The organism is Fodinibius sp. Rm-B-1B1-1 (assembly GCF_038594945.1).
Taxonomy (GTDB): Bacteria; Bacteroidota; Rhodothermia; order Balneolales; family Balneolaceae; genus Fodinibius; species Fodinibius alkaliphilus.
In genome coordinates this window covers 1,268,771-1,384,113 of the sequence record NZ_JBCFYD010000001.1, presented here as the reverse complement: position 1 = coordinate 1,384,113, position 115,343 = coordinate 1,268,771, and the positions used below count along the sequence as shown (strand labels likewise).

Genomic DNA, 115,343 nt, shown 5'->3' with positions numbered 1-115,343 from the left:
AGGTCTTCGGTAGTCTGGCTCAAATCATTGATATCTGTTGTTCCATCAGCAAGATTTCCGCTATTATCGGTAAATGCACTTTGGGCAGTAACGATTTGCCGTGAACTTGTACTGGCATTCAAATTACCACCCAGATTCACTTCGCTGGTTGCCTGAGGTTCAAGGACATTCTCAAAATCTACGCGTACATTATCAGTTGCACCACCGCCCAGAATATTACCGGAATCATTGGCATTATAACCCTGCACATAGTTACCAGCTTGGTCAACAAGCTGACCATTTTTATTAAATGTAAAATTACCTGCACGGGTCATCAGATCCTGCGAGCCATTGTTAACTACAAAGTACCCATCGCCTTCAATAGCGAGATCTGTAGTTTTTCCTGTATTCTCGATCGTACCCTGACTAAAATCACGATCTACTGAAGCTACACGAACTCCCAGGCCAACCTGATTACTCTGCGAGGGTGCCGACTCACCGCCTCCGGCACCACCAATATTCTCACTCATTAGCTCCGAAAAGGTTACCCGCGAAGATTTAAATCCGTTGGTATCCACATTTGAAATATTATTTCCAATCGTATCCATCTTCGTTTGGAAACTCTTTAATCCACTTACTCCTGAATTTAACGACTTAATTAACGACATAACTTACTCCTTTTTTTATGAGTACAGCGTTCGATTGCTACTGCTTACTGTATTATTGTTAAATTGATTATTTATTAACTAAAACTATTTATCACTTACTGCTACTGTTTCAATGTCTCCGATCGGTACTTCTACACCATCGATCGAAATTTTAACTCCTTCTCCGGTAAACCGAACTTTATTGGCCGTACCTTCAATAAAGGTGCGTGCTTTTACACTTTCATCACCATTGGTAGCATTAATTTCTACATTATACTGCCCGTCAGGAACGTCTACTCCATCATTGGTTTTGCCATCCCATTTCCAATTATGTTCTCCAGCTGAGGCCCCGTCAATAGTTTCTCGACGTACTTCATTGCCTGATGAATCACGAATGACAATCTCTACTTCGCTGGCAGTATTATTCAGATCATAATTAACATCAGCCCCTTCGCCAGATCCTAAATTAACCTTATTGCTTAAAGCCCGGACGTTTTTGCCCGTCAATGAGGAGGCCATAGAATTAGTCAACTCGGTTCGCATCATCTGTTGGCTTTGCGACAACTGTTCCAGTCCATCATTCACACCAATAAGCTGCTCAACCGAATTAAACTGGGCCAACTGCGAAGCAAACTCCTTGCCGTCCATCGGGTTAATGGGATCCTGGTTCTGCATCTGTGCTACCAGAAGCTGCAGAAACTGATCCTGTCCCATTTTATTATTTCCCGTTAGCGACTTTTCGTTTTGCGATGCTAACTGCGTTTGTGCATCTACTTGTCCTATATCCATAACACTGTCATTTTCATTAATTTATGCGGTCCATTCCATTTGGTTATATCCAAAATTACGGACTGTTTTCGTACGTGCTTCTTCTGTGTGTTCTGCTGCCAAGCTTTCACCGGCAAAGTTATTGCGATAATTCCTTTTCTGACTCGATCGGTCCGTGTTATCCGAAAGCCCTGATTCGTCACCTTGCTGCTGATTTTCAAATTGCAGATCGATATCGGAACCAAATTCCTGCTTCACATGATCGCGGATCTGTTGCAAATTCTGTTGCAAAAACTTACTCAAATCAAGATTCATCGATCCCATTTTAATCTGCAACACACCTTTCGATTCACGCACCGAAAGCTGAATATTCTTTCCATCATCTAATGTAAACGTATGCTTCTGCCAATCACCGGAATTCTCTTTGGCGGAGGAAGCAGCTTGTTTAATACTTTGGGTCAATCCAGGCAAAATCTTCTTTCGGAGCGATACATTTGCAACTGGCATCTGTCCCAACCGCATGGACCCGGAACTGGAACTTGCTTTAGACTCCTTTTCACCAGACGAATCCATTACTTTTGTAACCTGCTCTTCCCAGTTTATTTTCTGTTCCTTCAAACTCGAACTGGAATCCCCAGCCGAGATACCAGAGAAATTCTGTAAATTAAGGGGCTTAGCCTCCTTCTGGGCATTAGCACTCGAAATTCCCAAACGGTTCAATAGCTTATTCCTACCCTCTGAAGATTGTTTTCCAAATCCACGTAGCCCTTTTTCAGCTTTGCCCTTCCCTTTTGTATTCTTCTTTTCGTTCTCACTTTGCACCCCCTTCATCTCCAACCCTTTCGTAGAAATATTAGCTGTGCTGTTCTTCTGGAAGAACGAAGAACCCATCACTTTTTTCTGTTGCTCGGTTAATTCCGTCTTTGCTGTTTGCCCACCATCAAGCTGTAAGCCGGCCTGGGGGTTACCCGAATTAGTATTCTGATTTTTTAATATTTGTCCTTCATCAGGCTGTTTCATTCTATCGGGTTGCACCTGCTTACCAGCAAAACGTTGGGCTTTCTCAAACAACTTGCCCTGCCGTTCCTGGTTTTCAACTCCTTGCTTCAGCAACATTTTTTCTTGTGATTCCTTAGCCTCACTTTTTGCTATCTGCTCATCCTGAGTCTTCGTCTCAACACTACTCTCAACCTCCTTCGAGACATCGGTGCTTAATATCTTTTCTTGTGACGACGCAACGTTCTTCCCGTCGACAGTAGATTGGGCATTTCCCTTCCCTTTTTGGAAATCTTCACCGCCCACCTTCTCATCTGTCCCGTCCACACGAGCTTCAACTCCTTTACCGTCTGAATCAGCATTTTCATTTTTTAGCGCGACCAAATTTTCGGCCGATTTTTTTTCTGTACCAGTCTTTTCAACTCCCTCTTGGTCCTGCTTTTTACCCTCTGAGGTTACTGCTACATTTTCAGCAGTTCCATTTGTGATGGACACATTCGTTGTATCACTATTCGTATTTTTTTCTTCTTCCGAGACATTCTCCGTATTCTCCTCAGAAACATTTTCTGAGGCTTGTTCAGTTTTTACCTTTTCCTCACTTTCTGATGAGGCATCGACCTCATCCCCCGTAAGTTCACTTTTAATATTCTGAAACTCTTTCTGCAGTTCTTTCAGGATACTTTGGTCAGCCTGTTGCAGATTTTTGGCCTCTTCTTCTCCCATTACCGCAAATGATCCTCCAAGGATGTTTTGGGAGATATTTTCCCCTTCAGCAGATTCTTCTTGATCTGAAGAACTTCCGGACAACGCCAATAGCTGCTGTTTTGCTTTACTTGATGAACCCTCACTTTGCAACGATTGCAATAACGCTTTAAAAGCCTGTTCAGAGGAACTCATCCCTCCTTCTTTGCTATTGCTACCGCTGCTTACGGCTTCATCAGCCGAAGCGTTTTTTCCTGCATTGATATTTGATAGTAGCTTACTCAACATTACAATACCTCCGTCATCAATTTGGCAGCGCGATCAGACTCCAGTGATCGTAAAAGTTTTTTTCGTTGTAATCCCGATCCTGCTTTAAAAATCCGTACTAACTGTTCATCACTCATCTTACTTAGGATAGGCGTTAACCTTTCGATATCCAGGTCAAGGAGACTTTTAATATTTTCCGAAAACTCTTCTTCTGATACTTCAGTATTGCCTGTTCCACTTCCAGCCAATGTTAATTGTTGCTCCAGTGAATCATTAACTGTTGATAGAGAATCGACTTCCCTCTGCAGGCTATCAATATGTTGCTGAAATTCGCTGGTCTTTTCTTTCAACTCAGAAAAGTCTTCACCAATATCTTCCACATTTCCATTTGCATCCTCTTCGGTTGCAGCCGAAAGAGAAGACAACTCTACATTTGTCGTATCTCCGATTACAAAATCATCATTATGCTTTTCGGCCACTTCCTTATGTTTTTCTTCATTCAAATATGGAAACAAAAAGTAAATTGCCACGGTCATTGGAAGTAGTGGCACAAAAATATATCCTGCTATTTTTAAAATCCTCTTAATTGGCATAATTGTTATTTACTAAACGTTTGTGTTGCAACCTCATCCATAACTTTGCGTTGTTGCTTGGACATCTCTTCTAAAAACAATTCGCGCTCATCTTCTTTCACCTTTTCCATGATGTGACGCTTTTTATGAACATCAGCTAATTTATCACGCTGGTGCTCAACAGCCGTCTTTATTTTCTCAAGACTGTCATTGACCTGCTTTACCTTCTCATGAAGGTCATTGATATACTGTTGTTGTCGCTGGAGATCATGCAGGTTTATAAATTTATTGCTATCAGTATCATTAATATGACTTTCCAATTTTTTTTGTAGTCGTTCTTTAAGCTCATTCAAATCTTTTTTCCTGTTCAGCTTTTCAGCAAGCTTTTGCTTCTCAACTTTTTCTTCATGCTTTCGAACTTTTAAAACAGGCTCCAACGAAAATTCAAACTTCATAATACTTCAATGCTTTCTATTGAATTATCTTCCGAAGCGAATTCCACAGATCATTATCAAAGTCCGCTTCATTAATACCTTGTATCAAAAATGATTCCAAATCCTCACGTTTTTCCACAGCCTTGTCGATTTTAGGGTTCGATCCCTCCACATAAGCTCCGATGTTAATAAGGTTTTCAGCTTCGCGATAGGTAGTAATCATATCCCGAACCTTACCCGCCAATTCCTGTTGTTCCTGTGTTACAAGATTGGGCATCACCCGCGAAATACTTTCGGGCACATCAATAGCGGGATAGTGATTTTTGTGGGCTAATCGCCTTGAGAGTACGATATGACCATCCAAAATGGACCGCACCGCATCAGCTATAGGTTCATTCATATCATCGCTGTCAACCAATACAGTATAAATTCCAGTGATACTTCCTTCCGATGTTTTACCGACTCGTTCAAGAAATTTAGGCAGCATTGAAAACACGCTTGGCGTATATCCTTTCGTCGTTGGGGGTTCGCCGGTCGCCAATCCCACTTCGCGCTGAGCCATAGCCACACGAGTAACCGAATCCATCATTAACAGGACATTTTTTCCTCTGTCACGGAAATATTCTGCTATCGATGTGGCTGTATACGCTGCTTTAATTCTACTCATTGCAGCCTTATCAGATGTTTCCGCAACAATGATTGACCGTTGTAACAACTCTTCATCAAGCGTATCGTCAATAAATTCTTGTACTTCACGTCCCCGCTCACCAATAAGAGCGATAACATTAATATCAGCATCAGAATAGCGGGCAATCATCCCTAAGAGAACACTTTTCCCGACACCCGACCCGGCAAAAAGCCCGATTCGCTGGCCTTTCCCAATGGTATTCAATGTATCAATGGCACGAATACCGGTATTCATAATGTCATCAATGGGTTGACGCTCTACCGGTGAGGGAGGATCGTTATGCACCGGCTGCTGGCTTCCACATAAGATAGGTCCTTTTTTATCAATAGGATCACCATTGGCATCAACCACACGGCCCAACATTTCTGGCCCCACCGAAACCGTCAGTGACTGCCCCATATATTCTACCTTACATCCCGACCGCATTCCTTTAATACTTTCGTAGGGCATGAGCAGTGCATAGCGATCTTCGAGTCCTACCACTTCGGCGGGAATCACCTCGTCCATAATCGTTTCAATACCATATACTTCACCAACACTTGCTTGCAATCCCGTGCATTTAATAATGGTTCCCACGATCGATGATACCTTTCCATACCGCTTACTGCCATTGATAAAGTCATCGAGATGGCTTCGAATCTGATCCATATGTGTGCCGAGATCGGCCGTATCAGTCATTTCCATGAGGGTAGGGTCATATTATCTTTCAGATCGGCAAGCTTTTCTCTAAAACGATGGACGACCATTTCATTTTGGGTCTCAAACTCAAATTCCCCAGGATTACAATCCTCACTAACACGGATAGAAAGCGAAAGCTCAGGTGCATACTTTTCAACCAACTCTTCCACAAAACGAAAATCCTGCTCACTCACCCAGAGCTGGGGCTTTATCTCATCGTCCGTTTCATGCAGCAGCGCCGACAATCTGTTTTCGAGCTGCTCTCTTATTTTGGGATTTTCGACTGGCAGACCTACAATCTTTTCCACCATATCAAATACTAAATCCAATAGTCCCGGATTCAATAATTGATGACGATAATTCCAATCCTGGTGTGCCTTTTCTACCAGTTGCTCCAGCCGGTCAAGTTTATCATCAACCTGTTGCTCGGCCTCGTTAAATCCTTCCTCATATCCACATTTACGACCTTCCTCAAAAGCTTTTTTACGAGCCTTTTCCAATCGTTGCTCCCACTTACCATCCCGTTTTTTGATAAGCTTCTTTACATCCACTTTCGGTTCTGGCTCGGCCTCTGACTTTTTCTCAGCATCAGATTTCTTATAGCCATTTCCATTAAAAGCCAGATCATAGTCGAGACGATTTTCATCCTCCTCGTACCAATTTAGTTCTTCGGTATGTAAAACGTTTTGATCGTCTTCCATGGAAATCTACTCAACAATTTCTTCTTCGCCCATCTTACGGGTCGTAATTTGTCCCTCTTCTTCGAGCTGTTTTATCTTACGGATGATTCGAGATTGTGCTTCTTTCACATCCTTAAGCGGTACAGGGCCAAGCGCATCCATGTCCTCCTGAAGCATCGCACCGGCTCGGTCAGACATGTTATTTAAAAATGTTTTCTTGACTTGCTCGTCCACACCCTTCAAGCCCATAACCAGATCTGTTTTTTCCATCTCGTTGATGATGGTTTGAACAGTGCGATCGTTGAAGTGAATAATATCTTCGAAAAGGAACATCTGTTGCTTAATATCATCAGCCATTTGGGCGTCGCGCTCCTCAATTTTACCCAGAATGTGACGTTCAACAGCAATTTCCGCTTCATTAAGAATTTGTGCCACGGCATCGGTTCCACTTTTAATACGATCACCAACAGTGTACATACCGCCCATCTGTTCCTTGATCACTTCTTCAATCTCTTCGATAACTTCGGTCGAAATTTTTTCCATCGTCGTAAGACGATAAATCACCTCGGCCTGCAAGTCCCCCTCTAAATGACCCAATATTTCTGCTGTACGTTTCTCATCGAGCTGAGAAAAAATAAGCGCAATAACCTGGGGATGCTCGTTCTTAAGAAAGTTTGTAATCTGTGTAATTTTACTGTCTTGAAAATCATCAAATGCCGTACTTTCTGAGTTTGCCTTCAGCTTCTGGCGAACCTTGTCCGAATCAATATCATCTCCCAACTCTTCTAACAGCTGATTGGCATAATCTTCGCCGCCCTCCAACAGCAGTTCGTCATTATACATCATTCGGTAATACTCACCCATTACCGAATCCACCACCTTGGGCTTAATGTTATCCATACCGGCAATAGCAAGTGTTATAGCTTCAATCTCTTTTTCTTTCATATACTTGAAAAGCGGGGTCGCATATTTTGTACCTAAATTGGTAACAAAAATAGCTGCCTTTTCAGCTCCTGTTAGCTGATCTACATCGCTGATAACTCGCTTTTTATTCTTCTGTGCCATACTGGCTTACTCCTCGTCGTCTGTTGAAATTAACATTGACCGTATGATTTTAGCGGCCTTATCCGGCTTCATGTCAACCATATTTATGATTTCATCCATATCATAATTTTTGCTTCTACTCTCAAGTGCCTTAGCCTTTTCTCCATCATCTCCCATAAGATTTCCAAGCTCCTCTTCGCTCATATCTTCTAATTCTGGTGGCATTTGTCCATCCGTAAATACCTCCTGTTCGTTACCTCCAAATGGAATCAACCCAGGCTGTTCTCCACGCATTTGTCGACGGATACCAAACAATAACCATGCTATTAATCCAAGCGTAATAAATATGACGGCCCATCGTAATACACGAGTCCAAGGCCATGGCCCATCAATCATGCGTCCACCCGGAACTTCTTGCCCAGGATTCCAAAACTCGACCTGTCGGATAGTAATCTCATCGCCCCGATCAACCTTGATCCCCAATGCCGAAGCAATAACATCACGAAACTCCTGCAATTCCTCTTCGCTATAGGGCTCAGTTTCATACACTGTTTCACCCTGTTCATTTACCGTTTCAACCAGTTTATGATTCACCAATACCGAAGCGGTAATATTTTCAATTTCACCTTGTGCTTTTTTATACACTTCCTTGGTTTCACTTACGTCATAGTTACGCGTACGTGAAGAGCTCTCATTTTCATTTGTGGTCGTAACGGATGTTTCTCCCCGCTCTTCGACTGGTGTAAACTCATCGATAGGTACCATTTCAGAGGCTTCTTCCGTTTGAACTTGCTCGTCGCGCTGCTCCGAAATCAAGGTCCGGCTTTCGGGATCAATATTATTCGACTCTCGAACCAAGCTATCAAAATTTTGATCAACAGATACCCGGACGATACTATTTCCCGGACCCAGTACCCGATCCAACATCGTTTGGCCACGCTGGGTTAAATAGTTTTCGGTCTTCTTTTCCGACTTTAACCATCCATCTTCAGATGCGAAACTATCTTCACCTTTTCCGTCATCAGTCAGGCGATTACCCGCATGATCAACAATTGTTACATCTTTGGCTTCCAATCCTTCTACACTACCACTAATTAATGACGTTATTCCATCCACACTTTTTTTATCCAGATTCTCTCCGCGTTTAAGCGTTAGAAGTACTGATGCCGAGGCATTTACTGCCGTTTCCTGAAAAGGGGATCGCTCGGGTAATACCAAGTGTACGCGCGACGACTCAACCTGCTGCAAACTATTAACTGAACGCGTAAGCTCCCCCTCAAGCGCTCGCTTGTTATTCATCTGCTGCATATAATCCGTCATCCCCAGCGAATTATTATCAAAAAGCTCATATCCTTTCATATCTGACTGGGGAGCTCCCATTGGGGCCAGCTCAAGACGAAGCTGATCTACGCGTTCACCGGATACATAAATCGAACGGCCTCCGTTATCCAGTTCGTAATTAACCCCCCGACCTTCGAGCTCGGTAACAATTTCCTGGGCAGCCTCTTGATCAAGTGACCCAAATAACAGGGTATAGCTGGGACTCAGGGCCCAATAGAATACTGTTCCCATAAAAATTAGTATGGCCCCAACTAAACCGAAAAACAGCATTCGCTGTGCGGTCGATAATGGCTCAATAAATTCGTTAAACTTTTCTATAAATGAACTCATTTATCTACTACTATATTTGCATGCGGCTTACTTCTTGATACGTCTCTACAACCTTATTCCGCACTTCCACCATTAGATCGAAACTAAGCTTGGCACGTTGCATCGAAATCATGGCATCATGCACATTGTCTGTTTTACCTGCTATAAGATCCTGGACTTTTGCATCCGAGGTTTTCATCGTCTGATCCACTCCGTTAATGGCATCAGACAATACATCAGAAAAGGATTGCTGGTTTTCTTTTTCGGTGACTATTTCGCGCTCAGGTGAGGCCTGCTCAATATCGTTCACCTGCTGCAATAGACCACTTGCTTCTATTCCTTCAATCATAATATGGTAGGTCTGTTTAGCTTTTTATTTTCTTACTGATTCTTTAAATAAAAATCCCTTATAGATTATTAGATCTGTAATGAACGTTTCATGATTTCTTTTTCCGCTTCGATACTGCTTAAATTAGCCTCGTACATTCTGTTTGCACTCACCATCCGCGTCATTTCCTCGACCATATCGATGTCCGGATAGCGAACCATGCCCTCCTCATTAGCATCAGGATGATTCGGCTCATATTCGTATCGGTAGCTGTCTTCCTCGGCAATGCTAAGATTGGGGCCAAGCGATTGCGGCCCAGAATTACTATCGGCCGACATTTTTGGAGACATGTGCTGTTCACGAGTTTTATTCAAACCCCCCATGCTTTTGCTCAAGACCCGCTGAAAATTCGTAGGTTGTGGCGCTGACGATTGTACCGATTGGGGGCGGTATCCCTTGCCACTCCCCTCAGCAGAACTTGTATTTACATTTGCAATATTTCGGGAAGCCACATTAATGCGTTCTCGCTGTACTGCTAATCCCTTTGCCGCTGTTTGAAAGGCTGAAGAAAGTCTATCAGGTATCATTATTCCGTTTTTTAATTATCGCGTTGTACTTGTAATGCCAGTTTGCAGAGTATCAAAATGATGGCGTAATGAACGGGTGACCAACTGTACCCTCATTTGCGTATCAGCCATCTCAAGAAGTTCATTTTCTAAAACAACCTCATCTCCTGTTTCTTTTATACTTGGATTAACATCATGCATTGCCTTTCCCGACTCCTGCGCTTCTTGCAGTGCATTTTCAAACTCTACACTATGGCGGTTGTACCCCGGGGTATCAATATTTGCAATATTTGATGAGGTAATCTCCTGCCGCAATGAATAACTATCCATTGCTTTGGCCAATAGTTGGCTGTGACCACTGTCAATTATCTGCATAGCAATTAAAATTTATTTTAGATTCTTACACCTTGTTTCTATGAACTCTCATTCATCCGGAACAAAATGTTTTTCCTTAAGTATCAACGTGCGTTAATACTACAGGCAATAGCTATGCCAGATGTCGGTTTTCTTAACACTGGCAGCCCAAATACATTCCAAATTTGTTTCTTAAGATGGGCAACTGCATAAATAACCGCCCCGGAGGTAATTTTTTCCTGCGGAATTTTTAGTTACCCCGATGGTTTAATGTTTAAGTATGCTCAGACACCGCTGATAATTCGAATAATCAAAGGATAAGACAGCCCAGCATTTATAAATATCACGGCTCCTTCTTTTGTGTCTTTAAAGACAATTAACTATGATGTTTCAAATTCAACAGGCCAGTACGGGTTCAGCAGAGATGATACCATTTAATAGTATGGAGCCTACCTTTATCGTTAAGATGGGTAGCAAGAAAATTTGTGAGGCTAATGAGGCGGCGATTGCGGGTCACGATAATCAAAATCCCATCGGTAAGGAACTTGAAGAAATTATCCACATTGTGCCTAATGCCGGACCGAATATTACACCGGCCTATTTTAATAAACAGTGGTTTGTATTGAAACAGGAAACCCTGCTTTGGCAGGGCGATCAACATTTAAAAGTGCGCCTCGAAGAGCGGGAAGGAGTTCCCGGATTTGACGTTATGCAATCCCTGAAAAAGATGATTGGGTTTTTACTCCACCGGGTTCGATCGCCATTAACAGGCATTCAAGGGTATGCAGAATTGATACAAACAAATAGCGATATCGGGGAATCATCAAAATATCTCGATAAAATTAATGAGGGCATTGAAGAACTCTTTGACTTGCTTGATGAACTTGATGCTCTCCAGGAAATTTCGCTGGATCATGTAGATCTCAATAATTTCTCTGTCGATCCCGAAGAAATTGTTAATGATATTCTTGCTGATTATCCCAGTAATGTCGCGCAAAATATCCGTTATAAAAAAACAGAACAGACTTCTGCCCTGCAATGCAATCCCGGCGATATGCGCAGAATTTTATCTTTTTTAATTGATAATGCTGTGGAGTATGCTCCGGTTGAGGAACATCAGATTACCATATCACGTCCCACCCCGAATACCATTAAAGTTGCTCACAACGGTAACCCCATTCCAAAATCGATATCTGAACAACTCTTCTACCCTTTTGTTACGACGAAAGCAAGAAAACTGGGCATCGGCCTGACCATGGCCCTGCTCTATGCCAAACGCTATCATGGTTCTATCTTTGTTACCGACAACAATCCTTTTCGAGAAACCTCCTTTCTACTTTGCTTGCCGCCGGCCAAAGAATATCAGTCTCCCTCTTTCTTGTAATCAATCCTTTTTTTCTTCAAGAGGCCCGGTGAATTGATATAACCTATTGTTCACTGAACACATACCATTGGTTAGCAACAACGTTCAGTTATTCTTTGGTAATCCTAATGGTAGCTGTGTATTTATTTTCTGGTATTTCAATATCGGTTTGGGGATAAGGATCAACCGAAATAAGTGCGACATTATATTTAGAGACCACTTTTTCTTTAGGCTCCAAATAGGCATTAAGCTTCGCTTCCTCGTCATTTATCCGGATTGCAACTTGTGCATTACCAGCCCAAACACATACCACCCCATCCGGGCATCGAGAATCTTCCACAAGATCTACAAATTCAACGGCAACATCCGCTCCCGAAATCATGATTTCTTTGCCAAAATCAGCTTTAATCTCTTCTCCCAGCTCGGGTTGGACAGGAGCAGTAGCATTACGACAACCTATTAACACAAACAAAATACCAGTTACATAAATCACATTTCTCATAATGCCTGATGTTTAGCAACTATTCACTGTAGTATTAAGTTTACTATATTCAAATACTTGTCGCAAGGTACTGACATAAAAAGCCTCCTATTTATTGGTTATTCGGTTTCAATATTAGGCGTTGAAATCCATTCTAAACCCCAACAAAAATAACCTGTCATTAAAATTATCCGATTCTTAAATACATCGGCCTTTATCCCAACCTTCGATCAATAAAAAAAGCGCCCCGCTTGAGCAGGCCGCTTCAATTACCACAAAAAATTATAATACACTACTCACTTTCGGCATTCTCTCCGAGCATACTCACAATTTGATCCTTCAACAGAACATGTGTTAAGGGTTTAGGTACAAAACCCAATCCTTGGCGAAGAATAGCATCAATGCGTTCCTCATCATTCTCGGTAGATACAACTATGGCCGGGATGTGTTGAAAGTCTGGATGATCGTGGACATAGTCGAGCATATCAAGACCATCCATAACCGGCATATAAATGTCAACTAACATCAAGTCTATCTGCTCTTTCTCTTTGAGCACCTTAATGCCCTCTTGCCCATTTTCGGCTTCGTAGATCTCTCCAATCTCGATATCCATCTCAACTGACTGTACCGTATTTTTAAGTACAACACGCATTGCTGCATCATCTTCAACAATCAATACATTAATTTTCATCTTACTCTACACTTAAACGATTAATTTTGAAACTTATATTATACAAAAAAAGCAACTAACAGCGATACAACTGAAATAACTATTGCTATTCCCGCAATAAAAAATAAGGTCTCACGCTGCTTTTTTTCAGCATATTTATCTGCTAAAACCGATGCTACCAATGGAAAGTTCACGCTTAACCCTTCAAATTTTTCCGTAGTAAAAAACGTCGTCACCTCTCCATCAGCATCGGTATAGCTGTATTTTTTGTTAAAGTGATAAAAGATACGACCAAAAATCATATCCTCTTCTACCCCACAAGCTTTTGCGATATCTTCGACCTCAATAGGCACCCGGATACGTGCAATACGATCGGGTTCTTTTTTGGCATACTTGCGAAAGTCTTCATGGTACCGAAAATAAATATCCTCAAGTATTTCTAAATCTGTTGGTATCTCATCCATTTGTACCCCCGTTTAAGATATTGGCATCCATACCAATATATATGTGACTGCATTCCACAAAATGGATTGCAGTATTATCTATTCTCAATTTTAAAAGTTACCGGCAATGAATACTTCACCTTTACTTTTTCTCCCTCATGTACTCCCGGCTTAAAATCAACTTTAGTAATTGCTTCTGCAGCTGCATCTCCACAACCGCCGCCAATATCTCGAATTACTTTAGGATTTTGTGCTTGTCCATTCTCATCAACTATAACCTGCAAAAATACGCGTCCAGAAATTCCTTGCTTAACCGCTTCCTTAGGATATTTTATTTTTTCATATAGTGCAGGAAGCCCTCCTTCAATTTCTGGCATTTGATCCACCACACTATACACCTTGTCAGAGTCTTGTGCCATCACATTATTCGATAATCCCGATAAGGTGAATAATATTAATGCTATAGCTGATACCGCTGCAACTGTTGATTTGATACGTTTAGAAGTTTTCATAACAAAATTAACGTTTAGTTTTTACTGTTTCCCTTTTCCTATTGAACCTATATGGCTCATCATATCTGTCACTAACAAAGCAGTATTTTGGAGCCTACTCCAGTTAGGTTACTGCCTTAAAACCCGTTTACACTATTATTGTCAAACTTTGTGGGTTCGCCATTTTTTGACTGCTCATTATTCTCTGATCCATTATGATTTTGGTTTTCATGGTATTCAAAATCCTCATCAAAACCATTGGAATGAGCGCTGTTTGCTGCCTGACCATCTTCTTGATGGGCCTCATCTTCTACGCCGGCCAAATCTACCAGGGCATCAACAATATTCGTTAACTCCTGTGCTTGTGAGGACAGCTCTTCTGCCGAACTGGCCGACTCTTCGGATGCTGAAGCATTACCCTGAACATTTTCATCCAGTTCAGTCATCACCGAATTCATCTCCTCAATTCCCTTTTGTTGCTCAGAAGATGCGGCCGATATTTCTACAACAAGCGTGTTCACATTTTCGACACTATCTTGAATTTCTTCGAGATTCTCAGATACTTCACTGGCCACCTCGGCCCCGCGCTTAGAACTTTCCTGTGAGCTTTCAATTAGCTCTGACGTATTTTGAGCTGCCTCAGCACTTCGTTGGGCCAAGTTGCGAACCTCTTCGGCTACCACTGCAAATCCTTTTCCAGCCTCACCAGCACGCGCCGCTTCTACTGCAGCATTCAGTGCCAGCAAATTGGTCTGGAAAGCAATATCATCAATTGTTTTAATAATCTTAGATGTTTCGAGCGAAGATTCTTGGATCTCTTCCATCGCTTCATTCATACGCTCCATCGCTTCAACCCCATCTTCTACCTTGGGTTTGGCCTCTTTCATCGCCACTTCTGCCTCTTTCGCATTTTGGGCAGCCTGTTTTGATTGCGCCGACATCTCTTCAAGCGAGGCAGTAGTCTGCTGTAGCCCTGCCGCCTGCTGATTCGAACTCTCAGCTAATTCCTGGCTGGTACCACTCATCTGCACAGCAGAATCATTTACCTGTTCAGCACCGGCAGAAAGTCGCTCAATAATGTTGCTTAACACATACCTAATCGCCTCATTCATATAGTAGCCAAAGCCAATCGCACCTACTACTGCAATAGCGACCCCAATGCTCAAAAACCACAGCGAATTTGCAACCGTTGTTTTTGTCAAAGTTCCCTGGTTATTAGCCCGTTCCCTGGCATTTACAGCAAGATCTGAGGCATTATTAACAATATTCTCATAGGAGTCGGCCCGAACTTTTTCCTGTGCTTCAACTGTTTTTCGAGCGTTAATCATCGCCTTAACATTAGCCACATTATCATTTAATACGGCCAATGCAATGCTTAACTGAATATCCCGCTCCGGATCGGTTACCCCTTCATATAATGTTCCCAGTTCAGAACGAAGCTCCTCAAAATCACTTTGCAGCGCTGTTAACTCCTCTGCATTTTTTAATGCTTCGGATTGCCAGAGCTTGGCCATACTATCCAAAAAACGCTTCGTAATATCATCGGCGTTTGCAAGCTCTTCTTGTACCGCGCGTATATCTTCAGTATCTGAAAGGTTTTGAATACTTGCATTAGTAATCGAAGAATATTCATTCATACTACTAACAAACTCTTCCGAAGATTGGGCTGCATTTCCCCTGTAGAGATCTAACTCCTCAATAGCTTCGTGAAAGACCGTAACCGATTCTCGATATTTTTTATATGCCGTATCAATCTTTACAAGGCCTTCTCCCAGTGTAGTAACTCCCAGCGAATCCGAAATTAATTTCCCTCGCTCAATTTCCTTGCCCACACTATCAAGTTTGGCTATTGCTCGTTGATATTGTTCATCATCACGTGAGCTTTTGTATTGCGACAAGCTATACCCAGACTCCCACATATCATTCTCGATAGAACTTCCTATCTCCCATTCAACTAAATTTTCTTCGGTAAGTTTTTCCGTATAGCCGTTAATAAAATTTAGAGCCACAATAGCCGCTACCCCTACAATAAGCGTCATTAGCGCTCCGCCGGCTACGATATATAGTATCCGTTTACCTATCGTCTTATTTTCATCCCCATACTTGGAAAGGAATCCTCGTAAAAGCTTCTTATGAAAACTCATGTCGTTCCCCTTAACTCGTTGAATTTATTATCATTTGTACCTTGCCATAGAGCTGTATATTGAACCTTTCAGCAAAATTGTACTGCTGATATACATAGAAACTTCTAACTTCTCATCGCACAGATATCACCAGTGATTATTTTATCGGTGAAATGCTTAGACACTTAAATATTTTCTCAAATATTACCATTTGTCAGCTTGCTTGCCCCACCCTGATCGGCAGATGTATTAATTCCCAACAGGTATCAAAAAGAAAGTGTCGTCCCTACCAAGGACGACACTTTAGGACTATTAGGATTGTAAGGAATACTCTTTACTCAGTCTGGCTTTAATTAAAAGCCACTAAAATCATCCTCATCTTCGTCAAAAGGAATCAACTCACTGCCATCTGTATTTCCATTCTGGGATTCCTGACCCTGAAACTTCTTGTTTATCGATTCAGAACCATTACTGTTGGCAGAGTGTGAGTTGTTATGACCATTACTATTTGAGCTCCCATTCTTGGAGGTCTTTTCCCAAGAACTATTGCCTTTTTTCTTAATTTTTTCATTCACACCGCCCACAAGAACCGATAATTCTCTTACTACATTATTCAGTTCAGCAGCCTGCGACGACAACTCCTCGGCAGAACTTGCTGATTCCTCAGAAGCCGAAGCATTACCCTGCACGACATTATCCATTTCGGACATGGCCGAGTTAATTTCCTGAACGCCATTGGTTTGCTCTTTAGAAGCTGCCGAAATTTCTACAACCAGTGTACTTACATTTGCTACTTTTTCTTCAATCTTCTGCAAGTATTCCGAAACCTCCTGCGCTACCTCAGCTCCACGCTCAGATCTTTCTTGCGAATTTTCGATCAGCTCGGAAGTATTTTGTGCCGCCTCTGCACTTCGCTGTGCAAGATTTCGAACCTCTTCGGCCACTACCGCAAATCCCTTTCCAGCTTCACCGGCTCGCGCTGCCTCTACGGCAGCATTCAATGCCAACAAGTTCGTCTGAAAAGCGATATCATCAATCGTATTAATAATTTTAGATGTTTCATCAGACGACTCTCGGATATCTTCCATAGCCCCCTGCATACGATCCATCGCATCTACTCCTTTTTCAACTAAAGGCTTCGCTTCTTTCATTGCTGTTTCAGCTTCTGCTGAATTCTCATCCGTTTGCTTAAGTTGCGATGAGATCTCTTCAAGCGATGAGGTAGTTTCCTCGAGGCTGGCCGCCTGCTGGCTAGAACTTTCTGCCAGCTCCTGGCTGGCGCCCGACAACTGCTCGGCCGACGCATCAACCTGTTCAGCCCCACTGCTTAAACGACCAATCATTTCTTTAAGCACTCGGTTTATTGAACGCTGCACTAATGCTCCCAATACTATAGCTAAAAGAACAGCCAATGCACCTATTCCCGAGATCAACCAAAAATTTGTATTTGCAGTAGTACTTGTCAGTCGAACTTCATCCCTGGTATGATTTTCAGCTAATTCTGTAACACTTAGCGACTGCGCAACTAACTGATCAAATACGGCAAATACCTGTTGTTCATTATTTTTAAGCTGATTATTAGAATCCCGCATTTCTGTAATAAGTGAAACTTTATCATCGATCAAACTCTTTGCACGATCCAACTGAGCCCAACGTTCGGTATCAGTATCAATGTCACCAATAATGCCATCAACCTGGTCACTAATTTGGTTATAAGAATTGATAACATTCTGCCATACATCTCCATTATTACTTGTAAGTCCCTCCCACATCCTTCGCTCATTATCCGTAACAAGAGCTTTAAGCTCAGTTACTGCTTGAATATTCTCGGCCTCAGGATTTTGGATATACTCATCAAGAACGGCTAATAGCTTTTCAGATGAAGTCGCTACCCGCTCCCTGTTTTTTTCAAGACTTTCAGCAGCTGAGTAATACTCCTCCATACCTTGCCGATAACGTTCAACGGCTTTATTCAAGCCCTTCATTTCTTGTACTAAATCAGGTAAGCCAAACGCTTCTATATATTCTTCAAGCTCTCCAATTTCGCCATTTATTTTCTCAAATCTTGAAATCGCCTGCTCATAATCTGCGTCTTCTCCTGTCCGCATATATCTCTGAAAATCACTATCGGCATTTCGCACTGCAATATCTAACGCCGCCGAAGACCCCCATTCTTGAATGTAGGCCTCATCAATTATTGTCATAGAACTATTAATATTATTGAACGCATAAATAGCTATTGCCCCAATAATTAATGTTAAAGCTACTCCTCCATAGGTTAACAGTTTAATCCGTTTACCTATCGTCCATTGTTCATTATTGTCAGAACCACTACCTGTTATCTTCTCCGTAAATGCCATAACCTATCCCCATATTAAATTTGCTGAATTAGTTTTCTCTACCCTCCGCCATCCTCTGATTTGTCAAGTACTGCTTCAGGCACGTCAAACAAAACCTTATGCACTTCTATAATCATCTTCACCGAATCATCTACCTTCCCGATACCGGAAAGATATTCACTCTGCTCTCCGGCACCTACCGAAGGCACTTCTTCGATATCTGATGTGTTAATGTCGACTACCTCAGATACCTGGTCGACCAACACGCCCATCAAATACTCTTCGTGCTGGATTACGATAATGCAGGTCTCGTCGGTATCCTCAATCTCTTCGAGGCCAAATCGTGTCCGTAAATTCATCACCGGAACAATTTTACCACGAAGATTTAACACGCCGCGTATGTAATCGGGCATCTTGGGCACAGGAGTTATTTTCATCAATCCTATAATCTCCTGCACCTTCAAAATTTCAATTGCATACTCTTCTTCACCCAGAAAGAACGTAAGGAACTTACCTCCATCCACATCTACGTCCGAACTGGAATCTGTTTCCTGCCCTAAAACTTCTGTATCACTCATAGCTAAAATGGTCTGTTAAGATATTGTAAGCCAATTGATTGAATCCCTATTATCCTGTTAATCAATTGGGCTGATGTTAATTCGCTCCTAAATCAGGTAATTTTTATCGTCCTATTGAGCGACTTCTTAAATTATTTTTGGCGGGAAAACAGTTTTATTCCTTATATCCACTTCTCCATTTCTGCCATAAGTTTTTCCGGCGTAAATGGTTTGTGAATAAACGTAGCCCCATAACGGCTCAATTTTTCAATTCTCTCCTTATTACTCTCTGCCGATACAATAAGAATGGGAATGTTGTTATTTTGATCTCTCTTTTTGACCTCTTCCAACATTTGCACACCATCCATGATAGGCATATTGATATCTACCAAAAGCAGATCAATGGCATGCTCTTCTAACAATGCAAGTCCTTCTTTACCATTGCTGGCCTCAAATATTGAAGCGCTGTCGTAGCCACAGATATTACATGCACGTTCAATTACTTTGCGCATTATGAGACTGTCATCAACAACCAAAATTTTAACACCCATAGCTACATTATTCGTTATTATGACTTTTTAAGTGGTATTATACCACCTTTTCTTTCGTTCTTTCCACAATAGCTGCTGCTATTTTTGTTAGCGGTAGTGTTTCGGCAACGGCATCCATCTCATACGCTTTCTTCGGCATCCCATATACCACACAAGTATCTTCATTTTGTCCAATGGTATGGGCTCCCTGGTCTCTCATTTTCTTGAGTCCTTTCGCTCCATCCGATCCCATTCCGGTTAAGATAACACCAGTGGCATTTACGCCCGCCGCATCAGCCACAGAGTTGAACATTACATCCACACTCGGTCGATGGTGGTGAACCGGAGGACCCTGCTTAATTTTTGTGTAATACTTCGCCCCCTTTTTCTGAACAAGCATATGATAATTGCCGGGGGCAATAAGAATCTGGCCGGGCTGAATCCAGTCGCCATCTTCTGCCTCTTTTACATTTACCCGGCACACCGTATCTAACCGTTCAGCAAAACTTTTCGTGAATACCGGGGGCATATGCTGCACAATCACCATACCGGGTAATCGTGGAGGTAAAGAAGGCAATATTTCTTCAAGAGCTTTGGTCCCCCCCGTAGATGCTCCCACCGCAATTAACTTTTTTGTTGTCTGTTTAAGTCGAGCCTTTTCATTTCCATTATTGTTTATCTGAACGGGCTCTTTACTTTTCTGCAATTTCCTGGAACCCGACTTTACATTGGCCTTCGAAGCCGCCCGTACCGCTTTTATAATTTTTTGAGATATCTCTTTCGTCGAATACGCTGAGCCCGGTTTACAAATAACATCCACAGCCCCTAACCGAAGCGCCGTTAATGCATTCTCACTATTTTTGGGTGTCAATGAACTTACCACCACAACTGGCATGGGATGGTGTTTCATCACTTTCGACAAAAAAGAAAGGCCATCCATTCGGGGCATTTCCAAATCCAACGTCAACACATCCGGTTTCAGTTCTGCAATTTTTTTCCGCGCTACATAGGGATTAATCGCAGCCCCGACCACTTCAATATCTTTCTGTTTACCCAGCTCTTTAGTGAGAAGCTTTCGAACTAAGGCAGAATCGTCTATAACTAATACTTTTATCATGATGCCTCCTAAACTTGATAGTATACTTCAATATCCGCTACTCCTTCATTCAGAAATACCCGAACAGATTCTTTTTCAGCTCCATCAAAAGCGTATTCCTGATCCCCTTTCCCATCAATAAGCCGGGGCGGGTTGATGTAACAAATTTCATTATCACGACTAAACATGGGCGCTATATTTCCACTTATAATATTCGCTACCTCACACAGAGCTTCTTCTTTTTGTTTTGTGTCTGGTTCTTCAATACCCAACATATTCCCGGCCATTGCCCTTAACAAAGAAGTTGAGGGACTAATTACAACCAACCCCTTGGCAGCTCCATCAAACTCAACAATTGTTTTAATCCCTGATGATGCGAACTGGCTATTGTCCTCATTGCCAACTTCATCTTTTTCAAGGGGAAATAGAAAACATGTGATTTCAAATGTTTCTACTGCCGTTTCATAAATTTTGCTACTGTACGACATGTTGGGAGCCACCATTCTTAAAGTTATGTACCTTTTTCCGCAGCATCCGCCAACTAAATGGCTTATGAATATACCCAAGGCCACTGCTTGTAATCGCGTTAAACAATTTCATATCCCTTCTTGAGGTCAATACAATAGTCGGAATTTCCGAAATATTAGGATCTGAACGTATCAGTCCCAGCATTTCCAAACCATTCATAACCGGCATATCAATATCAGTCAACATTAAATCAATCGAATGCTTTTTTAATAACTCAAGCCCTTTCTTACCGTTATCGGCTTGGTATATTTTATTGATCTCGATATCCATTTTAGCAAGCGTATCATTGATTTTTGTACGCATCCGTTTGTTATCTTCAACAACCAAAATATTCAATGCCATAAGAACTCCCGATAGTTAACATATTGTTCGAGATTAAAGATTTGTTTTCTTATCGGTCAAATTCCCATAGAATTCAGTTGATTTTATACTTTCTCTCAAACATTAAAACAATTTAATGTTTGAATCAGCTATTCGCCGCTATCGGCTTTTTGTTAATAGAGATATATCCATCCGCAATTTGCAGAGCCATCGTCCGTGATTTATTTCCTCCAACATCCTGGCTGGTAATCATAAATTTATTTTTCCAGAGAAGCTTACGGAGAACCGTGATATTGCGTTTCCCAATTTTAAAATAATCATCTTCACCCTTTGGCTTCATACTGGCCCCTCCGGCTACAGTAATTTTTAGGTTTCTTTTTTTGGCTCCGAGGTTATATAATTCATTCAGTAGTAACTGAAATCCGGTATCAACATACATAGCCGGTTTGCGGGCGGCTTTTTCAGGGTCGGCCTTTGATAATGGCAACATCACATGCAACAATCCCCCTACATTAATAGTAGGATCATACGCAGCAATCCCCAGACAGCTGCCCAATGCATACGTAATAAGGGTCTCGCTGGTGTTGGATGAGACCCTAAAATCACTAACCCCTACCACTGTTTTCATACTAAGGTCATTTATTTTTTCCGATACACCGCCGGACTTACATTTTCAAAATTCCGATCTGCACTTGCAATACTTTCGGAGTGCCCCAAAAACAGGTATCCCCCCGGCTCTAAAATCCGCCGAAAGCGGGTAACTAACTCTTGCTGGGTCTGCCGATTAAAATAGATCATCACATTGCGACACATAATCACTTGAAACGGTCCATTTAGCGGCCATTTCTTTTTCAAATTTAATCGACCATAAGTAATCATTCGTCGTACTTTTTCTGATACGCGATACTTACTGCCATCCCCTTTGTCAAAGTATTTGCGAATAATCTGGGGAGAAACTTTTTTAAACCGTTTTGCCGGATATACGCCTCGTTTTGCTGTACGGATGACATCGCGTGAAATATCCGTACCCAAAATTTTTACCGTCCGTGGATTTATATTTTGTTCCTGGAGTACAATCGAGCACGTTACCGGCTCTTCGCCCGAAGAACAACCAGCCGACCACCATTTTACTTGCCGACCATTAATTTCTGGCAATACATTTTGTACGATGAAATCGAAGTGCTGACTCTCTCTAAAAAAACTGGTTTTGTTTGTCGTTAACACATCAACCAACGCCAAAAACTCTTCGCCCGAAGAATCCTCCTCGAGGTATTTGATATAGTGGGCAAAATCTCTCAGTCCCAGCTTACGGATTCGTTTCATCACTCGTGCCCGAACCAAAGCCTGCTTACCCTCATGAAGATTTATTCCACAATAGTCATAAATCTTGGACTGTATCGTTTCAAATTCTGCCTGTTTTAACTTCATTATTATCAGTTTTTAACCGGTAGTTACACATATCCACCAAGGCGCTTTAATAGTTCCTATTACGTAAATGAATGGGCTATAAAGTTGACACCACAAACGCAGTTAGTATTTAATTCTTAATCAGCGCAGCGGTATCCAAGATTAGCCCAACCGTTCCATCACCCAAGACAGCACCTCCAGAAATGTGGTCCATCTCGGCAACCATATTGATTGATTTGCCTACCAATTGCTGCTGACCTACAACCTCATCTACCAACAAAGCATACTTTTTATTCGCATTCCTTATCGCCAGCAATGTGCCTTCTGTAAGATCTTCTTTCCCGTCATCAATATTAAAATGGTCATGCAATCGAATAACAGGTACCGTTTCTCCCCTGATGGAAACTTTCTCTGATTTCCCCATCACGGTAAACAGATCATCGCGCTGAGCTCGGAATGCCCGATCAATATTCAATATCGGTACAATAAACCGTTGCGTGCCAACCCGTACAAGCATGCCATCGGTAATAGCCAACGTAAAGGGAAGCTCAATAATAATCTTCGTTCCTTTTCCTTCCACCGATTCGATATCCACCTTCCCTTTCAGATCTTCAATCGATTTTCGAACCACATCCATACCTACTCCACGGCCCGACAAATCCGTCACTTCATCCGTAGAAGAAAAGCCCGGCAAAAATATGAGATGGTGAATCTCATTGTCTGTCAGGTTCTCATCAGGATCAACAAGCCCTTTTGAAATAGCTTTCTCTAATACCTTCTCCTTGTTAATTCCGCGTCCGTCATCTTCGATTTCAATGACAACCTTGCCACCTTCCTGCGAAGCACGAAGCCATACATGAGCCTGCTCAGATTTTCCTGCTTCCAAACGCTCTTCCGGCGTTTCTATTCCGTGATCGATGGCATTCCGAACCATGTGTACCAGTGGCTCATTAATAACATCCACCATATTTCGATCGATCTCGGTATCTTCTCCATAAGTAGAAAGCTTTACCTTCTTTCCTGCTTTGCGAGACAAATCCCGAACCAAGCGATTCATTTTGTGAAATGTCCCTTTCAGCGGTACCATCCGCAGAGCCAGACTCGTATCCTGCAGCTCCCGTAAAATTTTACTTGTATGGCTTATCTTCTTTTGTAGATCCGAGTGATCAGGAATGCTTTCATCCTGTGCTACTACCGAATGGGCAATAACCAATTCGCCCACCATATCGATAAGCTGATCTAACCGACTTACATTAACTCGTACCGATGATTCAGTTTGGTTATCATCAGAACCGGAATCACCTTGGGCTTCCCCATTGGTTTTTGCAGTACCATTCTGTGCTGGTGCTGCCATACTCTCCTCCGGATCCTCATACTGTATTCCCCCGGCTTCTTCCAACGCCTTTTCCGGGGCAATCTGTTCGTCCGCCACGCGATGCAACACTTTAGTCAACCGATCAAAATTGAGCGGCTTGGGTAGATGATCGCCTCCATCCGCCACCTCTACCACATCCAACATACTGTATATGATATCGATCGATTCCAGAGAAATATCAGCGCATGCCACATCAAAATCGATCTCTCCGTCGCGCACCATACTTAGCACTGTTTCGAGGTGGTGCGTAAAATCCGAAATTGGATCTAACCCCATAAAAGCCGACGTCCCCTTAATCGTATGGAACGCTCTAAATACCTTGTTTACCAACTCATCGTTGTTCGGATTCTCTTCCAAATCTAACAAAGCGCCTTCAGCCATTTCCAACAGCTCGGAACACTCAGTAATAAACTCCCCGATCATAGCCGCATCAATATCTTCGGGAATATAAAACTCTTCTGATGTTATGGATTCGGACTGATCCTCTTCCGACTCTGAGCTTGCCCCCTTATCGACCTCCTCTGTCTTAACCTCTTCCTGCTCAACTTCTTCGTTTTCTTCGGCTTCAATCGCCTTTTCAGTAATCGCAGAAACAGTTGACAGCCAGTCAGAATGATCTTCAATGCCCTCTTCTGAAATCTTTTCGAGCTTCTGCTTTGCTCCTTTAACAATCTCGGCTACATCAGAACGTGCGCCATCAATAACAGCATTTATGATGCCATAAAGACTCTTTATTTCTTCAGGAGCAACATTTTCTTCATCTAACTCCATTATAAAGGAAGCGAGATCATTCAACGATTTAGAATCGTCCATATCCTCTTCTTCCTCATTAAGCTCAATGAGTTCATCTGCTGATTCTTTTTCACCAGACAACGCATCCGCCAGATCATCATAAGCCTTTTCGAATACTTCGACCTCGATATCGCCATCATTAACCAAATATTCCCGAATCGTGTTAATGGCCTGCATGGTAGCCGTTTTAACACTCATGAAATAGGCATCCTCCTCAAAAAGATATTTCAACCCCTTCCAGGACATATCAATAAGTCGCTGCAACTGTCCCGGGTCGTCTTCGAACGTAGAGATAAACTCTTCGAACTGTGCTCCGGCTACCGCTACATTGTCACGATCAGCCGGCCATACATCTGCCAGTGCCCGTAATATTTTCTCAAGATCCTCTATGCGTTGCTCTTTTTTACCACTCATCGCACTACTATTTAATTAGATTCGCTTAAAACCATTGTTAAAAGAAATTCCGCATTCTCACTGGCGAACTTCATCTTCTTTGTTGGAGGCTTATTCGGCATAAAAAGGGTAAGATCACTCCCTCGTGTAGCCGTAGGCAACGAAGACTGCCCTCTAAATCCCACCTTCTCAACATTTGCCGCTACATCACCAGCCAAAATATTTGATATCTCTCCGACCAGGTCCCCCATATCGTCACTCTCAAAAGGCAGCTCCATACCAATAAAAACCTTTGAAAAGAAAAGAGCCGTATCTTTTGGAATAGCCAACATCAATGAGATAGTGTGATCAGAATTAAATACCGTCACATTTCCGATAATCCCATTAAGCGGCCCATCGCCGTTCCCTTCCTCTACATACTCCAACTCTTCACCTAAAATCGATTCAAACGTATTAAAAACCGACTCTTTGACCTGCCCAACAAGTTCGGCGGGTATTTGATCCAATTCTTCTATTTGTGCTAATTCCATTTTTATCTAATTATGAGTTCAGAATGCCTTTGAAAAAACTTTTATCCTCGTCGTCATCTCCATCACTTCCACCGGCGATATTTCCATCATCATCAAAATAATCACTAATGGCTTTATGCATCTTGTCGGCAGTAAATGGCTTGGTGATATATTCATTAGCTCCTCCTTCATTCAGCGCTTTATCAACCTTACCCATCGACTTTTCGGCCGTTACCATAATAATGGGGATATGATCGTGCCCTTGCTCACGGACTGCCTGCGAAAATTCTACGCCTGTCATATTCGGCATATTCCAATCCACAAACATAATTTCAATTTCTTCTTCATTAAATTTTTCGAGAGCATCTTCCCCATCTTTGGCTTCCACATAATCAAAATCAGCCAACATCAAATTATTTAAGGCACGTTTAACGGCACTCCTCATAATTTTCGAATCATCAACTACCAGTGCTTTTATTGTACTCATTACAAACTCCAGTATCCTTTTTAGATAAATGTTTACTTGGTCTTGTTCTCGGCTTTTCTTTTGGTACCACCATGCGGCCGAGCCCAATATTCCTAAGTTATTCAATTTCAGTTATCGTCAGAGGACGGCATCTCTTAAGTTTTTACTTGAAGAAAAACTCTTAGAATATCCCTTTCAATTTTAGGATTGACGGGATAGGTGATAACCCTTGATATCGTTTGATACTGGGAGAACCCGGCAAGTTATTATTTAAAGTTTTATATTTTTATTAGACTATCTACACTTGCGGGTATATCTTAAGGAAAAGCACCCCATCACCGATAACTGAATAAAATAAGTTTAACTTCCAGGCTACATCCTGAATAGAATCCAGCATGTTACCACGTTCATCGCAGACAAATCGTACGTCGACGATTCCCGCGGCTGGAAGTATACACCCTCTGCAAGAATACCTGGCTGATGTTAAATCTCAATCAGGGAAAGAATTTCCGGATATTGACGAAGACGATGCCGAAGGCAATGGAGAGCAGCATTCATCTTCCCAAGTCACTACTTCTGCCGAAAATAATGGGGAGGTTGATTTCAACGAACTGGTGACAAATAAGGATTTTAGCGAACTGTTTCGCCAGTTCTTTGTGGTGGGACATAAAGAACTGGTTATCCTGAAATCGAAAATATTCTCAAATCGAGATATGGATCCCGACTCCCTGCTAAAACCATCTGATGTTAATGCCCATAAAATTCAGGCATTACGTAAACAGCTATACAAACTACAAATGACTTTGTTCAAAAATCCGAAAGGCCGACAATACGACACTGCCCGCTAAAACAAATTAGCTGGCTTTTCGACTTTTATTTGAAGGCATACCATCTGATTGAACGACCGAATCATTATCTTCCCTCCTCATATCATCAAAAACACTGTGAAGGTCCTCAATAATATCACCGACTTCGCCAATCCCTTCTTCTACCTTGCTTCGGTAACGCTCAAGTGATTCGCTATTGGTATCCTGCTCCAAAAGCATTTTCATGAGTTCCAGGTACCCAGAAATGGCGCTGATGGGGGACATAGCCTTATGCATTTTCTTACATACCATTTCCTGAACTTCTGCAATATCTGCCGTACTTTGAGAGTCCGCTTTTGTAGCATTTATATCAACAATAGAAACACCATTGCCAACTTTCTTCTGCAACGTTCTCTCAAGTTTTGATTGCAATGAGGTATCACTATCCTCATCATTAGGATTACTATCCTGTTCCATAAGCCAACGTTTTCTTTTTTCTTACATATTCCTCAAAACCCCGAAGCATTCTTTTTTAAGAATGCCGTCTCTGCCTCAAATCTATTAAAAATAATTAATATTAAAAAAAATTAATTTATGGTTGACTATCTTTTGGACAGGCTTTTTATTGGTATTTCATCGTAAGGAAAAAAGCCATCGACATATTTTCTCGGGTACAACATACATCTGTTAAAGGTATGAGTCTCCCTTTCCCGTTTTACAAAAATGACTAAGGACTAACGGGAAGGGTTATACTATTATAAGGGCTTTATGATACATCTACTTCTCATAAATATTTCGGAAGAGCATGCTACTTCAATTATAGAAATGCTGGAAACTAACAATACCGAAGTTGATTATTTAATACTGGATGATGAAACGGAGCTTAACCAAGAATTAATCGATGCCACCTACTGGGATGCCATTATTCTTTCGGAATCCCCCTCCCAAAACTTTTCCTTGTTAACGTCGGTAGCTGATCAGTTTAATGACACCCCTATTATCTTTTTCACTAAGGATTATTCCGACCAGCTGTTTACCGATGTAATGAAACACGGGGCAAAGGATTGCATTTCTGATTCAGAATACTACCGGCTGCCTCCTATTTTGCAAAGAGAATTATCAGCAAACAGATTTAGTGACACCCCTCAAAAACTGACGGAGTCTCCAGAAATATTATCTGAAATTGTAGACTTGAGTACCAATGATGTCTTTTTATTTGATACCCAGGATTTTACATGCTGCTATGCTAACCAAACAGCTATTTCGAACCTTCGGTACTCGAAAAGTGAGCTCATGAGCATGACAGCCCTCGATATCTATTCAGAATATGAGGGCGACTCTTTTTCAATGCTCATCTATCCAATGCTGCAAAACCGGCACGACGAAATTGCTATCTGTACAAATATTTCTCGCAAAATGGGCGCAGTCTACCCAGCCGAAGTTCGTTTCAAAAAGATAAATCATGAAGGCAAAACTCATATCCTGGCTATAAATAAAGATATCAGTGATACCTGGTACAAAGTCCGCAAATTAAAGCGGCAACGCTCATTAACAAATAACTACATCACCAAGCATAAGCAAAAAGAAGAGCTACTCGCTAATGCTGCCCATGATATGCGTACCAGCCTGCAATCTATCATCCTTTCAAACAAACTGCTTTTTGATAAGCAACCCGGTGATTTCAAACAGGGGTTCGGCAAATTTCAAAAAGCGATTCACTTTTCCGGCAAACACTTGCTGAACTATATTAACGAATTCTTTGATCCAAGCCCCACCACTGGGAAAAATAATACGACAAACCTCACCGCTGACTCTCTGGATCTGAAATCGTTTACCCAAAAATTATTCTTGGTATTTAAACCCATTGCTCAGCGAAATGATATAACATTTCATTTCAAAAATGCTGAACTCGACCATCAGCATATATCTACCAATCAAACATACGTTAAACGCATTCTAAAAAACCTACTCTCAAATGCGTTTAAGTTTACCAACGAGGGCAGTGTTACCTTTGAAATATTTTCCCTACCGGCCAGCACGTTGGAAAACACGCAAATAGATACCGATCAAGCCATTGCATTCAAAATTCAGGATACGGGCATTGGTATTCCAAAAAATCAACTGAAGTCTGTTTTTGAACGTCATAAACGCACCAAAAACACCAAGCAAGGATCAGGACTTGGACTCCATATTTGTCAAGAGTTGAGCAAATCTCTGGGTGGCGAAATTGATGTAAAAAGTAACGTAGAGGAAGGCTCAACCTTTATCCTGTATCTTCCAGTCCAAAAGACTGAATCACCAGCCATCTCTCACAAAAAAAATGGGCACACAAGCCAGAAAAAAGCCATCCAAAATCAGGATAAAACTATACTGATTATTGATGATAGTGAAGTACACAATTTGGCCATAAAAGAGTATTTAAATTATACCTTCGAAAAATGTATAACTGTTGACACCCTTCCCAAAGCACGGGATGTGCTTGATAATACTGAGATTGATTGCATCGTCTCTGACTATACGATATACGGTGACAGCTGCCTGGGCTTTCTTCAAGAAATTCGGAATAACCAGCGTTTTTCCGGCATTCCCACAATTGTTTATACCGGCAAAAAGTTAACAGATACCGAACGAGAATCGATTTTAAGCTATGCCGATACCATCGTCAAAAAGAGTGCCGGCAGTTACGACACATTAACACATACGATTATCTCCTTTTTCCGTAAAAACAATCAGTCCGCATCCTCCCTTGTCAAATAACCCTTCTCCTCTCTCCATCTAATATCTCTATTGCCAGTCCATTTTAGGTATTGCTGATTTAAGATTATCCTGTCACCCACGATAAGTTCCATAGGAGTAGAAACTATATTTCAATAAACTATCGGGGTCTATAATGATATATACGAGAAAATTAAAAACTGCCGTATGCCTATTAGCGGCGCTATTTTGTGTTAGCACAGGGGCATTTGCTCAGCAGTCAACAGATTTTGAACAGCAAGTCGAAAACCTTCAAGAACATTTAAAGAACGATTACTTTTCTTTTGGAATTTTGCTTCAAGGACAGGCAGACTTCCACGCGGAAAGAAATGCCGGGAATGGTTTTCATGCTTCTAAAGGACGATTTAAGATGGGCGGTACTTTTGATGGCAAGTTCGGCTATAAGCTTCAAGCCACTATGCTTAAAAGTCCATCCGTATTAGATGCTAATGCCTATTACAAGCCATCTTCACAGGTGGAGCTGAAAGCGGGATTATTTAAGTCTCCCTTTTCGCATGAATATTTAACAGGAGCCGGCTCAGTACTTTTTGCAGGTCGATCTACTGTTGTTAACCAACTTGGCCCCAAACGCCAGTTAGGGTTGCAGCTCGATACCTATACTTCGGAAAAAACATTCCGGTTTACCGGCGGTGTTTTTAACGGCAATGGGTACAATGGTAACAGTAATGATGACAATAAATTCCTCTATATCGGTCGGGTCGAAAGCTATCTGGGCAATGGCGACAACCAAACAAAACTTGGCGTAAGTGTTGCTAACGAGACCAAAGATGTACCGGGCAGTGGAAACCTTTCAACCGGTTATGTGGGGCAACAAACCCTCTTAACTACCTACGCCAGTACCACCCAGGGTAAATTATTGCTGGACGGAGAGTTTATTAACGCTTGGAGAAACCCGGATATAGGACCTGACAGTAATCCATACGGCTATTATGTTACGGCTGGATATTTCGTTACAGACAGCAGTCGTCTTTTGGCTCGATGGGATGCTTTTGAAGGAGATAATTTAGCACAAGATACCGAGCAGATTCTTGTTGGTTTCAACCACAGTCCCAACCAATTTACCAAACTGAAACTTACGTATTCATTCCCAACCAATGATGGTTTTGAACAATCAAACTTCTTTGCCATCCTTCAGGTAGGATTTTAATCCATAGTCAATTAGCTTAGCTGATGCCCATTTTCTGGGACAGCAAATTCACAATGACTTTGCTTTTCGCTCCCATTCGCAGGGCATCAGTTAATGCTAATAACTCATAAAGCTGCTCATCTTCTTTACACGCCTCCGGCACCGTATGATATAAAGGGTCTATAGAAATCCCTTTGGTATTATACCCTTTCGCCGGCCAGATATACGGATCCTCAACCACAAACTCTTCACTTAATACCGAAGCCGAAAATGCCGTTGGCATTCCACGCACCAATCGCCCTTCGAGTGCTGGAAAAACATGCTTTACCCCATACACTAAAAACTCCAGCAAATTCTCTTTTTGTACCGACCGCTTATCATCTTTAATAAGTCCCCCAATCACCGATCGATTAACCGATTCACTTACCTCCGAATTACTGATATTTAACTGCGCCGCCACATCTTTCAGATACCAATCCTCATCCCCCAACGAAATAATCTTTAACAGAATTACGATATCCTGCGGACGCATTCCTTTATGCTCTTTCATACCGTAAAATAACTATTGCCATTACTGTGATTAACTGATGCAGTTATCATATTACAAAAAAAGCATTTTTACCAATGGGAATCTCTTACCCATAATGGTGCTTTAATGCCCCCTTTTCGCTCCCGGCTTACCTACTTCTGACCCATTCCTGTCCTTTCCCTAACAACCAGGGAAAGGAACTCTAAGGCTGGTGCTTCTCTGCCGACCCATTCTTGGGTTTTCGCAACTTCTACCCCACACCTAATCTTTCCTTTATTCTGACCCTCTCCTGTCCTCTCCCTAATAGTTAGGGAGAGGAACTCTTTGATAACTTTCCTAACCCAATCAACGAGTCTTTCTCCCTGCTTAGTAGGGAGAAAACAAAAGAGGGTCAACTTGTAGGGGAAGAATAAGATGGGGTCAACACCGAGTCTCTTTCCCTGCCCCGGAGGGAAAAAACAAGCTTGCACTACCAAGTTTTCTTAATTTTCCAAGCTTTAGCGCATAAGATAACACAGTAGTAATAAAGTCACCCAACAATTGAACTTCAATGCCCCATATCAATATCTTACCCAATAAATGTCATTAAAAAGATATCGCATGATCAGGGCAACGCTTCGTTTTTATGGGGATTTAAATGACGTGCTGTTTAGCACGTTCTCCGGCCCGGCGGTACACCGAAACCTGCCCGGCCCCACCTCCGCCAAAGACCTTATTGAAGGATGCGGCGTGCCCCACACCGAAGTGGATCTGATCTTGGCCAACAATCACCCCGTAGATTTCTCCTATCTGGTTCACGAAGATCAGCAGCTTAGCATCTATCCCTTCTTTAATCATATTCAAATCCCCACAAATGAGCGACTCCAACAGCCAACCCTGTCCCACAACCGTTTTTTAGCCGATACCAACCTGGGCAAGCTGGCCCGCTACCTCCGGATGGCCGGCTTCGATACCGCTTACAGTAAAGGGCAATCAGACCGGGAAATCATCGGCCAAATGCTGGAAGAAAAACGTGCCCTGCTAAGCCGCGACCGAAAACTGCTGATGCACAAAATAATCAACCACGGCTACCTCCCGCGATCGGACGATCCTGTTCAACAATTACAAGAAGTAGTCCGCAGATATAATCTTTCTAATAGCGTTACCCCTTTTTCCCGCTGTCCCAATTGTAATACAAAGCTACAGCGCGTATCCAAAGAAGAAATCATAGATCACCTTGAACCACTCACAAAGCAACATTTTGATACATTTTCGCAGTGTGCAAATTGCAAAAAGATCTATTGGGCGGGTTCTCACCGTCACCGGCTGGATAAACGGATAAAAGAGCTTTTGGGGATTAAGGAGTAGTGTCTTCTGACCCACCGCTACGTCGCTAAAACTATGAAGCGTCGGCGACCTTGTTTCCGCCCTAACGTTTTAGAGAGGCAGACTCTTTTATTACAATTTCCATTTTTATATACCCTCTATTCTGACCCTCTCCTGTCCTCTCCCTAATGATTAGGGAAAGGGACTCCTTTCATAAATTTTAATCCTTGATCAACGAGTCTTTCTCCCTGCTTAGTAGGTAGGGAGAAACCAAAACAGGGTCAACTTTTAGGGGAAGAACAAACGCATGCTACAAGATTTTAACGCAGTAGTAAATGGGCAAAACTGGGTCCCCTTAATTGGTAGAAGAAATCAAAGCTGTTCTGCGAAACATTCGTATAGTAGAAAAGAGGGTCAACCCTAAGCGGATTCGCCATTTACCCGTTGGATAAGCTTATCAATCTTTTTCTGCATTCTCTTGCACATAGCACCAGTCGATCTATTTTTCTGGACCAAGCTTGACAATTGATCAAGATGCCCCTGCGCCGTTTCCACCTCTTTTATTAACTCCTTAAAAGTATTCGTGAAAGACCCCGTTTTATCATTAAGCCGAGCCACTTCAATTTTACCACTGGTATGAATCAACCGCAGGGCTACCAAAAACCGATCTATATTTTCAAGATCCTTGGTAAGATTATTTAAATATTCCGGCAATTGTCCCAAATGCTCGGCCACTGTATCAAGGCGTGGCACAAACGCATCATACAATATATCAAGTACTTCGTCGGACGATATCTCCATATTCTTATCCTTATACCGTCCCTCATCAATCTCCTTTAAAAACTCAATCGTCATCTCCACCTGAAGTTTCGACGACACAATATTGAAATTCAATTTCCCAATGAGATCACTCAGGTTATGAATATTACCTTTCATTGTGATCAGTTTTTCCTCTCCATCCTTTGACTGATCGCCAATACTTTCGGCAATAACGGAGAGAGCAACATCGTCCTGATCCAGTTTTGCCGACCCCACCTGGGCATTCAGCGACATAAACAGAATTGATCGCGCCAGCTTTAAGATATAATTGGAATGCTCGACCAATCCCTCATGAATCTGCTTCAATTTTTTCAGGGAAATTACCAGATCGCGCAAAATTGGTTCCAACTTTAGTAAAGACGGGGGAATATTATCTGCATCTCCATCATTAATCTGCTCAATAGAAGATCCCACCGTGTTCTCCCGATGATGCATCTCAACCTGCAAAGCATTCCACATAAATTCCTCATAGTTCTCAAACCCCTCCTCACGCAACAGGTCCATGAGATACTCCTGCGACGCCTCCATAGCCTTCCTTTTGCCAACTTCGGACTCTTTCTTCTTTTCGAAGGCAAGCGTCTTTGCGTAATAGCTTTTAATCTTTTCAAAAAATGGTCCGCCAGGCTTTAACCGGATGGACAGATATCCCCCTTCACAGGGAAATGCCAACGCCATTACCCAATAATAAGAGCCATCTTTGGCCAGGTTTTTAACATAAGCTGCCACAGGCTTATCGGCTTTCAGATAGTCCCAAAAAATCTTAAAAACCGCCCGGGGCATATCAGGGTGACGTATAAGCTTATGCAGCTGACCGATAATTTCATCGTTGTTATACTTGCTGACCCGAACAAAAACCTCATTTGCAAAGGTTATATTGGATTTAGGATCCGTTACCGAAAAGAAGAGTTCATCATATCGGAACGGACTTTTTTGATTTGTGGGGGTAGGGTAGGTAAAATCTTTAATCTTTTTCTTAGTAGCCATGCGTCATCTGTCATTCAAATCTCACTCCTATGCTCCCCTATTATCGTAATATGGCTATTTTTCTTAAGCCTATTTTGAATAAAAAAAGGAACCCACTACATCAATATGGAGATCATTAAATATCAGCAACAGGTTCTGGCCCTGGCCATTCCCTGTTTTTTGACCCTCTCCTGTCCTCTCCCTAATGGTTAGGGAGAGGGACTCCTTTCATAGATTCAAATTCCTGATCAACGAGTCTCTTCCCCTGCTTTGGAGGGGAAGAATAAGATGGGGTCAAAAATTAAAGAACTGATGTGTACTTCGTTATTCTAACCCACTCTTGACCTCTGCCTAAAATTAGGGAGAGGGACTCTTTGATAACTTTCCTAACCCAATCAACGAATCTTTCTCCCTGCATAGTAGGGAGAAAACAAAAGAGGGTCAGCCAAGTAAAGAAATAGGGTTAATTTATTTCTCTTGATTTATTAGCTTGGGAAAAATCATCAAGAGCATATAGTTATGAACAATTCTAATAAATCCATCACCGAGCTTGCCCGGGAACTTCGCAACAATCCCACCCGGGCCGAACGCACTCTCTGGAAACACTTACGGAAACGCCGCCTTAACGGATACCGCTTTCTTCGACAGAACCCAATTATTTATGATCAACGTAATTACCGCAAAGATTTCTTCATCGCTGATTTTTATTGCGCCGAAAAGCAATTGGTTGTAGAAGTTGACGGAGCGTATCACAAATACCAGCAGCAATATGACCGCAACCGCGATAAGGTAATTTCGGCATTGGGAATAGAAGTTCTACGTATTCAAAACCAAGAGCTGCAAAATATTGATCTTGTGAAGGAGAAAATAATCCAGCGGTTAGAGGAACTTTGATCTGGCTGTTTTCCGGCTACTTCGAACCCTCTCCTGTCCTCTCCCTAATGGTTAGGGAGAGGGACTCCTTTCATAGATTCAAATTCCTGATCAACGAGTCTCTTCCCCTGCTTTGGAGGGGAAGAATAAGATGGGGTTAACACACCCGCCCCGGACTCTTAAACACCTGCTCGTGATTCCAGACAATGTAATCCACGCTCGGCTCATATACGGCCCGCACCGGTTTACTGATCTGATCACCATGAAATCGCCCCAGCCACAGGTCAAAACCGTCGGTACCCACCACCTTTTCTGATACGAGGAACTGCCGGTCTTCGTCAAGGGTGAAGGCGCCCAGGTCGAACAGTTTATGATGGAGGGTGCAAAGGGCAATCCCGTTATTCACTTCATCCGGTCCGCCGGCACTGTGCCATTTGATATGTGCGGCCTCGATACAGAGCGTTTTCGCTCCCATCCGCACGTCGAAATCACAGACCGCGCAGCGATACTGGTAGGCCTGCAGTACATTGTGCCTGAACTGCGGATCGCGCTCCTTTCGGCTGACCACCTGCTCGCCGAGTGTTAGTCCGGTTTCATGGATAATATCTTCGTGAATGGTATCGGGAAAATGGGCATCAAGCAGTTGCGAACAGATCTTGTTAACTGCGGACGGATGCTCTTTCAGAAACTCATACACCTCCGGCTTGAATCCGGCCCGGATATCTTTATTCCGTAAATCAGTTTTCCTCACATCTCCGCTGGCATTAACCAATAACTCATCTTCCCGCTCTACTTCCCAGATATCATCTTTGCGTAACCTCCAAAATGGATACTGCGTACCCGAAGAATTACGCGGCGTGCCGAATTCTGTAAGCAATTCTTCGAGCTTGGGATCGACCTCTTTATACGGCAACAGTCGCTTATCCTCATTCTGCAAATATCCAATCGCTAACAGCACCAGTAAGGGCTTGTGGGGCGCCCGGCGGTCACCGCTTTTCCAGACGGTGAGCGATTGAAAATGATTTAGGATTTCTTGCTCGGTCATTACGAATTTGTCTTTTCATCATATCAGGTGCATATATACAAAGTGGGTCGCAAAGATCAAATGTTAAACACCCTGAATTTCTGAACTAATAAAGGTATAATACCTGTGGTATGAATCAATGATTCTTTAAACGGTTAATTATAAAATGGATCTGGACAAGCAAGTACGGTTGGCGGCTTTTAACTGGCTAACAGACCAAGTGGAAAAGCACGGGGACGTATTAAATCGGGATAAATTAGCTAAGGGGTTCCAATTCAAAGACACAAGAATACCATTAGTTTCACCACAGGGAATTTTTAAACCCAAGCAGCTGGATCTACCGCTCACCATAACCACCTCTCCCAAAGGCCCTTATAAAGACAGTTTTGACGAAGATGACTTCCTGCTTTATAAATATCGTGGTACCGACCCCATGCACCGCGATAATGTGGGCTTGCGAAAATGTATGCAGGAAGAAATTCCACTCATTTACTTTCATGGCGTTGTGCCCAGTAAATACTTAGCCGTATGGCCTGTATATATAATTGGCGACAACCCCGATGCACTGACCTTTAAAGTAGCGGCCGACGACCAGTATGAAATTGAATACGAAGAAAACGAGCTCAACGAAGAGAATAAATACCGACGGGCTTACATTACCTCAACCGTAAAAAGACGACTCCACCAGCGTGGATTCAGAGAGCGGGTTATGGCGGCCTACCAATCGCAGTGTGCCTTTTGCCAGTTAAAACATGAAGAGCTTTTGGATGCCGCTCATATTATCGGCGACAAAGAAGAGGAAGGGATTCCTTCGGTTAACAATGGTTTGGCCTTATGCAAGATTCATCACGCCGCTTTTGACCAACACATCATCGGCATTTCGCCAGATTACCAAATAAAAGTGAAAGAAGATGTACTACGTGAAAACGATGGGCCCATGCTGAAACACGGTATTCAGGAACTGCAAGACCAGAAATTAATATTGCCCAAATCTAAGAAAGCTTGGCCGAAGCAGGAGTTTTTGGATGTGAGGTATCAAGAGTTTAAGCAAATTTAATTAGAAAACATGGAGGGTAGCCTCCTAAAACCAAACTAATAAAAACGGTGAATTATAATGCTATAAACAAGCCCTGAATCATGCTATTTTTGGTAAAAGGGGTAAAGGTTTAAACAATATTTGACGGTGAAACTGTATTGCAATCCAGTCCTGGGCACAATTAGCGATAAGATATTGCCGTAAGATGTCAAGAAACAGCAACTTAACCCTCACATTTTTTTTATTGGCACAAACAATTATTAATTGCCAACCTAATCTATACACTTTACATTTCCATTCGTTGTTATTTACACCCACTAAGCAAAGACAGAGAACTTATATCAAGTAAGAACCAATTCTACAGGAACATACGAATGGGTTAAATATAACTTGAGGCTTTTCGGAAGAGTTTAACTAATTACTATTTATGAAAATACTTACGGGCGAAGTTGATGGAAACCAATGGGAAGAATTAGTTCACAAAATTCTTAAAATAAAATTTTCAGATTATACAGAGGTACCAGCCAAGTATGATGGTGATTTAGGTATTGAAGGGTTCACTCGAAGTGGTGTTGCTTTTCAATGTTATTGTCCAGATGGACACCCAACATCAGATGAACTTTATGAGAGACAGAGAAATAAAATAACTCAAGACATTAAAAAGCTCATACGTAATGAAGACGATATTTTAAATCTTATCAGGCCATCCAAAATACATACTTGGAGATTTGTAACTCCTAAGTATGAAAGCAAAGACCTAATTAAACACTGTCGAAACAAGGAAGAACTTGTAAGAGAATGCAATTGTAAACATGTTGAAGTTGATAATTTCAACATTGAACTAAGAATTGAAAATAATTATACAATTGAAATTCAAAAACTTCATAAGGTCAATTCCTTAACTTTCGATCCGAAGATTCCTGATGTTGATCAAGATGAAATTGAGCAATGGAAAAAGTCTAGAAACCAATTTTATTCTAATTTAGAGAATAAGCTTTCAAAGGTTATTCAGGATAGAAAAAAGAAAACAGATTATATACATAACAATATAGAAGCCTTGATTAAGGGCGAGGCTTTATTAGATGATTTAAACAGAAACCTACCAGACTTTCACGAAGAACTAACAAAGCTGATAAATTCTTGGGAACAAGAAGTCCAAATGAAATCAAACCTTGGACAAGATTCTCCAAAAAAATTCATTATCGAAACGTCAAATGATTTTAGGAAGGAGTTAGTTCAAGAATTTGAAGGACAAATATCTAACGCCGTAGCTCGTCACATATCAATGAGAACAGTTTCTTATTGGCTATGCCAATGTCCTCTTAACTTCTAAATTAAAGAACTTATGATTGAAGATTTAATACCAATTGATACAATTGGAGATATTAAGCTAAATCGAAGTAATATCTCAATTCCTTCTAGTTTAAGATACTTCAAAAAATTAGGATTTATTTTATTGGTACTTAAAAAATGCTCTTATGCAAAAAAAGCATCTGTGCTTAAACTACAATTCTTTAATTGGGCATTTGCCTCAACTGAAAATCTGGCAAAGTTTCACAAAATAGTAAGTTCTAGCACCGTTGTTTCTGAGGATTCAATTCACCTCGATCCAGCTATTAACAGAACAATAGAATTTGCGATATCTGAAAAATTTTTATCAATAGATAACAATGGCAAAATAGAACTTACGGAAAATGGAATCGAACTCGCTGATAAAATTATTGATAGTGAAAATATTCTTAATACAGAATTAGAAAGACTTGAAAATATTGGTCGAAGAGTCTCAGAAAAACAACTCAAAGTAATTTTTGAAAAAATAACGGGATAGAAAATATGCAACGTCTTAATCTACACAGATTAAAAGTTACTATTCACACTAATGAGGAGAAGTTTGGCACTGATATTGAGTTCGGTTCAGGTTTAAACATTATTAGAGCTGAAAATACCTCTGGAAAAAGCTCATGCCTAAATTGCATATTGTATGCACTTGGTTTTGAAATTATTATCCAAGGTAAAAAAGGGAGTTTAAACTTAGTTCCTGCCTTAAAAGAAGCTATTAAAATAGATGACAATACCCGCAGAAATGTTTTAGAATCTTTTGTTGAATTAGAAATCAGCAACCATCAAGGAGAAAAAATCACAATAAAAAGATTTATAAAAAGTGAAAATGATAATCGTCTAGTACTAGTTGACAAAGGTTTCAGATTATCGAATAATCAAAATCATTTAGAAAGAGTAGAATTCTATTTACATGATCCTGGAGCTGCTACTAATCCTAAAGGGTTTCACAAATTTCTAGAAAACTTTTTCGACTGGGAGCTACCCAAAGTTCCCCGATACGATGATAGGAGCACAAAACTTTATATGGAGTGCTTGATGCCCTTGCACTTCGTAGAACAAAAAAGAGGTTGGGCTGCTATCCAAGCTACTACCCCCACAATTTTTGGAATACGCGATCCTAAGAAACAAGCTACTGAATATTTACTCGGTTTAGATGCCTCAAAAAACTATAAGCTAAAACAGGAAATAACCTACGAGAAAAATCGCATCTCAAATAAATGGAAGAGTACAATTGACGAGTTAAAATCCATTGCCTCATATATTGATTGTATGGTAAAGAAAATCCCTACCAAACCAACGGTTAATATTGAAGAATCGCCTATTTTGCTAATTGAACAAGGTGATGATTGGATTAATTTAAATCAACACATCATTAATACTAGAGAAATAATTGAACAGAAAAAAGAAGAGTTAGAGCCAAAGATTGAAGATGCCGATCAGGAAAAAGAAAAACTCTCCAAAAAGATTGATGAACTTGAGGACAAACTTTTCCTTCTTGAAATTTCATATCAGAAAAATCGAGAAGAATATATTTCAGAGAAAAAGGAGAAAGAAAAACTACATAAGCGTTTGAGTACAATTGAAGAAGAAATTAAAAACAATCAAGATGCCCACAAGATCCAAAAATATGCATCTGATTTAAATAGTACAGTAGCGAAAGAGACTTGCCCGACCTGCCTTCAAAAAATTTCTTCCAGCTTGTTAGATCCACAAGCTACTGAGACAAGAAGTCCTATGTCGATCAAGGACAACATCGAATATTTAAAACAACAAAGATCAGCTATAAAGGTACTGATTTCCCAATCTGAAAATGCACTTCAAGCCAAAGAAGTCTCTGTTAAAAACAAAAAAGACAAAATAAATGGTTTGCGAACTGAAATTAGGAATTTAAAAAGTGAAATATTACAGGATGGTAGAATTCCTAGTGAAGCTGAACTTCGAAAACTAATTGAACTAAAAAATGATTTAAGCCTGTATGAAAAAACTAGATCAAACTTTTTAGAAAAATTTAAAGATCTTGAAAAACTTACTGCTCAATGGTCAAAGATATTATCTAGAGAGGCTGAACTCCCTTCTGACCTTTTGTCTCAAACTGATCATAAAAAGTTGACCTCTTTGAAAAATACTACTAAGTCTCTATTAAAAAGGTTTGGTTTTAAAAGTACTAATCTAGACGAAGTAAGCATCTCTTTAGAAAACTACCGCCCAACAGCAGAAGGTATTGAATTAGCATTTGATACCTCAGCCAGTGATGGAATTAGGTTAATCTGGTCTTATATGCTTGCAATCCAAAGTATCTCGAATGAGTTTGCTCAAAAACACTTAGGAATTTCATTTTTTGATGAACCCCGACAACAGGAAGTTGACCATGAAGACTATTATCAATTTTTTAAGTTTTGTTCAAATTTAGAAGAGGATAAAAACCAAACAATTATTACAACAAGTGAGGACAAAGAGCCTGTATTTGAAATGACAAAAGGCTTAGATTCTACAATAATTAACTTTGACTCTCAATTTATTTTCCAACCAAATTTTGAGAAATAATAAGTTACAAGAAACAGTGAATTATGGGACTATAAACAAGCCCTTAATCGTTCTATATTTAGTAAAAGAGTTAAAAGTTTAAACGATTACCGACGGTAAAAACTGTATTGTAATCCATTCCAAGGCAATAAAAAACTACAACTTGTCATCCCGATTCACCGCACCAAATACTCACCATAGCATCCGCTCATTACACCTCTCCAAAATGGCACCAATGCACATTTTTGCTATATTGGATGGACAATATGCCATCATACCGGATCCCGATAATTCTCCGGAATAAAATACGCTCGTTGGAATCTTAGCAGTCAGGCCCTATGAATGTATCTCGCTTACGAACCCTTTTTGTCAAACCCATTTTATTCCTGCTGGAATACCTGTTTAAACTGGCTGCCGGTGTGATCGCCCTGATTGTCCTGGGAGCCGGAGGATCTTTCTTCAGCAAGCTCGCTACAGGCTTTGGCTCAATGGGGAACGTCCTGCATCAAATTGCAGGATGGCCCGACCGGCTTACCTATATCAGCACCGTCATTCAGGATTATAACACGCTTACCGCTGCGACCTTTAACGAACGTTACGGCGGAGATGCGATAACCCGAGTGATGGAATTACTGAACGAAGGAGTGGCCTATGGTGAGGCCGTATATCAAAATATCACCCGTCAGCCTTTGGCAACTATCATGGCTACCCTGCTTGTTTTTCTTCTCTTTTATATCACCGGACGTGCCTGCCGATTTTACCGCCAAAAAGGACAGGGTTCTTATCTCACCAAAAAAGAACGCGAGCTCGGCAAGCGAGTCTTTGACCAGCCGGAGGTTGGAAAAGACAATTACTAAATAATGAGTTGTAAAGTGGTGTCCCCATGGTTTTATCTGCATCTAAGAATTGTATAGCTTGATGGTTTTTAAATGCCGTACCCCTTGGACTCTGTGCCAACCCAAAAATAATCCTCACCATCTGGTAGATCAAAAACAGGCAGGTCAGCATCACCGGATGGCAAAGGTTAAGTATTTCCTTTAAAACCTATGCCGAAGCCTGTTTTTTGCCGGCATTATAATAGCAATGTCATTATCATATTAAGAGGAGTATCACCGTCATAGTAAGGGGAGTGTCATTGGCCTTATAATGATAGTGTCACTGTCATAGTAAGGGGAATATCACTGCCCTTATAAGGAGAGTTTTTCATCTCTGGTAATAATGGGGCGGCGACGCCCTCCCGTGGAGGGAATTGGGGAACTGGTATTTGGTTTCACATTAAGGTTCACCAACCCATCTCAACGCACCATTAAGGTGTCAATACAACCCATACATCAAAAAATATAATTTTTAATGTATGTGGCCCATAAAACCCTTATGTTGAGGGCAGAAACCGACCCATACCTCAAATAACAACTATTTTAATGCCTCAACAACCCCTTTATCGCACGAATCCCGACCGCAATACCCCCTGGAACGACCTGCCGCCGCTGCCCATTGATGAAGAACTGTATAAAAACATTGAAATCTATGAGCAGCTGGGCCGAGCGAAGGAGGCGATGGGACTTCTGGCGGGGCGCAGCGTGGCCATCCCCAATCAAGCGCTCTTGATCAACAGTATTACTTTGCAGGAGGCCAAGGATTCGAGCGCCATCGAAAACGTGTTTACCACTACCGATGATCTCTACCAGGCATTCAGCGACAGCCGGTTCGATGATAATGTATCATCCCCCACCAAAGAAGTGCTTCGTTATCGGGAGGCCATCTGGGAGGGGCACCAGTATCTAAAAGAGCACGGTTCCTTCGACCTGGATTATTTTGTGAACCTGTACCAGGAGATCAAAGAAGCCAGCGATGGCATTCGTCCGCCTTTTGCCTCAACCTATATTCGTCAGGCGGGCAGCGGCCCCAATGCCGGCGAACGAGTATACACGCCGCCCAAGGGTAAGGAGATACTGCGAGAGAAGCTGGAGAACCTGACGCAGTTTTTGAATAATGATTCCATCCCGCCCAACGAACCGCTGTTAAAGATGGCTATTGCCCACTTTCAGTTTGAGGCCATCCACCCCTTTCGCGATGGCAACGGTCGTGTGGGACGCATCCTGAATATTCATTACCTCACAAAGGCGGGACTTTTGGAGCTGCCCATTCTTTACCTTAGTCGTTATGTCATCGATCACAAGCAGGAGTATTACGATACGCTGGCAGGGGTATCACAGCGCGGGGATTGGGAGGCCTGGATATTGTATATGCTTCAGGCGGTGGAATCTACGGCACGGCTGACCTACCGCAAGGTCAATGATATCCTGGAGGCCAAAGAAGCTATTTTAGAGGCCGTGGAACAGGAGCAGAATTTTCAGCGTCCGGCCCAGCTTATTGACGCCATCTTCACCCAGCCATTTACGAAGGTAAGTCACCTCACCGATGCCGGGCTGTATGCAGAAAATACGGCCCGCAGCTATCTAAACACCTTGGATGAGATGGGCGTGCTGGAAAAACGGGAGATCAAGGGACGTCACTATTATCGCAATCGTGAGCTGGAGCAGATCCTTACATTTTAAGGTCCGCCCGGATTACGAGCACCAGGGTTAAGGTCAAACCAGACCCCATACCTTACTTTTACCACTTTTTGAGGTTGGTATCATCCTCTTACCTATACTCGGTCTCATTATTTTCTGCCCCACCGCTACGTCGCTAAAGCTATGAAGCGGCGGGACCTTATTCCCTCCCTAACGTTTTAGAGAGGCAGATTCTTTTATTACAATTTCCATTTTTATATACCCTCTATTCTGACCCTCTCCTGTCCTCTCCCTAATGGTTAGGGAGAGGATTCAAATTCCTGATCAACGAGTTTTTCTCCCTGCTTCGTAGGGAGAAAACAAAAGAGGGTCAACTTTTAGGGGAAGAATAAAACCTGCCCCGACCCATCGGGGATGGGGTCAACACCGAGTATCTCCCGCTATCCCGAAGGGAAGATCAAAATAACGAAGAAAAAGTATCTATATGCGATAAGGTTTTACGGTTTATTCTTCAGGGGGGGCCGGGGCGAATCGGCCCGAAAAATCAGCTTCGCACAATGACTCATGTTGAATGAGCTATCCCTTTTTGTACAATTTAAATACTACAATATCTACGATTCCCCCGGTACTTTTTTGATTCGTTTTTTGATAACAAAAAATGAATAGCACGATCAACGCATACCCCTCTTTCATCCCAAAAAACAAGATTGTACCACGAATTTATCTTGATCTCCGAAGCTTTAGCGCAGGAGATAACATAGCATTGATGGGGGCAAAAAAGGGAAATCCAACCATTATTGTTGGTTAATCTAAGTTGCCCCAATAGTAATAAAAGGTAATTTCTTGACCTGCTTCGTTCGGTTATTCTACCTTCCCCCGGAACAGCCCCACCAATCCCCCAATGGTCGCTGCCGCACCCCCTATGAGCATCCAAATGGCCTGACTGGAACCCGATCCGCCCATCGCCTGGTCAATTTCTGAGCCCAGTGATTGGTATTCGTCGTATCCGAAATAAATCAATAAAATTCCACCTACAAGTAGCACTGCATATATAACTTTCTTCATGATGTCTGGTATTTTGTTAATGGCATACTGAACGCTACCAAAATTCCCGATAAATTAAAAATTACATATAGCCAATTATTCTTATTTCTATCCCACATCAATTAGAAAGTCCTGCTTAAAACCGTACCTTTCGACAGCGTTTTCATATTTAATTTCCATCTGATTCCCTACCACCTTATGCGTAACGATGATGTCATCCAAAGTATCCGCCACATGCTGGATATTAACGATAGTGAGATAGCACATATCCTGAAACTTCGCGGATACAATCCCAAACGTGGAGAAGTAGCTTCGATTTTCAAATTCCAACATCTGCCCGAAGGGGAAAAGGGGGAAGACACCAGTCATGTACTTATGGCCCACTTTTTAGATGGGCTCATCTATTACAAACGTGGCAGGAGTAAAGAGCATCCGCCGCGCCCCATTAAAACGCCGGTTACGAATAATATAGTACTCAAGAAACTGCGGGTCGCCTTTAAATTACGCGAGAAAGATATGCATGATACCCTGGAACGAGGCGGATTTTCGATCTCCAAACATGAGATGAGTGCGCTGTTCCGCCGCGAGGGACACGAAAATTACCGCGAATGCGGCGACCAGATTCTGCGCTACTTTTTAAAGGGATTGACGGAGCGAGTAAGGAGTTGATTCATAAACTCAATTTTAATTGGGATTTTTTGCTGGGGATCCGGGACGAATCGCGGGAAACCATCTATAAAAGCAATTGACGTTGCAGACGAAAACTTTTCCTACGATTATATAAAGAACAACATCTACGATTCCCCAGCACTTTTTTCGTCCATTTTTTGGTGACCAAAAAAAAGGACATTGTATCATCTATGATAAGTTACTATCCCCTCCCTGATCAGAGCCCAAAAAGTAAAATTCAAACGCTAACGAATTAGCGTTAATTCAATCTCCCTAAATCCCTCTTCTCCAAGAGGGACTTTTAAAAGCCTCTCAAATGGATGATTAAGCTATTTTTTTGACATACAGAGTTCCTCCTTGCCTGTCCCGAGTAATTCGGGGGAGAAGGAGGACAGGAGGATTGATAAAAATTAATTTATAGCACCTAAATATTCAGATATCATCCGTATTTCGTGACCAGAAAGTTAATAGACCTGCAACAGTATTTTAATAGAATTTCCGCTATTAACTCCCCACACATTATCCTTATATTAACCGTTTAAACTAAGCGGATATTCTATCCATCCTACATTTACAATCCCGAATAAAAAAATCCTGTTACAGTGAGTGATCAAAAAGTCATTTTTTCAATGGAGGGCGTAAGCAAGGTTTACAAGCCCAACAACTATGTGCTAAAAGATATTTACCTCTCCTTTTTTCACGGTGCTAAAATCGGCGTGCTCGGTAACAATGGATCCGGTAAAAGTACCCTGTTAAATATTATTGCCGGTAATGATGACGAGTACCAGGGCAAAATTTCGCGCAACAAAGGCATCACTTTTGGGATGCTTCCCCAAGAGCCCAAACTCAATCCCGATAAAACCGTCAAAGAGATTGTCGAAGAAGGCGTGCAGGAGCAGATCGATCTGCTGAATGAATATGAGGAGATCAACGCTGCTTTCGGCGAAGCTGATGCCGACTTTGAGAAGCTCATCGAAAAGCAGGAAAAACTACAGGAGAAGATTGAACATCTCGGTGCCTGGGATCTGGATAGCAAACTGGATCAGGCGATGGATGCCCTGCGCACCCCTCCCGGCGATACGTCGGTGGAGGTACTTTCAGGTGGGGAGGCGCGCCGCGTAGCGCTGTGCCGACTGCTGCTCCAAAAGCCGGATGTTCTTCTGCTCGACGAACCCACTAATCACCTCGATGCTGAATCGGTGGCCTGGCTCGAACAGCACTTGGATCGCTATGAAGGTACGGTGATCGCTGTAACACACGACCGCTATTTTCTTGATAATGTGGCGGGATGGATTCTGGAGCTCGACCGTGGAGAAGGCATCCCCTTTGAGGGTAACTACAGCTCTTGGCTGGACCAAAAGAAAAAACGATTGGAACAGGAAGAAAAACAAGAGTCCAAACGGCAAAAGACCTTGCAGAAAGAGCTGGAATGGATTCAACAGAATCCCAAAGGGCGACGGTCTAAGAGTAAAGCACGCATTAATAAATACAATGAACTCCTTTCTGAAGAGCGTAAGAAACAGCGCGAGGAAATGGAGATCTTTATTCCTGAAGGCCCACGCTTGGGGGACAAAGTAATTGAAGCAAACGATGTGTCCAAGGGCTATGAGGATCGGCTGCTTATTGAGGAGATGAATTTCAGCCTGCCCCCGGGCGGCATCGTAGGCGTTATTGGTCCCAATGGAGCAGGAAAATCTACGCTCTTTAAAATGATTACCGGTGAAGAAGAGCCCGACAGTGGTACCATTGAAACTGGTGAAAGTGTTGAGCTTGGATACGTAAATCAGAAACGACCGCTGGATCCCGAAAAGACCATTTGGGAGGAAATTTCGGGCGGCAAAGACACCGTTAAGCTGGGCAACCGTGAGATGAATTCACGTGCTTATACGGCTCGGTTTAACTTCAGTGGGAGCGATCAGCAGAAGCGATGCAGCGAAATTTCGGGTGGAGAACGAAACCGCGTCCACTTGGCTAAGATGCTCAAACAAGAATCGAATGTATTGCTCTTGGATGAGCCAACCAATGACCTGGATGTCCACACATTGCGAGCACTGGAAGAAGCATTGCTCGATTTTGCAGGCTGTGCAGTGGTTATTTCGCACGACCGCTGGTTCTTGGATCGTATTGCTACACACATGCTGGCATTTGAGGGCAACAGCCAAGTGTATTGGTTTGAGGGCAACTATTCAGAATACGAAGAGAATCGAGAAAAAAGGTTGGGTTCAAAATACCATCCTGAACGCGTACAGTACAAAAAGCTGATGCGTGATTAGTTAATAAGGAATTGGGAATGAGGAATTAAGAATTAATGGGTATAACCTATCCACCATTCTTAATTCTAAGTTCCTAATTGCTCTTCTTCTCCAGTAATGCTAACTCAGCCCCCTTCTTTCAATCTGGTTCCATAACTTAGCTGCGGAACCTAAAATGCTTAGTGCTTAAATTACCTCTCACTTTCTGCCAACAGTGGCAACGCTGAATCTTCCCCTTCAGCAAGCTCATAGCCCCACTTTTTAAGCAGCGGTTTTTCCATGGATTCATCGCGATATTCATCGGGAATAAGAATAGGAATACCATAGATCACCGGGAAATAGCGGTTGCATTCAGGACAGCTCAGGAGTCCCTCCAGGATTTCACCGTCCTCCCTTTCATTAATAATATTTGCATCTAAATCGTGCTTATCGATCGGGCAGCACAGTTTTTCTAACAGTTCTTTTGTCATAGGTCTTCTTTTTGCAACTAATTAAAAAAATAAAAGCAATCCTTCTCTTACCGCCTTTTAGCTTGACCCAAAAGGCCCGTAAAAACTCAAGAGAAATTTAATTTCGGGGTCTGGGAAAATTGCGGGAAAACATATTGGAAAAAGAATAAACGTTTTAACGCAATCAATTAACTTATAGTTATAAATAGAACAACATCTACAATTCCCACCAGCACTTTATTTTCACTAAAAAATCTTACCGATTATTAAGTATTTGTTTATAACTTAAAACCCGCTCCTGGGGCTTATCATCCTTTAAAATTCCTGATATTACTGCCACACCATTAAACTCTAACCCATCAAGTTTGCCAATACTTTCTGGGGTTATCCCACCCGATAAAAATAGTGGTATATCTGTCAGCTCACGTGCTTTTCGCACCGTTTCGGGTTGTACGATCTCACAACTGCCAACCGAAGGCGACGGAAACATGGCACAGAACGAGATGTAATCAACATTGTTTTCTTCGGCCCATCGTACTACATCCAAATCATTACTACAGGTAATGCCCGTAATAAAATCGCTCCCAATTTGCTGACGGATCGTATCAATATCATCTGGAATGGAATCAAAATGCACGCCGTGTGCCTTGGTATTTTTAAGCAGTTTCCAACTCTCATTAACCAATACCGGAACATCATATTTATCCGCTATTGAAATAATATAGGTGACTAACTGTTCACGGTCGGGCTGACGCATACCATCCGACCAGTTGTTCCAGATCTGCAGAATTTCTACGCCGCCTTCCAGCGCCTGTTCTACTTTATCCAGCAATTGGTCATGGTCCATGGCCGGATCTACCACCAAATAAATACCGTTCAAGTTTTCGTCTTTCATAATTCTACAATTAAAACGATTCATCAAGTTTCAAAAAACTTAATCTCCTACTCAAACTAAGGACATATTTACTTCCAGCCCTTTTCCATCGCTTCAAAAAATGCATTCCAGTATGGGTCATTGCCATCAAACTCAAAAGAGGCTTCCTTCCCCTCTTCAATAAGGATCATTCCTTCATTTTTTTCTGTCAATTCACCTACCACCGTCGCGGGTATAGACTGCTCATTAAGATGATTTAAAAGCATTTCTTCCTTTCCTTCTTCTACAGCCATTATCATCGATCCGGCTCCCACACAAAGCCGATGGTCGATCTCAAAAAGCTCGCAAATCTCCTGTGGAGCTTCTCCCACGGGCAGTTTAGCGCTATCCACCCTGAATCCACAGCCCGAAGCTTCAGCCAGCTCAGAAATCCCACCAAGCAAGCCCCCCTCGGTAACATCGTGCATAGCCTTTAATTCCGTGTTGGGCGCCAGCACCTTCGTTGCTTCCAGCGCATCTTGCAGTGATGAAGTCCGATAAAAATTCTCGCGGGCTTGCTCGTAAATATTTTTCCCGCATTCCTGCTGCACTGTTTCGGGAAAACTCATCGCCAATATTGAAGACGATACCAGCGCACTTTCTTTGGTGACTATAATTTTATTGCCGGGCTCGGCTCCATTACTCGTGATGATGTCATCCAATGGCGCCTGCAAAAACATCGTACCGCCGCCCGGGGTCGTAGATTGTTGTCCCGGCACCTGTGCTGTATGTCCGCCGGTAATAGCAATGCCAAGCTCATCACACATCCCGTGGATATGCCCCCAGTAGCTCTTGAATTTCTCCAGGGGAAAATCAGTCGGCAAGTTCAACGTAAACTGGGCGTACTGGGGATCAAATCCAGTAGTCGCCATATCATTGACCAGCAGATGTACCGACAGCCACGCCGACTCTTTGAGACCCAAAGAAGGAATCAATGAGAGTGGATCGCTCGAAGTAGCCAGCCCTTTTCCATTGCCAAGATCTATGACGGCGGTATCCACACCAAACTTGGGGCCTGTAATAACTTCCCTGCGCTGCCGCCCCTTTTGCGATCCAATTATTTCATGAAACAGCTCGCTATTTATTTTTCCGCTATTGTCTTCAAATGCACTCATACTGATCAGAGTTATTCTACATCGGTTAGCTTTACATGCAGTCCGAAAAAATCGCCAATTGGCAATCCCCAGCGCTGTACAGGGAACCACTTCGGCAAGCCGGTGGCCGTCCATTCGATCTCGTACAATCGTCCCTCCAACGCTTCATGGATGGTGTCAATCAGCTTTTTCGGCGTATAAAAATCGGCCGTTTCGTAATAGGGATTTGCTCCAAAAACTTCTTGTACACGTCGGCGGACTACCTTTGTGGAATTGCGATTCATGATACCGAAAATCATTCCGTACTTGCCCACGCGCACCGCCTCACGAATGACTTTTATCGGGTCTTGGTAATAGGCAAAAGTGGCAATGAAAGCGAGCGCATCAAAGGTATTATCCTTAAACGGCATATGATGCGAATCGGCCCACACCAAATCGCCATCAAAATGTTTGTTTCCTTCGCCCAACATAAAAGGCGAAATATCCGCACCGGTAGCTTCGATGCCAATTTCCTGCCACCAACGAGTAAAGCGGGTTGTTCCGCAGCCATATTCCAAGAGGGTTTCTACGCGCTCATCTTTTTTGATGAGCTTCGCCAATACCTTCTTCTGCCAGATTTCAGCCCGCTTATACCTACCTTCGTAGTAATCTTCATATACTTCGGTGTGCTCACGGTTAAAAAACCATTCTTTTCGATCCTGCCACTGTTCAAGCTTTTTTGTGACCAGCTCGAATTTTTTCTTCTGGAGTTTATTGCTCATTGCATCATGCTATGAATTTCAAAATTCAGTTCCGACTGTATGGATAATAACAGGAAGGCAATCAGCCGAAAGAACATAACTTGCAATAAGCAGACTGGTTCCCTACGCTGGTATTATCCAGATCAGGTTTAAGGGTATGATCTCAGCCCGCTAAGTTCCTTAGAGGGCACCCCGTTAAATCCCAAAATACATTTTTTTGAGGTTTACATAAACTATAATAATCGACCCGACAAGTTTTAGGCCTATGCCAGAATATTTTCATTGCCTGAATCGGCTACGAACACACAGGCCGACTGTGTTTCGTCTACATACGATCGCAACTTATCAAAGTCCGGCTCTTCGGGTAGCCCCATTAGATCCAAATCTGCCTGTGGAGCATTTCTCATAATACCTTGAAATGAGCCAATTTCAACGTGAGGAATAGCATCAGGGATTCGCGCTATATCTAACAGGTTTTCAAGGTAGCGATAGGCCTCCTCCACTTGCGATTCTTCTACTACAGTAATAACGCGCATTTTGGCATTCCAGTTAACTTTTAATTTGTAAGCTGTTAACAGTGCCAAATCCATATTTCCCAGCTCCATATTTAAATCCCATTCGGGACCCTGCTCGTGTATCCACACATTAACCGAGGCACTTCGTCCAAGTTGGGCAATGGTATCCTCAACATATAACTGTACCCCCATGTTATTTAAGCGCGCCTGATTGATTATTGACGCTATTTCATCATCATACCTTTTGTGAGCAGGCAATCGCAAAAATAAAATATTAGGCTTGAAAAATGTGCCCTGCAATGTTTGCAGTGAGTTTAACATTGTCTCTTCAAAATTATCCGAATCGATAATACTCCAGCGTGCATAAATATTCTCCCGATTGAATGACATCGCAAAATCCATCAGCGAATCTCTGAAATCACTATCATTATCTGTTTGAGACATACCCACGAGTTTTACCGACCCCTTGGGATATACTAAATTTCGTATTAGACTGAAATTCCCGCGCAACTCCCGGGCACTTCTAACCGGAACTAATAAATTGGCCTTCCAAGCACGTTCATTTTGCTCAGGCAGCGACGACACCCTTTTGGCTGCCCATTCGGCAAGTGATACAAAAAGACCACTGCGCATGTCTCCATACGGCACTTTCAGTTTTCTGTTGGATAGATACAGATAGGTAATGATTACAAACCCCAGTGCAATAAGGCCAAAGGTAGAATTGATAATAAACATCGTAAACAAGCATCCCACCGTTCCTAAAAAGGGCACAAACTTTGGAATTTTGAATGTAGGTCGGAAACTGATCATATCCATACGTTGCTCAATAAACACCACCAGATTGATCATCATATAGGTAATTAAAAAGAACATGGTGATAAGCGGGGCAATGGTATTTAAATCACGAAGCAGTAACGTAGCCAACACTAATCCACCGGTAAGCAAGATAGCATTGCGGGGCTCTCCATTTTCTGCCAGCTCTGAAAACATGTCCCCACCGGGAAAAATTTTGTGATCGCTTAATGCCTGCAAGATGCGCGGGGCTCCCACAATTGATGCCAGTGCCGAAGAAAACGTAGCCCCCAACAACCCGCCCAACACGGCCGGTGACCAAAACGCGTAATCAATCATTACATTATAGTTGCTCACCAGTTCATTAACCGGTGCCACTTTGGCCATCCAATAACCTGTGGTCATATAAATTATATAGCTAATTACAATTGCTGAAAGGGTACCTATGGGTATACTTTTCTTGGGATTTTTGAGCTCACCCGACATATTCGCTCCCGCCATGATTCCTGTAGCCGCCGGGAAAAGAACTGCAAAAACTACCCAGAAACTTACCCCTTCAAAGTTGTTTTCAGGGGCACCAGGAAATGTACCCCACCACTGAATGCTTTGATCCATCGCCCCCGTAAATACCGTAGCTCCCACCGATATCAGCGCACCGACAATAACCGCCAGAATTATATACTGAATGCGAAACGCCAGTTTGGCACTTAAAAAGGCCACCATAAACAGTAACCCAAACACCACAATATCAACCACTATAGCGTAATGATCAGGAAAGATATACAGCCAACCCTCCCTGAAACCGAAGATATACATCGTAATGGCAAAGGTCTGTGCCAGATAAAGGGGCACACCAACGCTGCCACCAACTTCCAACCCCAGCGATTGTGAAATAATGGAATAGGCTCCGCCTGCCTTAATACGAATGTTGGTGGTAATACACGACATGGAGAGTGCGGTGAAGGTCACAATCACAAAAGCCAACGTAATAATCAGCCATCCACCTAACAACCCGGCATTACCGATGACCCAACCCTGACGTAAGAATAGGATAACACCCAGGATGGTAAGCAACGTCGGTACAAAGACCCCGCCGAAAGTGCCATATTTTTGCTGCGCGGTAGATTCCTGTTCCTCTACCTGCTCTTGCAGTGTTGCTTCTCCTAAAGCTTGTTCATCCATATACTATCAATATTCGTTTAGCTGGATGTTTAATACTACCATAACTGACGAAACTGCGAAACTATTATAGCAATTCCGCCAGAAAATTTTGCTCAGGGCACGGGACACAATCCCATGGCTACCTGTACCAAAAAAGATCCTACAATTAGTCCTACGGCAATAGTCATCACTATAAAACCCGGCGTTAGTATCGAGTTTTCAGCAGTATTATTTCTAAAAAAGCGTATCATAGGGCTATTTCTTTTTAAGATATTGCAACGAAAAGTAACCCTGTTTGTCAGTCCAAACTTTCTCTACCGAATACCACTTGCTGACCAACTCTTCAAAATCATTTAAACTATATTTGTACGAATTTTCGGTATGGATAGATTCTCCCTCATCAAATTGAAAAATAGTATCACCAATAGAAACTGTCTGCTCCTCAGTTGATACCAAGTGCATCTCAACACGTCCGGCATCTTCATTGTAAAAAGCATTGTGACTGAACTTTTTGGTATCAAAATTGGCGCCCAGTTTTCGATTTATGTGCTTCAACATATTTTTATTAAATGCTTCCGTTACCCCTTCCCGATCATTATATGCAGCCTCTAAAATTGCCTTGTCTTTCTTTAGGTCCACCCCAACAAGCATTTCAGCATCATTCGTAGTAATAGTTGCAATATTATCTATAAACGCTTTTGCCTCTTCCGGTGAAAAGTTGCCAATAGTTGATCCCGGAAAAAAGACCACCTGCTTTTGATTGGAAGAATCAGAAACAGGTAAATCGAACTGAGAAGTATAATCAGCAAAAACAGGTATTATTGATATTCGAGGATATTCGATCCGAAGCTGGTTGGCCGTCTTGAGTAAATATTCTTCGGAAATATCAACCGGAATATAGGTAGACAGTTCAGAGAGTTCTTCAAGCAAAAATCGGGTTTTATAACTGTTGCCACTACCCAATTCTATCAGCATGACATTCGAGCCAATATAATCAGCTATCTCTTTAATATTTTCTTTCAGGATCTCCTTTTCACAATCCGTCAAATAATATTCATCAAGGTAGGTAATCTGTTCAAACAAATCGGACCCATGCTGATCATAAAAATACTTGCTGGGCAATTGTTTCTGTTCCCTTGATAACCCCGACACTACCTCATTGAGCATCGAAGATTGGTCTACAGCCGATAGATTATTCATACAAAAACCTTTAGCTATTCGCGGTCTTGACTACATACAATTAACGCGCAGCCTCCTTATTATCGTTCTCGATAAAAGTAAATCTTCTTGTTTTCCGAATCTTTACCACTTCTAATCTTAACACCCTTTTTTTGATTATACTGATAAACCGCAGTGCGCATTGAGTTTACACTTTTTTCGTCTTCATAGTCAACCTCAATGGCATCTCCCCCTACTTCTAATTTGTCCAGGGCCTCCAATAACGGCTTAAACTTGGAAGACCTTCGTTTGGAAGTATAAATTTTTTCTCGATCTACGAATTTAATATCCATGTACATATATCTTTTAAGGAATTCTCAACATAACCTGATAGAAGATATAATTTATTTTATAAGATAACATACATCACTAATATAAAAGCTATTTAGTAAAATTAATTCATCTTTAAGACCACAAATAAAAAAGGCTTGCAGAAAATTCTGCAAGCCTTTTAAAATATATCCTAAAATAAATCTATGATTTACTGAATTTCATAAAACTGTTTATAAACGTAATCCCAAAAATCTGCTAAATTTGACCCTTTATTATGTGGGTTTTTAGATTTTGTTGATTTCATCGCATCAAGGCAGGCTTTTTCTTTTGCATCATAATATGCTTTTAACTGGTGTGCCGTTGGATCTTCAATCATTTCTTCAAACTTTTCCACTTTCTCTGGCATAAGACAATTGCTTTAGTTCATTTATTGGTATAACGCAGAAATTGGGTAAAAAATTTCCGAGGGATTTCAAATAAAGCAGTTTACCACTGATATTGCAATAATTTCAGCTTTTTCATATAAAGGAAAACCACTCTATAATAAACACTTCAATATTTCGCTTCTGAGTATTTCAATAAGCCACAAAAAGGAATTTTTAAATGCTACTCATAGTTTTATAAAATTGACGGATATCAAAAAGTAAAGGTTCTTTAAAATTTACTAATCCCTTGCCATTCTCGAGCTTAGATGCTGCATCTTCCAGTTTGTATTCACTAGATGGGGTTCCCAAAAAGTTAACTAGTGCTTTTTTATCCTTTGTTTTTATATTCAAACAGACAGGTATTTTAACTTGCGAGGAGAAATCAAAGTCGCCTTTTCTAAAATCTTCAATTCCTTGAGTTAACATCACCACAACCACCCCTTTTGATCTTATCACACGGAGTAATTGTTCTAAAATTTTTCTAGCATTCTTGTTTTTGAGATATACATGTGCCTCATCAATTACAATTACATATCTTAAGGGTTTAATGCTTGATGATTTTTTAGGCTGGGTATCATCTGACTTACTAAACATTTCCAACAAATATTTTAAAACCAAGAAAACACAAAGTTGTCTAGTTGTATCAGCTAAAGTAATTGGGAGATTCAAGTAGACACTTTCATCAAAAATACGTTTAGTTGATTCCTCGCTACGATTAAATAATCCGCTAGACAACTTTGAAATTGTACTTAAAAGTGAATCTGGTGATATGTTATTCTCGCTGTAATACTCTTCAAGTCTATTTGATATTTCATTTAAACTTGGATGTACGCGATCGGCAGAATCAAAACAGTCTTTAATTACTTTTTTTAAATGATGTTCTTGTTTAACACCTATTTGTGTTTCAATTGCTCTTACACTATCAATAAATGATTGGATTTGGAAGTTCTGTTCTCTCTCAGAGTCAAGACTAATATATTCTAGTGGATTAAAATCAAATTGATCATTTAATAAATCGATAAATTTTGCGCTAGTTGAATCCAAAAATTGATCTAAAGAATCTGGATCTCCTTCCCCCTTATAATCAAAAAATATGTAATTAAGCTTTTGATTTGTATTACTACTTATTTGGTATAATATATCCTTAATTAATTGGGTTTTACCAGCCCCAGTCATACCAGCAATAGCTATATGATGGCTATCGAATTCATTTAAATCATTTAAAGGAATGTTCACCTTATTATCTTCCGAACTACCTAGTTCAAATTCTACTAGATTATTATAAACTGGGAAATCCCAATTTTCCTTTTTCGTATACCCTTTTGGAGAATCATTTTTTCCAATTAAATCCAAACTATCATTTACTAAGCTTGCTAAATGCTCAATATGTTCACCTTTTGTAATATTTAGTTCTTCTATCTCATTCTTCAAAGCTGCTAAACCATGATCTAGATGAAGTTTAAAATACTGTGAAAACTGTTCTTCAGTAGTACGCCCCCCGTAATATTCATCTAGTATCGCTTTGAAAACCGGATAATAATTTTTACCACTTTGAGAAGTGCCAAATATTGCTTTTCCGTCTCTAAATTCTTTCCCATCTGAAGGAATATCTTCAGCATCTTTAGGTGCAAACTCTTTACCCTTCTTTAAACTATATACAAATGCAATTCTAGATATAATTCCGTCATATTTAAAATCAAATATATTAGTTAGCTCTGTAATCAGCTCATCTTGTTTCTTACTTCTCTTAATTCTCATAATTTCCGAAATATCCTTGCTTAAAACTTGTCTGATTATTCTTATTCATAAGTAAATATGAAGCTGCAATTTGGTCTTCTATAATTTTCTTCCTAGCAGGTGGAATTTCACTACTTGTAGTCATTAATATCACCTGATCAGCTAAATTAGGATAAAAATACTCGAGTATATTTCTAATATGTTCCTCGTCTAGCCTACCAAGTGGGGTATCAATTACAATCGGAAAATTTTGAATTGCTTCATTAAGAAGAGCCTTTATCAAAGAAGATATATATAATTGCTTTTCACCTTCTGATAATGACTCTTTTCTGAATTTTTTTCCTTCTGAATCAAATAATTCAATCTTCAAGCCCTCATTATCTGGTAATGGATTTACTGAAACATCCGAAATTAAATCAGTATCTCTATTTGCCAGCTTGTGCATTAATACCCTTAGTTCATCAAGAATATTATTTGAAAGTCGTTCAGATTTTTCCTTTTTCTCTTGAACAATAAAGTCATTCAATAAATCAATATAGGCTTCTATAATATCAATTTCCTTTTGTCTCTTTTTGGAAAGAGCACTTTTCTTTAAAAGTATTTTTTTATTTTTCTTGAGTTGCTTTATATCATCTTCCATTTTTTTTATTTCATTTTCAGCAACTCCAATTTCCTTGTTGTGCTTCTCAATTTGATTACTTGCTCGTAATTTCCTATCACGATAAGTTATCACCTCATCATCCGCAGCCTCCGATTCAAATTGGCGTATTTTAGAATTTACCTCATTAAGTTCATTGTTAAGTGCAATTAGATCTTTTGTATGAACCTTAAAAGATTTATCGATATTGCCCTGAATCAAATTATATGTATCTTCTATAAGCTGTTGATCAGAATTTGTAAGATCATGATAGAATTTTAGCGATGCTTCCTCCTCATTATCATTAGCAAAAACACTTTTTACTACTTTCTTAGCCTTCTCAGCATAAAATGATTTGGCTGAAAATGACATATCCTCACTAGGTGGAAATTCAGGTTTATTGAATAGTTTTTCTACGAATCGTTCGGCCTTATTCTCTATAGAATTCTCTTCCTTATTTTTCAATTCTATAGACTCTTGTTTATTTAAGTGTGCTACTGTCTCTTCTATTAAATTAGAAACAAGACCAAAAGGTATTATTTCTGCGATTTCTCCAAACCTTTCTTCAGCATCATTTATTTCAGCTTCTAATTTTGACTTTCTTTCATGCAGTTTATTTACAGCTTCAATAGAATCTTTTGTCCCAACCCGATCATTAATAAACTCATTGTATTGATCAATTTTATTTTCCAGGTCAGTTATTGTCTCTTCTAACTCTGCAATTCTCTTTTCATGTTTCTCGATATTGGCACTCTTTAACTTTATAGTAGATTCCGCATCAATTATTTGATCTCTAATATTCCCAGTAGCTCCTTCCTTCTTCAGATTATCTGAATATAGCCTCAAATCCTCTACCAGATTTTCATAAATATCAAGACCTAGAATATTACCCAATGCATCATTCATTAACTCACCTTCTTCCCGGGTAGAAAGTTCTGCCATTTGTGCTATTTTCTCGGCATCAAAAAACACAAATTTAGTTGCATCCAGAGGTATCAGGTAATCATTTATAAAGTTTATTTTATCTTCCTCCTCCTTAAATAAGCCATTATTATGATTAGGAATTGAAACTAATAGGTCTTCTTCAAGTGTTTCAGTATTTACACTTCTCTTTATTCTACATGATGATGCCTCTTGATTAAAAGAATCCGGTAAGTTTAAATCTTGAAATTCTATTTCTACAGAATATTCAACCTGTCCTTCTTTTTTTGCATCCCAATTTAATGTATTCTTTAAAAATTTAGGATAGTTACCATCCTTATGAATTTGTTTTCTAAAAAGGGAATCAGTTTTCGAAATTCTATCTCCATAAAGGCACCAAACAAACGCGAGAAGAAGATTCGTTTTACCATATCCATTCTTTCCACCAATTAAGATTATATTTTCTTCTGAATTCGTGGTCAGATCAATTTCATTAACTCCATAATATTGTCGATAATTCTGGAGTCGTACCTTTTTAATCTTCATTAATAACCCTATTTATTTCCTTTGAGATTGTTTGTTGCATCGAAGCCTTCCTCTTTAAGAGTTTTTTTATTTTTTCAGCTTTTATCAGCCTCTTAAGAGAATCATGATCTATTTTATGCTCCTCACATAATTTTTTTAACCTATCTTCTTGATTATTTTTTATCTCTTCAACTCTTTTCATCATTAAATCTCACAATATTATTACTATTTACTACTAAGTCTCCTTTATCAATCTTATTATCCAAAGAAGATTTCACTTGTACTTCTAGTACCTCATTATCTTTGCTAATATTTTTTAAAACATTATCATAATAGTCAGGTATATATTTTTCTAATCTTTTTTTAGAAAAAACAAAACCATTAAGGTTATTAAATTCAGTATCCTCATTTTTATAGTCTTTATCATTTAGTCCTAAAAACCCTTCTCCAAAAAATTCAAAGCGTTTTGAATCGTCTAATTTTAAATTTGAGTAAATTACCTGAGTAGTAGTATCCCGATACTTGTTTACATGATCTGTTATCACAGACATGTGTTGGGGCTTATCCTTTTTTACTAAAAATTCTTCAATAATATCCCTTATTGTCCCCCCCTTAAATTCAGTGAATGTTCGCTCCCATTTTTTTAGTGCATAAGTACTGCTCCTACCAATATGAATAAATATCGCTTTATAGTTATTTATGATTCCACTTAAAGCTTGAAGGTTATCACTATAATCAATGTCAGGATAGAGTTCATTTATTTTTTCATTTATTTCAGTTACATGATATCCATTTTTATCGTACCCCAGCTTTTCAAGAGCTTCCTCTATAATTTCATAATTATATTTCTTTTTATTTCTTTCAAATATTATTTCTCCATTTAAATTGATCAGCAATTCGAACTCATTATTTATAATAATCTTGCAAGGCTTTTCTAATACTGAAATTAGATCTAAATCAGTAGACTTTGTAAACCTAAAGATATATGCTCTCAAATTTAAAGTATAACTATCCTTTATATCATCACTTAAGCGTTTTTTTATATCTTTGATAAATTTAGTTGGGGAAAACTCATTAAGTAGCTGTTTAGAAAAGAGATAAGGATACTCAAGCGACAAATATTTCTTTCGTTGCTGTTGAGAATGAAAATTTAGCTCATAACCTAAAAAGTCATAAGAGTTTCTGCAGAAGAGGTGGAATATTTTAGTAATAAAAAGGCTATTAAAAGAAGTACCTTCTGAGTCATTAATTTCCTTAACTTTTGAATCAGAAATAAAAATAAATCCAGTTTCAAAATCTAAATCATATATATTTTCTATATCAACTGAATAAGACAGTGGCTGAATAAATTGAAATTTGTCGTTGAACTCCTCTATTAAGTTATTTCTTATTTGCCTAACTCTCTCTCGGGTAAGCCCAACCTCTTCTCCTATTTCCTCTAAAGTAGCTCTCGTATGTTCCTGATAATAATTTAAATAATTATTAAAAATGTAGTGTTCTGTTTCGTTAAACCCTATCCCTAAGTTTATCACTTTAGCACAAAATTTAAACACAGGAAATTTGTTATGTTTGTTTCTTAACTCTTCCCAGATACTAATTAGCTCTTCATTCTGAGAAAAATTTTTATCAAAATCGTTTTTTATTAAAAACCCTTTGATATCCTCAACATCCCTATTGTTGTATACCTTTTGAACTAAATCACCAACCTGTTTTTGAAAATTTTTAACTTCTCTGATCAATTTTTCATTCGAAAGGGTTTCTTCCTTTAAAAAAGAAGAGATTTCTATATCTAAGAATTCTGAGCAAATTTTAGACAAGCTTGGATTAACCTCTAAAAACTCATTCACATGTTTAATCGCTTTTTTAGAAAGGCGACCTTTATACTCCTTGAAATAGTTTATAATTATTTGCTTTTGACTTCTATTTAAATCCTTCTCTAAACTAGCATAGTTTATATTCTTAACTATTTCATATTCAAGACTTCCGTACTTTTTGCATATAGCAACTAACTGATCAGAAGTCTTATTCCCGCAACTCTTTAGTTTCTTAAAATCACCATGAGCTTGATAATAAGAAAGTAGACTCGAAAGATTATTGAATTTCTCTCTCTCAAGTAAATTTGAGGCTCTTGTACTAAGATTTTCTTTAGCAATAAGCTCTTCTATAGAAAGGTCTGTAATGATTTTCATTTCCTAATAACGCCAACTCTATGATTTTTACATTCCGAATATTATTTAAAAAAAATAAAGAACTTTAAAAAACACCGTTATTATACAACTAAATGTGAGTATTTCTTTCCGAGAAAAGAAATCTGACCTTGATCTGATAAGTAACAGTTTTACTTCGAGATGAATAATTTAATGTTATTATATTTATTATAGGTAGAAGATAAGAACCAAAAAGTAGACCAAAGACTGGAATAATTTTTATGGAAACACAGAAACTTCTTACTAACCGGCAAATTTGCCGGATTTTAGTAATGGTATAATTATTGACAGCAAAGAGATCGGCCCTTAAAAGCGAAATTTAATTTACACTCTAATTTAAGGGGTTTCAAACCATATAATTGGTAAAACAACCATAACAAAAGGGTTTTCTTAAAGTAGCTGGCTCTTTAACTCCACATGAATGGCAAACACTTTCTTGATAATCTGGGTTTTGAAAATCCATCCAAACCGAAAAGCAACTCTGGCAATAAGGTCGTCCAATATCAAAAGAGATCTTAGTTTCGCATCGAATACAAAACCCGTAGTCACCACTACTCTTTTGTGTTTGAACTGAATTAGAGTATTGACGATTAGATCCTACCAATTCAGATGAATCAATGATAGAAAAAGCTTCTTGTTTGGCTTTGTTAAAGAAATCATGATCATTATTTCTCTGAATAAAAACCCCCATCTCACGATTGTTTCGTTGAGAATAGGCATACATATTCATGGAACAAACGACCATATCCACTTCATTGAAATAACATTTCGCATGAAGATTGTGACAGTAAAGTAGCTCCAATTGGGGAATCTCAGCAAATGTGTAAAATTCATTACTCTTAAGTCGTTTCTTTCCAAAAACTATAGTGATGTTTACACCTCGTCTGGAGGCTTCAATCATCCGATTATAAAAAGTCTCTGAAAGTTGATAGTAAGGTGATATAAGTATGAGCTCTTGTTTTGAATAATTTATTATATCCTCAAGCTTTGATGAAATGCCAATTGTAGTTAAGAATTCTGCCATTTTCCCCTTATATAAATTTATTAATAAATCAGATTAGGAGAATATATAAACGTTTTTTGTAAATTACCCTCTTATATAAACGTTTTTTATAAAAAGTAATCAATTTTGGCAATATTAGTATCAAAATAATTGGTAATCGATATGTATAAATTATGCCCAAAAATAATCGATTTTCAGATAATGTAACCGTTTTTCGTAAATATACCCTTCCTGAAACTAACATGAAGCTGGCTGGGTATAGTGCATTAATTTACCGGTATGATTTAGAAGTACCATTACCTGAACTTCTTTCTGCAATAAGTGAGAAACACAGAAGCTATACAGAAGGTAAATGGCAGGTATTTAGGACAGTACAGGAACCAGACCAAACCTTACTTGGGCATTTAACTTTTGCTTTTAGATATGAAGGAATTGACCTACTGATCTTAAAAAATCTCTTTGAAGAAATAGAGAAGACTGAAATTGAGACTATCGTTCAGGATCAACCCACCGGCCGTAATAGCCGGCGTATATGGTTTTTCTATGAATGGTTGATGGAAGAAAAACTTAATATAGAAGATGCTAAATCAGGCAACTATACCGAGGCCTTAGATCCTGCGTTACAATATCCCGGACCTAAAGAACGATCGAAGCGCCATAGAGTTTGGAATAACTTACCAGGAAATAGGGATTTTTGCCCATTGGTAAGACGGACAGAAAAGCTCGAAAACATTAGTGTTGAGGACTTAGAAAAAAAAGTAAAAAACACGATAGGTAAGGTTCATCCTGATTTATTATCACGTGCTGCAGCATTTCTTCTGCTCAAAGATTCCAAAGCCTCCTATGCCATTGAGGGCGAAACACCTCCAGAAAATCGTGCGGAACGTTGGGGCAAGGCCATTGGTCAGGCTGGCCAGAAAGACCTTACAAAGGATGAATTACTACGACTACAAGAGATTGTCATAGAAGATCGGCGATTTGTAGATATGGGCTGGCGCCAGGAAGGAGGATTTATAGGCGTCCATAATAGAGTGAATAGCAAGCCGGTTCCAGATCATATTTCTGCAAAGTGGCAAGATCTCCCCCAACTCATGGAAGGTTTACTAAAAACGAACCAATCACTAATTGATAGTGACTATGATCCGGTATTAGCAGCCACTCTCATTGCTTTTGGCTTCGTATTTATCCATCCCTTCGCAGACGGAAACGGTCGTGTACATCGATACTTAATACATCATGTGTTAGCAAAGAAAGGGTTTGCCCCCAAAGGACTTATTTTTCCTGTTTCAGCAGTTATTCTTGACCGGATTGATGAGTATAGGGAGGTACTGGAATCTTATTCCAAGCTACAGCTTGACTTCATTGAATGGGAGGCAACACCAGATGGAAATGTCGAAGTCTTAAATGACACGATTGATCTATACAGATACTTTGATGCTACCAAACATGCTGAATTTCTATATGAATGCGTAGAGGAAACGGTTACCGATACGTTACCGGAAGAAGTTCAGTACCTGGAGCGACATGACAAGATGAGAACGTTTATAGCAGAGCATTTTGATATGCCTGATAAGGATATGGAAAACCTTATAGGATTCTTACGTCAAAATGATGGCACGTTATCCAAGCGTGCACGGACTAAAGAATTTGAGGCGTTGACCGAAGATGAAGTGACTATGTTAGAGGGGAAATATCAAAAAATATTTAACAACTAATTAAATTCTGTATTACTACCTAATAAATAGTCCCATGGATAAATCATTATATAAATAACAGTCTTATTCAATTTATCCGAAAAATACTTTCAGCTATTCAGACTTACCTGATTGAAAATTTCTCTCAACAAAAATACATGTCCGAATATTTTATTTTACACTATTTTTCTTGTTGAATCTCTTTATACTTTTGTTTTACTACTTCAGCAAATTTTTTTGAAGCTTTACTCCGATATCCCCCATTTCTCCACAATAAGCCAACAGTTCGACGCGGAATTGGATCCCTCAACTTTATAGCTTTTAACCCATTGGATACTTTCATTTGCATAGTCAATGCAGGCAAAATTGTCCCAACAGTAATGTTCTTTTCTAAAGCAGCAAGAAGACCACTGATAGTATTCATTTCAATTTGTACTTCAGGACTTATCTTAGTTTCTGAAACACAATCTTCCCAAATGCGTCGTGTACAATACCCCTCAGGAAGCAGAATCAATTTTTGCTTATCAAGCGAATCCACATTCATCCAAGCCTTTTCTGCAAATTCATGATTTGAATTAACAATTAGTAGTAAATCTTCCTCAAATAATGCATCAAATGTTAACGACTGCTCTACAGTTGGATTAAAACTTATTCCCACATCCAACTCATGATTGTGAACCTTTTGCTCAATTTCCGGCGCAGACAATTCCTGAATTTTAAGCTGAATATCTGGAAACTGAGACGAAAAAAATGATACTACGCGAGGCATCAAATAAGCATTCACAGTTTGCACCACACCAACAGTAATAGTACCTCGATAGAGCTCTTCTAATTCATCTATAGCTGTTCTAACCCCATCTACTTCCTTAACAATTCGTTGTGCACGCTTATGTAGCAGCTTTCCTGCTTCAGTAAATTTGAGTCTATGGCCAGAACGGTCAAATAACGATACCCCGAGTTCCTCTTCCATACTTTTTACCTGTTGCGAAAGTGCTGATTGCGAAATAAAAAGTTTGTCTGCAGCTGCTGTGAAGGTGCCTTCTTTAGCAATTGAAAGTAAATATCTGAACTGTCGTAACTCCATAATCACTATAAGTTTTACTTATATAAGTCAGAAGTAAATATCGATAGACTTATACTTAAAAACCAGCCATCTTTAGATTCAATTAAAAATAACATAGAAACAACTCATGAGACTACGATATTCACTCTTTGCCCTTTTTACCTTGACGATAAGCCTATTCTCTTCAGCCTGTTTGTATGCTCAAAAAGCTAGTGAGCAACAAATTTCAGAGCTTAATACCACAAATATGAATATTACAGATGCCAGTATTACCTATCAAAATACAACAGATCAATTAGTTTTTCGGATGATAGTTGAAGGAACAGCAGGAGAAACTAAACCTGAACCTGCTGGACAACTAAATGGTGCCCCTGTGCTTGGCTATGTATTTCCGACTACCCTTAATCCATCTTCAGTAGGTTTTGGTAAAACAGAAGGCATTTTAGCCCTTGCTATAACCTCCCATCCAGACTTTGATGACACACCACTCTGGGATGAAAATGGAGATCACAACTACGATAATGACGGTAGATGCTTTCATACACACTGGGTAGTCCTCATAAAGGATGATCGGTTAAATGGGAGATTATCTGTCAAAGAATTCAAAGAGGAAGATCAAAGCGTAGTACTCCCTCCCACTAATCCCGGCATGCCAATCTATCTGGATTCGCCCGGATTCCCTGTAAACTTCCACGATAATAGTTTGACTGTTGTCGTGCCTTCCCAGCGGATTAGTAATAAGAAGACATTCAGCTTCGACGGCGTAGCTGCTTATATGGAAGTTTCAACCGAAGATAACCAACCTATGTTAGGGGTATATAAAGTATTCAAGGTACTTTCAAAAGATCTAAGCTTACCTTATTCAGTAGAACAGAAGTAATAGTTTTGACAACAAGGCGATGTGACCGAGTGGCAGGTGGAAGCTTGCAAAGCTTCTTACGGTGGTTCGAATCCACCCATCGCCTCTAATCTTTTCAGTTGATAGTTTACCATGAATAATTCGATTAAAAAGAATATCCAGCAAGTCAAAAGCCGTATTGGCCAAGCTTGTCGACGAGTGGGACGTGACCCTAACGAAATTCAAATAATCCTTGCTACAAAGACAGTTGACACCCAATGTATTTTAAAAGCAGCTGAACTCGGTTACTCTATAATCGGTGAAAATAGAGTGCAAGAAGCACGGCGAAAAATTAAGGAAATGGGAAAGAAAGCTAATGAGCTTAATTGGCATTATATCGGTCATATGCAAAGCAATAAAGTAAATAAGGTAATACGATTTGCTACAATGGTCCAATCCATTGATCGCATGAAAATTGTGCGTAAAATGAATCGCAGACTCAAAAAGGTTGATAAAACTATGGATGTCTTGATTCAGGTAAATACTTCTGGAGAAGATAGTAAGTACGGCATTCATCCAAATGATGCTATTAATTTCGTCAGACAAGCCGCCAAGTTTGATCGACTAAATATTATGGGATTAATGACTATAGGCCTTTTCTCGGATGACTGGGCAAGAGTACGTGAAGGCTTTATTCAGTTGCGACAATTACGAGAAACTATTTCTGACCAAAACATTCCGGATGTACAAATGCAACATCTTTCAATGGGAATGACTAACGATTTTGAATTGGCCATAGAGGAAGGTGCAACGATGATCAGAATAGGTCGGGCAATTTTTGGCGAACGCAATACCCCTGATTCTTATTACTGGCCGGGCATCGATACGGCTGCCTATTCATCAGATTAGAGATCGAACAAGACGATGCAATAGTAAAAAGCTAAATCAAAATGAACATACACTATCTGCAACATGTCCCCTTTGAAGGACCAGGTGCTATCAAATCATGGGCTGAAGAGCGAAACCATAAACTAACTGACACACAACTGTATGAATCCCAAAACCTACCGTCAGTTGAAGGTATCGGGGCATTGATTATCATGGGTGGACCGATGGGAGTCTATGACGAGCAGGATTACCCTTGGTTAAAAAAAGAGAAGGCATTCATAAAAGAGTGTATTAATAGCCAGAAAAAAGTGCTTGGAATTTGTTTAGGAGCACAACTTATCGCTAATGCATTAGGAGCAAAAGTAGTAACTCTCTTGGAGAAAGAGATAGGCTGGTTTCCAATTCAATGGTCCTCATCTGCTCTAAACCATCCCATGTTAAACTTCTTGCCTCCTCAACAAATGGTTTTCCACTGGCATGGTGATATGTTTTATCTACCTCAGAATGCTATCAGCATAGGTAAAAGTGAAGGCTGCGAAAACCAAGGCTTTATGCTTGATGATTATGTCTTGGGCCTCCAATTTCATTTAGAAATAACACAAGAGGGACTGTCAAAATTAGTAAATAATTCCCAGGGTGACCTTGAAAACGGTCGATTTATGCAAGATGCTGACCATATACTTAGCGAGGGCTGTTTTGAGCAAAATCATAATACAATGTATCAATTACTTGACCGCTTCTTACAGTAGCATCTGTCTCCTGTAGGATATCCCTTAAGGCTCCATCAAATAAAGGGAGTTGATATAGACCAGCCTTATGATATAGCACATATCTCCAAAAACATATTTAAAAAGTAGATTATTATAAGTTGAATAATAGGAAAGGAACCCCCTCTTAAAACCCTTAAAAGCTCAATTAAATACATTGATCAATGCTTTTTCCAATACTTAGAAATTACTTAAAGCATAAAGCCATGCCGCATTCAAATTTAGAAAATTCAGTACCCATAGCTTTAACTATTGCTGGAAGTGATCCCAGTGGTGGAGCAGGATTACAAGCCGATCTAAAAACATTTTCCTCTTTAGGTATTTTCGGAATGACAGCCATTACAGCCTTGACAATTGGAAACACAACTGGCGTATATGATATAATTAAAATGGATCCTGCTACTGTCTGCCGACAAGTTCGAGCTGTCATTGATGACATACAACCCAAAAGTATTAAAACAGGCCTTACCGGCTCTAAGGAGGTTATCTTAAATGTAGCTAACTTGATCGAAGAACATGCCTCTTGCCCATTAATTGTGGATCCAGTTATGGCTACTAAACGAGGAGATATATTAGCTTCAAACAATGAAGTCTCAGCCTACCAATCGTATTTATTACCCCAAGCAGAAATAGTTACTCCCAATATTCCTGAAGCTGAACTGTTGGCAGGGATGACCATCCCCTCTCCCAATGCTATGCCAAAAGCAGCCAAAAAGATTAAGGATTTAGGTTGCAAATCTGTTGTTATAAAAGGAGGATACTTCGATGACTGGTCAGATAGTAATGACCTTTTTTATGATGGTAAAGAATTAAATTGGCTAAACTCTTCACGAATAGCCTCCAAACATACACATGGTTCAGGGGATGTATTTTCAGCAGCTATTACAGCAAATTTGGCTAAGAACAAAACCTTATTCGAATCTGTACAACAAGCTAAAAAAATAGTAACCAAAGCTATCCATAGCGCACCAAAACTTGGTCAGGGACAAGGGCCAGTTGGGTATAGTTTCAAGCAATAATTTAGATGAATTTTAAAATTCAATAAGAATGGGCATCAATTTCGAACGGGAACAATTTGCAGACCGGCATATAGGACCTAACTCAATACAGGTACAAGAGATACTTACAAAAATAAAAGCCACCTCTTTGGAACAGTTGATCAAGGAAACGGTCCCCAAAAACATTCGACTCCCAGAAAAGTTAGAACTTGATGAGGCCAAGAGTGAGACACAGTTTCTTAATGAGTTTCGAGAGTTAGCCAATAAAAATAAGTTGTATGATTCATTTATCGGTATGGGATATTACGATACTCATATTCCTGCCATAATTAAGAGAAATGTGCTGGAAAATCCCGGATGGTATACTGCCTATACGCCTTATCAGGCTGAAATTGCCCAGGGGCGCTTAGAAGCCCTTATTAACTTCCAGACCATGGTTTCGGATTTGACGGGACGAGAGCTTGCCAATGCTTCCTTACTTGATGAAGGAACAGCAGCTGCCGAAGCCATGTCGATGCTTTATGCAATGCGTAGTGGAGCCAAGCGGAAGAAAGCGCACAAGTTTTTTGTTTCAGAGTTGTGCCACCCCCAAACCATTGATGTGATAGAAGGCCGGGCCGAACCGGTAGGCATTGAAGTGATCATCGGCGACCATCGTGAGCTTGATGTAACCGATGAAGAATTATTTGGTATACTGTTGCAATATCCTGCTACTGATGGGAAGGTAGAGGATTATTCTGATCTTATTGCGGCTGCCCAAGAACATAATGTCCAGTCTGTTGTAGCGGCGGACCTTTTAAGTCTTACGATGCTTACCCCGCCGGGTGAGATGGGGGCAAATGTGGTAGTGGGATCTACTCAGCGATTTGGCGTTCCCATGGGGTATGGCGGACCCCATGCAGCCTATTTTGCTACCCGGGAAAAATATAAGCGGAAAATTCCCGGTCGTATTATCGGAGTAACGCAGGATACCGAGGAAAATCCGGTGTACCGCATGGCGCTGCAAACACGTGAGCAGCATATCCGGCGCGAGAAAGCGACTTCCAATATTTGTACGGCTCAAGTGCTACTGGCTGTAATTGCTGGCTTTTATGCCGTATATCACGGCCCCAAAGGACTGCTCCGCATTGCCGAACGTATTCACGGGTTGGCAAAAGTGATGGACGAAGGATTGCAAACAATCGGATTTTCGGTAGTCCATGACCATTATTTTGATACGCTTAAAGTAGCACTGGATAGTAATGAGCAAAAAGAGGTGCTTCGCCAGAAAGCTCTGAGCCAAAAAGTGAACTTGCGCTATTTTGAGGATGCCGCCGTAGGTATTGCTTTTGATGAGGTTAAGGATTTGGATGATGTTAAGGAGCTGCTTGATCTCTTTGCTGCATTAAAGGGTAAAGAAATTTCGGTGGATGTTGATAGCATTGCCAAGGCTGTTGAGGTGGACTTCCTGGAGGCCTTGACCCGGACTTCAGAATATCTGCAGCATCCGGTTTTCAATCTATATCATTCCGAGCACGAGATGCTCCGCTATTTGAAGAAATTGGAAAACAAAGATCTGTCGCTGGTTCATTCGATGATCCCTCTTGGTTCCTGTACAATGAAACTTAATGGAACCACAGAAATGATTCCTATCTCTTGGCCAAAAATTGCTGATCTACATCCCTATGCACCCAGAGAACAAGCCCAAGGATATCATGAACTATTTAATAAGCTAAAAAACAAACTCAGAGCAATTACAGGATTCCCGGCCGTATCGTTGCAGCCAAATTCCGGAGCCCAGGGAGAGTTTTCGGGCCTAATGACCATACGGGCTTACCACAAACATCGCGACGAGGGACATCGTAATGTTACTATTATACCTGAGTCAGCACATGGAACAAATCCGGCCAGTGCTATTATGGCAGGTATGGAAGTAGTAATCACCAAGTGTCATAAAAACGGCAATATTAACTTAAAAAGTCTTCGGAAGAATATTGATAAGCATAAAGATAATCTTGCTGCAATAATGATTACCTACCCATCAACCCATGGGGTTTTTGAAGAAGATATAAAAGAAATTTGTCAGCTTGTCCAAAAGCAAGGAGGATTAGTATATATAGACGGGGCTAATATGAATGCCCAGGTTGGATTGACCAATTTTTCTGAGATTGGAGGGGATATTTGTCATTTAAATTTTCATAAAACGTTTTGTATTCCGCACGGTGGTGGTGGCCCTGGTGTAGGTCCTTTAGCCGCCTCTCAAAAACTGTCACCATTTTTACCGGGCAATAATATAATTAATTTGAATAATGAGAATGGCATTCATAGTATCGCAGCAGCACCTTGGGGCAGTGCTGGCATATTACCCATATCATATGCATATATTTGCATGATGGGATCAAAAGGGCTAACCAAAGCATCTAAAATAGCTATCTTGAATGCAAACTATCTCAAAGAATGCCTTCAGGACTATTATCCCATTTTATATTCTAACGAAAACAATCGCATTGCCCACGAATTTATTGTAGATATCCGGCCCTTCAAGCAATCAGCCAATATTGAATCCATTGATGTAGCCAAGCGATTAATGGACTATGGTTTCCACGCGCCAACGATGTCGTTCCCGGTGCCGGGTACATTGATGATCGAGCCTACCGAGAGTGAAACCAAAGAAGAGCTCGATCGTTTTTGTGAGGCAATGATCAGTATCCGTGAAGAAATTAAAGAAATTGAAGAGGGGAATGCTGATCCTGAGAATAATGCCTTGAAAAACGCGCCTCATACCATGCGTGTTGCTATGGATGAAGATTGGGATCGCACCTATAGTCGAGAAAAAGCAATATTTCCACTCGATTACCTACGTTTTAATAAGTTCTGGCCGGCCGTTAGCCGAGTAGATGATGCCTACGGTGACCGGAATTTGATGTGTAACTGTATTCCCGTTGAAGCTTACACTGAGAGTTAGACTGACACTTTAAAATAGTCCATGTTAGGCCCTGCTTCTTTTCACTTTAGAGTATGTCTAAATCAATATCTAGGTGATTTAAAAAGTGACGACATGAAGCCTTTAATAAAAAATCACCTCTAATTTATTCGTAAAACTTCAAGAGAATGCCGTGCCGCTTCAATTGTGTAGTCAAGATCCTCATATGACAAGGAATTTGATAAGAACCAAGATTCAAAGGGGGATGGAGGAAGGTAAACACCATTCTTTAGCATTTCATTAAAAAATGTTTTGAAAATATCTTTATTCGTAGTCTGAGCAGAAGAAAAATCAGTTACTTTCTTATTGGTAAAGAATATACTCAGCATTGAACCCACACGATTTATTGTCCCAGGTATACCCGTGTCCTTGAGAACTGATTTGAGACCTTTAGATAAATAAGCCCCCTTTTCTTCAAGTTGTTTATAGTGGGATGGGTTTTCATGAAGTTCTTTAAGGAGGGCATAACCAGCAGCCATTGCTAACGGATTTCCGGAAAGAGTTCCAGCCTGATACACCGACCCAACTGGTGATATTTCATCCATAATCTCCTCTCGTCCTCCGAATGCTCCTACAGGAAGCCCCCCTCCAATAATTTTACTATAGGTTACCAAATCAGCTTCAATTCCAAACCGCTCTTGTGCGCCTCCAGGGGCTATGCGAAACCCAGTCATCACTTCATCAAAAATAAGCAAAACACCGAACTCATCACATAAGGCCCGCAGTCCTTCCAAAAAATCCTCTTTCGGTGGCACACAGCCCATATTACCAGCAACCGGTTCTACGATAATAGATGCGATCTCACCGTTATATTTTTTGAGCAACCCTTCTACACTTTGTAAATCATTAAAATGGGCTATAAGCGTATCTTTGGCAGTACCTTTCGTAATACCGGGGCTATTAGGTTCGCCAAGTGTTAGGGGCCCACTGCCTGCTTCTATAAGAAATGAATCACTATGCCCATGATAGTTTCCTTTAAATTTGATGATTTTATCTTTTCCAGTATACCCGCGAGCCAACCGAATAGCACTCATACAAGCTTCTGTCCCCGAATTTACCATACGAACTTTATCAAGACTAGGCACCATTCTCTTAACCAGTTCAGCCATTTCTACTTCGATTTCAGTAGGTGCTCCAAACGAAGTAGAATCTATCGCTTTTTCCCGCACCGCATTTATAATGGGTTCATAAGCATGACCCAAAATCATCGGTCCCCAGGAACCGACATAATCAATGTACTCTTTTCCATTTGTATCAGTAAGTATGGATCCCTCCCCTTTTTCAATAAAGGGCGGGGAACTTTTAACGGCATGAAACGCCCGGACTGGTGAATTTACACCACCAGGAATTGATTTCTGTGCTCGCTCAAATAAAAGTTGGTTAGTATCAATCATAATTTTCTAAGCTCTCTAAAGGCAAATATTATAAAATCATTAAGAAGGTATCCTCACTATTTAAAGGATTGATGAATTCCTCACTAATCCTTTAAACTCAAATTTTAAAAGCGGTAACTTAAAAATTGAATACGTGTTATTATCAACAATAATATTCTAAACTGCTTAGAGATATAGTTATTTTTTTAAAGACAGTAATAAATATCGAGGATATATAAATATGTCTAACCCATCAGAAACTGATATAAATAGCTTCATTCAACATCGCCCTCCAAGAAATGATTTTAACGAAGTAAAACAAGAGTTTGATTTGTTGGAGTGTAGATCCGGTCAAAAACTTGTACATAATCGAGCCACCTGCAGAAATCTTTTTTACCTAAAAAAAGGATTAGTCAGATGTAGTAATTTTGTGGATGACCGTACACTTTGGTTCGAAGTTGAACATAATTTCTTTACTGTTCCTAACAGTTTTATCAATGAATCTCCCTCACATCAAGAATTGACATGTCTCGAGAAGAGCATAATTTATAAGCTTAGTAGAAAAAAATTGCGTCACCTATGCCAGTCTGATATAAATTGGGCCAATTGGTGGGCTCAACTACTGGAAAAAGAGTACCTGAAGCTTGAATATATTTATCAAGCCCTCCTATATAAAAGTGCTTCAGAACGATACTACGAATTGATTAGGGCTATCCCTGATATAGAAAATCGGCTCCCACTTAAACACATTGCTTCCTTTCTTGGTATTTCTCAAGTCTCACTCAGTCGTATTCGTGCCGGAAAACAGTAGGGAGTGTAAGAACTGACCATACTATTTAACAAATGTTAATGCAGCTAATTAAAGAGCTCATTACGTTTGCTTTGAATTATAACAGTTCAGAACCCTATGTCAAATACACAACTTTCAATCCCAAAGGTCCTTCATGAGTTTCATGGAAAACAAACCAGTATTCTTGATCTGATTGCAACCTATTTAGCTGCCTGCATAGCCGGATCTATCATTTGTTTTTTTATGCCAAAAGACTTTGTCCTGTGGAAACAAATAATGCTCGTTCTCTTGGCCCTGGACATTGGTGGAGGTGTGGTGGCGAACTTCACAGAAGGGACCAATCGATACCATAAAAATCATCCTACACTCAGACTCTTTTTTATTGCTCCCCTGCATCTGGTACATCCCGCTATTTTGGTTATGCTCTTTCGTGGACAAACAGGACCCATTGTTATAAATACTGCACTAATTATTGCTTGTACTTACTTGGTCAATGCTATAAGTACTTACAAGTTGCAGAAAACAGTGGCCCCACTCCTATTACTGCTGGCTCTTGCTATAAATATTATTAGTCAGATCTCGGATCCAATCATCTCTTTTCTGTTATTCCTCTTTGCAGTTAAACTCATACTGGCCTACGCTGTACGATGGAAACCATGACCTATCACTATAAGCTATATTGATAACTCTTATTAGTAATAACCGTAGTGGCCTTATTCATTTTACTCTTATTTTGATCAATCCAAAAAACGTTCTCATATAACCAATAAATAATTAACTATACCAGAGATGAAAAGAAGCATTAACATTACCCCGATTATATTATTAATTACACTATTCTTGATATCATGCAGCGACAACTCAACCGATCCTGGAAAAACTGATACTGGAACAGCAAGTATTAAGGGGCAAGTTCAAGCACCAGATAATACAACTCCTATTCAAGGTGCTACAGTCTATATTGGGAAAGCTCCTGCCAATAATTCTGGCACCCAAAATAAGAGAAAGTCCCAATTGATTACAGAGTCCAGTGATCAAAAAAACTGTACAGAACCAACAACAACATCATATACTGCATATACCTGTACTGATGCAAATGGAAACTTTGAATTTGAAGCAGAAGTGGACGCAGGTCAAGATGAAATAGAATTAAAAGTGTTTAAGGGCAAATTCTACTTCACTAAGTCTGTGACCATAAATAGCAACGGAGTTAGCGATGTTGGAACAGTAACAGTTTCGACTGACGGTATAAATATTGCTGTTGTAACTGGTTCCTACGATCGTATGCAGGATGTACTGACTAAAGTAGGTTTTGGTGAGATTGTAACCAATCAAAATGCCACAGAATATGGAACTCTAAAACTGGGAACTGAAACATTTGATCTTTATGATGGGGATAATACACTTCCAGAAGACTATCCTGATATGGGTAAACTCTTTGAGGATAATGATGGAAATAGTAACCCGGATATAAATAACTATGACATAGTTTTTATAAACTGTGGTGCTTCGGAAGAATACTTATTCCCTTCTAAAGAAAAAAAAGTACACCATTCCAATTACTATGTAAATCATAAAAAGGGACTATTAGCTGAAAAGAAAATATCCACAATCAAAGATTTTGTACAAAATGGAGGTATGCTTTACACTACTGATTTAGCCTATAACTACACTGAGCAGGTATTTCCATCTTACATAGATTTTATGGGAGATCCCGGAGTTTCTCCCGAAGAAGCAGAACAGATATATGCTGCTGAAACGGGTCTTCCTGACATAACAGTAAAAGCAGAACTTCTTGACAGTAACCTTGCAGATTGGCTTTCAGTGGTTGGATGTGAGTCAGGAAGTTGCATAAATAAAAATCAGTCCGTGACTATCCAAGGATTTGCCGCAAATTGGGCTGTAATAAACAAAGCCCATAATGGAGCTGATACTCAGTCTTGGGTCAAAGGACCAGTCGAATGGAATAATGGATCCGGCGTGAAACCGTTGAGTATGAGTTTTTCATTAGGCTCTGGCAAGGTCATCTATAGTTCATATCATACAATCGAACATGAGCATTCCCATGAATTTCGTCCTCAAGAGCGAATTCTTCAATACCTTGTTTTTGAGTAAAATTTATTCTCCTCCAGATCACCTCAAATGGTAATAATCCAATCATATTCTTATACCACCAATGCAGGATATAGACATATTGATTATTGGGGCCGGGGTGGCAGGTCTTACCTGCGCCGGCCTTCTCAATCAGCAGGGAATTCATCCCGAAATCATCGAGAAAGAAACAGAAGAAACATTTAATTCCACCGGGTATATGCTCGGCCTCTACCCACTTGGCGGACGAGTACTAAATGCACTGGATGCTCGGGAAACGTATTACGACCTGAGCATAGAAATGGAAACATACGAGGCTCATCACCCCAATGGAGCAATAATAAAATCATATCCGCTTGATTTTATTAACGAGAAATATGGCTCTTATCGTAGCATTACCCGTCAAAATCTTCTTAATATTTTATTTGCTAATGTAGCACCTGAAACTGTTCGTTTTGGCACTACTGTTACTAAACTGGAACAAGATAATGGAAGGGTAAAAGTTAACTTTAGCCAGGGAGATTCTGAACGGTTTGACCTTGTTATTATAGCCGACGGTCTTCACTCAAAAACCAGGGACCTTCTTCTAAGTAAATATGAATACAGTTACAACCATACCGGTTGGGGTGGATGGGTAAGCTGGCTTCATAATGAACCTACAACCACTTACAAAGAATATTGGGGAACAAGCTCTTTTCTTGGAATATATCCTGTGAAAAATAAAACTGGGGTTTTTCTTGGTGGTCCTATCTCTACAATTAAGAAAAAAGGATTTATAAACTTTGCTATGGAAATACAACAGGATTTATTACCAGGGTATGAACTTCCAAATAAAGCTCTCAAGTCTTGTTGTAAGGATAAAAATCCTTTCTTTTGGAACTTTCATGATTGTAAAACCGAGACTTGGTATAAAGGAAATGTAATATTATTGGGAGATGCAGCTACAGGTTTTTTGCCCACTGCTGGCGTTGGGGCTTCTATGGCAATGGATTCCGCTGCTGCCCTTGCCGATGAACTTAGTCGGGCACATAGGGATAATATCCCCTATGCATTAGAGCTCTATACGAATCGACAAAAACAACGGGTTGAAACTGCACAAGCAGATTCTCGCAAACTTGCAAAAATCATGTTTATGAAATCTTCAATACTCTCAATCATTCGTAATAAGTTGCTACCGCTTTATAGTCTGCAACAAATCCTTTCTGACTTGAGCAAAATTATGGAAGGCAGAAGCTGGGAATGATTAATTAACTCTTACAGCCATTTGACAAATACTAAACACTCACAAAATTGGTATAGTTAATTCCAATTAGGGACAGAGAACTAAAAACTACAGCCTATGGAAAACAATATTCTAATTGTTGGTGGATATGGTAGTGTTGGAAGTGTAATCTCCCAACACTTATCTAAAACCTATCCCAACAGAGTAATTGTAGCCGGCAGAAGTTTTGATAAAGCAGAACATTTATGCCAAAAATTAAATCATCGTGCAACTCCCTTACGCTGTGATATAAATAATACCAAAAGGTATAGCGAACTGTTGAACGATGTGACATTAGTTATCATGTGTATAGATCAAAATGACACGAGCTTTGTACAATATTGTTTTTCAGAAGGGATAATGTACATCGATATAACAGCTGGCTATGAATTTTTATCCGAAGTTGAAAAACTTGATGATATAGCTGTTGAGAACAATGCCACCGGGGTACTAAGTGTAGGACTGGCCCCTGGTATTACTAACCTTCTGGCCAAACATTGTAAAAACCAATTGGCGGAAACCATAGAGCTGGATATTCATCTTTTATTGGGAAGTGGTGAAAAGCATGGTACAGCAGCCTATCATTGGATGCTGGACAATTTGAATACGAAATATTTGATAAAAGGAATTAAGCAGGACTATACCGTAGAAAGTTTTAGTGATCCAAAGGAAGTTTACTTCAATTCAGAACTGGGCAAGAGAAAAACATATCTTTTTAACTTATCAGATCAGCATGTCATTGCTAATAATATAGAGGGAGTTCGAGTATTCACCCGGGTTTGTTTTGAATCATCACTTATAACAAATTTGATTGCCTTATCAGAGTTGACTGGATTATCAGTAGTATTTAAACAAAAGTATATTCAAGATTTCGTAATAAAATTAATTAATGCTATCCCACTTGGTAGTGATATCTTTATGGCTAAGGTGATAGGTAGGGGGCATGATGGTTCTACTTATCAATGCTCTTTAAGTGGTCATGGAGAAGCCTATACAACTGGCTTAGTCGCTATTGAAGTAGCCAAAAGATTGATAAATAACTCACAGCCAATAGGGATTTATCATTTGGACCAACTATTTAAACCAAAAGAGTTTATAATGAAATTAGTAGAAAGAGAGGAACCTCTTGAGGTAATATTTTGAACCCAGCCTATCAATTTTTTGGGAACCAACTCTTCAAAATTCAATTCATGTTCTTTTCAGGATTTCAATTTCAATCCAATTATAATAGCCATAATTGATTGAATGCCAATTATTTACACCACATATAGTAATTAAATATCACTTTTCAACCATTTGGTTGAATTAATTGGTTGAACCATTTATTTTAATAATAGCTCAATAATGAAAATGTCGAATCAGAAAGCAGAATTATGCAAATATCAGGAAAATATTCAGTAACAGTAGATACTCCAATGGGTGTACAAGAAGGATCATTAATTCTTAAAGCGGAGAATGGAGCCTTAAGTGGAACGCTTACAAATCCTAAAGGTAGTTTTAGTTTTTCGAATGGCACAGTGCAGGGAAATGAAATTGCTTTCACTACAAAGATTAAGACACCGATGGGACGTTTTAAAGCTAAAGTATCTGGAATAATAGAGGACGATACATTTGAAGGTACCGCAAAGCTCCCACTTGGCTCTGCAGATATTAAAGGAACCAGAACCAACTAAAGAATAGCAGGACAATATTATGTCATTACGAGAAAGTTTAGAAGTTCCATCCTTTTCAGAATCAGAGCGAGACCGAAGATGGGACATAGCTAATAAACTAATGGAAGAACAAGGACTCGATGCACTTATCATATATGGTGATCGGGAAGGCTCTGCTCCAGCTACTTTTGCACCAGACACCTACTTTACAAATGAACGGCCAGGTTCTATCGTAATTTTTCCAAAAAATGAAGAACCCATTGCAATTGTTTTCTTGACAACCGCAGTGGAAGATCACATTCAAGCAGGCTATACCAATTCACAAGGTTGGATCAAACCACAAAATATGTATGTGGGCAAAATGGGAGCTAATGTAGTCCAAGTACTTGAAAAGCGTGGACTTGATAACGCTTCTTTTGGAGTTATTGGACTGGATTCATATCCACCGTTCTATTTTGATGGGGCAATGCCATATAATACATGGCAAACAATAACAGAACAGTTGCCCGAATCAACCTTTAAAAAAGTTGGTGATCGTTTTTTTGAGCTTACTACTGTTAAAAGTGACGAAGAAATTGCTGTATTAAAATGGTCAGCGAATGTAGGCGAAAAAATGTGCCAAGCTATGCTTGAGACTACTAAGCCAGGAGTACGAGAAAATGAAATTTACGCTGCAGCTGTATCTGCTTGTTCAAAAAACCTTGGATATACTGCAGAAATTTTACTGGGCTCTGGTCCCGAATTTGTTGGCTGGGGCCCCCCTGCGTGGAATTACAGACCGGAAGAACCACGGCTAATACAAGAAGGAGATGTAGTGTTGGCAGAAGTTTTCTCCTCATTTGGGATGTTGGAAACACAGCACCAACCGGCTATAGCTGTCGGTGAGGTCCACCCGGATTTTGAAAAAGCTGCCAAAGTAGCTCGGAAGTCATATGAAAATGGAGTAGAGAAGCTAAAAGATGGTACAACTTTTGGCAACGTAGTAGAAGCCATGAATAAACCTATGCAAGAAGTTGATGCTTGGCATGTTCATCCGCTGATACACTCCATAAGTCCTTATGGACTAATAGGAGTCGGTGACAAATTAGCTGACCTACCTGAAGCAAAAAACTATGGCCAAGTCCTGCAAATCCCATCCGTTGGTATGGATACAGAACTAAAGTCAGGAATGGTATTTGCCTTCGAACCCAACTGTGCAATAGGTAAAAGGGTTATAAACTTAGGTGGAACTGTAATCGTTGGCGAAGATCGGGGCATCGAGTTAAATGATAACTCAACACGTTTAATGCGGGCATAAGTCTTTAGATCAACTTTTACCAAATTCTAACAATTGAGGGCACTTCTTTTTTTAGCAAAAAGAAGTGCCCTCAATCTACAAGTACCTATTTTTGAACGGCTACAAAATATATGTTTTGAGTTTTTCACTATTTCAGGAAATATAACTAACACTCATTTTCTTCTACTTGCCAATACCTATACTTAGAATAATTGTACCGTTCTTGGTCTAAATACTCCCCGTTTTCTCCTTAAGAAAATAAAAAGAAATCTGTATGCTAATTGGGTATAAACCTTTAAAATCATAAAGCCAAAAAAATTCTATGAGTCGTTTTAAGGGAAAAGGATCACAAACCTATGATCAGCGAATTACCAAACTTATTCCTGGATATGAATTATTATATAACCTTACAGCCGCCAAATTAAAATTATTGCTTCCCGAAGAGGCTAATATTTTGGTTATCGGAGCTGGCACAGGTAATGAAATTCTTAATCTCTCAAAAGTAAACGATCAATGGGCCTTCACAGCCCTTGACCCAGCAAAGGATATGCTTGACATTGCTCAATCAAAATTTCGTGAAGAAGGAATTGAACAACGTGTGAATTTTCATCACGGGACAATATCAAGCTTTGAAAATGGCCATAAATTTGATGCTGCTCTATGCTTTTTTGTTATGCACTTTATCTCTAATTTATCAGAAAAGAAGGAGCTGTTATCCTCCATCCGCTCTCATTTGGTATCTAACGGAGACCTTTTTATTGCCGATTTGATGAAACCTATATCTGAGAATGATCGATTAGCTCAAGCCCAGGCAAGCCATTTATTAGGTCTTCCTGAAGAAAAGAATAAAAAAATTCTTAATAGATTATCTAATGACTTCTTTCCCTTGGATAGAGGTGAGCTTGATTCCTTACTTCAAGAAGCAGGATATCCAATTATAAATGCTTACTTCCAAGCTATTCGCTTTTCAGCTTTTCATATCATTTTTTGATAGGAAGAGCTACTTTGTGTCGGCTCATTTTGTAATAAAGAACAGACAGGTCCGCCTGTTATATTCTATTCACAATGGACCTATCTGCTCAACTTAACTCAAAGGCTAAACATAGGCTGATATCCTTACTCCCAAGCACCATTGAGAAATGGCAACACAGTACGTACTAATTCAGGAGCTTTAAAAATATTGTAATGCGTTCGGCCAGGGAGAATAGCTAAACGATTTTTTGACATATACTGCCCCTTCCAGCCAGCATCACGTTGTCCCCCACCTAATAGCTTATAAAAATTGATCATATATTCCAGCCGAAACATATCACTATCCCCATATACCAACATTACAGGTAACTTGAGTGATTTTATCTCATCCGACCAGTCATAGCTCTTGCGCATTAAAGCCCCCATTTGATCCAGTAGTTTCGGGAAATCATCTGGTTTTGGCGCAATTTCCTGATAGGATTCATACATTTGGGTGCCCCTCATAGCATCAACCATCCCCGCCCCCATCATCTTTTGCTGCTTTTGTATTTCTGGAAAAAAAGCATCATTTGTAAAACCTGAAGAAACGACCACCAACCGGTTAACACTCTTGGGGTGTTGAATTGCTGTACGAAGTGCCACTCCGCCTCCCAAAGAATATCCCATAACATCAACGGGTTTCTTATAACCCAGTTCACTCAACAGGGTAGCCATATCATCACCCATATCCTTCATATTTATATCTCGATCTCCAAGCGCAGTACGACCGTGACCGTGCAAGTCTACCCCAATTACTTGTCGTTCCTTTGATAGCTGCGACAAAATTGGCCTGAACATTTCAAAGGAACCTACACCACCATGCAACAATAATAAGGGCTTTCCCTCACCATGAATTTCGTAATAGTAGTTAACCTCATTTACAGAAACATGGCCCTTGTTGGGCTGAGCATGTAACACCTTTGAGAAAAAACTTGTAGCAAATGTAAGCATCAAGCTAATACCTGACATTTTAAGGATCTGTAATCTGGGCATTTCTAAAATCCCTTGAAATATTTCACTTAACCGTCTCGATTTTATAGATAGCTGATTAGTTCGCATAATAATATTTCCCATACTTTAAGAACTTCACAAAGAGGTCAGAGGCACATGAATCTCTACAGATGTTTCTTCGTTTTCAGAAAAGTTGGAATATACTTCGAACGGAAGCCCATCTGCTTGTCTATAACCACTTCTTGGGAACCAGTATTCGTAAACCCATTTCCAAGCAACGGAAATGTTTTTAGGTGCTATAAGAAATCGTGCCTTTAAAAACAGACCTTTCGGAAGGTTCATTTTCCCAATCTCACCACTTGTCGTGATATCAGCAGGAACTGGCAGACCAAAACTAATTCTCAGCTTACTTTCTCCCGTAACACAAGGGGCATCATGGTATATTGCCATGAGTGAAGCATCTTGGGGAGTTACCAGTTCTTGTTGGTTCCCCCAAGATAGTAGTTCATTAAAATACTCCTCATACAGGTATCTCTTTTTTTTATAGAGACCAGAGTATCGAATATAAGCCACGGTTTGTTCTGACAAATGCAGTACCTCTGCCCTTTGTAACTGTTCCAGATTCTTATTCTTGTTTAACTCTCTCTCAAATTGCATGTTATGAGCATCTATTTCTTGATCTATATTGCTCTTTTTAAAACCGTTTTCCCGAACTTTTGTGGGAGAGTTGCCAAAAAACTCAGTGAAAGTTCTGGAAAAGACGGCCAAATCACTATAACCACAATCCATGGCTATTTCGGTAACTGTTTTATGGCGGTGAAACCGTAGCATTGAAACAGCTTTTTCCAACCGTACTCTTCGGATAAATTCAAATGGAGTTTCACCAACAGTTCCAGTGAATATTCGGGAGAAATGATATTTCGAAAAACATGAAACCTCCGCCAGTTCATCAAGTGAAAGATCCCGGTCTAAATTCTTTTCAATATAATCGAACACAGCATTGATACGGGATATGTAATCAATTTCAGTTTTTTTATTCTGTCCTTTTCCCATAATACTGTCAAAATTAATATACCTGCTTTATCATTATTGTAGAACAGACTTTAGATTATTCTACGTTAAAGAAACTCATTTATCATCTATAAAAAGTGATAGTCGTTTTGCAAAACTTTAAAATAGAAATTTAACTCGACCAATATAGCTTTTCAGGGCCAAGGCATGACATATAAATCAATCTAATAGTCCACTTAAACGCTCCAAGGAAACTATAATAATTAGTTTAACTTTCTTTAATTTGATCTCAATTGCTCAATTTAAGAACCGAGGAGAATACTTAATGTCACTCTACATAAAAGTGTATTTATTACTATCGTCTCTCATTTGACCATCTATAATTAATTTGGCCAGCTAATTATTTTCTAATTATAAAGAAGCCAGATATAACTACTCTCCCGGAAGAAGTTCTATACTTGGAGCGATATGACAAGATGAGAACCTTTGTTTCTGAGCATTTCGATATGCCGGATAAGGATATGGAAAACCTAATTGGCTTCTTACGTCAAAATGATGGCACGTTATCCAAACGTGTTCATACTAAAGAATTTAAAGCGATGACTGAGGGTGAGGTAACTATGTTAGAGAAGAAATTTCAAAAGATATTTAGTAAATAGCATCATATATCTCCTTAAGTATTAAGTAAAACTTAATAGCTCATCAATTAAAGTAATAAGCAGTCCTGAATGAAGTAAAGACAAAAGAGAAAAACTTATCAGTCCTATCTTTCTCAATCATAAATACATCTTTTGGGTTACTATATGACATACTAAGCCTCCATTTAATAAACAGTTACAATTGCAATGCAATTGATAATATAGCCACAGCCATTGAAAGTGCACCCAAAGTTATAGCTTTTCGATCCTTAACGCGACTGATAACTTTCCAATACTCCTCTTTTTCAGTAGTGTACACATAATTAACCTCATTCATCATCATAAATATGGCATTCATAAAATGAATAACCGAAGTAGATATCTCTCCTGCAGTTGCTTTTTCAAATTTAATATTATCCGGCTTCCCATATAGGTCATTTGCCACACTTCTCCATTTAGCCATTTTTGCTTCAAACTCTCTAAGCTTATCTCGAAACCTTTTATTAGTCTCACTATCTATAGTTAATGAACTATACCTATTTAACTCATTTCTAATTTCACCAAGCTCTTTTGCTAACACCATTAAATCATTAAAACCTTTCTCGATTTGATCTAACTTTGGGCTTTTAGGCTTTTGAAGAGTAAATATATGGCCGTTAGTACTCATAGTAAGTTTTATGACTAATTTATGTTGGCACGAAATATAAGGAGTTTATACTGGCAAAACACGTGAGCTAGTATTGAACATGTCCCTTATAAATAAATCCCGTTCTTATAGTGGAGTCTGCCGGATTAAAATACTTTACTTGGTACCACCTCTTAAAACTTTCAACAATTTCAAAACTTTTTCCTTTAAAGGCACGAAGCAATGTATCTGATGCTGCAGTTGGTTTGGCTCTAATTGGGCATTCTCTTTTAACCTCAACTATTTCAGATTTTTCATCTTGTTCAGATAGATCTTCAATTAGTGGAGTTAATTTATCGGCAAACTCATCAATACTTTTTCGAGTTTCCTCATTAGCTTCAACTATCCTTTCTTTTCCTTGTTGAGCTTGTTTAGAAGATTGCTCAGCTTGATGTAAGCCAACAATAAGGAGGTAACAATTAATTATTTGAAACGCCAGATTTAATACTCCTACTTTAGAAATTTCTCCTTTAGGAAGATTACTGGCTTTATCCTTTAAATAGGCCAATAGCTTGGAAAGAAACTGATCATCAATATCAGGCTTATTTTGTGATAAATTATCAATATCATGTTCTAAGATCTCTCTAAAGGGAAGGTTTTGAATCTCTGATATTGCAGCAGCGGATTGTTGGATAGCAGTATTATGAGTTATCCGCATCAATGCTGAATTATTTTGAAATATAGCGCCAATCTGATTTGATAGTTCACGCTGATGCTTGATGAGATTACTAACTAAATCATGGCTAACAGTGAAATTAGTAATCTCATTAACATCATTAATTATTTGTGCAGCTGATGCCATCTCTTTGGCTGGTACATGAATATCCAGTTCAGTTAATTTCCTAAATTGTTCCAGCTCCTTTTGTAAGATTTGATTCATATTTAGGCCTAAACCCGAGATCTGCTCTTCGGCGATTTGGACCATTTTTTTTATATGAGAATTTGGGAGTAAGAAATCATCTTGTTTGTCCATAATGATCAAAACTTTTAAGAAATTCCCGCCTATCAACAGACGGAAATTAATATTTAAGGATTAAACTAATTAGGTATACGTTCATTTAACCAATCAAGAACCTCATTTGTATGACGGCCGGCCCAAGGAGATGATAGGGTTAGAACCAGAACGTAATCATTGTCATCTATGAAAGGTTCAAGTTTTTGATATATATGCGTTGGTGAATGATTTGTATTTAAAGCGTAAGATGATTCTGATAGCTTAGCATAGCCATATGAATTTATTACTTCATAGAAACCATCATAGTCATCATTTGATTTCTCTTTGTTGAGATCATAAGTAAGTATTCTCATAGTAATCTAAGTTTTAAAAGAACCCCACCGCATCCAGCGGCAGGGTCATTAACGATTTTAGTTTAACTCATCATTATCTATCCAAATAGGAAATGCTCTCCCATTTTTAGGATAGATTCGCTCACCCGTATCAGGATGAGTAATCCACGCGCGGAAGATGAGTGTTTTTCCGTCTTTCCGGCGCTTCATATCATCATTTGACATAACTGGTCAAATATTTTATTCAAAAGTTGACACAAAGCGCCGATGTACTTAGATTAGCCTATAGATAAAAAACCATCTCTAAGGTTAAACGCCTTGTGAGGTGCTGATTGTCAAAGTCGAGGGCACCTAAGTTCCTCGACCTTAAAAGGGATAAAAAAGACAATTTGTTTTGAGCCGCTCAGTTACCGCTGGGCGGCTTTCTTTATTTCAACAATTCCAACATAAAAACTTTGCTAATCTTACCGAAGCAAAAGAGACCAGAAATTTTGTAAAAATTTAGAGCTATTGAGTACGCTACTCATACCACTTTGTGGGTTGGTGTATTACTTCATCAATTAAATATAAGGGACTGGCACTTTGGAGCAAGTCAAAAAGTGGAAAACTTTTCCACAAAATTCGGAAGTTATCCACTATAGGGCACAACATTTGACACAATATTAACAAAGCTGTTTGCCTGTTTTGTACAGCTTTGTGGATAACTCTGATTCTAAAATAAAGGGAGCGAGTAACTAAAACGGGATATTATATTTTCAGAATTAATTGAAAGTCTAGCAATTCGAAATTAGCTAAGTTTATATCTGAAATTATTTTTTAAAACCTTTGCACGATGTCAGATCTATAAATTAGTTGCCTAAATGCTTTTTACCCCATTAATAAATTAAGGAAAATGCATACCCAACAATTAGAATGGTGAATGTCAGCTGGATCAGTGTACAGATATCACAAAATACAGCTAAAATAATTTTAAGACCTAATCATACTCTAATTAGGCAGAGTTGGAGAAGCTTTAAAAACATTGAAATGGTGATACAAAATAATATCAAATAGTAAATTTATTTGTACCAATATTTGTACCAAAAATGATAAATCCCTGCAAGCCAATGACTTACAGGGATTGGAGTGGGCGCTGCAGGATTCGAACCTGCGACTTCTTCCTTGTAAGGGAAGCACTCTAAACCGCTGAGTTAAGCGCCCATTTTGAGAGAGCACAAATATACGGATTATCTTCTATCTCGCAAAACATTTTATTGAACATTAGGCTTCCATAAACTATCATTAAGTTAACAGTGTTAAGTTAATACTTGACTTACAATTCGGATTCAATCATCTTAATCATCAATAACTCGTTGGTTCTCATTTCAAACCTTCAATTATGGCAGAGTACTCACAAAACCAACCTCCCTACGAAGCAGTAATTATAGATGGCGGGCGCATCCCCTTTCAGCGATCTGGCACGGGCTATAAAAAGTTGATGTCCTACGATTTGGGCAGAATGGCTATCGAAGGACTTATCAGTCGTGCCCCAATTAACAGTGACGATCTGGATCGCGTCATTATGGGGACAGTTATTCAAGATGTGAACACCAGTAATGTGGCGCGCGAATCAGCGTTGGGAGCAGGCATTCCAAATTCTGTTCCTGCTCATACGGTAACGCAAGCCTGTATTTCTTCCAATCAAGCAATCACCAGCGCGATAGAACTCATCCGATCAGGACAAGCTAAAATTATCCTGGCCGGAGGTACCGAAACGATGAGCGATATCCCTATTCGCTTCCGTAAAAAGTTTCGACAAAAGCTGCTTGATGCCCGAAAGTATAAGTCACTAAGTGACTTTCTGAAATTTTTCAAAGGATTACGACCGTCTGATCTGTTGCCCGAAATTCCGGCAATTGCTGAATTTTCTACTGGTGAAACAATGGGCGAAAGTTGTGATAAGATGGCTGCTCGTTTTGGCATCAGCAGAGAGGCCCAAGATGAATACGCCTTGCGCTCACACCAACTGGCGGCAAAGGCTACCAACAAGGGGCTACTGGATGACGAGCTACTACCTGCTGCTGTCCCCCCTGACTTTGAAGCCATTACTTACGACAACACCTTCCGTGAAGATACCTCAATGGAGAAACTCGAAAAACTAAGCCCTGCTTTTATCAAACCACACGGTACGATTACAGCGGGGAATTCATCATCTTTTACAGATGGGGCTTCGGCTTCTATCATCATGGAAAAACAGGAAGCTTTAAACCGTGGACTTACCCCAAAAGCCGTATTAAAAGCATACACCTATGTAGCGCAAGATCCCGAAGACGAACTGCTGCTTGGCCCAGCTTATGCTACCCCCAAGGTTTTGGATATGATGGGACTACAGCTTTCAGATATTGATGTATTCGAATTTCATGAAGCTTTTGCCGGACAAATTCTCACAGTACTCAAAGCTCTTAACTCTGATACGTTTGCTAAACAAAATTTGGATCGCGATAAAAAAGTGGGCAGCATCCCAATGGAAAAATTTAACTGCTGGGGCGGATCTCTTTCACTGGGCCATCCTTTTGGAGCTACCGGAGCCCGGATAGTCACTACGGCCGCTAACCGATTGCACCATGAAGATGGCGAACTGGCGCTTGTAGCTGCATGTGCAGCGGGCGGTCAGGGACATGCCATTATCCTCGAACGTTTTGACGGCTAATAAACGATTTAACAATTTACCTATTCCATTATGAGTTATCTATCTATTGAAGAGCAAGAGAACATTCTGGTTGTCACGCTGGATCAATCCGACGAAAAGGTTAACAAACTAACCGAAGAACTGATTACTGAATTTCAACAACTGCTGGACCAAACCGATCCCGATGAGATCGATGGCATAGTTTTAATCAGTGGAAAGGAAAATAATTTTATTGCCGGTGCTGATGTAGAGATGCTCAAGAACAAAGAAGCTCCGGATGAAATTGAGGATTTGAGTCAGCGCGGTAACACCTTATTACTTAAACTGGAGAACTTTCCCAAGCCGGTGGTAGCTGCTATTCATGGATCATGCATGGGCGGGGGATTGGAGGTAGCAATGGCCTGCCATTATCGGGTAGCTTCTGAACATTCAAAAACAGTTTTGGGACAGCCTGAAGTAAAGCTTGGCCTACTGCCCGGAGGAGGAGGCACTCAACGCTTGCCGCGGCTTATTGGTGTACAAAATGCTCTCACCTACATGCTAACTGGCAAAAATATATATCCCCGAAAGGCCTATAAACTGGGATTGGTGGATGAGCTTACCCATCGTGATGCAATTCTTACAGCTGCAAAGAAAGCAGTCCAAAAAATAAATAGCGGCAATTTTGAGCGTGAAGATAAACGCAGCCTTGCCCATCAGCTTATGGAGGGAATGAGTCCGTTGCGAAAAATCATTTATTCGCAAGCTCGTAAGCGCGCGCAATCCAATACTAAAGGTAACTACCCTGCTCCTGATAAAATTATTGACTGCGTGCAGGAGGGATATGAAAACGGATATCAGGCGGGCTTGCGACTGGAATCCAAAAGCTTTGGTGAGCTGGCCGCGACCCCAGAGTCTAATGCGTTGGTAAACCTCTTTTTTGCCATGCAGGGTGCCAAGAAAAATCCTGATGAAGAAAAAGCGAAAGACATAACTAAAATCGGTGTGCTTGGGGCGGGGCTCATGGGCTCAGGCATTGCGGATGTGAGTGCCAATAATGATTATCGGGTATTGCTCAAAGATCAGGAAATTGAACCGGCGGCAAAGGGTAAGAAATCAATTTGGGAGAGTCTCGACAAAAAACGGAAGAAGCGAATTATATCAGAATTTGAACGCGATCGTATTGCCAGCCATGTTACTCCCACGGCTACTTACGACGGTTTTGAAAACGTTGGACTGGTAATTGAAGCTGTGTTTGAGGACTTAGATCTCAAAAGGTCTATCATACAAGAAGTAGAACAAACTACCCCCGATGATTATATCTTTGCCTCCAACACCTCATCGCTACCTATCACCAAGATCGCGGAAGCAGCAAACAAACCGGAACAAGTGGTGGGCATGCACTACTTTTCGCCGGTACCTAAAATGCCACTGCTGGAAATTATTACTACCGATCAAACCGCTGACTGGGTTACAGCCACGGCTCGAGAAGTGGGTATTCAACAAGGAAAACATGTCATCGTAGTTAATGATGGACCCGGATTTTACACTACGCGCATTCTTGCTCCTTTTATGAATGAAGCCCTGATGCTTTTAGAGGAAGGAATATCTATTAAAGAACTGGACAAACACATGAAACAGTTTGGTTTTCCGGTGGGACCCGCTGCTCTTTTCGACGAAGTGGGCATTGATGTTGCGGCCCATATTACCGAAGTGCTAAGCGATCTGTTTGGCGAACGCGGTGTAAATCCCAGTAGAAAACCGACGGAACTCTTTGAAGAAGGCTATAAGGGACGAAAAAATAAGAAGGGATTTTACCGCTACGAGAAGAAAAAGGGCAAGCTCAAAAAGACCAAACCTAACAAAGAAATATATCAATTCTTCGGCGGCTCTGGCCGTAAATCTATGGATGCCGAAACAGTACAGCAACGCATGACGCTGGCCATGGTAAATGAGGCGGCGTGGTGCCTGCAAGAGGATATTTTGCGAAATCCAACGGATGGGGATCTGGGAGCTGTCTTAGGGCTCGGGTTTCCTCCTTTCCTGGGCGGGCCGTTTCGTTATATAGATCGCGAAGGTGCCGATACTATTGTACAACGACTCGAGGAGTTTGAAGAAAAGCATGGACCGCGATTTACTCCTGCTGAAATCCTAAAAAACTATGCAAAAGCCGGCAAGAAATTTCATTCGGAATAACCTTTCACTACTAAAACACGATGATCAAAAAGTAGTAATATTAAGGGCTCTGAGTGTCTTAGTGGTAAACATTTTATTGGCTTCCCAAGCAACTTACCAGAATTGGAGCAAGCCGCCAAAAATGCTATCTTTATACACTTTTCAAAACAAGCAGTTTATAATTTAAACACATTATTTCATGTTAAATCTTGCACTATTTTTGATGGGTTCTCCCGATGGCGGGGGAGGCTGGTCCAGTCTTATCTTTTTAGGAGCTATTTTTGCCATTTTCTATTTCTTTATCATCCGTCCACAGACGAAGCGACAAAAAGAGCTTCAGGAAATGGTTGATAACATCGAAAAAGGAGATAAAATCGTCACCTCCGGTGGAATGATAGCCAAGGTAACTACTGTTGATGAGGATACTGTACTGGCTGAAATCGACAAAGGGGTTAAAGCTCGTTTTAAAAAGAGCTCTATCTCAGATGTTAACCCAGATCAAGATTAACTAAGATTCCACATTTGCATTATGGGCGCAGATATTACGTTCGATAGTATCGAAGACGCTATCGAAGACATTAAAGAAGGGCGTATGGTTATTGTTGCTGACGACGAAGATCGCGAAAATGAAGGCGACTTTGTTATGGCAGCTGAAAAAGTTACGCCTGAAGCAGTAAACCTAATGGCTAAATACGGCCGCGGGCTTATCTGCGTTCCTATTACCCGCGAAAAAGCCTACTCTCTTAATCTCGATTATATGGTCACCGAAGGTGCAGACCCCGACGAGGCCGCTTTTACAGTATCGGTAGACCATAAAGAGCTTACGACAACCGGCATTTCTGCCGCCGATCGTGCAAATACTATAAAAGAGATGATTAAACGAGATGCCAAACCGGGAGACTTTCGGCGTCCGGGGCATATCTTTCCGCTTATTGGTGTGGAAGGGGGCGTGTTACGCCGTGCCGGTCATACCGAGGCAGCCATAGATTTAGCACGCCTTGCCGACCTGCAACCTGCAGGCATCATCTGTGAAATCATGAAAGACAACGGTGCCATGGCGCGCCTACCCGACCTCGTTGATATCGCTGAAGAATTTGATATGAAGCTGATCAGCATTAAAGATCTGATCTCATATCGTATGAAGAATGAGACGTTGGTTCGAAAGATTGTGGATGTAAATCTGCCCACTATTTATGGAGATTTTCAGCTTCATGCTTTTGAAGAACGACTTACCGGCGACCATCATCTTGCGTTGGTAAAAGGCGAATGGCAAGAAAATGAACCTGTACTCGTTCGAGTGCATTCATCATGTATGACTGGTGATATTTTTGGATCCAAACGCTGCGATTGTGGTGAACAACTGCATCAAGCCCTATTGCAGGTCGAGGAAGAAGGTCGCGGTGTGGTACTTTATATGAACCAGGAAGGCCGGGGTATTGGTCTTCTAAATAAACTCAAAGCATATAAACTACAGGAGAAAGGTCTGGATACTGTTGAAGCCAACGAAGCCCTTGGCTTTGAACCTGATGCACGTGACTATGGTGTTGGTGCACAAATTCTACGGCAACTGGATATCTGCAAAATGCGTCTTATGACGAATAATCCGGTAAAACGGGTGGGACTCAAGAGTTTTGGCCTTGAAATGGTAGAACGCGTTCCGCTTGAGGTCGGTGCCTATCCCGAAAATGCCAAATATTTAAAGACCAAGCGCGATAAGATGGGGCATGATCTAAAATTAGATGAACTTGATCCCCACAGCCCCGATTTTATTGATAGTATTGTTACTGATGAATAAACAATCGGCATACATTCACCTCTGCTAACTATATAAAAGCCTTCGCCATCCTATACTAAATTCCAATATGTCGTCGGCACAAGCATTATCCAATATCTAATGCAGTAAAGTGTGGAAGGTTCTTTAACTCTATTCTGCACAACAGACTCTGTAAATTCAGGATAACACGGTTTAACGAAGGCCTTAGAATAATAACCCTTAGCTTTTACCCTTCAGCCCGAGTTTCCGGAGGAAGGTCAGAAGTATTCTCATTGGTGTCTTGTACACCAGATAAATTTGATGGCACAATACGTTTGTGAAAAATAAGCATAGCTATAATAGCCGTACTAATAGCAACATCTGCCACATTAAAGATATAAGGGAAAACGGGGTAACCACTTATGGTCAGGTTAAAATGAATAAAGTCAACAACGTGCCCCTCGAGCAGACCGCCATACGATTCAATATAGCCCATCACCAAGCGGTCAATAATATTTCCAAATGCCCCTCCCAGAATCAATCCCATACAAAAAAGATATGCAACCGTAGCCTCCTCTCGATTATATAATACGTAAGTTAAAATGGCGATGGTTGCCAGGATAGCAATAACGCTGATTATTTCCGTAGAAGCCCACCTCATACCCAAGGCCATACCCGGATTTTGGGTATAGTTGAAGGTCAGCCAGCCCGGAATAATATCCATATAATGCCATTGTGGATTCAATCGAATCCAATGCTTCGAAATTTGATCCAGCAAAACGACGACAAACGCCGGTGCTGCAAGGGCTGCTATCTTTTGCTTATCCAACGGAAAAGTTATTTACGCTTAAGTTTAGCTTCAATACTAAGCTGGGTATGGGGAACGGCCTCGAGTCGTCCCTTTGCAATCTTTTTACCCGTCACTTTACAAACGCCGTAGGTTTTGTTTTCGATCCGTGTTAAAGCATCATCCAAGTAACGGATAAACTTTTTAGTACGGTTAAACAGCATATACGTCTTTTCACGCTCTTGCGCGTCAGTGCCGGCATCGGCCATGTGGAATGAATAAGCCGATTCGTCACTGGCATTTTCCATACTATCGCGCAACGTGCTTTGCAGCGATTCAAGTTCGCGCTCAGCCTCCTCACGCTTTTTTAGAATAATTTCTTTGAAATACTCTAACTCCTCATCTGAGTATGGAGAAACGCGCTCTGTATCTTGGTTATCTTTTTTTGTTGATGCCATAAGCTATCACCTTCTTAATTAGGGTTTCTTCTGATCGAAATAGTAGATTCACTCTCACCTATTTCCCAGTTCTTTATAAAATCTGAAACGTCCAGTTCTTGTGATGAAATTTCTTCAGCTAATGTTTCGCTTTTAATATAGTCCTTCATAGCCTCCACTGCATCTTCCAGTTTATCTGATCCATTAAATCCAATAATAATGCGATCTTCAACATCAAAGTCAGCTTCCTTACGCATATTCTGGATACGATTCACAAATTCGCGTGCCAACCCTTCCTTAATGAGAGCGGGAGACAACTCCGTATCAAGGGCTACACTTAAACCTTTTTCTGTCTCTACCGACCAGCCTTCCAATCCAGTACGAATAATTTCGAGACTATCTTCGCCAAGCTGCACGATACCTTGCTCACCTAAGTCAAGCTCGATAGAACCGGTTTCTTCGTAATCGGTAATTTCTTCGGTCGAAAGCTCTGCAACTTTTGCAGCCACCGGCTTCATCTTACTACCCAACTTACTACCCAACTTTGGATAATTAGGTTTCGCAGATTTATGAACAATGCCGGAATCATCATCTACAAATTCAACCTCCTTGATATTGACTTCATCAAGAATAATTTCTTTAACTGACTCAATAGCCTGGCGATCTTCCTCTTTGTCGATCGGCAAGATGATTCGTGACAGCGGCTGACGCACGTTTATTTCCAGCTTGTTGCGCAAGCTCAACACCATGGAAGAAATATGTCGTGCTAACTCCATGCGATGCTCCAACTGCTTATCGATAGCTGTTTCTTCTACCGTGGGATAGAACGAGATATGTACCGATTCTTCATCAGCTTCGGTCACTTCGTTCAACCGTTGATATAGCCATTCTCCCAAGAACGGTGCAATCGGACTGATTAATTTAGCTAAATCTACCAAACATTCATACAGTGTTTGATAGGCCGCCTGCTTGTCGAGACTCTTATCTTCTTTCCAGAATCGTCGCCGATTTCGACGCACATACCAGTTGCTAAGCTCATCCACAAAATCCTCAACTGCACGTGCCGCTTTCGTTGGCTCATAATCATCCAGATACTCATCAACGAGTTTGACGGTGGTGTTCATCCGTGAGATAATCCAGCGATCCATTTCCACACGATCGGAAACCGGGATTTGTGATCCCGAGTAGGTAAACCCGTCAATATTTGCATACATTGCAAAGAAGGAATACGTGTTTACAATGGTATTAAAAAACTTGCGCTGGGTATCCTGCAATCCATCCTCACTGAATCGGAGGTTTTCCCATGGCGATGAGTTACTCATCATGTACCAGCGAACCGTATCCGCACCGTATTCCTGAATAACCTCAAACGGCTCAACGGTATTTCCTTTGGACTTACTCATCTTATTGCCATTCTCATCCAGTACAAGTCCGTTTGATACAACGTTCTTATAGGCCGGCTGGTCAAACAACATGGTACCCAGTGCGTGAAGTGTGTAAAACCATCCGCGCGTCTGGTCTACCCCTTCAGCAATAAAATCAGCAGGAAAATTATCTTTAAACTTATCCTTGTTTTCAAAGGGGTAGTGCCACTGTGCAAACGGCATCGATCCAGAATCAAACCAAACGTCCATCAGATCGGGGATGCGCCGCATGGTACCGCCATCAGGCCCTTCCCAAGTAATCTCATCAATATATGGGCGGTGCAGATCAAGTTCTTCGTCATCAGACAAGCCAGCCTTCTTCTTCAGCTCCTCCACACTTCCCACAACTTCAACGTGCTCGGGATTTTTATCACTCACCCAAAGCGGAATAGGGGTACCCCAATAGCGCTGACGAGAAACTGCCCAGTCCACATTGTTTTCGAGCCACGTACCAAAACGTCCACTTCCGGTACTTGGTGGCTTCCAGTTAATTTGTTTATTGAAATCCACCATCTTGTCCTTCACATCCGTTGTTCGGATAAACCACGACTCAACAGGATATGACATCAGCGGCGTACCTTTGCGCCAGTCGTGCGGATAGTTGTGCAAATATGTCTCGTGCTTATACATCATGTGCTTATCCTTGATAGCACGAGAAATAGGCTTGTCTGCATCCTTGAACCACTGCCCTTCAAAATCAGGTACCTGATCCGTGAAACGACCATCCTTATCAATGGGATTAAACATTGGGATGTCATTTTCCTGTCCCGTCTCATAATCATCAGCACCAAAAGCAGGAGCAATATGAACCACCCCCGTACCTTCTTCGGTCGTTACATAATCAGCGGGCACCACGCGCCAAGCTTCATCCTTATCAAACTCTTCTAAGGCATAATCGAACACCGGATCGTACGTCCATCCAACAAGTTCCTCACCTTTAAATTCTTCAACGATCTCATAATCGTGATCAATCACTTCATCAAGGCATCCCTTGGCCATAATATAATACTCAGTACGGTCGCCCTCAGAAAGCTCAATTTTCACATAATCCAATTCGGGATTTACCGACAGCCCCATATTTGATACAATCGTCCAAGGGGTTGTTGTCCATGCCAAGAAATACACATTATCAGCCTTAGAAACAGGAAACTTCACAAAAATCGATGGGTCCTGGACCTCTTCGTATCCCTGTGCTACCTCGTGAGAGGACAATACCGTACCACTACCCGGTGAATACCACTGAATTTTATATCCCTTATACACCAAGCCCTTTTCGTGCAGCGTTTTAAACGCCCACCAAACCGACTCAATATAGTCGTTATCGAAAGTGATGTACGGGTCGTCGAGATCAACCCAGTACGCCATGCGCGTAGTCAGCTTATCCCAAAGATCTTTATACTTTAAAACACTGTTGCGACACTTCTCATTGTATTCGGCAACGCCATATTCTTCTACCTGCTGGCGTCCCTCAAGATCCAATTCCTTTTCGATCTCAATCTCAACGGGCAATCCGTGGGTATCCCAGCCGGCTTTACGTTCAACGCGAAACCCCTTCAACGTTTTGTACCGGCAAAACATATCCTTAACCGTCCGTGCCAGTACGTGGTGAATACCGGGCTTTCCATTTGCCGTAGGTGGTCCCTCATAAAATGTAAAGGGAATACCTTCTTCACGGGTAGAGAGACTCTTTTCAAAAATATCGTTCTCTTTCCACCACTTCAGCGTTTCAACTTCGAGTTTGGAAAAATTTAGCTTCTTGACTTCGTCAAATTGTTTACTCATAAAGGCCGTTGTACCTTCTCTATTGGCTTTTGTAAAGCTGTTAATATAAGGTTTTTATAAACCTTAAGTAGATTAAGTTTTTTAATAAATTCCTTACAAGAATAAATGAACCCCCAAAGATACAAGTCTTAACACTCCAATTCACATCTTGAGACTAAATTTATATTGTTAGCGAGCTATAAAAAGCAAAGCGACAACAATTTGCAAATTAGAATCCATGATAGTGCTTTTGTTATACTTTACTGTCAATTCTCGTTATTTTTAGAATTCTCTGAAATTCGACCAAAAACCAACATTTACCCTGCTTACTATGGATGTACCTGTGCAAAAACCAATCACTAAAGACAATCACTATAAAATCTGCTTCGTTTGTCTGGGTAATATTTGCCGTAGCCCAACCGCTGAGGGTATTTTTCAACATTTAATAAATGAGCGGAACCTTGAAAACCATTTTGAAATTGATTCGGCAGGAACATCGGCTTACCATATTGGAGAATCGGCCAACAGCAAAAGTCAGCGTACAGCAAATAAACATGGTATAACACTACATTCCAAGGCCCGTCAATTTAAGATCAGCGATCTTGATTATTATGATTTAATTTTGGCCATGGATAACGAAAACCTGGACAATATTCGTCAACTGGCTAATGGCAATGACGAGCATAAAATTGGCCGCATGCGGGATTTTGATCCCCAACCGGGTGACGGGGAAGTGCCTGACCCCTATTATGGCGGACCCGAGGGATTCGAAAATGTGTTCCAGATTGTGAAACGAAGCTGCGAAAATCTTCTTGATGAACTTGAAGCCCACGTAGAGAAATAGGTATGATTCCCAATTCGGTTCTTTCCAAAATAGAAAAAGTTACAGGACAACAGGTTCAATCTTCAAATCAGGTGTCCGGAGGCAGTATTAATCAGGCTGCAAAAGTTACGCTTTCTGACGGGCGCCCTTACTTCTTAAAATGGAATACATCAGCAGATGCCCGCATGTTTACTGTTGAAGAAAAGGGACTTGCCCTGCTTGCCTCGGCCCAAACATCACTCCGCATTCCTGCCGTATCAACAACCGGTAAAACGGATGATAATATAGGCTTTTTGTTACAGGAGTTTATTGCTGAAGGGCACGCCAATCCTAATTCGGCTTCTGACTTTGGCCGTCAATTGGCCCAACTCCATCAACATCACGAAGAAAAATACGGGCTTGATCACAACAATTACATTGGCAAACTACCGCAATCAAATACCTGGCATAAGAACTGGATCGATTTCTTTATCCAAGAGCGGATGGAGCCTCAGCTCAAAATGGCGACTGACAGTGGAAAGTTAGGAACGCAAACAGTTACTCAGTTTGAAGCCATGTATCAAAAATTGTGCGATATATTTCCCGACGAACCACCGAGTCTTTTGCATGGGGATTTATGGAGCGGCAATTATTTCTTCGATGAAAAGGGGCAAGCTACCGTTTATGATCCTGCAGTCTATTATGGCCATCGCGAAATGGAGCTGGCTTTCACCCATCTCTTTGGTGGCTTTCCGAGTAAATTCTACAGTGCTTATAAAGAAAAATACCCTTTGGAATCAGGGTTTTCTGAGCGAAAAGACATTTATAACCTTTATCCCCTGTTGGTACACACCAACCTGTTTGGAGGTAGTTATGGCCGGCAGGTTCAAGGGATTGCAGCTCAATTTTGACTAACCACGTATAGCGATTTGCTAAAACATTATATTACCACAACAATAAATGAAAATTATGTCATCTAATATACAACGCATTGTAAGCCTGGTTCCAAGTCTAACAGAATTAGTTATCGATTTGGGAATGGAAAATAAGCTCGTAGGGCGCACGCGGTTTTGCATTCATCCCAAAGAAAAAGTAGATGACATTGCAATCATAGGCGGCACAAAGAATCCTCGGCTCGACAAAATTCGTACACTTGATCCAGATTATATTATCGCCAATAAAGAAGAAAATCGTCGCGAAGACATCCAAGCCCTGCAAGAAGATTTCGAGGTAAACGTAACAGAAATTGCTACTATCGAAGATGCGTTGATCGTCATTCATCAACTGGCAAAAACATTTGACCAAACATCAAAAGCCAAGCAATTAATTTCGAATATTCAGCAGGCGCTTGAAAATCGACCGGAAGTTCCCAAGCTTAACACCGCTTATTTGATCTGGAAAGATCCGTGGATGACTGTGGGACGTGATACCTATATCCACGATATTTTAGACCATTGGAATTTCCCCAATGTGTTTGCAAACCGGGAACGATATCCTAAAATAACGCTGGAAGATATCAAAAAACAGAATCCCGACCTTATTTTGTTGAGCAGCGAACCCTATCCTTTTAAAGAAAAACATATGGCACAAATTGAAGAAGCATGCCCTGCCGCACGCGTGCTGTTGGTTGAGGGCGAATGGTTTAGCTGGTATGGCTCACGGATGGAACATGCTTTTAAACGATTAAATGGCTGGCGCAAAACGATTGAGTAAACCATACACCTGAAAGGCTATAAATTGTTATAATACAGTGTATCCCCAAAAAGCTTATTTATGAACAGATCGATTTATAGCTCATTACGTCTTGCAATCAGCCTGGTTGCACTGCTTCTTACTATCGCTCCAGCACCCGTTTGGGGACAGGTACAAACAATTGAAGAAATTGAATACACCTCAGCGCATACGGCATATATTGATGGATTGGCTGCTTTTGAAAACAATGACTTTGAGAAGGCCCTAACACTGCTCAACAAAGCGTATGTAAAACTTCCGGAACATGCGGGGGTAAATTATGCCCTGGCTGATGCATATCTACAAGTCAATGATATAAAAAATGCAGAATATTACAGTAAACAAGCCCGAAATATCGCTCCCCAAAACAAGTGGTATCACCTGCAGCTTATAAATATTTATCAACACACCGGCAATACCCAAGGGGTTATCCAAGCACTCAATAGTGCCCTTACCCATCATTCCAAAGACACCGATATTTTATATAACCTTGCTCAAGCTTACGCTGATCAAGGTGATTACGAAAAATCGAATAAGATCTACCATAAATTACTGCAGATACAGGGTGAGATGATTTCTATTCGACTGGAGCGACTTAAAAACTTTAACAACCTGGGGCAAAAAGATTCCTCTATTGTTGAACTTGAAAAAATCCGCGACCAAAATCCCGGCAACCTTGCAACGCTGCACCTCTTAAGCAACTATTATCTGGATTTAGACAAACCTGACGAGGCTCGTAACGTCATTGATAATGCCCTCGACATTAATCCAAAAGATCCCAAATCGCTTTTAGCACTGGCCGATATTCAACTTAACCAATCCCAATGGGATAGTGCTCAAACCACACTTGGGATTTTAGCAGATGACTCCACCTTAGCTGCTGAAACTAAAGAACAACTTGCCCAGTTTGTGTATACTAAGTTCAATAAAAACACTGGCAACGACACAATTACAACTATTGCAAGCACCGTTTTAAAAAAACTAATAAATCACTCCTCAACGTCGGGTAAGGTACACAGCATTGCGGCCGATTTCTTTTTGAAAACTGATCAAAAAGAACCTGCCCTTCGTGCTCTTAAATATGCTACAGACTTAAATCCAGCAAATGATTCAGCATGGCAGCAATACCTTCAACTATTGCTTGAAGAACGTCAATTTGAACAAGTAATACAGGCTGGCCAAAAAGCTATTAAAGAAGTTCCACAAGATCCTGTACTACTCTACTTTATTGGCAATGCCTATCTATCTACCCGGCAATACGACCAAGCCGAAGCACACCTCGAGGAAGCTTCAACACTACCGGCTCGCAAACCACTCAAAGCTAATATCTTTGGATCACTGGCTGACACCTATGCTAATATGGAACAATGGTCATCTGCATTTACATATTATCAAAAGGCCGTAGATTTAGATCCTCAAAATCCCGTCATTTTCAATAACTACGCATATTATTTATCCCGCAGAGGTATCCAACTCGATAAAGCTGAGCAGCTGGCTCGTAAGGCCTTAGCATTTTCGCCCGATAATACTTCCTTCCTCGATACCGTTGGATGGATATACTTTAAGCAAGGTAACCTGCAAAAAGCCAAAAACTATATCGAACGAGCCATTAACAGCGGCAATCCAACAGCAGAAGTAATGGAACATATGGGTGATGTATTACTTAAACTTGGTGAGCCTGATGAGGCCAAAAACTGGTGGCAGAAAGCTTTAAATAAAGACTCTACACGAACTCATTTACGAGAAAAACTATCAGATTAACACCGTGTTAAACTCACAACATTATACCACACTTTTTTTATGGGGATGTTTAGGCCTGGTGCTTGTTTCCTGTTCCGGACCTCAAAAGCTGACCGAAGATAACTTTCGACCATCCGACGAAAACCCTTCTCAAATTGTAAATCAACTGTCCGATTACAGCAAGACCCTACAATCCGTAAAAGGAAAGGGACGCGCCATTGTAAGTGAACCCGGAAATACCGAGCGGGTGACCATCCAGTTCTCCAGCAATCGACAAAAAAGCCTTGTAACCATCCGCAATGGATTGGGCATTGAAGGCGGACAGCTGCTTACTGACGGTGATACGCTGCTTATTTATAACAAAGTGGATAAATATGCTCGTAAAGTTCCAGTCCACGGCACCAGTCTCGATCGTATCAACCGGTTAGCCTCACTTAATATTCTGGATATGTTGAATCGTCCTGTCGCAAAAGAAGATGTTCAGTCGCTGATGGAAAATGAAGACCGATACCTGCTGCAACTAAAAACCGGCACGAGTATCCAAATTAATAAGAATACAGGCACCATTGCTCAAATTGAACAACTGGAGGAATCTAACCTTCCATACTCGGTAATTCGATACGAAGCCTATGCTTCGGTTGAGGGGTTCTCCCTTCCGCGAAGAATTAGTATATTTGGACCGGAGGAAAAATCAAAAATAGCTTTACAACTAACAGCATTAGATTTAAATCCTGAGCTGCAATCGTTAACAATTAATCTACCAGACGATATTCCCATTTATTACGAATGAAAAGATACTATAATCTTATAACGATTGTTATTTGTCTGCTGGGGATTCCCCATCTCCTATTTGCACAAACCACTGCGGTGCAGGAGTTCCAGGAACTCCGCAATAATATCGTTGAAAAGCAAAAAAATACTCGAGCTGAAATTGAGCGGCTTAACAAGCAGATTCAACAATTCGAAGACCGCCTGCAACAAGCTGAAGAAAAATACGAGAATCTGTATCAAAAGTACCAACATTCGAAGCAACTCATTGCACTACAGGATGAAAAAATCAATCAGCTGGAAAATGAGCAAACCCAAATTCAGGAAGAAATCTCCATAACCACGGAATCTCTTAAGGCTAAACGAGCGGAGTTGGAACAGCTTATTGAAAATTATAAAAGCACACTTAGCTACCTTTACAAACAAGGGCGCACCTCACAACTGGCGCTTATATTCTCAGCCAACTCCATCAACCAAATGCTGATCAGGGCTTTCTATCTTGAAAAGTTCAATACATACCGTGAGCAACAGGCTGAAGACATTAAAGCGGCAGAGAAAAAGCTGGAGCAAACAAAAGAACAGCTGGTTAAAGCACAGCAAAAAAATGAGGAGGTACTAACAGAAATTAAGGCAGAGAAAGAAGAACTGGCCAAACAAAAAGCTCAGCAAGAAAAAAATGTGGCCCTGCTTCGGGAAAACCGAGAAGAAATAAAAAGCAAACTTCAGGAAGTTCAACAACAAAAAGAAAATCTTAATAGTACGCTTTCTGACCTTATCCAACGGGAAGAAGAAATTCGCAAGGCACGAGAACAAAAACTGCGTCAGTTAGAAGAAGAACGAAAGAAGAAACTGGCCGCTGCCAAAAAAATTGAGAATGATGCCAAACGGAAAGCCGAAATGGAAAAGTATTCGGAACCCATAAAACTGGATAATTTTTTGGATTCCAATGCCATGGAAGAAATTGAAAGCCGGTTCTCCTCAAGCAAAGGCAGCCTTCCTTGGCCCGTTAACAGCCGTACCATTGCCGAACATTTTGGCAACAAGCGTCATCCCGTTTATGGAACCTTGACACCAAATCTGGGTATTGAAATTGTGACTGATGCACAATCGTCGGTAAAAGTAGTACACGACGGTTACGTTTTTGATGTTCGTCCAATCCCGGGCTATGGCGATGTCGTGCTTGTAAAACATGGCCGATTTATTACCGCATACGGCAACTTAAGTCAGGTTATGGTGCAAAAGAATGAGGTACTAAATCAAGGAGATATGGTTGGTCTTTCGGGTGATGAAAATTCACCTAAAGGAGAAAGCCTGTTCTTCCTTATTCGTGAAAATAGTAAAAACCTTGATCCGGAAAATTGGCTACAAACAGAAACCATATCCAGCAACTATTAATAGCCATTTTATAGCTTAGCTTTGTACATTACGACCAACTTTTTCACACTTCTTATAATTTTAACTCTGCTCTCTTAACTCATGATTAACTGGCAACGCACTTTTGCTTTTGTAAGTGGTGCTCTTGTATTTGGACTACTATTCATCATCATATCAAACAGCTTTATTCAATATGTATCCAATCCAGGATCAACAGGATATCTGTTTTTATTTGGATTTGGGCTCGTCTTCCTCAATTTAAATTTCGGTATAACGCGCAGATATGCCATCAAGGCTATTAACCCTGATGGAATCGCTTATACTATGACAGTCCTTACCATCATACCCACTATTTTCTGGGTTTATACCAAAGATGTTGGGTTAGAAGAATTGCAACTCGTGTTTATTCTCACTGTTATTTTTTCCGCCTTCTTAGGCACTTACTACGGACTTCGCCGAGGTGCAGTTAAACGAAATAAATATATTCAGCGACTCCGGGAAGAAAAGCAAGATCTTCCAGATTCACTTAAACGTCCCCATGACGATTTAAGCAAAAATTAAAGCCTGCTACAAGTCATTACCAAGTAATCGTTTGTAGCTTAGCCCTATTGATCCATCGGTGCGAAAAAGGATGTTAGTACGTCGCCCGCTAAATATCGTACCGCAGCAGAACTACGGCACGATGAGAACATGGCCTTATAACTTTACCGGATAGAAATACGTACCTGCTTAATTAAACAGGTAATAATCGATCCCAATATTCGCCTGCAAGTTTCGGCTGTCAGATTTAAATAAGCGATTACTTTCCCAATCGTATCCAACTTCTGTAAAGATTCCCAGTGTATTTGTCAGACGGACCGCTAAGCCAGCTCGCATCCCCAAACGCACCCGAAATCCATAATCCTTATCCGTATTAGCTAAGGTACCCATCGCTAAGTTATTTCCAAACAGAGAGTTCAACTGTACATACGGTTGCAGACGATCTGTCTTAAAGGGATAACCACGCACTATGGGTCCAACACCCCAGCTACCTACTGCGAGATCTGCATTTTCGGCATCGGTTACGAAGCTCGTCAGAACCTGAAAACCAACCCCCAATCGCGGAAACATGGTCCGCACGTTACGATATACAAACTCAAGTTCTGAGCTACCATCAAAACTCAACGAATCAGTATTTCCTTTATAGTGCAAATCACTCAGCCAGTGCGTATTCGCCGTCAATCCATGAATGCCTACATCATAATCAAGGGGACGAATTCCATTATTCCCCCCTTCTGATTGAGCCTTAACTACATTGAAAAGGGTTCCTGCAATGATCACTATGATAAAAGCCGATGCTAAAATATTGCTTAGTTTCGCAAATACATTCTTATTCATTGTGCGTGAATTTATTGTCTTAGATAATTAAAGCCGTCATTCAATGGCGTGTAAAATTGCCCAATTAATTTTACAGTTACAATAACTGAATTAAATCTTTAATGTTGCCTTTTTATCCCCCTCTTAAATAGCAATGTAAGTTCTACAACAATTGTATATGCCAACACAAACTAATATACTATTTAAAGGAAGACTTAGCGTTTCGTGCTTATTCAATACTCCCGTTTAATCACTCAATTCTTATGGCTAAAAAGTTACCTTCCCTTTTTTTTATCATAACTCTGGTTTTAGCCTCTGCTACATTCGGCCAGTCAATGCAAACCGAATATTTTTCGGATCGAATAATCATTAAATATGAATCAGATCAAAAACTTCAACAAATCCGAAGCAAAATAGGACACGATCCAAAATCAGCTGTCCAGCAATATCTCCATCAATATGGAATTCAACAAAGTCGTCCCCTCCTTTCGCCAAGGGCACAACAAATTGTAAAAACCCAAAATGTGTCGGGCACCCGTAATGTATTACGTATCCAGGAAATTATTTTTAGCAACAATATTGACCCGGCCCAATTAGCATCCAAACTAAATCGCATGCCTGGGGTCACCTATGCCGAACCCAAATATATTCGGTATATGAACGAAGAACCCAACGACGAAAAATATCAACAAAGCCAACAAGAAAATTTTAATTACCATAATTTCCCTAACGCGTGGGATTTGAGCAAAGGTTCTTCTGATATCATTATTGCCATTGTTGACGGCGGCGTTGACTATATGCATCCTGAACTCAATGAAAACCTTTGGGTCAATCAAGATGAGATCCCACCTATCGTTTTTTCCCAGGCAGACCAAAATGGAGATGGAGAAGTTACCCCTCCTGAGGCTTTAACTTATTTACAAGATAACGGTACCGATTATAACAGCGATGGAGAAATCACCCTGGAGGATGCCCTGCATGAAGATTCCGATTTTACAGATAACACTGATACCGATAATAATGATTTTACCGATGATCTGTTTGGGTGGGATTTTTGGGAATCAGGAAGTAGTATCCAAAATATTACCCAAGACAACAATCCCATCCACGATGCCACCGATCATGGAACGCACGTAGCGGGAATCGCAGCTGCCGAAACCAATAACGGAGAGGGCATTGCCGGTGCCGCCTACAACGCAACCTATATGCCCATTAAAGCCGGAGGAGCTCCGGGCTTTGACGATGCCATCGGGTTTGGCTATGAGGGCATCTTGTATGCAGCAGGTAACGGTGCTGATATTATCAATTGTAGCTGGAGCGGCGGATCTGCCTCACAAGCTGAAGAGGATATCATAGAACTGGCCACACAAATGGGGGCCTTGGTCGTTGCCGCAGCCGGAAATGAAGCTACCCGAACAGGATACCCCGCCCGGTATGATAAATCGCTGGCCGTAGGTTCTGTAGAGCCGGATGACAACAAAGCTACCTACTCTAATTTTGGATATAATCTTGATGTATTAGCTACGGGCACTGATATTTTAAGCACCTCCTACAACAATAATTACATTTCGAAAACGGGTACCTCAATGTCTACTCCCGTTGTAAGTGGGCTTGCGGCTCTCGTCAAAGACGTGAACCCAAGTTGGGATCCCGAACGCATCGGCATGCAAATTCGCGGATCAGCAAGCTATATTGACAAAACCAACTCCAGTTTTGAACATCAGCTCGGCCACGGAGCCATCAATGCATACGAAGCGCTAAATACAAATTTACCGGGGATGAAAATCGTATCGCAGGAGTTCCTCAACAGTAATGGCAACAAGCTCGCATTGGGTGAAGAGGGAACTATCGAATTACAAATTACCAATGTCGCAAATGATACGCCAGCTCTCCAGGTAGAACTGGAATCTATAAATGAAAGTGATGTACAACTGAGTAATACTAACCAACAATTGGGTAACTTCGCTAAAGGTGATACGGTAGATCTAAGCTTTCCCGTTACCATCCCCACAAACTTTGACTTAACCGAAATGCCCACTTTTCGGTTAGAATTCATTGACCAAAACATGGATTACAATAATTTTAATGCCTTCATCTACGAGGATATGTTCTTTGAAGCTATTGCGGGCAACAATGTAAAAACATCATTTGGTGCCGAAGGAACTTGGGGTTTTTCTGATCCATTGGCTGGTCGTGGAGGGGTAGGCTTTATCCCTCGTTACCCAGATGGCACGGGTGGTTTTGATGAAGGTGACAACCTTCTTTTTGAAGGCGGACTCATGATGACCTTCAATAGTCAACTTTTTGACGCTGTGCGAACGGCCAATGGTGGTGTATCAAGAGACTTCCTGCCCGAAGATGCGGTCACCGTTTTACCAATAGAAAATGGGCTGCGCGGCTCTACCCAGTTTACCACCCTTAATGATAGCACCCGACGAGCAAAAGTTGAACTCGAAACCTTTGCATATGATGATCCTGCCATCAGCAATGTCGTATTTGCAAAATACACTATTACAAACCCCTCCGACTTTTTGGTGATGGAAGATATGTACGTGGGCCTATTTAACGACTGGGACATCGGCAATAATTCGGGCAACAATAATATTGCATTCAATGAAAGTGACAGCTTACTCTATATTTCGGATGCCGCTTCTTCAAGTACGCAACCTGTGGTTGCCGTTGCACATTTAGGCCCCCTTGCAAGTGCGTTGGCAATCGATAATACTATTGAAGGGCAGCAGGACTCCGTCACTTTCGGGATCTATGATGGGTTTACGGACAACGAAAAAGAGGCTTCTTTAACAGCAAGGACTGTACGCACCAACATCCAAAACACCGATGTATCAGCCGTAACCAGCTCGGGTCCTTATACTCTCAATCCCGGAGCTAAAATTACGGTTGGCTTTATCTATGCCTTCGGGGATGATTTGAATGAGTTGCGTACTCAAATTGCAGAAGCTCGCACACGCAATCTTTTTGCGGTTTCTCCGGCGGGACGTGCTACTTCCGAAGAAATCCCCCAGCAAACCGAACTCTTTCAAAACTATCCGAATCCATTTAATGAAAAAACAGAAGTCCGTTTCAATCTTAGTCAAGACAGCCATATTCGAATAACGATTTTTGATGTGTTGGGACGAAAAGTTCGTCAGCTTGCTAACACAAATTTTAAGGCCGGCGAACATTACCTCCCCTTTGATGCCCCAAATTTGAGCAGCGGTGTGTACTTTATCCAGCTTGAAACCGATCAGGGCTCACAAACCATCCCCATTACAAAAATCAAGGCCCTATAAATAGCCTGACGATTGAAAGCTATGAAAACGAATCTACGGCATGTACCCCGGTTCCATTCTCCTTTTTGGTGCTACAACGGACATCTACATACCATTGCCCGATCCCTATGTGGAGATACCTCTCAACCGGAAATCAATCGAATTGAAATTACCACTCCCGATAATGACTTTTTAGAACTCGATCAATATATCAACCCTTATTCCGATTCCATAATCGTACTCTTTCATGGCCTGGAAGGATCTACCGAGCGATACTATATGGTTGAACTAATGAAGGTTTTAATCCGTAAAGGGCATTCGATTATTGGTGTAAATTTTAGAGGATGTGGTTCACGCCTCAATAAACAACCGCGATTTTATCACTCTGGAGAAACTAACGATTATCAAACAGTTTTAGAATGGGCCCAAAATCAGTACCCCAATAAAAAGTTAGGGGCTGTAGGATTTTCGCTCGGCGGCAATGCCCTCGTCAAATACTTGGGAGAAACGGGCAAAGATAGCTTGGTACAAACGGCTGTAGCTGTCTCGGTGCCCTATGATTTACGGTTGGGGTCGATTATGCTCTCGAAAGGATTTCATCGCATTTATGAATTTCGTTTTCTTCGAACCCTCAGCAAAAAGCTCGAAGCAAAGCGCAAGCATTATCCTGATTTACCTACCTTCAATGGTTCCACACTATACGAGTTCGATAATCAGATTACAGCCCCAATACATGGCTTTGAAAATGCTGATGATTATTACGAAACTTGTTCAGCCCGTCGCTTTGTCAATAATATCAGCGTTGATACACTGTTAATACACAGCAAAGAAGATCCGCTTTGTCCTGCTAAAGCAATGCCATTGGATAGACTAAACAACAATCCATACACAGATTACATCATCACAAAAAAAGGTGGCCATGTGGGATTCTGGAGCAAACCCCAAGGATGGCTTAACTACGTCATCGAAAATTATTTAAGCAGCAATTTATAGAAATTACCAATCCTGCTTATTGAAAATTGATATCGAACCCTCTTGGTTCCCCTTCTCTAAAAGCCGTATTTTCAAGGCAATTTTTCAATCACCGAATATATTTAATATGGTCATTATTGTTGGAGCAGGCCCTATTGGACTGGCCACCGCTATCGAGTTAAAGCGACGAGATATTCCCGCCAAAATTATTGAACGCGGCTGTTTGGTCAACAGCATTTTTCATTATCCCAAAGATATGACCTTCTTCTCTACTTCTGAGCGACTGGAAATAGGAGATGTCCCCTTTATATCCCATAACCCTAAGCCCACCCGCCGCGAGGCTCTCGAGTATTACCGCCGGGCGGCCGAAAGTTACGATCTGGACATTCATCTTTATGAAGAAGTTCAGGATATTTCTGGAGATGACAAAAGTTTTAACGTCACCACTGATAAGGGCTCTTATAATGCTAAGAAGGTAGTTGTTGCTACCGGCTTTTATGATGTTCCCAAAATGATGGGAACTCCCGGCGAAGAGCTCGATAAGGTCCGGCATTATTATGATGAAGCTCACGCCTATGCCTGGCAAAATGTGCTTGTCATTGGCGGCGGGAATTCAGCTGTAGATGCAGCACTCGAAACCTACAGGGCACACGCCAATGTGACGCTGGCCGTACGCGACTCAGATATCAAAGAATCCGTTAAGTACTGGGTTAAACCTGATATTAAAAACCGAATTAAAAACGATGAAATAACCGGCTATTTCAATACAGAAGTAAAGGAAATCCGGCAAAATGAAGTCGTATTAGATACGCCCGATGGCACTAAAACAATAGATAACGATTTTGTTCTGGCAATGACGGGCTACAAACCTAACTTTGAGCTAATGACAAACTTTGGCATCGACCTTACCAATGATGAGGATAAGATGCCCGTCTATAATGAAAGTACGCTCGAAACTAATCGAAAAGGTATGTATGTGGCCGGGGTCGTTTGTGGAGGAATGGATACCAGCAAACTATTCATAGAAAATACACGCATTCATGCCGAACATATTGCCGAGGATATCCAGAAAAAGATAAGGTAAAAAAAAGAGAGGGTAAGCAACCTACATCACGCCGCTACAACCTCCTACCGCTGCTACCTTCCGGTCCTGACGGAGTTCAGAGGGAGCTGGCTGCGTAGGGCCTACCCTCGAAAGTCAAAGATACGATTTTGCCGGGGTATTTGGCAAACAAAAATTCCCCCTTTTCTCATTTTGATTCCATCACGTAAACACCGTTCCAATCTTCTGGAGGTGGATTTTCCCTCATCACCTCACATCGATTGATATAAACCAAGGACGGGTTTGTGTAAATAAATGATTCTTCGTTCGGGATAAAATACTCCAGCTCCGATGATTCATTGAATAAAGCTATTGCCCGATTCCATTCTTGTTTTTGATAAGCGGCAATGCCCTCTTCAAATTTTTCTTTACATGCCAGCTCTTGCTCTGTAATACGGTCGCGAAGTCCCATAATTTCGTATACATCTATAGGCTTGGTTCGCCCCTTTACTACAATGCGATCCAGATAGCGAAACACACACCGATCGCCATATTTTTCGGCCTCTTCCTTTGTATCAGCAGTAACCATCGTGTACACTCCAAACTGCTTGGCACCACTTTCGCAACGCGCCGCAAGGTTTACATTATCTCCCATCATGGTATAGTTAAACCGACTTTCAGAGCCCATATTACCAGTCACCATTTTGCCCGTATTGATGCCTATACGATTCCGCATGTGTTGCACAATCTCAGGCCAGCGCTCTCCTTCTTCCCGCCATTTTTTACGCAACTCAGCCAGCTTATATTGCATAAGCTGAGACACCACACAGGCTTTATAGGCGTGATCCTTGTGGGGTACCGGGGCTCCGAAAAAGGCTACAATAGCATCCCCAATATATTTATCCAATGTACCGCCGTGCTCTCGTACAATATTCGTCATCGCTGACAAGTACTCGTTAATCAATCTAACCAACGTTTTTGCAGGCATCCGTTCCGAAAACGTGGAAAATGATTGGATATCACTGAAAAAGGCCGTCATATAAACCTCATCACCCCCCAACTCAGGCTCTTTCCCCTCTTCAACCATTTCTTCTACAATGGCTGGTGAAACATAGGATGAAAAAAGGCCACGTATTCGACGTTTTTCGCGCTGCTCCACAATATATTCATAACTCTGAGTGGTAATATATCCTACCAACATCGCTACCAATATGGCCACCACATCTGTCATAGTATTAAGCTGCAGAAAGGACCAGAGTGTAAGCCCAAAAACACTGATACTAAAACCCACATAAAAAACGAATCCCCATAACCCTGATAACCAGCGAACAGCAATAATCATAATTGCAATTGCGATAATGACAAATACTATATTCGCTAAGGGAGAGGTATGGTGGATATAGTTTCCAGAAAGTACCGTTTGAATCGCATTGGCATGCATTTCTACCCCAGGCATGGTCCCCTGCTTGGCAAAAGGTGTGGCATGCAGATCGTGTAATTCGGGCATCGTAGCCCCCACCAATACGATTTTATCTTTAAAAGCATCTGTGTGTTTAAGTCCAAAATCAGGGTCTGAAAAGGAATTGATCTGAAACGTTGAATCTTCGGATGTAAGAATGACAGTTGAGTCATCGATCACCGTTTCAAAGGAATGTCGTGGAAAGGTTCCGGGTGGTCCAAAGTAATTGATCGACATTAGGTTGTCGTTGTACTTTGGGATCTGGTATGAACCAAAAGAAAGGATTTCACCTGTCTCACTAATATCAGTTGAATCTAAATCTGCATATAATTTTAACAGCTCCAATCCCAGCGAATATAGTTTCTCATTATTATAATCAATTCCTAAAATATATTTTCGGATAGCCCCATCTGTATCATGTTGAGCCCGCACAATACCATTTTTATTGGGATTAGCACTTTGCAATACCCGGTTGGGACGAACTAACATCAGCGCTGTTGAACGGCTACCTTGCCCTCGATTCTGTACCGTACTCTGAACATTTGTACCCAACACTACATTTTTGTGTTTGCTAATGGCCTCAGCAAAAAGAGTATCATTCGTCAAATCGTAATTATCACGCTTGTCAAAAAGCACGTCAAAACCTATAACTTTGGCACCAGCTTCATTTAGATGCTCAACAAGCTTAGCATATAAATTGGTTGGCCAGGGATACTTTTCGGGGATTTCTTGGTCCGCTTGCTGACTTATAGATACAATAACAACCGATGTATCTTCAATAGCAATAGGCCCACGATACTCAAAGAATTGATCGGTTATATCCAGCTTCAGCTGCATCACGGGAGAGGAAAAAGCTATCAGAATTGTTATCAACAAACTGCCAAGAAGCAGCCCTGGTAAAACTAACCTGCTTTTCCATGTCTTTTGGGTGGCAGCCATAAATCAAAAGTTATAAATGTAGCGCAATTGCAACAGATGATCATTAGGAAAGGTAGCCGCAGATGCAAGCGTGTTGCGCACATTAGAGTACTTAAAATCTAACAAAAGTGAGTGGGCATCATTTAAATTATAACGCGTACGGGTATTAATGATGTAAGAATTACTTTCCGTAGCGGTAACTACATCCGCTGATGCAGGCTCATAATAATCATCAATGGATAGCTGCGGGGTATTGCTATCAGAAACTACCAGTGGAGTCGTTTCTGACCTGTTCTGGGTATAAGCCAACGACACTTCCACGTTTAACTTTCTGTCAAGCAAAAATACACTACTTCCAATATTTGCTCCCATAATATCAACAGTATTCAAACCACCCGAGGTCTCTGACTTATTCAGATTAAAACCGATATTGGTTTGCAACGGCAGCCCATCAAAATGATTTACTACACGAAGTGAAATGCTTTGACTCTGTGAATCCCCATATTCAAAGACCTGATCAGTGGTATTTAACAGAGAATAATTGACGCTGGCATCATGGGTCGAACCCAACAGCGAAAATTCTTGGGACACGGATGCATTAAATTGATACGTCTCAGAAAATCGCGGTGTAGCCGTCGTTACCGTATCTCCGTTTTGAGTGGCAATATTCTGCACAGCGGCCTGCTCCGAAATGCCATTCAAAGACGCTACTAACGGATTATTCAAAGCCACCTCGTTATCTCTGGTCCGTTTCATAACGCCTAAGCTTACTCTTGGCAGATCCTGATTCATGGGATACCAACTAAGGTTACCTCGATAATTTATTGTATTGGTAGTGGCCTCTTTATACCCAACCACATTATCCTGCAATTTTTCATACCCCAAGGTAACATAAAGCTGATTTTCAAAAAGTCGGAATCGATCCCTAACCGATAATCCCGCAATATCTTTGCGCACAGTCGTATTCGCAAGCGAATTATAACCCGGGCCTATCCAGCGATAGCGCAATTTAAGATCATTGTTAAAATAACTGAGTCCCAACTGCGATTGCCCCGCCAATATACTTGTGGGAAAAAAGAGCTCCCCAGATGTTTCTGACGCCTGCTCATCAAATCGAATAGGAAGCGTATCCATATTTTCATTAATAACAATAAGCCACGAAAGCTGATCGAGTATATTTTCGGTACTTTCTGCAATCTCAAAACCAATGCGGTCAGCGGCTTGCTGTGTTAATGCCCCATCAGAAATATCCTGATTTAATAAACTTATTGCCCCATCAGCCTCAAACTCGATGCGATTATTATCAAGACGAACAGCCAGATCTGAAGCCGCAACAAAGTTACCTTTGGGCGATGGATTTCCACTTACGCCAAGCTCATCGGGGTTATTTTCAAGCGTTTGTTTCTCTTGCTCGGTAAGGTTTCCTGCTAAGTTGGGATTAACTTCCATTATGTCGTTATAATCATCAATCACACGAATGGATCCCGTATCGTCCTCAACTTTAATGAAGTTTAACCCAAAATTAAACGTCTCATCCTTCTGCACTCCCAACCTACCACCTGCAACTTTACGCTGATACGTTCCAGGGTCATCAACATTTAACACATACCCTTCTGCACCGTCAATAGTTTGTTCATCATCCGTTATTTCATTATAGATATTATCAATACCACGACGCAAATTGCCATAAATAAGCTCAAGATTCAGCGATTCATTCCAGGCATGAAGTCCCACATTAATCCCCTGCATTCGCTGTCCAGCAATCGTAAACTTATTGAGCGTAGGATATACATGTCCGGCTTCAAGGTCCAGCCAATTTCCCACATAAAGGTTTAAGCCATACCTGTTTTGGGGCTGCAGCCGGGGATCCTCTTGCGTAGTCAGTAATCCATAAGCCGAATATGATACATTGCCCTTTTGACCCGAAAGTCGCACATTCCCGCTCAGCGCATCATTGGGATATCCGCCCACCTGCTGTTTTTGAGCACGAAGTTCCACATTCCCCTGGGGTATCCAACTCTGTTGTTCTTGGCCTGTAAAAGCGTTAACCCGTTGCCCCGGCGCCACCACCGAAAAATTCCAGTCAGCTAACACAAAGGTAGTATCAGACGTTTCCACCTCAAACGTTGCCTGGTGTTTTCCCATCGATAAATCTTCGGTGGAATAGCTATAAAAATAGTCGCTGGCATTGGCCTGTTCCGTGACCTCACTCCCATCCACATACATACGAAATGTTACTGATGTGTCTATCTCTTCCGGCTCATAAAACAGGGTCAACGCTATAACCACATCTTCCTGTGAAACCGTAACACCTGGGTCAGGCGACAAAATTGTATAATCAACTCCCGTCTGCTCAACCACTTTCTGTTGGTCAGTTTTCTTGGGGTTTACAATTTCTACTCTCACAGGACTATCCGAAGCTTCTTTTGGGTAAGTAACAGAACTTCCATCATTAAGATCTATCCGCAAATAATACTCCAACTCACTGGCTTGCTGATCTGCAACTTGAAGCTCTGTAGAAAAGTTAGTCCCCATAAATGCGACTTTTTTCTGGCTATAGGCCATATCCCCATCCGTCTTGTAAAACAGATATGCATCTTCCACCTCACTTGCATTAATAGATGGTGCCGAAAACTGGAGATCAATTGGGGTGTTTCGCTCTACTAAAGTTGGCTTTTGATGTTGAACCGGCTGCAGATCTGGTGAGGGCATAGCATCAGCACGAACATATACCATACCCATAATTATTAAAACCACTATTACTTTCTGAAAAACCGCTACCCCTTTCCCCAAACCAGAACTCGAATTGTTTTAGTTTTCGTTTTCGAACACTTTCACATCTATTACCCGTTCTTCTCCATCTTCATTCGTAAATCGAACTTTATAAATAGTGGGTTCAACCTTTTCATCCATTTCGGCATATTCACTATTTCTTTCTTCAAGTTCTTCATCCGTTAATTCCCCGGACTCTATTGAACCATCCTCTTGAACCTGCCCATACGATTTCTCACCAAGCGTAACACTTTCTCCAGACTTATTGGAAGTCACCTCTACTTCTCCCTCTTCAACCCAGAAGTAATCATCATGTGTTGCACCAAAACTTGTGCCTTTTACAGAGGCGACTGATGAATTTGTAGCCACTTCAAAATTCTGAGCTCCCCGTTCCGATACGTTCAGCAGAATCTCTCCTAATTCTAACCCAATACGAGTACTGGTATTTTGTTTATCCTCAATATCACCGCGG

105 protein-coding genes, 2 tRNA genes, 1 other RNA gene and 1 riboswitch (2 of these 109 running past the window's edge) are annotated in these 115,343 nt (G+C 40.7%); of the genes, 44 read left to right on the top strand and 64 right to left on the bottom strand.

The window, feature by feature from the left end; genetic code table 11:
• The 12 genes from AAFH98_RS06280 to AAFH98_RS06225 all read right to left on the bottom strand — a co-directional run.
• Positions 1-647: the beginning of a flagellar hook protein FlgE gene (locus tag AAFH98_RS06280; protein ID WP_342521842.1), read on the bottom strand. 991 nt of this gene lie to the left of the window's left edge; 647 of the gene's 1,638 nt are visible here — the first part of the coding sequence; it begins with the start codon at positions 645-647; its stop codon lies off the left edge, out of view.
• Between the two features lie 84 nt (positions 648-731).
• A complete protein-coding gene (locus tag AAFH98_RS06275) occupies positions 732-1,415 on the bottom strand; it encodes a flagellar hook assembly protein FlgD (protein WP_342521841.1) in 684 nt (227 codons plus the stop codon).
• Positions 1,416-1,436: 21 nt separating this feature from the next.
• Positions 1,437-3,380, bottom strand: coding sequence for a hypothetical protein (locus AAFH98_RS06270; RefSeq protein WP_342521840.1), 1,944 nt, complete (start codon positions 3,378-3,380; stop codon positions 1,437-1,439).
• Positions 3,380-3,952, bottom strand: a complete 573-nt coding sequence (locus AAFH98_RS06265) for a hypothetical protein (RefSeq protein ID WP_342521839.1) — start codon at positions 3,950-3,952, stop codon at positions 3,380-3,382. Before AAFH98_RS06265 ends, AAFH98_RS06270 begins: the two co-directional genes overlap by 1 nt.
• A 5-nt stretch (positions 3,953-3,957) precedes the next feature.
• Positions 3,958-4,386: a flagellar export protein FliJ gene (gene fliJ, locus AAFH98_RS06260; RefSeq protein ID WP_342521838.1), complete on the bottom strand. Its 429-nt coding sequence runs from the start codon at positions 4,384-4,386 to the stop codon at positions 3,958-3,960.
• Positions 4,387-4,402: 16 nt separating this feature from the next.
• Positions 4,403-5,701: a FliI/YscN family ATPase gene (locus AAFH98_RS06255; RefSeq protein ID WP_407935491.1), complete on the bottom strand. Its 1,299-nt coding sequence runs from the start codon at positions 5,699-5,701 to the stop codon at positions 4,403-4,405.
• A 26-nt stretch (positions 5,702-5,727) separates the two neighbouring features.
• Entirely contained in the window at positions 5,728-6,432 is a 705-nt protein-coding gene (locus tag AAFH98_RS06250) for a FliH/SctL family protein (RefSeq protein ID WP_342521836.1), read from the bottom strand.
• A 6-nt stretch (positions 6,433-6,438) separates the two neighbouring features.
• The gene (gene fliG / locus AAFH98_RS06245; protein WP_342521835.1) at positions 6,439-7,476 is read right to left on the bottom strand and encodes a flagellar motor switch protein FliG; all 1,038 of its coding nucleotides are present in this window, start codon (positions 7,474-7,476) and stop codon (positions 6,439-6,441) included.
• Between the two features lie 6 nt (positions 7,477-7,482).
• Positions 7,483-9,126, bottom strand: a complete 1,644-nt coding sequence (gene fliF, locus AAFH98_RS06240) for a flagellar basal-body MS-ring/collar protein FliF (RefSeq protein WP_342521834.1) — start codon at positions 9,124-9,126, stop codon at positions 7,483-7,485.
• Positions 9,127-9,136: 10 nt separating this feature from the next.
• Positions 9,137-9,454, bottom strand: a complete 318-nt coding sequence (gene fliE, locus AAFH98_RS06235) for a flagellar hook-basal body complex protein FliE (RefSeq protein ID WP_342521833.1) — start codon at positions 9,452-9,454, stop codon at positions 9,137-9,139.
• A 68-nt stretch (positions 9,455-9,522) separates the two neighbouring features.
• Positions 9,523-10,020 carry a flagellar basal body rod protein FlgC gene (locus AAFH98_RS06230; RefSeq protein ID WP_342521832.1) on the bottom strand — a complete coding sequence of 166 codons (498 nt, stop codon included), beginning with the start codon at positions 10,018-10,020 and terminating at the stop codon, positions 9,523-9,525.
• Between the two features lie 15 nt (positions 10,021-10,035).
• A complete protein-coding gene (locus AAFH98_RS06225; RefSeq protein WP_342521831.1) occupies positions 10,036-10,374 on the bottom strand; it encodes a flagellar basal body rod protein FlgB in 339 nt (112 codons plus the stop codon).
• 361 nt (positions 10,375-10,735) lie between these two features.
• On the opposite strand from AAFH98_RS06225, the gene AAFH98_RS06220 reads away from it, so the two are divergent.
• Positions 10,736-11,737: a sensor histidine kinase gene (locus AAFH98_RS06220; protein ID WP_342521830.1), complete on the top strand. Its 1,002-nt coding sequence runs from the start codon at positions 10,736-10,738 to the stop codon at positions 11,735-11,737.
• A gap of 88 nt (positions 11,738-11,825) precedes the next feature.
• Here the strand turns inward: AAFH98_RS06220 and AAFH98_RS06215 are convergent, their stop codons facing one another.
• The 16 genes from AAFH98_RS06215 to AAFH98_RS06140 form a co-directional block, all read right to left on the bottom strand.
• Positions 11,826-12,218: a hypothetical protein gene (locus AAFH98_RS06215; RefSeq protein WP_342521829.1), complete on the bottom strand. Its 393-nt coding sequence runs from the start codon at positions 12,216-12,218 to the stop codon at positions 11,826-11,828.
• Positions 12,219-12,489: 271 nt separating this feature from the next.
• Complete coding sequence (locus tag AAFH98_RS06210) at positions 12,490-12,888, bottom strand: response regulator (protein ID WP_342521828.1); 399 nt, start codon at positions 12,886-12,888, stop codon at positions 12,490-12,492.
• 38 nt (positions 12,889-12,926) lie between these two features.
• Entirely contained in the window at positions 12,927-13,331 is a 405-nt protein-coding gene (locus AAFH98_RS06205) for a hypothetical protein (protein ID WP_342521827.1), read from the bottom strand.
• Between the two features lie 74 nt (positions 13,332-13,405).
• A complete protein-coding gene (locus AAFH98_RS06200) occupies positions 13,406-13,822 on the bottom strand; it encodes an energy transducer TonB (protein WP_342521826.1) in 417 nt (138 codons plus the stop codon).
• Positions 13,823-13,938: 116 nt separating this feature from the next.
• Positions 13,939-15,945 (bottom strand): methyl-accepting chemotaxis protein, encoded by a 2,007-nt coding sequence (locus AAFH98_RS06195; RefSeq protein ID WP_342521825.1) that lies wholly within the window; start codon positions 15,943-15,945, stop codon positions 13,939-13,941.
• Between the two features lie 332 nt (positions 15,946-16,277).
• Complete coding sequence (locus AAFH98_RS06190) at positions 16,278-18,284, bottom strand: methyl-accepting chemotaxis protein (RefSeq protein WP_342521824.1); 2,007 nt, start codon at positions 18,282-18,284, stop codon at positions 16,278-16,280.
• A 38-nt stretch (positions 18,285-18,322) separates the two neighbouring features.
• A complete protein-coding gene (locus tag AAFH98_RS06185) occupies positions 18,323-18,841 on the bottom strand; it encodes a chemotaxis protein CheW (RefSeq protein WP_342521823.1) in 519 nt (172 codons plus the stop codon).
• Between the two features lie 161 nt (positions 18,842-19,002).
• On the bottom strand, positions 19,003-19,371 hold the full coding sequence (locus tag AAFH98_RS06180; protein ID WP_342521822.1) for a response regulator: 369 nt from the start codon (positions 19,369-19,371) through the stop codon (positions 19,003-19,005).
• A gap of 37 nt (positions 19,372-19,408) precedes the next feature.
• Positions 19,409-20,467 carry a protein-glutamate methylesterase/protein-glutamine glutaminase gene (locus AAFH98_RS06175; protein ID WP_342521821.1) on the bottom strand — a complete coding sequence of 353 codons (1,059 nt, stop codon included), beginning with the start codon at positions 20,465-20,467 and terminating at the stop codon, positions 19,409-19,411.
• A gap of 8 nt (positions 20,468-20,475) precedes the next feature.
• Positions 20,476-20,934, bottom strand: coding sequence for a chemotaxis protein CheX (locus AAFH98_RS06170; RefSeq protein WP_342521820.1), 459 nt, complete (start codon positions 20,932-20,934; stop codon positions 20,476-20,478).
• Positions 20,921-21,316, bottom strand: coding sequence for a response regulator (locus AAFH98_RS06165; RefSeq protein WP_342521819.1), 396 nt, complete (start codon positions 21,314-21,316; stop codon positions 20,921-20,923). Before AAFH98_RS06165 ends, AAFH98_RS06170 begins: the two co-directional genes overlap by 14 nt.
• A 124-nt stretch (positions 21,317-21,440) precedes the next feature.
• On the bottom strand, positions 21,441-21,923 hold the full coding sequence (locus tag AAFH98_RS06160) for a chemotaxis protein CheD (protein ID WP_342521818.1): 483 nt from the start codon (positions 21,921-21,923) through the stop codon (positions 21,441-21,443).
• An 11-nt stretch (positions 21,924-21,934) separates the two neighbouring features.
• On the bottom strand, positions 21,935-22,723 hold the full coding sequence (locus AAFH98_RS06155; RefSeq protein ID WP_342521817.1) for a CheR family methyltransferase: 789 nt from the start codon (positions 22,721-22,723) through the stop codon (positions 21,935-21,937).
• A 109-nt stretch (positions 22,724-22,832) separates the two neighbouring features.
• A complete protein-coding gene (locus tag AAFH98_RS06150; RefSeq protein WP_342521816.1) occupies positions 22,833-25,283 on the bottom strand; it encodes a chemotaxis protein CheA in 2,451 nt (816 codons plus the stop codon).
• 11 nt (positions 25,284-25,294) lie between these two features.
• Positions 25,295-25,792: a chemotaxis protein CheX gene (locus AAFH98_RS06145; RefSeq protein WP_342521815.1), complete on the bottom strand. Its 498-nt coding sequence runs from the start codon at positions 25,790-25,792 to the stop codon at positions 25,295-25,297.
• Between the two features lie 10 nt (positions 25,793-25,802).
• A complete protein-coding gene (locus AAFH98_RS06140) occupies positions 25,803-26,258 on the bottom strand; it encodes a response regulator (RefSeq protein WP_342521814.1) in 456 nt (151 codons plus the stop codon).
• 374 nt (positions 26,259-26,632) lie between these two features.
• On the opposite strand from AAFH98_RS06140, the gene AAFH98_RS06135 reads away from it, so the two are divergent.
• Positions 26,633-27,085, top strand: coding sequence for a hypothetical protein (locus AAFH98_RS06135; RefSeq protein ID WP_342521813.1), 453 nt, complete (start codon positions 26,633-26,635; stop codon positions 27,083-27,085).
• A gap of 6 nt (positions 27,086-27,091) precedes the next feature.
• Here AAFH98_RS06135 and AAFH98_RS06130 read toward each other — a convergent pair whose 3' ends face one another.
• Positions 27,092-27,520: a hypothetical protein gene (locus tag AAFH98_RS06130; RefSeq protein ID WP_342521812.1), complete on the bottom strand. Its 429-nt coding sequence runs from the start codon at positions 27,518-27,520 to the stop codon at positions 27,092-27,094.
• 291 nt (positions 27,521-27,811) lie between these two features.
• Between AAFH98_RS06130 and AAFH98_RS06125 the strand changes: the two genes are divergently transcribed.
• Together AAFH98_RS06125 and AAFH98_RS06120 are read left to right on the top strand one after the other, a co-directional pair.
• Entirely contained in the window at positions 27,812-29,800 is a 1,989-nt protein-coding gene (locus AAFH98_RS06125; RefSeq protein WP_342521811.1) for an ATP-binding protein, read from the top strand.
• A 133-nt stretch (positions 29,801-29,933) separates the two neighbouring features.
• On the top strand, positions 29,934-30,965 hold the full coding sequence (locus AAFH98_RS06120) for a porin (RefSeq protein ID WP_342521810.1): 1,032 nt from the start codon (positions 29,934-29,936) through the stop codon (positions 30,963-30,965).
• Between the two features lie 16 nt (positions 30,966-30,981).
• Here AAFH98_RS06120 and AAFH98_RS06115 read toward each other — a convergent pair whose 3' ends face one another.
• The gene (locus AAFH98_RS06115; protein WP_342521809.1) at positions 30,982-31,494 is read right to left on the bottom strand and encodes a hypothetical protein; all 513 of its coding nucleotides are present in this window, start codon (positions 31,492-31,494) and stop codon (positions 30,982-30,984) included.
• A gap of 558 nt (positions 31,495-32,052) precedes the next feature.
• On the opposite strand from AAFH98_RS06115, the gene AAFH98_RS06110 reads away from it, so the two are divergent.
• Positions 32,053-32,820 (top strand): Mut7-C RNAse domain-containing protein, encoded by a 768-nt coding sequence (locus AAFH98_RS06110; RefSeq protein ID WP_342521808.1) that lies wholly within the window; start codon positions 32,053-32,055, stop codon positions 32,818-32,820.
• Positions 32,821-33,198: 378 nt separating this feature from the next.
• Here the strand turns inward: AAFH98_RS06110 and AAFH98_RS06105 are convergent, their stop codons facing one another.
• The gene (locus AAFH98_RS06105) at positions 33,199-34,581 is read right to left on the bottom strand and encodes a PAS domain-containing protein (RefSeq protein ID WP_342521807.1); all 1,383 of its coding nucleotides are present in this window, start codon (positions 34,579-34,581) and stop codon (positions 33,199-33,201) included.
• Positions 34,582-35,079: 498 nt separating this feature from the next.
• On the opposite strand from AAFH98_RS06105, the gene AAFH98_RS06100 reads away from it, so the two are divergent.
• Entirely contained in the window at positions 35,080-35,454 is a 375-nt protein-coding gene (locus tag AAFH98_RS06100; protein WP_342521806.1) for an endonuclease domain-containing protein, read from the top strand.
• 136 nt (positions 35,455-35,590) lie between these two features.
• Here the strand turns inward: AAFH98_RS06100 and AAFH98_RS06095 are convergent, their stop codons facing one another.
• Positions 35,591-36,478 (bottom strand): phosphorothioated DNA-binding restriction endonuclease, encoded by an 888-nt coding sequence (locus tag AAFH98_RS06095; protein ID WP_342521805.1) that lies wholly within the window; start codon positions 36,476-36,478, stop codon positions 35,591-35,593.
• Positions 36,479-36,623: 145 nt separating this feature from the next.
• On the opposite strand from AAFH98_RS06095, the gene AAFH98_RS06090 reads away from it, so the two are divergent.
• From AAFH98_RS06090 to AAFH98_RS06065, 6 genes are all read left to right on the top strand, one after another.
• Complete coding sequence (locus AAFH98_RS06090; protein ID WP_342521804.1) at positions 36,624-37,514, top strand: HNH endonuclease; 891 nt, start codon at positions 36,624-36,626, stop codon at positions 37,512-37,514.
• Positions 37,515-37,920: 406 nt separating this feature from the next.
• Positions 37,921-38,826, top strand: a complete 906-nt coding sequence (locus AAFH98_RS06085; protein ID WP_342521803.1) for a hypothetical protein — start codon at positions 37,921-37,923, stop codon at positions 38,824-38,826.
• Positions 38,827-38,838: 12 nt separating this feature from the next.
• Positions 38,839-39,321 carry a hypothetical protein gene (locus AAFH98_RS06080; RefSeq protein WP_342521802.1) on the top strand — a complete coding sequence of 161 codons (483 nt, stop codon included), beginning with the start codon at positions 38,839-38,841 and terminating at the stop codon, positions 39,319-39,321.
• Positions 39,322-39,326: 5 nt separating this feature from the next.
• On the top strand, positions 39,327-41,378 hold the full coding sequence (locus AAFH98_RS06075; RefSeq protein ID WP_342521801.1) for an AAA family ATPase: 2,052 nt from the start codon (positions 39,327-39,329) through the stop codon (positions 41,376-41,378).
• Positions 41,379-41,695: 317 nt separating this feature from the next.
• Entirely contained in the window at positions 41,696-42,214 is a 519-nt protein-coding gene (locus tag AAFH98_RS06070) for a hypothetical protein (protein ID WP_342521800.1), read from the top strand.
• Positions 42,215-42,778: 564 nt separating this feature from the next.
• On the top strand, positions 42,779-43,915 hold the full coding sequence (locus tag AAFH98_RS06065) for a Fic family protein (protein ID WP_342521799.1): 1,137 nt from the start codon (positions 42,779-42,781) through the stop codon (positions 43,913-43,915).
• An 819-nt stretch (positions 43,916-44,734) separates the two neighbouring features.
• Here the strand turns inward: AAFH98_RS06065 and AAFH98_RS06060 are convergent.
• Complete coding sequence (locus AAFH98_RS06060; protein WP_342521798.1) at positions 44,735-44,938, bottom strand: DUF3185 family protein; 204 nt, start codon at positions 44,936-44,938, stop codon at positions 44,735-44,737.
• Positions 44,939-45,115: 177 nt separating this feature from the next.
• Here AAFH98_RS06060 and AAFH98_RS06055 point away from each other — a divergent pair, with 177 nt between their 5' ends.
• Both AAFH98_RS06055 and ettA read left to right on the top strand, forming a co-directional pair.
• The gene (locus AAFH98_RS06055) at positions 45,116-45,586 is read left to right on the top strand and encodes a YehS family protein (protein ID WP_342521797.1); all 471 of its coding nucleotides are present in this window, start codon (positions 45,116-45,118) and stop codon (positions 45,584-45,586) included.
• Positions 45,587-46,188: 602 nt separating this feature from the next.
• Entirely contained in the window at positions 46,189-47,859 is a 1,671-nt protein-coding gene (ettA, locus tag AAFH98_RS06050; protein ID WP_342521796.1) for an energy-dependent translational throttle protein EttA, read from the top strand.
• 170 nt (positions 47,860-48,029) lie between these two features.
• On the opposite strand, the gene AAFH98_RS06045 is transcribed toward ettA, so the two are convergent.
• The 14 genes from AAFH98_RS06045 to AAFH98_RS05985 form a co-directional block, all read right to left on the bottom strand.
• Complete coding sequence (locus AAFH98_RS06045) at positions 48,030-48,308, bottom strand: Trm112 family protein (RefSeq protein WP_342521795.1); 279 nt, start codon at positions 48,306-48,308, stop codon at positions 48,030-48,032.
• 235 nt (positions 48,309-48,543) lie between these two features.
• Positions 48,544-49,182: a thiamine phosphate synthase gene (locus AAFH98_RS06040; RefSeq protein ID WP_342521794.1), complete on the bottom strand. Its 639-nt coding sequence runs from the start codon at positions 49,180-49,182 to the stop codon at positions 48,544-48,546.
• A gap of 68 nt (positions 49,183-49,250) precedes the next feature.
• Positions 49,251-50,315: an AIR synthase-related protein gene (locus AAFH98_RS06035; RefSeq protein ID WP_342521793.1), complete on the bottom strand. Its 1,065-nt coding sequence runs from the start codon at positions 50,313-50,315 to the stop codon at positions 49,251-49,253.
• 11 nt (positions 50,316-50,326) lie between these two features.
• Complete coding sequence (locus AAFH98_RS06030) at positions 50,327-51,055, bottom strand: class I SAM-dependent methyltransferase (RefSeq protein ID WP_342521792.1); 729 nt, start codon at positions 51,053-51,055, stop codon at positions 50,327-50,329.
• A gap of 82 nt (positions 51,056-51,137) precedes the next feature.
• Positions 51,138-51,239: riboswitch (TPP riboswitch) on the bottom strand.
• A 58-nt stretch (positions 51,240-51,297) separates the two neighbouring features.
• Positions 51,298-53,523 carry an amino acid permease gene (locus AAFH98_RS06025; protein ID WP_342521791.1) on the bottom strand — a complete coding sequence of 742 codons (2,226 nt, stop codon included), beginning with the start codon at positions 53,521-53,523 and terminating at the stop codon, positions 51,298-51,300.
• Positions 53,524-53,615: 92 nt separating this feature from the next.
• Positions 53,616-53,753 carry a hypothetical protein gene (locus AAFH98_RS06020; protein ID WP_342521790.1) on the bottom strand — a complete coding sequence of 46 codons (138 nt, stop codon included), beginning with the start codon at positions 53,751-53,753 and terminating at the stop codon, positions 53,616-53,618.
• 4 nt (positions 53,754-53,757) lie between these two features.
• A complete protein-coding gene (gene egtD / locus AAFH98_RS06015; RefSeq protein WP_342521789.1) occupies positions 53,758-54,702 on the bottom strand; it encodes an L-histidine N(alpha)-methyltransferase in 945 nt (314 codons plus the stop codon).
• Between the two features lie 59 nt (positions 54,703-54,761).
• Positions 54,762-55,013, bottom strand: coding sequence for a hypothetical protein (locus AAFH98_RS06010; RefSeq protein ID WP_342521788.1), 252 nt, complete (start codon positions 55,011-55,013; stop codon positions 54,762-54,764).
• A gap of 188 nt (positions 55,014-55,201) precedes the next feature.
• Positions 55,202-55,399, bottom strand: a complete 198-nt coding sequence (locus AAFH98_RS06005; protein ID WP_342521787.1) for a hypothetical protein — start codon at positions 55,397-55,399, stop codon at positions 55,202-55,204.
• Positions 55,400-55,592: 193 nt separating this feature from the next.
• Positions 55,593-57,176, bottom strand: coding sequence for a DndE family protein (locus AAFH98_RS06000; RefSeq protein ID WP_342521786.1), 1,584 nt, complete (start codon positions 57,174-57,176; stop codon positions 55,593-55,595).
• Positions 57,166-59,259 (bottom strand): DNA sulfur modification protein DndD, encoded by a 2,094-nt coding sequence (gene dndD / locus AAFH98_RS05995; RefSeq protein ID WP_342521785.1) that lies wholly within the window; start codon positions 59,257-59,259, stop codon positions 57,166-57,168. Before dndD ends, AAFH98_RS06000 begins: the two co-directional genes overlap by 11 nt.
• Complete coding sequence (locus AAFH98_RS15075) at positions 59,249-59,440, bottom strand: DNA modification system-associated small protein (RefSeq protein ID WP_407935490.1); 192 nt, start codon at positions 59,438-59,440, stop codon at positions 59,249-59,251. The genes dndD and AAFH98_RS15075 overlap by 11 nt, the downstream gene beginning before the upstream one ends.
• On the bottom strand, positions 59,427-61,427 hold the full coding sequence (locus tag AAFH98_RS05990) for a sigma factor-like helix-turn-helix DNA-binding protein (RefSeq protein WP_342521784.1): 2,001 nt from the start codon (positions 61,425-61,427) through the stop codon (positions 59,427-59,429). Before AAFH98_RS05990 ends, AAFH98_RS15075 begins: the two co-directional genes overlap by 14 nt.
• 364 nt (positions 61,428-61,791) lie before the next feature.
• Complete coding sequence (locus AAFH98_RS05985) at positions 61,792-62,469, bottom strand: phospholipase D-like domain-containing protein (RefSeq protein ID WP_342521783.1); 678 nt, start codon at positions 62,467-62,469, stop codon at positions 61,792-61,794.
• Positions 62,470-62,621: 152 nt separating this feature from the next.
• Between AAFH98_RS05985 and AAFH98_RS05980 the strand changes: the two genes are divergently transcribed.
• Positions 62,622-64,163, top strand: a complete 1,542-nt coding sequence (locus AAFH98_RS05980) for a Fic family protein (RefSeq protein WP_342521782.1) — start codon at positions 62,622-62,624, stop codon at positions 64,161-64,163.
• 160 nt (positions 64,164-64,323) lie between these two features.
• Here AAFH98_RS05980 and AAFH98_RS05975 read toward each other — a convergent pair whose 3' ends face one another.
• Entirely contained in the window at positions 64,324-65,226 is a 903-nt protein-coding gene (locus tag AAFH98_RS05975) for a LysR substrate-binding domain-containing protein (RefSeq protein ID WP_342521781.1), read from the bottom strand.
• Positions 65,227-65,332: 106 nt separating this feature from the next.
• On the opposite strand from AAFH98_RS05975, the gene AAFH98_RS05970 reads away from it, so the two are divergent.
• The 6 genes from AAFH98_RS05970 to gcvP all read left to right on the top strand — a co-directional run bounded on the left by AAFH98_RS05970 (position 65,333) and on the right by gcvP (position 71,640).
• A complete protein-coding gene (locus tag AAFH98_RS05970) occupies positions 65,333-66,085 on the top strand; it encodes a hypothetical protein (RefSeq protein ID WP_342521780.1) in 753 nt (250 codons plus the stop codon).
• A gap of 15 nt (positions 66,086-66,100) precedes the next feature.
• Positions 66,101-66,170, top strand: a tRNA-Cys gene (locus AAFH98_RS05965).
• A 26-nt stretch (positions 66,171-66,196) separates the two neighbouring features.
• Positions 66,197-66,952 carry a YggS family pyridoxal phosphate-dependent enzyme gene (locus AAFH98_RS05960; RefSeq protein ID WP_342521779.1) on the top strand — a complete coding sequence of 252 codons (756 nt, stop codon included), beginning with the start codon at positions 66,197-66,199 and terminating at the stop codon, positions 66,950-66,952.
• A 41-nt stretch (positions 66,953-66,993) separates the two neighbouring features.
• Positions 66,994-67,680, top strand: coding sequence for a type 1 glutamine amidotransferase (locus AAFH98_RS05955; protein ID WP_342521778.1), 687 nt, complete (start codon positions 66,994-66,996; stop codon positions 67,678-67,680).
• Between the two features lie 224 nt (positions 67,681-67,904).
• Positions 67,905-68,717, top strand: a complete 813-nt coding sequence (gene thiD / locus AAFH98_RS05950; RefSeq protein ID WP_342521777.1) for a bifunctional hydroxymethylpyrimidine kinase/phosphomethylpyrimidine kinase — start codon at positions 67,905-67,907, stop codon at positions 68,715-68,717.
• Positions 68,718-68,745: 28 nt separating this feature from the next.
• Positions 68,746-71,640, top strand: a complete 2,895-nt coding sequence (gcvP, locus tag AAFH98_RS05945; RefSeq protein WP_342521776.1) for an aminomethyl-transferring glycine dehydrogenase — start codon at positions 68,746-68,748, stop codon at positions 71,638-71,640.
• Between the two features lie 119 nt (positions 71,641-71,759).
• Here gcvP and hemL read toward each other — a convergent pair whose 3' ends face one another.
• Entirely contained in the window at positions 71,760-73,055 is a 1,296-nt protein-coding gene (gene hemL / locus AAFH98_RS05940; RefSeq protein WP_407935489.1) for a glutamate-1-semialdehyde 2,1-aminomutase, read from the bottom strand.
• A gap of 217 nt (positions 73,056-73,272) precedes the next feature.
• Between hemL and AAFH98_RS05935 the strand changes: the two genes are divergently transcribed.
• From AAFH98_RS05935 to AAFH98_RS05900, 8 genes are all read left to right on the top strand, one after another.
• Complete coding sequence (locus AAFH98_RS05935; RefSeq protein WP_342521774.1) at positions 73,273-73,842, top strand: Crp/Fnr family transcriptional regulator; 570 nt, start codon at positions 73,273-73,275, stop codon at positions 73,840-73,842.
• Between the two features lie 96 nt (positions 73,843-73,938).
• Positions 73,939-74,481, top strand: a complete 543-nt coding sequence (locus AAFH98_RS05930; RefSeq protein WP_342521773.1) for a hypothetical protein — start codon at positions 73,939-73,941, stop codon at positions 74,479-74,481.
• Positions 74,482-74,610: 129 nt separating this feature from the next.
• The gene (locus tag AAFH98_RS05925) at positions 74,611-75,936 is read left to right on the top strand and encodes a hypothetical protein (RefSeq protein ID WP_342521772.1); all 1,326 of its coding nucleotides are present in this window, start codon (positions 74,611-74,613) and stop codon (positions 75,934-75,936) included.
• Positions 75,937-75,997: 61 nt separating this feature from the next.
• Positions 75,998-77,155 carry an FAD-dependent oxidoreductase gene (locus tag AAFH98_RS05920; RefSeq protein ID WP_342521771.1) on the top strand — a complete coding sequence of 386 codons (1,158 nt, stop codon included), beginning with the start codon at positions 75,998-76,000 and terminating at the stop codon, positions 77,153-77,155.
• A gap of 96 nt (positions 77,156-77,251) precedes the next feature.
• A complete protein-coding gene (locus tag AAFH98_RS05915; RefSeq protein ID WP_342521770.1) occupies positions 77,252-78,316 on the top strand; it encodes a saccharopine dehydrogenase family protein in 1,065 nt (354 codons plus the stop codon).
• A gap of 230 nt (positions 78,317-78,546) precedes the next feature.
• The gene (locus AAFH98_RS05910; protein WP_342521769.1) at positions 78,547-78,846 is read left to right on the top strand and encodes a hypothetical protein; all 300 of its coding nucleotides are present in this window, start codon (positions 78,547-78,549) and stop codon (positions 78,844-78,846) included.
• A gap of 19 nt (positions 78,847-78,865) precedes the next feature.
• A complete protein-coding gene (locus AAFH98_RS05905; protein WP_342521768.1) occupies positions 78,866-80,122 on the top strand; it encodes a M24 family metallopeptidase in 1,257 nt (418 codons plus the stop codon).
• A 301-nt stretch (positions 80,123-80,423) separates the two neighbouring features.
• Positions 80,424-81,092 carry a class I SAM-dependent methyltransferase gene (locus tag AAFH98_RS05900; protein WP_342521767.1) on the top strand — a complete coding sequence of 223 codons (669 nt, stop codon included), beginning with the start codon at positions 80,424-80,426 and terminating at the stop codon, positions 81,090-81,092.
• Between the two features lie 125 nt (positions 81,093-81,217).
• Here AAFH98_RS05900 and AAFH98_RS05895 read toward each other — a convergent pair whose 3' ends face one another.
• Together AAFH98_RS05895 and AAFH98_RS05890 are read right to left on the bottom strand one after the other, a co-directional pair.
• The gene (locus tag AAFH98_RS05895) at positions 81,218-82,105 is read right to left on the bottom strand and encodes an alpha/beta fold hydrolase (RefSeq protein WP_342521766.1); all 888 of its coding nucleotides are present in this window, start codon (positions 82,103-82,105) and stop codon (positions 81,218-81,220) included.
• Between the two features lie 93 nt (positions 82,106-82,198).
• Positions 82,199-83,116 (bottom strand): AraC family transcriptional regulator, encoded by a 918-nt coding sequence (locus tag AAFH98_RS05890; RefSeq protein WP_342521765.1) that lies wholly within the window; start codon positions 83,114-83,116, stop codon positions 82,199-82,201.
• Positions 83,117-83,550: 434 nt separating this feature from the next.
• Here AAFH98_RS05890 and AAFH98_RS05885 point away from each other — a divergent pair, with 434 nt between their 5' ends.
• Complete coding sequence (locus AAFH98_RS05885; protein WP_342521764.1) at positions 83,551-83,733, top strand: hypothetical protein; 183 nt, start codon at positions 83,551-83,553, stop codon at positions 83,731-83,733.
• 175 nt (positions 83,734-83,908) lie between these two features.
• Here AAFH98_RS05885 and AAFH98_RS05880 read toward each other — a convergent pair whose 3' ends face one another.
• The 5 genes from AAFH98_RS05880 to AAFH98_RS05860 form a co-directional block, all read right to left on the bottom strand.
• Positions 83,909-84,379 carry a hypothetical protein gene (locus AAFH98_RS05880; protein ID WP_342521763.1) on the bottom strand — a complete coding sequence of 157 codons (471 nt, stop codon included), beginning with the start codon at positions 84,377-84,379 and terminating at the stop codon, positions 83,909-83,911.
• Between the two features lie 67 nt (positions 84,380-84,446).
• On the bottom strand, positions 84,447-85,370 hold the full coding sequence (locus tag AAFH98_RS05875) for a hypothetical protein (RefSeq protein WP_342521762.1): 924 nt from the start codon (positions 85,368-85,370) through the stop codon (positions 84,447-84,449).
• 65 nt (positions 85,371-85,435) lie between these two features.
• On the bottom strand, positions 85,436-85,705 hold the full coding sequence (locus AAFH98_RS05870; protein WP_342521761.1) for a hypothetical protein: 270 nt from the start codon (positions 85,703-85,705) through the stop codon (positions 85,436-85,438).
• 57 nt (positions 85,706-85,762) lie between these two features.
• Positions 85,763-85,909 (bottom strand): hypothetical protein, encoded by a 147-nt coding sequence (locus tag AAFH98_RS05865; protein WP_342521760.1) that lies wholly within the window; start codon positions 85,907-85,909, stop codon positions 85,763-85,765.
• Between the two features lie 901 nt (positions 85,910-86,810).
• Positions 86,811-86,884 (bottom strand) — tRNA-Val (locus AAFH98_RS05860).
• A 178-nt stretch (positions 86,885-87,062) separates the two neighbouring features.
• Between AAFH98_RS05860 and AAFH98_RS05855 the strand changes: the two genes are divergently transcribed.
• From AAFH98_RS05855 to AAFH98_RS05840, 4 genes are all read left to right on the top strand, one after another.
• Positions 87,063-88,373 carry an acetyl-CoA C-acyltransferase gene (locus AAFH98_RS05855; protein WP_342521759.1) on the top strand — a complete coding sequence of 437 codons (1,311 nt, stop codon included), beginning with the start codon at positions 87,063-87,065 and terminating at the stop codon, positions 88,371-88,373.
• 30 nt (positions 88,374-88,403) lie between these two features.
• Entirely contained in the window at positions 88,404-90,527 is a 2,124-nt protein-coding gene (gene fadJ / locus AAFH98_RS05850) for a fatty acid oxidation complex subunit alpha FadJ (RefSeq protein ID WP_342521758.1), read from the top strand.
• 178 nt (positions 90,528-90,705) lie between these two features.
• On the top strand, positions 90,706-91,014 hold the full coding sequence (yajC, locus tag AAFH98_RS05845; protein WP_342521757.1) for a preprotein translocase subunit YajC: 309 nt from the start codon (positions 90,706-90,708) through the stop codon (positions 91,012-91,014).
• Between the two features lie 21 nt (positions 91,015-91,035).
• Positions 91,036-92,301, top strand: coding sequence for a bifunctional 3,4-dihydroxy-2-butanone-4-phosphate synthase/GTP cyclohydrolase II (locus tag AAFH98_RS05840; protein WP_342521756.1), 1,266 nt, complete (start codon positions 91,036-91,038; stop codon positions 92,299-92,301).
• A gap of 205 nt (positions 92,302-92,506) precedes the next feature.
• Here AAFH98_RS05840 and AAFH98_RS05835 read toward each other — a convergent pair whose 3' ends face one another.
• The 3 genes from AAFH98_RS05835 to ileS are packed head-to-tail and all read right to left on the bottom strand — an operon-like array spanning position 92,507 to position 96,689.
• A complete protein-coding gene (locus AAFH98_RS05835; RefSeq protein WP_342521755.1) occupies positions 92,507-93,088 on the bottom strand; it encodes a signal peptidase II in 582 nt (193 codons plus the stop codon).
• Positions 93,089-93,096: 8 nt separating this feature from the next.
• Entirely contained in the window at positions 93,097-93,504 is a 408-nt protein-coding gene (locus AAFH98_RS05830; RefSeq protein WP_342521754.1) for a TraR/DksA family transcriptional regulator, read from the bottom strand.
• Positions 93,505-93,518: 14 nt separating this feature from the next.
• Positions 93,519-96,689, bottom strand: a complete 3,171-nt coding sequence (ileS, locus tag AAFH98_RS05825; RefSeq protein ID WP_342521753.1) for an isoleucine--tRNA ligase — start codon at positions 96,687-96,689, stop codon at positions 93,519-93,521.
• A 310-nt stretch (positions 96,690-96,999) separates the two neighbouring features.
• On the opposite strand from ileS, the gene AAFH98_RS05820 reads away from it, so the two are divergent.
• The 7 genes from AAFH98_RS05820 (at position 97,000) to AAFH98_RS05790 (ending at position 103,644) form a co-directional block, all read left to right on the top strand.
• Positions 97,000-97,512, top strand: coding sequence for a low molecular weight protein-tyrosine-phosphatase (locus AAFH98_RS05820; RefSeq protein ID WP_342521752.1), 513 nt, complete (start codon positions 97,000-97,002; stop codon positions 97,510-97,512).
• A gap of 2 nt (positions 97,513-97,514) precedes the next feature.
• Positions 97,515-98,381: a fructosamine kinase family protein gene (locus tag AAFH98_RS05815; RefSeq protein WP_342521751.1), complete on the top strand. Its 867-nt coding sequence runs from the start codon at positions 97,515-97,517 to the stop codon at positions 98,379-98,381.
• Between the two features lie 58 nt (positions 98,382-98,439).
• Positions 98,440-99,183: a helical backbone metal receptor gene (locus AAFH98_RS05810; protein WP_342521750.1), complete on the top strand. Its 744-nt coding sequence runs from the start codon at positions 98,440-98,442 to the stop codon at positions 99,181-99,183.
• 60 nt (positions 99,184-99,243) lie between these two features.
• Positions 99,244-100,962: a tetratricopeptide repeat protein gene (locus AAFH98_RS05805; RefSeq protein ID WP_342521749.1), complete on the top strand. Its 1,719-nt coding sequence runs from the start codon at positions 99,244-99,246 to the stop codon at positions 100,960-100,962.
• A 4-nt stretch (positions 100,963-100,966) separates the two neighbouring features.
• Positions 100,967-101,731, top strand: a complete 765-nt coding sequence (locus tag AAFH98_RS05800) for a DUF4292 domain-containing protein (protein ID WP_342521748.1) — start codon at positions 100,967-100,969, stop codon at positions 101,729-101,731.
• On the top strand, positions 101,728-103,104 hold the full coding sequence (locus AAFH98_RS05795; RefSeq protein WP_342521747.1) for a murein hydrolase activator EnvC family protein: 1,377 nt from the start codon (positions 101,728-101,730) through the stop codon (positions 103,102-103,104). The genes AAFH98_RS05800 and AAFH98_RS05795 overlap by 4 nt, the downstream gene beginning before the upstream one ends.
• An 81-nt stretch (positions 103,105-103,185) precedes the next feature.
• Positions 103,186-103,644 (top strand): hypothetical protein, encoded by a 459-nt coding sequence (locus AAFH98_RS05790; protein WP_342521746.1) that lies wholly within the window; start codon positions 103,186-103,188, stop codon positions 103,642-103,644.
• A gap of 168 nt (positions 103,645-103,812) precedes the next feature.
• Here AAFH98_RS05790 and AAFH98_RS05785 read toward each other — a convergent pair whose 3' ends face one another.
• The gene (locus AAFH98_RS05785) at positions 103,813-104,460 is read right to left on the bottom strand and encodes a hypothetical protein (protein WP_342521745.1); all 648 of its coding nucleotides are present in this window, start codon (positions 104,458-104,460) and stop codon (positions 103,813-103,815) included.
• Positions 104,461-104,702: 242 nt separating this feature from the next.
• Here AAFH98_RS05785 and AAFH98_RS05780 point away from each other — a divergent pair, with 242 nt between their 5' ends.
• The 3 genes from AAFH98_RS05780 to AAFH98_RS05770 all read left to right on the top strand — a co-directional run bounded on the left by AAFH98_RS05780 (position 104,703) and on the right by AAFH98_RS05770 (position 109,764).
• A complete protein-coding gene (locus AAFH98_RS05780) occupies positions 104,703-107,729 on the top strand; it encodes a S8/S53 family peptidase (RefSeq protein ID WP_342521744.1) in 3,027 nt (1,008 codons plus the stop codon).
• Between the two features lie 21 nt (positions 107,730-107,750).
• Complete coding sequence (locus AAFH98_RS05775) at positions 107,751-108,701, top strand: YheT family hydrolase (RefSeq protein ID WP_342521743.1); 951 nt, start codon at positions 107,751-107,753, stop codon at positions 108,699-108,701.
• A 106-nt stretch (positions 108,702-108,807) separates the two neighbouring features.
• Positions 108,808-109,764 carry a YpdA family putative bacillithiol disulfide reductase gene (locus AAFH98_RS05770; protein WP_342521742.1) on the top strand — a complete coding sequence of 319 codons (957 nt, stop codon included), beginning with the start codon at positions 108,808-108,810 and terminating at the stop codon, positions 109,762-109,764.
• 7 nt (positions 109,765-109,771) lie between these two features.
• On the opposite strand, the gene ffs is transcribed toward AAFH98_RS05770, so the two are convergent.
• The 4 genes from ffs to AAFH98_RS05750 form a co-directional block, all read right to left on the bottom strand.
• Positions 109,772-109,871, bottom strand: an RNA gene (ffs, locus tag AAFH98_RS05765) — signal recognition particle sRNA small type.
• 59 nt (positions 109,872-109,930) lie between these two features.
• Positions 109,931-112,120, bottom strand: coding sequence for a CHASE2 domain-containing protein (locus tag AAFH98_RS05760; RefSeq protein WP_342521741.1), 2,190 nt, complete (start codon positions 112,118-112,120; stop codon positions 109,931-109,933).
• Between the two features lie 3 nt (positions 112,121-112,123).
• Entirely contained in the window at positions 112,124-114,841 is a 2,718-nt protein-coding gene (locus tag AAFH98_RS05755) for a hypothetical protein (protein ID WP_342521740.1), read from the bottom strand.
• Positions 114,842-114,910: 69 nt separating this feature from the next.
• Positions 114,911-115,343, bottom strand: the 3' portion of a protein-coding gene (locus AAFH98_RS05750; protein ID WP_342521739.1) for a FecR family protein. It continues 278 nt past the right edge of the window; only the last 433 of its 711 coding nucleotides appear in the window; its start codon lies beyond the right edge, outside the window; it ends in the stop codon at positions 114,911-114,913.

Excerpts from the sequence above, each read along its gene's own strand:
- AAFH98_RS05985 (WP_342521783.1), bottom strand. The coding sequence starts at position 62,469 with ATGGCAGAATTCTTAACTACAATTGGCATTTCATCAAAGCTTGAGGAT.
- AAFH98_RS06210 (WP_342521828.1), bottom strand. The coding sequence starts at position 12,888 with ATGAAAATTAATGTATTGATTGTTGAAGATGATGCAGCAATGCGTGTT.
- AAFH98_RS06275 (WP_342521841.1), bottom strand. The coding sequence starts at position 1,415 with ATGGATATAGGACAAGTAGATGCACAAACGCAGTTAGCATCGCAAAAC.
- AAFH98_RS05935 (WP_342521774.1), top strand. The coding sequence starts at position 73,273 with ATGTCTAACCCATCAGAAACTGATATAAATAGCTTCATTCAACATCGC.
- AAFH98_RS06270 (WP_342521840.1), bottom strand. The coding sequence starts at position 3,380 with ATGTTGAGTAAGCTACTATCAAATATCAATGCAGGAAAAAACGCTTCG.
- AAFH98_RS06200 (WP_342521826.1), bottom strand. The coding sequence starts at position 13,822 with ATGAAAACTTCTAAACGTATCAAATCAACAGTTGCAGCGGTATCAGCT.
- AAFH98_RS05925 (WP_342521772.1), top strand. The coding sequence starts at position 74,611 with ATGAAAAGAAGCATTAACATTACCCCGATTATATTATTAATTACACTA.
- AAFH98_RS06225 (WP_342521831.1), bottom strand. The coding sequence starts at position 10,374 with ATGCAGATAATTGACAGTGGTCACAGCCAACTATTGGCCAAAGCAATG.
- AAFH98_RS06045 (WP_342521795.1), bottom strand. The coding sequence starts at position 48,308 with ATGACAAAAGAACTGTTAGAAAAACTGTGCTGCCCGATCGATAAGCAC.
- AAFH98_RS05955 (WP_342521778.1), top strand. The coding sequence starts at position 66,994 with ATGAACATACACTATCTGCAACATGTCCCCTTTGAAGGACCAGGTGCT.
- AAFH98_RS06215 (WP_342521829.1), bottom strand. The coding sequence starts at position 12,218 with ATGAGAAATGTGATTTATGTAACTGGTATTTTGTTTGTGTTAATAGGT.
- dndD (WP_342521785.1), bottom strand. The coding sequence starts at position 59,259 with ATGAAGATTAAAAAGGTACGACTCCAGAATTATCGACAATATTATGGA.
- AAFH98_RS06165 (WP_342521819.1), bottom strand. The coding sequence starts at position 21,316 with ATGGCATTGAATATTTTGGTTGTTGAAGATAACAAACGGATGCGTACA.
- yajC (WP_342521757.1), top strand. The coding sequence starts at position 90,706 with ATGTTAAATCTTGCACTATTTTTGATGGGTTCTCCCGATGGCGGGGGA.
- AAFH98_RS05820 (WP_342521752.1), top strand. The coding sequence starts at position 97,000 with ATGGATGTACCTGTGCAAAAACCAATCACTAAAGACAATCACTATAAA.
- AAFH98_RS05895 (WP_342521766.1), bottom strand. The coding sequence starts at position 82,105 with ATGCCCAGATTACAGATCCTTAAAATGTCAGGTATTAGCTTGATGCTT.
- AAFH98_RS05915 (WP_342521770.1), top strand. The coding sequence starts at position 77,252 with ATGGAAAACAATATTCTAATTGTTGGTGGATATGGTAGTGTTGGAAGT.
- AAFH98_RS06130 (WP_342521812.1), bottom strand. The coding sequence starts at position 27,520 with ATGGAACAGGATAGTAATCCTAATGATGAGGATAGTGATACCTCATTG.
- AAFH98_RS06070 (WP_342521800.1), top strand. The coding sequence starts at position 41,696 with ATGAATGTATCTCGCTTACGAACCCTTTTTGTCAAACCCATTTTATTC.
- AAFH98_RS06100 (WP_342521806.1), top strand. The coding sequence starts at position 35,080 with ATGAACAATTCTAATAAATCCATCACCGAGCTTGCCCGGGAACTTCGC.
- AAFH98_RS05775 (WP_342521743.1), top strand. The coding sequence starts at position 107,751 with ATGAAAACGAATCTACGGCATGTACCCCGGTTCCATTCTCCTTTTTGG.
- AAFH98_RS05980 (WP_342521782.1), top strand. The coding sequence starts at position 62,622 with ATGCCCAAAAATAATCGATTTTCAGATAATGTAACCGTTTTTCGTAAA.
- AAFH98_RS06075 (WP_342521801.1), top strand. The coding sequence starts at position 39,327 with ATGCAACGTCTTAATCTACACAGATTAAAAGTTACTATTCACACTAAT.
- AAFH98_RS06060 (WP_342521798.1), bottom strand. The coding sequence starts at position 44,938 with ATGAAGAAAGTTATATATGCAGTGCTACTTGTAGGTGGAATTTTATTG.
- fadJ (WP_342521758.1), top strand. The coding sequence starts at position 88,404 with ATGAGTTATCTATCTATTGAAGAGCAAGAGAACATTCTGGTTGTCACG.
- AAFH98_RS06000 (WP_342521786.1), bottom strand. The coding sequence starts at position 57,176 with ATGAGAATTAAGAGAAGTAAGAAACAAGATGAGCTGATTACAGAGCTA.
- AAFH98_RS05975 (WP_342521781.1), bottom strand. The coding sequence starts at position 65,226 with ATGGAGTTACGACAGTTCAGATATTTACTTTCAATTGCTAAAGAAGGC.
- AAFH98_RS05805 (WP_342521749.1), top strand. The coding sequence starts at position 99,244 with ATGAACAGATCGATTTATAGCTCATTACGTCTTGCAATCAGCCTGGTT.
- AAFH98_RS06160 (WP_342521818.1), bottom strand. The coding sequence starts at position 21,923 with ATGAAAACAGTGGTAGGGGTTAGTGATTTTAGGGTCTCATCCAACACC.
- AAFH98_RS06135 (WP_342521813.1), top strand. The coding sequence starts at position 26,633 with ATGTTACCACGTTCATCGCAGACAAATCGTACGTCGACGATTCCCGCG.
- AAFH98_RS06180 (WP_342521822.1), bottom strand. The coding sequence starts at position 19,371 with ATGGGTGTTAAAATTTTGGTTGTTGATGACAGTCTCATAATGCGCAAA.
- AAFH98_RS05785 (WP_342521745.1), bottom strand. The coding sequence starts at position 104,460 with ATGAATAAGAATGTATTTGCGAAACTAAGCAATATTTTAGCATCGGCT.
- AAFH98_RS06065 (WP_342521799.1), top strand. The coding sequence starts at position 42,779 with ATGCCTCAACAACCCCTTTATCGCACGAATCCCGACCGCAATACCCCC.
- fliF (WP_342521834.1), bottom strand. The coding sequence starts at position 9,126 with ATGAGTTCATTTATAGAAAAGTTTAACGAATTTATTGAGCCATTATCG.
- AAFH98_RS06110 (WP_342521808.1), top strand. The coding sequence starts at position 32,053 with ATGTCATTAAAAAGATATCGCATGATCAGGGCAACGCTTCGTTTTTAT.
- fliE (WP_342521833.1), bottom strand. The coding sequence starts at position 9,454 with ATGATTGAAGGAATAGAAGCAAGTGGTCTATTGCAGCAGGTGAACGAT.
- AAFH98_RS05910 (WP_342521769.1), top strand. The coding sequence starts at position 78,547 with ATGCAAATATCAGGAAAATATTCAGTAACAGTAGATACTCCAATGGGT.
- AAFH98_RS06205 (WP_342521827.1), bottom strand. The coding sequence starts at position 13,331 with ATGGATGAGATACCAACAGATTTAGAAATACTTGAGGATATTTATTTT.
- AAFH98_RS05830 (WP_342521754.1), bottom strand. The coding sequence starts at position 93,504 with ATGGCATCAACAAAAAAAGATAACCAAGATACAGAGCGCGTTTCTCCA.
- AAFH98_RS06175 (WP_342521821.1), bottom strand. The coding sequence starts at position 20,467 with ATGATAAAAGTATTAGTTATAGACGATTCTGCCTTAGTTCGAAAGCTT.
- AAFH98_RS06035 (WP_342521793.1), bottom strand. The coding sequence starts at position 50,315 with ATGAGTGCATTTGAAGACAATAGCGGAAAAATAAATAGCGAGCTGTTT.
- AAFH98_RS06005 (WP_342521787.1), bottom strand. The coding sequence starts at position 55,399 with ATGCCAGAGAAAGTGGAAAAGTTTGAAGAAATGATTGAAGATCCAACG.
- AAFH98_RS05960 (WP_342521779.1), top strand. The coding sequence starts at position 66,197 with ATGAATAATTCGATTAAAAAGAATATCCAGCAAGTCAAAAGCCGTATT.
- gcvP (WP_342521776.1), top strand. The coding sequence starts at position 68,746 with ATGGGCATCAATTTCGAACGGGAACAATTTGCAGACCGGCATATAGGA.
- AAFH98_RS06115 (WP_342521809.1), bottom strand. The coding sequence starts at position 31,494 with ATGAAAGAGCATAAAGGAATGCGTCCGCAGGATATCGTAATTCTGTTA.
- thiD (WP_342521777.1), top strand. The coding sequence starts at position 67,905 with ATGCCGCATTCAAATTTAGAAAATTCAGTACCCATAGCTTTAACTATT.
- AAFH98_RS06170 (WP_342521820.1), bottom strand. The coding sequence starts at position 20,934 with ATGTCGTACAGTAGCAAAATTTATGAAACGGCAGTAGAAACATTTGAA.
- AAFH98_RS06220 (WP_342521830.1), top strand. The coding sequence starts at position 10,736 with ATGATGTTTCAAATTCAACAGGCCAGTACGGGTTCAGCAGAGATGATA.
- AAFH98_RS05865 (WP_342521760.1), bottom strand. The coding sequence starts at position 85,909 with ATGTCAAATGATGATATGAAGCGCCGGAAAGACGGAAAAACACTCATC.
- AAFH98_RS05870 (WP_342521761.1), bottom strand. The coding sequence starts at position 85,705 with ATGAGAATACTTACTTATGATCTCAACAAAGAGAAATCAAATGATGAC.
- AAFH98_RS05880 (WP_342521763.1), bottom strand. The coding sequence starts at position 84,379 with ATGAGTACTAACGGCCATATATTTACTCTTCAAAAGCCTAAAAGCCCA.
- AAFH98_RS05875 (WP_342521762.1), bottom strand. The coding sequence starts at position 85,370 with ATGGACAAACAAGATGATTTCTTACTCCCAAATTCTCATATAAAAAAA.
- AAFH98_RS06140 (WP_342521814.1), bottom strand. The coding sequence starts at position 26,258 with ATGAGTACAATAAAAGCACTGGTAGTTGATGATTCGAAAATTATGAGG.
- AAFH98_RS05760 (WP_342521741.1), bottom strand. The coding sequence starts at position 112,120 with ATGGCTGCCACCCAAAAGACATGGAAAAGCAGGTTAGTTTTACCAGGG.
- AAFH98_RS06085 (WP_342521803.1), top strand. The coding sequence starts at position 37,921 with ATGAAAATACTTACGGGCGAAGTTGATGGAAACCAATGGGAAGAATTA.
- AAFH98_RS06150 (WP_342521816.1), bottom strand. The coding sequence starts at position 25,283 with ATGAGTGGTAAAAAAGAGCAACGCATAGAGGATCTTGAGAAAATATTA.
- AAFH98_RS06255 (WP_407935491.1), bottom strand. The coding sequence starts at position 5,701 with ATGGATCAGATTCGAAGCCATCTCGATGACTTTATCAATGGCAGTAAG.
- fliJ (WP_342521838.1), bottom strand. The coding sequence starts at position 4,386 with ATGAAGTTTGAATTTTCGTTGGAGCCTGTTTTAAAAGTTCGAAAGCAT.
- ileS (WP_342521753.1), bottom strand. The coding sequence starts at position 96,689 with ATGAGTAAACAATTTGACGAAGTCAAGAAGCTAAATTTTTCCAAACTC.
- AAFH98_RS05815 (WP_342521751.1), top strand. The coding sequence starts at position 97,515 with ATGATTCCCAATTCGGTTCTTTCCAAAATAGAAAAAGTTACAGGACAA.
- AAFH98_RS06265 (WP_342521839.1), bottom strand. The coding sequence starts at position 3,952 with ATGCCAATTAAGAGGATTTTAAAAATAGCAGGATATATTTTTGTGCCA.
- AAFH98_RS06040 (WP_342521794.1), bottom strand. The coding sequence starts at position 49,182 with ATGAAAGACGAAAACTTGAACGGTATTTATTTGGTGGTAGATCCGGCC.
- AAFH98_RS05755 (WP_342521740.1), bottom strand. The coding sequence starts at position 114,841 with ATGGGTATGGTATATGTTCGTGCTGATGCTATGCCCTCACCAGATCTG.
- AAFH98_RS05885 (WP_342521764.1), top strand. The coding sequence starts at position 83,551 with ATGAGAACCTTTGTTTCTGAGCATTTCGATATGCCGGATAAGGATATG.
- AAFH98_RS05890 (WP_342521765.1), bottom strand. The coding sequence starts at position 83,116 with ATGGGAAAAGGACAGAATAAAAAAACTGAAATTGATTACATATCCCGT.
- AAFH98_RS05840 (WP_342521756.1), top strand. The coding sequence starts at position 91,036 with ATGGGCGCAGATATTACGTTCGATAGTATCGAAGACGCTATCGAAGAC.
- egtD (WP_342521789.1), bottom strand. The coding sequence starts at position 54,702 with ATGAATAATCTATCGGCTGTAGACCAATCTTCGATGCTCAATGAGGTA.
- AAFH98_RS05795 (WP_342521747.1), top strand. The coding sequence starts at position 101,728 with ATGAAAAGATACTATAATCTTATAACGATTGTTATTTGTCTGCTGGGG.
- AAFH98_RS06030 (WP_342521792.1), bottom strand. The coding sequence starts at position 51,055 with ATGAGCAATAAACTCCAGAAGAAAAAATTCGAGCTGGTCACAAAAAAG.
- AAFH98_RS06105 (WP_342521807.1), bottom strand. The coding sequence starts at position 34,581 with ATGGCTACTAAGAAAAAGATTAAAGATTTTACCTACCCTACCCCCACA.
- AAFH98_RS06095 (WP_342521805.1), bottom strand. The coding sequence starts at position 36,478 with ATGACCGAGCAAGAAATCCTAAATCATTTTCAATCGCTCACCGTCTGG.
- AAFH98_RS06055 (WP_342521797.1), top strand. The coding sequence starts at position 45,116 with ATGCGTAACGATGATGTCATCCAAAGTATCCGCCACATGCTGGATATT.
- AAFH98_RS06230 (WP_342521832.1), bottom strand. The coding sequence starts at position 10,020 with ATGATACCTGATAGACTTTCTTCAGCCTTTCAAACAGCGGCAAAGGGA.
- AAFH98_RS06080 (WP_342521802.1), top strand. The coding sequence starts at position 38,839 with ATGATTGAAGATTTAATACCAATTGATACAATTGGAGATATTAAGCTA.
- AAFH98_RS06010 (WP_342521788.1), bottom strand. The coding sequence starts at position 55,013 with ATGGATATTAAATTCGTAGATCGAGAAAAAATTTATACTTCCAAACGA.
- AAFH98_RS06185 (WP_342521823.1), bottom strand. The coding sequence starts at position 18,841 with ATGAGTGATACAGAAGTTTTAGGGCAGGAAACAGATTCCAGTTCGGAC.
- AAFH98_RS06155 (WP_342521817.1), bottom strand. The coding sequence starts at position 22,723 with ATGAAGTTAAAACAGGCAGAATTTGAAACGATACAGTCCAAGATTTAT.
- AAFH98_RS15075 (WP_407935490.1), bottom strand. The coding sequence starts at position 59,440 with ATGAAAAGAGTTGAAGAGATAAAAAATAATCAAGAAGATAGGTTAAAA.
- AAFH98_RS05900 (WP_342521767.1), top strand. The coding sequence starts at position 80,424 with ATGAGTCGTTTTAAGGGAAAAGGATCACAAACCTATGATCAGCGAATT.
- AAFH98_RS05990 (WP_342521784.1), bottom strand. The coding sequence starts at position 61,427 with ATGAAAATCATTACAGACCTTTCTATAGAAGAGCTTATTGCTAAAGAA.
- AAFH98_RS06195 (WP_342521825.1), bottom strand. The coding sequence starts at position 15,945 with ATGAGTTTTCATAAGAAGCTTTTACGAGGATTCCTTTCCAAGTATGGG.
- AAFH98_RS05970 (WP_342521780.1), top strand. The coding sequence starts at position 65,333 with ATGAGACTACGATATTCACTCTTTGCCCTTTTTACCTTGACGATAAGC.
- fliG (WP_342521835.1), bottom strand. The coding sequence starts at position 7,476 with ATGGCACAGAAGAATAAAAAGCGAGTTATCAGCGATGTAGATCAGCTA.
- AAFH98_RS05855 (WP_342521759.1), top strand. The coding sequence starts at position 87,063 with ATGGCAGAGTACTCACAAAACCAACCTCCCTACGAAGCAGTAATTATA.
- AAFH98_RS06025 (WP_342521791.1), bottom strand. The coding sequence starts at position 53,523 with ATGGATGAACAAGCTTTAGGAGAAGCAACACTGCAAGAGCAGGTAGAG.
- AAFH98_RS06250 (WP_342521836.1), bottom strand. The coding sequence starts at position 6,432 with ATGGAAGACGATCAAAACGTTTTACATACCGAAGAACTAAATTGGTAC.
- AAFH98_RS06145 (WP_342521815.1), bottom strand. The coding sequence starts at position 25,792 with ATGGAATTAGCACAAATAGAAGAATTGGATCAAATACCCGCCGAACTT.
- AAFH98_RS05810 (WP_342521750.1), top strand. The coding sequence starts at position 98,440 with ATGTCATCTAATATACAACGCATTGTAAGCCTGGTTCCAAGTCTAACA.
- AAFH98_RS05780 (WP_342521744.1), top strand. The coding sequence starts at position 104,703 with ATGGCTAAAAAGTTACCTTCCCTTTTTTTTATCATAACTCTGGTTTTA.
- AAFH98_RS06090 (WP_342521804.1), top strand. The coding sequence starts at position 36,624 with ATGGATCTGGACAAGCAAGTACGGTTGGCGGCTTTTAACTGGCTAACA.
- AAFH98_RS05920 (WP_342521771.1), top strand. The coding sequence starts at position 75,998 with ATGCAGGATATAGACATATTGATTATTGGGGCCGGGGTGGCAGGTCTT.
- AAFH98_RS06190 (WP_342521824.1), bottom strand. The coding sequence starts at position 18,284 with ATGGCATTTACGGAGAAGATAACAGGTAGTGGTTCTGACAATAATGAA.
- AAFH98_RS05770 (WP_342521742.1), top strand. The coding sequence starts at position 108,808 with ATGGTCATTATTGTTGGAGCAGGCCCTATTGGACTGGCCACCGCTATC.
- AAFH98_RS06120 (WP_342521810.1), top strand. The coding sequence starts at position 29,934 with ATGATATATACGAGAAAATTAAAAACTGCCGTATGCCTATTAGCGGCG.
- AAFH98_RS05930 (WP_342521773.1), top strand. The coding sequence starts at position 73,939 with ATGTCAAATACACAACTTTCAATCCCAAAGGTCCTTCATGAGTTTCAT.
- AAFH98_RS05790 (WP_342521746.1), top strand. The coding sequence starts at position 103,186 with ATGATTAACTGGCAACGCACTTTTGCTTTTGTAAGTGGTGCTCTTGTA.
- AAFH98_RS06020 (WP_342521790.1), bottom strand. The coding sequence starts at position 53,753 with ATGATACGCTTTTTTAGAAATAATACTGCTGAAAACTCGATACTAACG.
- AAFH98_RS06125 (WP_342521811.1), top strand. The coding sequence starts at position 27,812 with ATGATACATCTACTTCTCATAAATATTTCGGAAGAGCATGCTACTTCA.
- AAFH98_RS05905 (WP_342521768.1), top strand. The coding sequence starts at position 78,866 with ATGTCATTACGAGAAAGTTTAGAAGTTCCATCCTTTTCAGAATCAGAG.